Source organism: Bacillus cereus group sp. MYBK245-2, from assembly GCF_051916145.1.
In the GTDB taxonomy this organism is placed as follows: Bacteria; Bacillota; Bacilli; order Bacillales; family Bacillaceae_G; genus Bacillus_A; species Bacillus_A pacificus.
Genome location: NZ_JBQAGB010000003.1, coordinates 1 through 115,343 on the forward strand (window position 1 = coordinate 1; position 115,343 = coordinate 115,343).

Genomic DNA, 115,343 nt, shown 5'->3' on the forward strand with positions numbered 1-115,343 from the left:
TTAAATAATGTTCAACGGCATTTCTTTTTAATTCGAATTTATATTTTCTAGACATAATAAAACCGCACCTCCAATTGTTAGTTATTTGTCTAACAAATTGGGTGCGGTTCAAAGCAGGGTGGTTCTCGCTTTTTTGTATACAGAAATTAGCCACGGACCGACGTATCTTCTACCGATGACAACGCCTACTACACTTGTATGAAGAATGTATCGGTTTTGATATTATCGATCCATCTTTGTATGGCCATGAAATATTAGATTTTTTAAGTGAGTGTTAGAAAGAAGGAGGACTCGATTAAATCGGTTCTCTTTTTCATTTAGCGATGAGGGGGAATTTTGAAGATAGAAAAACTAAGCCCCCTTATTACAAACCTAAAAAGCGCCTTGGGAGAGAGGCGCTCTTTAGGTGAATGTATTGTAATGACTATTCGGTTTATTATATGTAAGTTGCTGAGGAAGTGTTTTATAAAAAAACGTTATTACCCTCTGTATTTTTTTATAAATTTATAAAACTTTTCCATACAGTGCGTCGTCTAATATATGGGAAGGAGGAAGTGGTGTGGATGAATTAACGGTAGAAGCGTTTGAAATAGAAGATAAGGAACTCCTTATCGATGAAATTATGAACAAGTATGGGCAAGAAGTGCTGCAACTTGTGTATTCATATGTAAGCAATAAAGAGGTTGCGGAGGATTTAACGCAAGATATATTTGTAAAATGTTATAAATCTCTTCATACATACAAAGGGAATTCGAACTTAAAAACATGGCTATGGAGAATTGCAATTAATCATTGTAAGGATTATTTAAAAAGTTGGTATAACAAAAAAGTTATTGTTACAGAGGATGACTTTACGTATATGGAAAGTCAAAAAGAAAGTGTGGAACAAACAGTTATTCAAAATGCGGAGGATCGTGAACTGGCTTCTGCAATAATGAATTTACCGATCAAATATCGAGAAGTTATTTATCTATTTTATTATGAAGAGTTATCAATTAAAGAGACTGCGATTGTAATAGATGTGAAGGAAAATACGATAAAAACGAGGCTGAAAAAAGCGAAGGAGCTTTTGAAGAAAGGATTGGAGGAATAATCAAATGGAAGATCGATTAAAAGGCCTGCGAAAATCAATGGAGAATACAACGTTTAAACATTTGAGTTTTTCTGATCAACATCGAAAACGAGTGCGTGAAAAAATCAATCAATCGTCCGAAAAGGAAGAAGATATCCTTTTAGCAGTGTTGCAACTTCTTATGAATGAAAAAACAGGTTATGAATTGATGCAGTTACTGCGCGGGAGAGGGATTCAAAAATTCGAAGGGGATGAAGGGTCTCTATACACGTTATTACATCGTCTAGAACAGAATCGCTTTATCCAATCTAGCTGGGATCATGCAGGAGCGAAATATTATCAATTAAATGATAAAGGAAACAAGATGCTGCGGAAGGCAGAGAAAAATGCTACGAAGGCGCAATTTATATTAAAAGGATTAGTACAGGAGTGAGAAAAAATTGAACAAAAAAGGGGAGCGTTTTTTAAAAGAAGTTACGAACCATATTAAATCAAAAGAAGCGAAGGACTTAGTAGCAACTGAACTGAATTTTCACTTGAAACAGGCTAAGAATATGTGGATGGGTAAAGGGTTAAGTGAGGAAGTTGCTGAAGATAAGGCTGTTGAGCAAATGGGGAGTCCAATTAAACTTGGCCGGGAACTGAACAAACTACATAAGCCAAAGGTGGATTGGTTTTTAATTGGTTTATTAGTGATTGCGATGGGATTAGGGTTCTTGCCGGTTATAGCTTTTGGACATACAAATGATTTACTACTGAATAAGGTGATTTTTGTTATTCTCGGTGTTGCAACAGTTGTAGTGATGATGCTGATTGATTACCGGAAATTAGAAAGACTCGGATGGCTGTTTTATACAATCGGTGTACTTATCTTGTTAGCTATAAAATGTTTTCCAACTGGTTACGTGATTGGGGAAGCAATAATAAAAATTGGCCCTATCAAAATTGACTGTTTAATGACGATACCATTCTTTTTTCTAGCTTGGGCTTCTTTTTTCAATAATAGTAGGTTGAAGTTTATACATCTTCTCATGTTGTACGTATTTTCTTTATATCTATTTTCAGCTACATCAATTCTTTTACCAATTTTCATCTATATTACGATGGTATTCGTTATGCTTTGGTGGAGTAAGCTAGGAAAGAAAACGGCATGGCTCATTACAATATTACCAGTTTTACCCTTTATTATTAGGGATCTATTTTCCTGGTCTGCTGTAAAAGAATACCGGATAGCTAGAATTTTAGGATTTATAAACCCGGAGCATGATCTATGGTATTTACGTTTGAAAGAGGCGATGTCTTCAGCAGGTTGGTTTGGTACATATGGAAATATAAAGGCTATCCCTGCTGCCCATACTGATTTTGTATTCGCGAGTTTGACTTACTATTATGGATATGTGCTTGCGCTAGTTCTTGTCTTGATTCTGTCTCTTTTTGCAGTAAGAATAATGAACATAGCTTATAAAATCAATGATGGCTATGGTAAATTGCTTCTCGTTGGTGGAGTGACTCTTTTCACAATCCATTTCATTTGTAACGTTGGCATGATTCTTGGGATATTACCACGTTTTTCTATATCGTTACCTTTTATTAGCTATGGATTGATACCAACTCTGTTTCATGCATTTATAATGGGAATTGTGTTGAGTGTATATCGACGTAAAGATATGTCGTTTAGAATGAGAAAGACACCTTGATACTTATTATAAGTTGCATATAAAGGTATTTATTATTATGATCAAGTACAAACGTAAATAGATAGCAAAAGGGGGGTATGATAAATAACCCTCTTTTCGTGTTTAAATAAGTGCACTTGCTTTTATAGAAGTACATAATTCAGAACGAGAAATTGATTCAGCTAGCTGCTGTAAATAAGCATATTCTGTCGCATCTTTTTCAGAAGTGTTAGGATCTAGTAAAGGTGAAGAAAGAAGTACGTCAATCGTAAGTATGTCTGCATCATGAAAAATGATGTTATAGCCTGCAAATACAGGGCGTTTTATGAAATTTAAGTAAGTGCGTGTTTGCATGCGTATCACTATTTTATGTACAATAAAAGAAAAGCCTCTTATGAGATGGGGAGAGAAATTTTCATGTCCAGCCAACAATTAGTGAATTTACGCATTGATTTTGCTTTTAAACAATTATTGTTTGTTCGTTGGTTGGTTATTATTACTTCCGGCAAACGAGGATGAACAACTAACCCAAACATTGGAGGACATTGCGATGAACCATGATCCGATTTTACAAAAAGCGATGAATAAATGGGAGCGTATGAGTCAAGATTCTTCTTTCCGACAAGCATATGAGGCAAGAGAGAAAGCTTTAATGGATGAAGCCGCAAAGTTCGCTCATGCTCGTAATGAAGGAAAGAAAGAGGGGATTGAAGAAGGTAAGATTCAATTAATTCGTGGAATGCATAAAAACGGAATGACAATCGAAGATATTGCAAAGTTTACAAATTTACGTTTAGAAGAAATACGAGGCATTGTACAAGTCTAAATGATAAAAAGAACACCTCCATTGAATTTGCATACTTAATGTGCGAATTCGGGAGGTGTTCTAATATGTGTCCCGTTTTCGGGGTTCACTTCAATTATCAAGGTGTTTTCATTATAAGCTCAAAACTCTCCGAATCAGCCTCAAGTATAAAAGGATTAACCTCGCCAACGCTATAAAGTTGTAATTCATGCATTGCGCGCGTACAAGCAGTGTAGAACAATCTACGAACGCTCTCATCACTGTACACATCTTTAGAAGCATCGTAAATAATAACAGCGTCAAATTCAATACCCTTCGCTAAATAAGCAGGGATCACGACGATGCCTTGCTCATACTCGGCTGAGTTACTCTTCACGAGTTTAATATTCTCGATATGATTAAGCGCTTCGTAAGCAGCTGCACTTTCGGCTGCAGATTTACATATAATTGCGATCGTATTGTGCTGCTCTTTTTGTAGTGCAGCAACTTTGGCAGTAATATGTTTGTGCAGTTCGCTATCATTTGATACTTTCGTCACTGTAGGTTTCTCACCGTCACGTTCAAAGGCGTGAATGTTCTTTCCTTCTGGTACGAGAGCACGTGTGAATTCAATAATCGGTTTTGTTGAGCGATAGCTACGAGTTAAGTTAATGCCGTTCGTTTCGTCTGGTCCGTATAAATTCGTAAGTGTATCGAAATTCACCGTTTCACTCGCATGGGCAAATATTGCTTGGTTAAAGTCTCCGAGTACTGTCATTCTTGCGGCAGGGAAGAGACGTTTTAAAAACTCGAACTGAAACGGTGAATAATCTTGCGCTTCGTCTACGAGTACGTGTTTAATCGATCTGTTCGTTTGGAAGCCTTCAATTAACTCTTTTAAAAGTAAAAATGGAGTCGCATCCTCGTAATATAGTTTTCCTTCATCGAGCATGTTCACCGTTAAAGAACAAATGTCATCCCATTCTTTCGGTTTTTCTCCAGTCCCCCATGATGCATCTGTGAAAAGTTGTTTATATATGCCCGTGAAATTGATAAAGCGTAATGTTTGAACGCCTTTACGCAGTGGCTTCAATTTTTTACGGACAATCATACGTCCAAGTACTCTCGTTTCTTTTTCAAAATCTTGAAAGGAGTTGTCGTCAAACTCACCTTTTTTTTGTAAATATTTATAAGCCTTTTGGTATTCATCTTTACTAAGTAATTCAATTTCCTCTTCTACCCAAGGCTTTTTCAGTTCTGTTTTTTCAATTTCATCTATTTGTTTATTTAGCCAATCCGTTAACTTTTCAATTCGATTATGGAAGCGGAGGGAGGAATCGGTATTGTAAAACTGCTCTGTAATTTCTTTAGCAGAAACAATTAACTTTCCTCTAAATTTCATTCCCCTAAATAGCATGCCTGAAGATTCAAGAGATTCTCTGTACGTTCTAATCATTTCGAAAAATTGAGTAGATGCCTTAAATCGGATGCTCGCATTTCTCGTTTTATAGGTAGGGCTATTCGTTTCAGTTAGCATATATTCTAATTGCTCATAAGGATCTTCAACATCAAATGACTTGCTTAGTCTATGGTTTAAATATTCTTGGAATGTCACTTGCTGCATATTTTCTTCGCCAAGTTCAGGTAGTACGTTAGATACGTAGCTATTGAACATAGAGTTAGGGGAGAAGAGAATAATTTGATCCGCTTTGAGCCATTCGCGATATTTATATAGTAAGTAGGCGATTCGTTGCAGCGCAGCAGACGTTTTACCGCTACCAGCAGCTCCTTGCACGATAAGAAGTCGGCCTTCATCGTGACGAATAATTTCATTTTGCTCGCGCTGAATTGTAGCAACGATACTTTGCATATGTTTGTTCGTACCTTTTCCGAGCGCTTGTTGCAAGATCTCATCACCAATTGTAAGGCTCGTATCGAACATAGAATCAATCTCGCCATTTTGAATAATGTATTGTAATTTTTTCTCCACATTACCGTGAATTACGCCTCCTGGTGTACTGTATTCAGCCGGTCCTGGTGGATAATCATAGTACACACTCGAAATAGGTGCGCGCCAGTCATATATAAGAAAGTTTTCTCCGCTTGCATCAGTAAGCGTGGCTACACCGATATAAATTTTCTCCGCAGCAGGTTCTCCTTCTTCTTTAAAATCAATTCTTCCGAAATAAGGTGCTTTATGCATGCGTCTTAATGCGGCAAGTCGATTAAAGGTGTGCTTATGAGTAATTTGTGTGACAGCTAGTGACTGAGCTTGTTGCCTTAAGTTGATAACTGTTTCCAGATAATCATCAAAAGTATCAGTGTTCACTTTCACATCATCCCAAAAGTGTTTACGAATATTGATTACTTCTGCCCGGCGTCTGCCAGTTTCGTTTTCCAGTTTATCAATTTGCTCCGTAATTGTTTCAATTACGGTATCCAATCGTTTTTGCTCTAAATCAAGTTTTTTGTTCATACGGTAAGCACTCCTTTAAAAGTGAAAAATAGAGGTTGACTGAAGATGTGTTTTGGTGTACAATTAAGATACGGATAAATACGTTCTTTGTATTTTGTAAAATGTGTTTCTGTACTAATTTAACATAGTTTTTTAATTTAATCAATGAATAATGAGACAAGACTCTAATTTCCTGTATAGTTTGAGGAGGTTAGGGTCTTTTTGTTTTTTAGTTGTTGCTTGCTGTATTCAGCATTAACTGCACGTACAGGCCTAATTGGTGTGGTTAATAATGAGAGGGGGGACAAAACTCATCTGATTAAAGGATCACTTTATTGTATGTTCGAGTACTTAGTTATATTTTTGTAAATAAAATTTTTTATTCTTTATATATAGAAAAAGAGTTTTATTATTAAAAATATAAAAAAATAGCTTATTAAAATTAAATTCCTATTATATACTAAAATATGTATAGAAATGTAATATTTATTTTATGCAAGGCTTGCCTTGGGAGGAGAGAGAGAAGTGAAAGAATGTCCAATATGTTTAGATGGGGTGGAATATCCTAAAAATGTTGGGGAATGTCCGAAGTGTAAAAACTTTTTAAGGATGAAAAAGAAATCAGCGAATACTACGGTAAATGATGATTTTGCGGATGTATTTGATAATACTTTCTATGAAGAAAAGAAGCCCATCCCCCCTAATAAAACAACTGATCCATTTGAATCTACATATACGGAGCAGCAAACAAGTGCAGCGAGAGAAACAATAAAAGTAAGTAAGGCTAAAAAGAATGGATCAATAAAAGGGCAGGTAAGTAATTTTCAAGAGGATGTAATACCAGGTAAAATGCTTGGAAGATGGTTTGATGCATGTATAAAAGGAATTCCATTTATGAAGGATGGATATATGAATACATTCCAAGTGTATGATCAAGATGGAGAAGGGCATGAAGTAGTTGTATATGGAAAAATTGTAAGAGGGAAAATTGGAGATCATAATTTAGTTCAAGTGTTTGGAAAGCGCGATCGTCATGGGACAGTAGTAGCTAAGCATATTGAAAATTTAAATAGCAACACGACAGTTTCAGTCAATAGTGGTATGTCAGCAAATAGTGTAAGATTTTTGACGGCAATTATTATATTCTTATTATTCTCTATTATTAATTTTGTTATTTCTTTTGACTGGATTGGGCTTGTTAATTTAGTGGTATCTGTCATTTTAACTTTCTTATCAAATATATTTGTTGCCATATTACCGTTAATCATCGTTCTTTTTGGAATTTGGATAATGATTAAAAAGGTTTTTCGTTAAATAGATTATGAAAATGAGCACTCAAAAGTATGAGTGCTTTTTTATGCAGTCTTTAGTTTATTAATGGGGGGATTTCTTTGCGCTTACATAACATAGATACAGTAGAAATAAGAGAAAAAGATCATTTATTGAGAAAGTCTTATTTGGATAAATCGAATTTAAGTCCGGATTTAAATATGGAACCATTGGGACAACTTAGTTTCGTTAAAATAAAAGGTCTTGCAAATTTTTGGGAGGGAAAGGACGAAAAGGAATTTGACTTTGATGCCATTATGAGTGATGTGCTTAGTGGTTTTTCATCTTTACAGTCAACGTTTACATTTTTACTGATTGGTAGTCCGAAAGAAATAGGTGTTTATGTTGGAACGGATCAATTCAATCAGTCCATTTTATCTTCTTCATTGCATGCCTCATATCCTTATGCCAAATTGCAAGAAGTTGAAATGGATGAGATGTCACAGAAGTTACGTTCCATCGGGAATAACGGAGGAATTATTACAGGTATCCCGACTAATAAAACTTTTGGGGAAAGTAAGAGTCAACAAATTGAACGTTTATGTACCGGGATGTATGGGAGTTCTTGGGCGTATATTGTGGTTGCGAAGTCGATGAGTCCTTTTCAAGTAACGTTAGCGCATGAAAGGGTATTGAATGAAATTGATAACGTAAGTAAGTTTATTAAAGTATCAGAATCAGGTGGAAGTCTAGGTAAGGAATCTTGGGAAGTAACGAACTTAACCATTCAAAAGTACGTGGACAACCTTAATTCATTAGAAGAGAGTATGGATAGTGGAAGAACGATGGGAATGTGGAGAGTTGCTGGATATTATTTGGCGGATCAATTCATAAATGCAACAAAATTACGAAACTTAATTACTTCTGTTTATAATGGTGAACAATCTAAACCGGAGAGAATACGAACTTTACCTGTAGATAACATTTTATACTATGCATCTAATTTTCAGTTTCCAGCGAATGAATTACCACGCCAGAAGGCTATGAAGCATCCGATAGGAGTATGGGATTTGCATGGTGAAGGGATTACGAAGGAAGTTCATTGCTATAAGTATTTGTATCAAACGATTTTGCCGACTGGAGAGCTTTCAACTTTATGCCAAATCCCACGGAAAGAAATGCCGGGTTTTTATATTGATCAGTATGTGGAGTTTGATGTTGCGAACCGTCGTTCAATCCATGATGAAAGTAATAGTTTTACAGTAGGAAAGATCATTAATGGCAATGAAGAAATAAAGTCGTATGAAAAATTAGAGCCAAGTAATCTCATCTATGATATGGATTTAATGGATTTAAGCCGACATGGTTTAATTGTAGGAATTACGGGTGGAGGTAAGTCTAATACTTCTAAAGGACTGCTTCGTAATTTATGGAATAAACACCGTATTCCTTTCATGGTAATCGAATCAGCTAAACGGGAATATTGGGAAATGTACAATATGGAAGGTTTTGAAGATGTTTTAGTCTTTACCTTGGGAGCGGAGGATGAAAATTCTGTTCCGTATCGAATTAACCCATTTGAAAAAATAGAAGGCGTTCCATTACAGACTCATATTGATTATGTGCTATCAACTTTTAAGGCGAGCTTTGAGCTTTATGCACCAATGCCGCATGTTTTAGAAACTAGCATTTATCAAATATATGAAGATCGAGGCTGGGACATATTAAGTAATAAAAATAAATACGGTGCAAATGTTTTTCCAACCTTAGATGACTTATATTACAAAGTTGATGTTGTTGTTGATAATTTAGGATATGATCAACGCTTAAAATCAGATATTACGGCAGCACTTAAGGCAAGGATACACTCATTACGTGTTGGTGGCAAAGGTGCCATGTTAAATACAGATAAGTCTATTCCAATTGCGGATTTATTGTCTCGACCTGTCATTTTGGAACTAGAAGATATAGGCGATGATGATGTAAAAGCATTTATGATGGGAATTATTTTAGTTCAACTTTATGAATATAGAAGGACGAAACTTACTAGAAATAAAGGATTTGAACATCTGATTTTAATTGAAGAAGCACATAGATTGTTAGCTAATGTATCAGGTGGCGGGGAAGGGAATGTTCGTGCGAAATCAGTAGAGTTTTTTACAAATTTATTAGCCGAAATTCGTAGTTATGGACAAGGTTTTTTAATTGCGGATCAAGTTCCAACGAAACTAGCTCCGGATACATTAAAAAATACTAATTTAAAAATTGTTCATAGAATTGTTATGCAGGAAGATCGTGAGTTAATTGGACAATCTATGAATATGACACAAGAACAAATTGAATACATTAGTTCTTTAAGAAGAGGATTTGCTGCTGTTTATGCAGAAGGAGATATGCGGCCAAAACTCGTACAAATGCCTTATGTAAAGGAAGATTTTGATTATTCAAGAAGAACTGTTATTCAAAATGTGAAAGATGCAGTGAAAAACGAATTTCATCATTATGATAGAAAATATGATTTTGGTCCTGCTTGCGCCTTTTGTATGGATAAGTGTAACCGTCGTGAAGAGATGGGAAAAATAAAGGGATTTATTGTAAAGCAAAATTGGTTACGCGACATGTTAGAGGACGCTAAAAATGCAGAGTTTAAACCAGATTGGTTTGAAGGATTGTTTGAAATGTTGGAAAATAACGGAATGAGTTCACTCCGAAATTATCATACGAGATTATGTACTTTAAATGTCTTTTTAGATAACAGAGATTTAGAAGAAAGCTATAAACGAGAAGCTGTAATAAATTATATGAAACATAATCTATTAAAGGATGAATGAATATGAAAGAATTCGATCGAAAAGACCACGTTGATAAAGTAGAGGAAGAAGACAAACTTGAAGAAAAGAAAGAAAAAAGTATAGAGGAAGCAAGCAAGAAGAAGCAGGCTTATAATTTTGATAAATATAATGAACAATTTGAGGGGCGTAAGCAGGAAACGATTGAAGATGAACTTGCTGAAAATAATCGGAATATTAGTTTTGATAAATATCAAAAGCAATTAAATAAGGACATAACAGAGCAGCAAAATGAACAAGATGAAATAAATCCTGAGGTAGATTCTCCGGAAGTTATGGAGGCCAAAAAGGTTGAAAAGGAAAATATCGAGACCAAAAAGCGGCTTGAGAATATGGAAGAAAATGCGGAAGAAATAAAGGAAGCAAAAGAATCTCTAGAAGGAACAAATGGAGGAAAGAATCCAGAGCGAGTAGAAGAAACGCCGAAGCAAGAAGAAATAGAAGAAGGCAAGAAACTAGAACAGTCGGAAGAAGCTGGAGAAAAAAATCTAGAGCAAGTAGAAGAAACGCCGAAGCAAGAAGAAATAGAAGAAGGTAAGAAACTAGAACAGTCGGAAGAAGCTGGAGGGAAGAATCCAGAGCAAGTAGAAGAAACACCGAAGCAAGAAGGAACAGATGGAGAAAGCCAACTTGATCAGGCAGGAGAAACAACAGAAGAAACTGGAGAGAAGAACCCAGAGCAAGTAGAAGAAATGCCGAAGCAAGTGGAAACAGAAGAAGGTAAGAAACTTGATCAGTCGGGAGAAACAACAGAAGAAGATGTGGAAAAGAACCCAGAGCAAGTAGAAGAAACACGGAAACAAGAAGAAACAGAAGAAGGCAAGAAACTTGATCAGTCGGAAGAAACAGGAGAAAAGACTCAAGAGCAAGTAGAAGAAACGCCGAAGCAAGAAGGAACAGATGGGGAGCAGGCACTTGATCAGTCGGAAGAAGCAGGAGAAAAGAACTCAGAGCAAGTAGAAGAAACGCGGAAACAAGAAGAAACAGAAGAAGGCAAGAAACTTGATCAGACGGAAGAAACAACAGAAGAAGCAGGAGAAAAGAACCCAGAGCAAGTAGAAGAAATGCCGAAGCAAGTGGAAACAGATGGAGACAAGAAACTTGAACAGTCGGGAGAAACAACAGAGGAAGATGTGGAAAAGAACCCAGAGCAAGTAGAAGAAACGCCGAAACAAGAAGGAACAGATGAAGGCAAGAAACTTGAACAGTCGGGAGAAACAACAGAAGAAGATGTGGAAAAGAACCCAGAGCAAGTAGAAGAAACGCCGAAACAAGAAGGAACAGATGGAGAAAACCAACTTGATCAGGCAGGAGAAACAACAGAAGAAACTGGAGGGAAGAACCCAGAGCAAGTAGAAGAAACGCCGAAACAAGAAGAAACAGATGGAGAAAACCAACTTGATCAGGCAGGAGAAACAACAGAAGAAACTGGAGGGAAGAACCCAGAGCAAGTAGAAGAAATGCCGAAGCAAGAAGGAACAGATGAAAGCAAGGCGCTTGATCAAACAGTAGAACCAACGGAAGAAGCAGGAGAAAAGAACCCAGAGCAAGTAGAAGAAATGCCGGAGCAAGTGGAAACAGATGAAGGCAAGAAACTTGATCAGTCGGGAGAAGCAACAGAAGAAGATGTGGAAAAGAACCCAGAGCAAGTAGAAGAAATGCCGAAACAAGAAGAAACAGAAGAAGACGAGGCGCTTGATCAGTCAGAAGAACCATCGGAACAAGAAGTGCAAGATGATGAGAAACCCTCTGAGACAAGAGAGAATATAGAAGGAACTGATTCGTCGGAAGGTTCAAGAGAAGAAGAAACTGTTAAAAAAGAGTTTGAGCCGAGAAGTGAGACTGAAGAAGAATCGGGATTCGACCTAGATAAATTGTTTGATCAGAAAAAGAAAGAGATAGATCAACGAACGATTGGACAAATTTTAAAAGAAAGAAAAGATGCTTGGAGAGAAGCTGGCTATGGTGATAGTTTTAAAGAAATGTGGAAGAATGCCATACAAGCACAAGTGGATGCAGCGAAAGAAGGTAGATTGTGGGAATATAACAAAGAAGAGTTTCGTAAAGAGATAAAGCATGTGTATGAAGATGGAATGAAGTTAGCAAATAAAGTAATTGAAAATAATAAAATACTAGGTCCTATAAAAGAAGTGCTAGAAGAGCGGAATAAAAAATGGAATGAAGCTGGCGAAGGAAAATACACACTGAAAAGTAGTATTGAGGCGCAAATAGAAGCCGCAAAACAAGGGCCAAAAGCATGGTGGGAGTACAATAAGAAAGAGTTTAGTAAAGAGATAAAAACTGCGTATGAAGATTGTGCAAAAATGGCGGATAAAATTACCGACAATTATCAAACGTTAAAAAATATAAAAGTGTCACTGGAAGAGCGTCATCAAAAACGGATAGAAGATGGTGAAGGCGCAACGTTATTAGAAATGTGTAAAAATAGCGTGAGGGCACAAATAGATGCGGCAAAAGAAGGTAGATTGTGGGAATATAACAAAGAAGAGTTTCGTAAAGAAATAAAAAATGTGTATGAAGACGGCGTGAAAATAGCAGATAAAATTACTGATACTTATAAGGTAATAGCAAATGCAAAAGTATCATTGAGAGAGAGACATGAAAAGCGAATAGAAGATGGCGAGGGCGCAACGCTATTGGAAATGTGTAAAAATAGTGTAAGAGCACAAATAGATGCAGCAAAAGAAGGTAGATTGTGGGAATATAACAAAGAAGAGTTTCGTAAAGAAATAAAAAATGTGTATGAAGATAGTATGAAAGTAGCAAATAAAATGATAGAAGGTAATAAAATACTATTTTCTATAAAAGAGGTTGTCATAGAACGCGAGAAAATATGGAGCGAGTCTGGAGACGAAAAGTACACATTGAAAGGTAGTATTAAAGCACAAATAGAAGCGATAAAGCAAGGGCCGGCAGAATGGTTTAAATATAATAAAGAAGAGTTTAGTAGAGAAATAAAAACAGTTTATGAAGATAGTATGAAAGTAGCGGATAAAATCATTGATAAGTATAAGCCGTTAGCTGATGCAAGAGATGTTTTGGAAGCACGTGATAAAAAATGGAGAGAAGCTGGTGAAGCAAATACGATAATAAGTAGTTTTAAGGCGCAGCTAGAGGTAGCTAATAAGAGCCCAAAAGCATGGTGGGATTATAATATAAAAGGTATTCAGAGAGAAACGAGACATCTGTTTGAAGATGGAAGAATGTATCTTATCAAATATATGGACACACCAGGGTTATTTGATGAAGTTGATGATAAGGCTTCTGAGAAAAAAGATGATACAAAAAAGTTCAAGAAATAGAAAGGAAGGGGATAGAGGATCAAATAGATGAAGAAGATCTATCTCATTTTGAAGAAAATAATACACACTCTGTTTTTGCTCCAAATAGTGAAAGTGTAGTGGAAGACGATTTAGAGCAAGAGATGCAGCGAGAATTAAATGATACAGTTGTTGATGTGGCAGAGAAAACTTTAGGTAAAGAATATAAAAACTATAAAGCTGTGGAATATACTGGGACAACTAAAGTTGATGGGGAAGCAAGGGATATTAGCAGACGGGTTTTTCAAAGGTTAGATATTGATTACGAGAGAATTGACTTGAAAACTGGTATGACGAACGTTCAATTGATGAAAAAAGGAAGAGCACCAATTTGGAAAGATGGAACCGCTATAGAGCTTCATCATTTAATTCAAAGAGAGCCAGGCTCAATGGTGGAAATTCCAGCGAGTATGCATGATGAGTATAATAAAATTTTGCATGGTTTAGTGGAGAACGGTGGGAGTTTTAGGAATAACCCTGTATTAAGGAAGCAATATGATAACTTTAGGACAAAATATTGGAGATGGAGAGCTAGACAAATAGAGAATGAACAAATTTAAGAGGTGAAAAGAATTATGGGTCAGAAGGAATTAATTAATTTTATTAATGAAAATATGGAATTAGATGATTTCACAGGTGGGATAGATGAAAAGCAAATAAATACTATTCAAAATAAGCTAGGGGTAGTATTCCCTAAAAGTTATCAATGGTTTCTAATTAACTATGGATCTGGGGGGATGTTTGGTGTTGATATTTTAGGAGTAGCAAAGTCAAATATAGCTTCTGTTGTTATTGAAACAGAAAGGTTTAGGGATTTAGGATTAGATAAAAATTTAGTTGTTATCGAAGATAGCGGAGAATACGCTTATTGTTTATATACAGATGAAATGGAGAATAATGAGTGTCCGGTAATAGTATGGGATAGACAAATGGGGATTGATGAAACAATTGAAGCAAATAATTTTTATGAGTTTTTTTTGCGAAGATTAATAGATGCAAAAGAAGCGTGGGAAGAAGATTTTTAATGTAGATAAGTGACCTTATAGAGAATCGTTGCAAGGAAATAATAGTATACTCGCAGAGTCGGTAGACAATTATGTGAAAGAGAAACTCGGTGTAGATGAAATTCCCGAAGAAATAAGTGAAACATTACAAGAGGGAATGGAAGAAATTATGGATGAACTTGCAAGTGAAATAACGGAATGCATATTAGGAGAAGTTGTTCCGTTTCTTCGTCACATTCGTACACGTGTTGAGGAAGGGAAAGAAAATGGTGAAGGTGATACATTTGTAGAACAATGGAAAAATGCCATTGCGCATTATAAAGAATTATTAGAAAGAAAAGAATTCACGAGGGAATTTGTGAAAGGATTGGGAGAAGAAGCTCAAAATTTAGGACGTCACGTTACGTATGCTACGATTGCTATCCCTCGCCTGACTATTAAATTAGGAAAACTGTTGTATAAGCGAAAAAGATAGTAGTTTAATAAAATATTTATGAGGTGGATAAAATGTCAACATTAAAAACAATAAAAGAGAATTTAATACAATCTGTAATTGCATCGGTATTAGCGGTGATTTCGGAAAAAGGATTAAAGCCAGTAGAAGAGTTGAAGATAGATGGATCACCTGTTGCATACACTGGGGATGTAGGGATGTTCATTTCGGCTCTTATTGAATTACATGATATTTTCGAGTTGAACTTTGAAATGGACTTGAACGAAGTTGGGACTAAGTTTCCAACAATTGAATCGCTTGTTGAGTACTTTATGATTCGCATTGTAGATGAAAAAATTTAATGTATTTGTAGTTAAGGTGGCTTGTAGCGTACTTGCTAAAGCCGCCATATTTTTATATCAGAAAATATTTTATGATTTTTCTGAAAAAACACAACAAAAATGGTTGTAGAAGGTATAAAATATACATAAAATGATGTAGTTAAATTACGGGAAATTTTCATTGACGGAACTTTTTTAACTATTTATTATAATTAATGAGTCGTGCTTATGGTAAATTTGTGAAAAAAATGTTAGATTTATCTTATTTGTTATAACAATATGTAGTGAAAAAAGGATATTGAGGAGCTGATTAGGTGATTATTGGTATCGATTTAGGAACAACCAACTCGGCGGTGGCATACATAGATGATAGTGGAAACCCAACAATTTTGCCAAACCGTGAGGGAGAAAGAGTTACTCCATCAGTTATATTTTTTGAAGATGGATCACCTGTTATAGGTTCAACTGCAAAAAGTATTTCTGTATCAGACCCAACAAATACTGTTCAATTTGTGAAGAGACAGATGGGAAATGCAAGTTATAAATTCCCGATAGGTGGAGAGGTATTTACACCTGAGGATCTTTCGGCTCTTATTTTGAAACGTTTAAAAGAAGATGCAGAAGAAGCAATAGGCGCTAAAGTGACGAAAGCTGTTATTACAGTACCAGCTTATTTTGATGATGCGCAAAGAAAAGCAACGCAAGATGCGGGCAGAATTGCTGGTTTACATGTACTTAAGGTAATTAACGAACCAACAGCTGCTGCATTAGCATATGGTTTAGCGAATCGTGAGCAAAAGCAGAATGTAATGGTGTACGATTTAGGCGGAGGTACATTTGACGTGACGCTGATACAACTAAATCAAGATGAAGTAGTTGTTAAGGCTACTGGGGGAGATCGTAACTTAGGCGGTTTCGATTTTGATAACAAAATCTTTGAATTAGTAGAACAGAAATTTGAAGAAGAGCATGGATTAGATTTATATGATGATTTAAATGCAGTACAAGATTTACGTGAGAAAGCGGAAGCTTGTAAAAAAATGCTATCATCTCGTAAAAAATCGGTTATTACACTTTCATCTCAAGGGCGTACAGTAAAAGTTGAAGTGACGAAAGAAAAATTTGATGAACTTCTGTCACCTCTTTTAAGTCGTACGGCTTTAATTATGAAAAATGTTTTGATGGATGCTGAATTATCTTGGGGAGATATTGATAAGATTGTACTTGTTGGTGGATCGACAAGAGTTCCAGCTGTATCAGATTTAATTGAACGTACAACAGGAATTAAGCCTTCAAAAGATGTTAACCCTGATGAAGTAGTTGCATTAGGAGCTGCTATTCAAGGAAGTTTATTACAAGTAGATAATGAAGCGTCTAACAATGCAGAAGAGTTTAAACCAAAAACGAGAGTAGTAGATGTAAACTCACATAGTTTAGGGATTTTAATTCATGATAATAACACTGGTGGATTCATTAACCAAAAAATGATTGTTCGAAATACACCAATTCCAGCTAGTGAAGAAGCTGTCTTTTATACAGTTAATGATGGGCAAACATCTCTTCACGTTCAAGTAACAGAAGGGGAAGACAGTGACCCTGACTTTGTAAAAGTTATCGGTGAATCGAATCTAGATTTAAGAGGATCAAAACCACAAGGATACCCAGTTCGCTTTATTTTTACATATGACGAAAATGGCGTTGTACACGTTTATGGAAAAGATGAAAATACTGGTCAACATTTAGGTGAAATGCAAATTGAAAGAAAATCAAATTTAACAGAAGCAGCAATTGAGAAAAAAGCTGAAAAGTTAGCAGGAATTTCAGTGGAATAACGATTTTTTTTTGATGTATTTTATACGGATAGGGGTGTTTAACCTTTGGAGAATTATTATGAATTGCTGCAGGTCGATCCAAATATTGGAGCAAGCGAGCTGAAAGAGAAGTTAATTGAGGCGCAGCGAAAATGGTTAGGGAGAACGAATGCACCTGATTTAAAGCGTAGACAGGAAGCAGAACGAAAAGTTGAGATTCTTGCTGAGGCTGAGGTAATCCTTTTGGATGAAGCGAAGAGAAGCGAGTATAATCGTATGTTAGAAGGTTCTAAATCCGAAGTGAATACGAATCAACAAGAACAGTTTGATAATCCAACAGAAACTACTGCACAAGAATTAATAGATCTTGCATGGAGTCTATTAGAAGAAGGAAGAGTTGCAGATGCGATTGTTGTAGGGAAAAAAGTCACTGAAGATTATGGAGCTAACGCACACGGATGGGCGATATTAGCGAGAGCACATTATATGTGGAATGAGTTTGATGATGCGATTTATGAGTATAGAAAAGCGATGGATATCGAAACGAATAACGATGTATTCTATTATGATTTATCTGATGTTTATTTGGATCATCCGAAATTAAGCTTCGAAGAGCGATTAGATCACGCTGAAAGATTAACTCAACAAGCATTAAGTATTAACCCGAATGAGCGAGCATATCGTTTCAGAATGGCAGTTATCGCAAGACATAGAGATAATTATGATCAAGCGATTGACATTTTATATCAACTAATTGAAACATATGGGAAAGACCCAAGTCTAGGCAATGAATTAGCTTATAATTACTACTATAAGTGTTTATCAATGCTATACCCTCAAGAGAGTAATGGTGAGACTTATTATAGCTATATTTCTCAAGAGAGCGCTGAACAAGGACTAATCTTATTAAGAGAAGCTAAGATTTATGCGACAGATAGAGAGTTACTTGGATACATTCAAACATTTATTGATTTAGGTGAAAAAGCATTACAAACAAAGTTCCTTGTAGGACGTTTTGTTGGTTTAGGATTCATTCCAGCAATATGGTTCTTAAATGCACTATTTTCTTTCTCATTTATTAGTTTATTAATTAGTGGAGCTTTGCTTTATTTTGTTTGGAAAATTAGTAGAATTCCAGTTTGGCTTGATAATAAAGAAGTTCATACAGGTCAAAGAGAGAAGCGAAATCGAAGTATTTTAACCGCCATAGCGGTTGTATTTGGTAGAAGATGATGAACACTTTGAAAACTCCTATATAGGAGTTTTCTTTATTCATAAATCTTTAATTGCTTTATAGGAGGGATACAATGTCAACGGTAAATTTGTATAACAAAGAAGAGTTTTTGGCCTTTAAATCATTATTTGAAGCAAATGTCCATTCAGGAGAGTTGTCAAAAGCATTGACTCAAATTGAAGGATTACTTACTCAATATTCTGATCATCCGGGGCTATTTTATTTAGCTGGGTTGTTATTTTTACATAATCAAAACTACGATAAGGCAAAAATGTATTTTGAGCAAGCGCTATCATTAGATGAGAGTAATAGCGAATATATGGTGTATTTAGGGATAACATATGTAGAACTAAATCAGCTTAATCAAGCAGAGACATTGCTTCTAAGTGCATATAATTTAGGTGAAGCAGATATTACTACGTTAATGGGGTTAGGGAAATTATATTTAAAACAAGAAAATTATGAGAAAGCTAGATTTTATTTCAATAAAGTTTTAAGCCAAGATTCATTGCACCATGAAGCGAATGTTAGAATGGGACAAGCCTATCTGTTTGAAAAAAAACATGTGCAACAAGCGATTACATATTTTGAACAAGCGTTGAAAAACGGAAAGAGTGACGAATTAGAGTATTATTATGCGAAAGCTCTTTTACAATCAGAAATGGAAGCGCAATGCATAAAGTGTTGTAAGAAGTTTTTAATGAGAAATCCGAATTCCTCGTGGGCTGATCGATTCCGTGAGTTAATGTTAAATGCTCAAAGAGTAAATGTGAAGCAACCCCCTAAAGAAGAATATAAGCAACAAAGAAGAAGAGACCCAAATTACGATTCAAATACGGGGGAGCAAAATCGTAATAACGAAATCGATAAGTATAAAAGAGTGTTTGAAGATGGGAAAAAACGTTTAAATAGCTATATACTCGGTCAGGAAGAGTTTATCGATCAGTTATGTATGGGCTATATGAGAAGCTTTATTTACGAACGTCCAGATGCGAACTTAAAAAATGTTATTTTTGTCTCTGGTCGAAAAGGTACAGGTATATATAAATCCGTAAAATATTTAACGGCGATTATGAATGAGTATGATTTATATGAAAAACCAGATTTACACTATATCGATATTAGCAGTTCGCTTGGAGCATCAGATATTGAAAGTACTTTTTTATCAGATGTGTATAGAGGAATCAAGTCTGAATCAGATGTACTGTACTTTGATAATGTCGATAAATGTCCACCTGATTTAATTTCTAAGTTATCAGAATTAATTATGGATGGAAAAATTAAGTTGAAGGATCGCTATGTTTATAATGCGAATTGGCAATCGCTCCAAAAAACATATAGTAGCTTAGCGGAGAAAAGCATTGATTCGATTCAAATAGAAAATAAGTTAATTATTTTATCTACCGAAAAAGATTTGAAAGATATTCGTACAATGTTTCCAGCCACAGTATTAGAGAAAATAATGGATTATCCACAAACGTCTGTATTACCGCCCCGTACTTTAACAAAAATATCAGATCGCTATTTGAAAAAATATCAAAAACGTATTCATACGAAATTACAAGTAAATATGAACTACACACATGGTGTATCTGACTTTATTGTTGAGAAAGCTAATTTAACGATGGGGGTACATGGGATTAAGAGTTATATAGAAGACGATATTTATCAATCCATTACAAATTTACGCATATCAGGAAAAATAGAGCCTGGCATCATTTATCAGCTTACAGCATCAGATGAATTATATTTAGATGATGGTGTGGAGAAAATACAAGTTACTCGTAAAAAAGCAGGGGCAGAGAATTTAGAAAATATTAAAAAAGAATTTGAAAAAGTCATTGGTTTAAATGCAGTGAAAGAAAGAGTTTTTCAGCTGGAAGAGTTCTTGGCACTACAAAAGATTAGACAATCTCGCGGGGCGAAACAAACACGTTTAACGATGAATTTTATCTTTACAGGAAACCCAGGTACCGGTAAGACTACTATCGCAAGGTTAGTAGCGAAATACTTAAAGGCATTAGGTTATTTATCAAGTGGTCATTTAGTGGAAGTGGACCGAGCACGTTTAGTTGCACAATATGTAGGGCAGACAGGGCCAAAAACACAAGCTGTGATTGATTCTGCAAAAGGCGGGGTTTTATTTATCGATGAAGCATACTCCTTAGCTAGAGGTGGAGAAAATGATTTTGGAAAAGAATCCATTGATACTTTAGTTAAAGGAATGGAAGACCTTAGAGAAGATTTAGTTGTCATTCTTGCTGGATATAAGGATGAAATGGACGATTTTTTAAAGACAAATCCAGGTCTGCAATCTAGATTTAATAATCATATAGATTTTCCAGATTATACATCTGAAGAACTCTTCATGATTTCTGAAAAAATTGTAGAAAGTGAAGGGTTTACGATTGCAGATGATTTAAAAGATGATTTGATTGAAGAATTTACGAGAAAACAAATACCAGGAAAAAATGATTCTGGAAATGGACGATTGGCAAGAAATATTGTTGAGAAAGCTATAGCAGAGCAATCAGGTCGACTCAAAAATTCTGGTGAATCTTTAAAATTTTTAAGTGATGAAGAATTAAATATGTTAACGAAAGAAGATTTTGGATTAGGTGCCGAAAATACATTTGACTTAAATGCTGAATTAGATAAAATCATCGGTCTCGATCAAGTGAAAGAGTTTATGAGGGAGATGGAACTTCAGCTTGTAGCGCAAAAGAAAAGGAAGACAGCTGGATTACACTCTACGATGAATCAAAGCTTGAATATGATCTTTACTGGTAACCCTGGAACTGGTAAAACAACTGTCGCTAGATTATTAGGGACAATGATGAAAGAGATGGGGATTTTAAAATCAGGACACTTTGTTGAAGTAGATCGAGGTGGGCTTGTTGGACGGTATGTAGGAGAAACAGCACCGAAAACAACTGACAAATTTATGTCAGCTTTAGGTGGGATTTTATTTATAGATGAAGCGTATGCGTTAGCTACGGATAGTTTTGGGAAAGAAGCGATCGATACGATTGTAAAACTTATGGAAGATCATCGAGAGAATATAATCGTTATACTAGCTGGGTATGAGAAGGAAATGAAAGAATTCCTAAAAACAAATGCCGGCCTAAAATCTCGATTCCCTTTAAATGTTGACTTCAAAGATTACTCATTACATGAGCTTGTTGCGATTGGAGAAAGCATGATTAAAGGTAGAGGATTCCATTTATCAGAAGAGGCAAGAGAAGCTTTAGTGGAAAGAGTAGAATCTGAAATGCAGCTATCTTCCGCAGAATCAGGAAACGGAAGAATGATTAGAAATATTGTGGAAGAAGGGGAGCGTAGACAGTCGGCACGAATTAGTGAAGATGGATACGAATACACGGATTCAACAGAACTTATTACTTTTAAAGCATCAGATTTTCTCGTAGATACAAGAGATAAAGATTTTGATTTAGAAAAAGAACTAGAAACAATTGTTGGATTAACGGACATAAAAGATTTCGTCCGTTCATTAGAAAAGCAACTAATTGCCCAGCAACTTCGCCAAAGTGTTGGGATTAGGCAGAAGTCTTCTCAAAATTTAAATATGATTTTCACTGGTAATCCGGGGACAGGAAAAACGACGGTAGCACGTGTAGTTGGTGATTTACTAAAGAGAATGGGTGTTTTAAAAAGCGGTAAATTGGTTGAGGTGGATAAGAGTAATCTTATTTCTCCTTACGCTGGTCAAACGCCTGAGAAGGTAAGAGAAGTATTTATGTCTGCGCTTGGTGGAATACTGTTTATAGATGAAGCATATGCGTTGAGTACTGATAATGTTGGTAGAGAAGCGATTGATACATTAGTGAAACTAGTGGAAGATCATCGAGATAGCGTTATCGTTATACTAGCTGGATACGAGAAAGAAATGAGGGACTTTTTACAAGCTAACTCAGGTTTGAAATCTCGATTCCCGAATGATGTATATTTCCCAGACTATTCGGTTGCTGAATTAGTAGAGATTGCAAAGGTAACGACAGAAAGGGAAGGACTTGTATTAGCAGAGGAGTCAATTGCGCCGTTGTCGAAAGTGCTTGCAAGAGAAGTGAAACGCTTGAAAGCCGATGCAGGAAATGGAAGATTGGTACGAAATGTGATTGAGAAAGCTAAGAGAGAGTTAGATAATCGGATTGTAAATGAAGGAATTCTAGATGGAAATGAAATGGTTACCTTGCTTCCTGAAGATTTTGAGAAGGAACAAAATAATGCAACTGCAGAATTCCAATTAGAAGAACATTTACAGAAAATTATTGGATTGAATGAAGTGAAAGACTTTATGAGAAGTTTACAAGATCAAATTCGAATTACACAAACAAGGAAAAACTTAGGTTTGCCAGTAGATGAAGGCTCCGCATTACACATGATCTTCACTGGTAATCCAGGAACAGGAAAAACGACTGTAGCAAGAGTTGTGGCAGAGTTACTTTATCATCTAGGAATTCTCTCTTCTAATAAGGTAATTGAAGTAGATCGTTCTGGTCTTGTTGCTGGATATGTAGGTCAAACGGCTATAAAAACAAAAGAAGTGATTCAATCGGCTCTTGGTGGAGTGTTATTTATTGATGAGGCCTACGCCTTAGCTAAAGATGTAAATACTAGCTATGGTTTTGGGAAGGAAGCGATTGATACGTTATTAAAAGCGATGGAAGACTATCGTGAAGATTTAATTGTAATTCTTGCTGGTTATACGGATGAAATGGAAGGATTTTTAAATACAAATCCAGGACTGCGATCACGTATTCCAAATAAAATTGAATTTAAAGATTATAGTGTTGATGAGCTACTGCAAATGGGAGAGAAAATGTTTAAAGAGAACGGATATGAGCTAACAGAGGCTGCTTATGAGAAACTTCGAGAGAAAACCGAAATAGCTCGAACAGCAGAACAGTTTGGTAACGGAAGGTACGTACGTAATGTATATGAGGAAACAAAACGAAATCAAGCAGTACGTTTACGAGGGGTAAATTTAACTCTTGATAATTTAATGAAAATCGAAGAAACTGATATTAAGTAAAAAGCTCGGGCCTAAGCCCGAGCTTTTTATTTCATTATTTCTTTTCGTCTTTCTTAGCGTCAGCTTTTTGCTCTTTGAAAAGATCTTTCAAATCTTTATCGTCAACTTTTACGTCAGCTTTTTTGATTTCTTTCATCATAAGGTCGTTCATGAATTCGCCATCTTGTGCTTTCTTTTGAACGATTTCTTTTTTGATGTCAGCTTTAGATTGTTCGAATGATTTTTCTGGCTCTTTAATGTCTGTTACTTTAATGATGTGGTAACCGAATTGTGATTTCACAGGTTCGCTTACTTCATCTTTTTTCAGTTTATAAGCAGCCTCTTCGAATTCTTTAACCATTTTGCCAGGTCCGAAGAATCCTAAGTCTCCACCTTTTTCTTTTGAACCAGTATCTTCAGAGTATTGTTTTGCTAACTCTTCGAAAGATTTACCTTGTCCAAGTTCTTCTTTTACCTTTTTCGCAGTTGCTTCATCTTTTACAAGAATGTGGCTTGCTTTAATTTCAGGCTTGTAGTTATCTTTCAATTCTTTATCAGTGATTGTTTTCTCAATAGCTTTTTCTTGCGCTAATTGAGCACGTACACCAGTTTTTAACGTTTCTTCTTTAATACCTTGTTGTTTTAATAGTGTATCGAATTGATCACCGTATTGTTTTTTCATTTCATCGAACTTTTTGTCTACTTCTTTGTCTTCAACTTTGTAGTTTTTAATAAGTACTTTTTCCATAACCATGTTATTTAGTACTTGTTTACCAGCTTGTGTTTTCATTTGCTCGTAGAATTCTTCTTTTGTAATGTCACCAGCTTTAGATGTAACGATTTTGTCTGATGATGATGTTCCACATGCTGATAATGCGATTACACTTGTTGCGGCTAAGGCAAGCATAGCTTTCTTCATTCGATAAACACTCCTACTATTATGTATTTTTAATTTATCCTATACCAATGAATTTTAGTTCATCAGAGCCCGATTAAGTCTCACTGATACTTTTGCTTTTTTTGTTGGTAAAGCGCGCTTAACAGGGCTTACCGAGGCTTTAGGATAAAGTTAAGATGCGTGTCATTTATTTCATAGTATAAGCAATATGTACAAAATTTAATATATCATATTTCGACGTGTTTTCATATTGATAAAGAAAAATTAACCAGTACGTGTCAGATTTTGAAGGTGTACCATATTGGGCGTATGCCGCATATACAGAATAGAGGAGGGGATGTGGATGAATTCTCAACTTATTTTATTACTTGTACTGTTTATTTTATTGGTTATAGTAGGTATAATTTGCTTATAGAGGAAAAAAGTGAGGAAGGGGCTTTCCTTCCTCACTTTCCATGAAATATAATTTCTATATAACTAGAAATTAATAAAATTGTTATACATACATTAATAACCCGAAAGACACCGGGTTGGCGGCTCGCAGATATTTGTTTTCGTTCACACAGTGTATGTGTCATGAAATTCGTGTAAAATATAACAAGAAGTGCGAATGCGACAAAAACAACTGTTATAAGTGTCATGAGGCGAGACCTCCTTTTGGCTAAAATACATATACTTTATATATTGTATCATACGATATTTTGTTCGTGTTATAAAATTCAGAAATAGAAGACTTTGTGTTAGAAAGTGAGGGAGAAAATGGACGTTGTTAGAAGATTAGAACAAGCTGAATACTACGTAGACCTACTATTTAAAATGATTGATGAAGAAAAGTGTCCATTTTATTCTTTGATCATAAAGAAAAAAGCTCGTAAAAAAGATGTTGAACGTATACTACATCTTTGTGAAAAGCTGAACGAACAATATGTAGCGGAGAAAGCAGAAGGACTTCTTTTGTTTGATGCGCTATTAGATCAATTTGAAAAAGCGCTTCCACATCAGCTCGAAGTACACGAAACTGCGGAAGCGCTAGCAAAACAAGGTTTATTCAAACCGCTTATGAATGAATTCTTAAGCATGATTGCAAAAAATAAATAGATTATTTCTTAACTAACTTTTGATCGCATTCTGTAAAGTTCTCTTCAATATCTTCTAATGATTTCTCAAAAATATCGATGAAGTCTTGTCCGTAAATGTTACGCAAGATAGCAATCAGTTCGATATTTTCTGGGAACTTCCCATAAAAATTACGAAGTGCAAGAGCCCCATTAAACACTGAATTATTTTCAGGGTCATACTCCTCCATTAAGCGAAGTAGTAATTCTTCCCCTTTGTCTGTAATTTCGATGTACGTATTTCGTTTATCATCTTCTTTTTTCGAGAATACAAGATAGCCGCGTTCTTCCAACTTTTTCGAGAAGTTAAACGCCGTTGATACGTGCATAACTCCAAACTTAGCAATCTCAGAAATAGAAGCCCCTTTTAAATGATAAGCGATTGTTAAAATATGATGCTCATTAATGTTTAAATCATAAGGTTTAATCCACATTTGCCAATCTTTCTCTACACATTTCCATAACGCTTTCGATAATTGAGCAATGCGTTGGCTGAAAATCATCGCTTCTTTTACCGAGTAATCTTTTTCTCCACTTTTCATATACTCACCCACTTTAACATTCTTTTTCATTACTATCTATTATGCCAGTAAAATAAAAATTAATAAAGTCTTTTTGTGAGAATTGTGAAAATTTTTTAAAAAAATGACATTCTATACAAATCATGCATAACTATGGAAGCGGTTTATAAGTCATGAATACATGTGTTGTCCATACATGTTAAGTGATAACATATATTGTAAATGCATAAAAACACGGCATATCTATGTGATATGCCGTGTTAAGGTCAATTTATATAAAAAATATTTGTTATATGCAAAAAACTAAGCAGGAATTTGTTTACGCTTTTTCCGGAACAGCTTCTTGTAGTTTCTCAATTGATTTTTGAATGTCCAAAATCTCTTGCTCAATATGTCGTTTGTTTTGAGAAATATCTTGCTTCCAGTTAGAAAGTGTATCGTGCATGTCGTCTTTTAATTCTTGGAACACTTCTTTACCTTCTGAAGCAGTTTCAACGATTTGACGTTTTAATAATTTTGTATCAGCTGTAATATCAGCTAAAGTCTTTTTAATATCATTTCCTTTTTCTTTTAACTTACCGCGCATGTCTTTGCCAGAAGAAGGAGTTGAGAAAAGAACAGCTAGTCCAGCAACTGCTCCGCCGCAAATGACACCTGTAATAAAGGATTTAGCTTTTGACATAAAAGGAGACCTCCTTATTTTTTGTTTGTATTCATGATGTGAAAAAATATGCATATCTTTAAGACAAGGGAAAAGCGTATAGTCCCTGGCATCTTGAGTGAAGAAACAAGCCGTGCCATATTTAATCACTTTAGGAAAGTGGCTTGTTATGTATGACTACTTATTATAGTGTCACTATTTCACGCTATTTGCAATTGTACTTGCGATGTTTTGTAAATTTTCCATAGTGTATTCATTCTGATGTGATTTCCAAACAGCACCGAAACCATCGTTTTCACCGTAGCGTGGAATTAAATGAAGGTGGAAGTGGAACACAGTTTGTCCAGCTTTTTCACCGTTGTTGTTAAGTAGGTTAAAGCCAACTGGATTAAACTCTGCTTTAATCGCATTTGCGATTTTCGGAACGACAGAAAAAATGTGTGATGCGATTTCTGGCGTTAACGCAAAAATGTCTTGTTTGTGAACTTTTGGAATAACAAGAGTATGTCCTTTTGTTACTTGACTAATATCTAAAAATGCAAGCACATGTTCATCTTCGTATACTTTTGAGCAAGGGATTTGCCCGTCAATAATTTTACAAAAAATACAATTGTCCGCTGTATGATTCATTGATCTCATCCTTTCAAATATCCTTAGCCGTATTTTACCATAATTACATAAGAGAACAAACACGAAAAACAGGAAGCTGACTCAGCTTCCTGTTTTCTGAAGAGGGATTGAAAAAGCATTATCGTAATTTACGTTTCGCAGACACCTCATTTATTTAAGAAATGCACGGTAAATCGGCTAAAGTTTCTGCCGTAGACACCCCATTTTCAAGTGAAATGAATTGCAATCTTTTATAAAATGAAATTGTTTATTTTTTAAAACAGTATATGCTCTTTCAGAGACACCCCGTTTCGAAAATGAAACAAATGATCTGGTTATGTGTAAATTTCTTTGTCCAACATGGACACCCCATTTCATGATGACTTCACTATGTTGTTGTACTCATCAATAGGTGGTCGCTTTTTCAATGTGTTCCTTCTTCAATAATTATGATGTCCGCTTTCGTAATAATATATGCGAACAAATTTAAATTTTTTTTGAACGCATCGATACTATGTAGTACAGCGTAATTTTTGGTAAGATAAATATAGAACGAATATAAATGAAGAAAGTGGTGTCGTATGAGCGAGTTATTGCGTGTAGAAAATGTTACAGGAGGATATACGAAACGACCTGTATTAAAAGATGTTTCGTTCTCTGTGAATAAAGGCGAACTTGTCGGCTTAATCGGTTTAAATGGAGCGGGTAAAAGTACGACGATTAAACATATTATCGGTTTAATGGAACCGAAAAAAGGAACTGTCACAATTAATGGGAAAACAATTCGTGATGATATGACAGCGTACCGTTCTAGTTTTTCGTTCATCCCAGAAACACCAGTATTATATGATGAGCTAACGCTAGAAGAACATTTGAAGTTAACAGCGATGGCGTACGGTGTAGATGAAAAACAATATGAAGAACGTGTAGGACAATTATTACAAGAATTTCGTATGAAAAATCGTTTGAAATGGTTTCCGTCTCATTTCTCAAAAGGGATGAAACAAAAAGTAATGATTATGAGTGCATTTTTAGTGGAGCCATCTCTTTATATTGTGGACGAACCGTTCGTTGGGCTTGATCCGTTAGCGATTCAATCACTCCTTCAAATGATGGATCAAATGAAAAAGAGCGGTGCGGGTATTTTAATGAGTACACATATTTTAGCGACAGCAGAGCGTTATTGTGATTCATTCATTATTCTGCATCAAGGCGAAGTAAGAGCGAAGGGAACGTTATCTGAGCTGCAATCACAGTTTCATATGCCAGGTGCAACGTTAGATGATATTTATATTGCATTAACGAAGGAAGAAGATTATGAATAGCATAGCGTTATGGAAAGAACGATTTCGTCACTTTCTACAAGAAGTTCGTACATATAGTAAATACGTATTTAATGATCATTTAAAATTTATTTTCGTATTCATCATCGGCGCAGGAGCGTATTATTACCAGCAATGGTTACAAACGTTAACACCTTCGTTTCCGACTGCGCTCGTTATGGCAGTGTTACTTGGACTCGTATTAACGGCCGGATCTATTCAAACGTTATTAAAAGAAGCGGATCTCGTTTACTTACTGCCAGTTGAACAAAAATTAAAACCATATTTTACAAAGGCGTTTCTTTTTACGTTTATGATTCAGTTGTACATAATCGCAATTGTAGCGGCAGCGCTTGCCCCGTTATACTTCCAGCAAATGAAGCAAACAGGAGCGACTTACATATGGATTGTAATCGCATTTGTCATTGTAAAAGTGTGGAATTTATTTGTAGCGTGGGAAAAATCATTTTTAACAGACCAAAATATACAAAGAGCCGATTGGTTCATTCGATTTATTTTAAACGCCTTATTTGTGTATTTCCTTGTAGAACGTACTTCCGTTATCTTTATTGCCGGAATCGTCCTTCTCATGGTGTTATACCTTGCAATTATGTATCAAATGGTGAAGGGAAAACCACTAAACTGGGAGTATTTAATTTCTGAAGAAGGTAAGAAGATGATGTTGTTGTACCGCATCGCGAATATGTTCGTTGATGTACCAGCATTAAAAGAGAGAGTAGCACGTAGAAAATGGCTTGATTTTAGTCTTTCAATAATCGGCGAAAAGCGTACATATTTATACTTATATACGAGAACTTTCTTAAGATCTGGTAACTATTTCGGCTTATATGTACGCCTGCTCGTTCTTGGCGGAGTTATTCTTTACTTCATTCCGTTTTTATATGGACGATTTATCGTAAGCCTTATCTTCCTATACTTAATCGGTTATCAGCTATTAACTTTATGGAAACATCACCGCATGAAAATTTGGCTTGATTTGTACCCAGTAGGCGGAGAAGAGAAGAAGAAAGATTTCCTTACTTTATTAAATGCGATCCTTATTACAGGTAGTATTATCTTTACAATCATATTTGTACTTGCGACGAAAGATTTCATGATGACGGGAATTTTATTAGTCGTAAGCATAGTATTTAGTATCGGCTTCGTTTATCAATACGGGGCAAAACGTATTGAGCGTTTAAATTGAAGGGAATGAACCTATGATTACATATGAAGAAAAGGTTATAAAAGAACTGGAGCAGTGGAAAGCTACATTCATGAAAGATTCTTCTATGATGACACGGTTCTCAAAGAAAGTGCAGACGAAAGTACAACAGCTTATTCCGGCGAAAGTACAAAAAGTATTAACAGAAACGATTCGGATGATGGTACAAACGATTAGCGCCGGATCAAACTTTATAAAGCCGAAATTAAAAGAGACGAACTGGTCATTGCAAAGACGAGACGACGAAGTACGTAAAAAAATGGATGAGTACAAAAAAATAGCAGCGGCAGAAGGAGCAGGGACGGGAGCAGGCGGTATTCTCCTTGGCCTTGCTGACTTTCCGCTTCTACTCGGTATTAAAATTAAATTTTTATTCGATGCAGCAACATTGTACGGATTTGATACGAGCGACAAAGAAGAGCGCCTTTTTATCCTTCACGTTTTCCAGCTTGCCTTTTCAAGTGACGACCACCGAAAAGAAATATGGAAAGCAATCGAAACGTGGGATACAGAAGAAGAAAATCATATGGACTGGGAAAAGTTCCAAACAGAGTACCGAGACTATATCGATTTAGCAAAAATGCTTCAGCTCGTACCAATAATCGGTGCCCCGGTCGGCGCATATGCGAACTATCAATTATTGCAAAGACTTGGAGAAGTAACGATGAATTGTTATCGTATGCGATTATTGAATAAGGATTAAAAGGAAGGCGTCCTACATGTGTAATGTAGGGCGCCTTTTCTTAGAAGCTAAGTCCGATATAGCTAACTCCAACTATAATCAATACGATAAAAAGTACAATGATGAATGAAAATCCGTTCTTACCAGCTTGTCCAGCTTCACCGCCGCCAGTGCCACCACTACCGCCTTTACCACCAAGTCCCATATGATATCCTCCTTATTGTTATATGTTGCTTTTACTTTATAAATTTCTACATTTTCCAATAAATACCTTCTGAAGCGCTAACTAACTTGAAAATCATTTTGTTTCATTTTATAATTTACTTACCGACCGGTAAGTAAAAACAAGTGAGGTACAGTATGACAAAGAATTTACAAACATCGCAAAACATTGTAGAGGCGTCATTTAAACTCATGGCAGAGCACGGCATTGAGAAGATGAGTCTTTCCATGATTGCGAAAGAGGTAGGTATTTCAAAACCGGCTATTTATTATCATTTCTCTTCTAAAGAAGCGTTAGTTGATTTTTTATTTGAAGAAATTTTTTCTGGTTATCATTTCGTGAGTTATTTTGATAAAGAGCAATATACGAAAGAAAATTTTGCAGAAAAGTTAATCACAGATGGTTTACATATGCTCTCTGAGTATGAAGGACAAGAAGGAATACTGCGCGTTATAAATGAATTTATCGTAACTGCGGCGCGAAATGAAAAGTATCAGAAACGCTTATTTGAAATACAAGAAGAGTTTTTAAATGGTTTCCACGAATTATTGAAGAAAGGCGCAGGACTGGGCGTTGTGTCACAAGATGCAATGGAAGAAAACGCTCATACGCTAGCACTTGTAATTGATAATATGAGCAACTACATGCTCATGGGATTCCAGTTAAAGTATAAAGAAATTTGGATTCGGAATGTGAAAAACGTCATGAAGGAGGAGTAAAGATGAAAATGCAAAAAAACTGGTGGCTCGGTTTTCTTGGGTTTATTGGGGTGTATAAAATTCCAGGCATGATAGAAGCTTTTCAAGCGGATGGAAATTGGATGAAGTTAATCGGTTTCATTTGGCTACTTTGGTTCGGATATTTTATTCCTGAGAAGAAAGAAGATTAAATTTCAATTTTCTGTAAGGTTACGTAAAATATAGATTGAGACTATTCATATATTAGATTACTAGATTTGGAGTGGTTACATGGAGCCATTGAAAAATGAAATTCACCCTGACATGGTCAAGGTGTGGAAAGTTCGGGCTGTAATAGAAGAAGGGATCGGTATTCTTGTCATTTTAGCTTACCTTTTCCTCATGATAAAGTTTGATTGGTGGGCGTGGATTTTGTACGTGTTAATCGGGTTAACAGTTGCGTTAGCACCATTGGAGTACTTCGTATTCCCAAAACTACGTCAGCGTTATTACAGCTACCAACTAAATGAAGAAGAACTTGAAATTCAGCACGGCCTTTTCGTCGTAAAGCGCGTCTTAGTACCGATGATTTGTGTACAGCACGTTACGATTGAACAAGGGCCGATTATGAGAAAATATGGCTTAGCAGAATTGCACATTTCAACAGCAGCAACTTCTCACAGCATCCCAGGCTTAACGATGTATGAAGCAGAAATGTTGAAAACGAAAATTGCAGAATTAGCGAAAGTGAGTGATGAGGATGTATAAGAGGCAGCATCCAATCACGATGTTATTAGAATTAAAAATAACAGACTTTATCCCACTCATTATTTTCATGTTTAGCTTAAACGGAAAATTTCCGTTTTGGTATTTAATTCCCGCTGCATTCGGTTTACTCACCGTTTTTTCAGCGTTTGAAAAATGGTATTACACAACGTATTGGGTTGAAAATAACGTATTACATGTGAAACAAGGTCTCTTTGTGAAGAAAGAGAGCTACTTAAATAAAGAACGTGTGCAAACGATTAATACAAGTTCTAACGTGATATATCAAATGCTTGGCTTAAAGAAAATTCAAATCGAAACAGCTGGCGGAGGCGATGATGCAGAAGTAAGCTTAGCTGGAATTAAGGAAGATGAGGCGAAGGAGCTTATTTCCTTACTCAATGAGCCAACTCCAGAAGTGAAAGCAGAAGAAACGGTAGACGAAGCAATAGAAAATACAGTAGAAAAAGAAATCATTACAGAAGAAAAACAAACGACAGAATATAAATTGACTTGGAAGGAAATTTTATTAGCCTCTGTGACATCGGGTCAGTTTGGGCTATTATTCTCGTTAATCTTTTTCGTGTATCACCAAGTAGATGAGTATATTCCGAAATGGATAGAGAATAGCGTAAAGTCGTATGTAATGAAACATGACATATATGGCTGGATTTTCATGGTAGCTATTTTGCTTGTCCTTTCGTGGATTATATCTACAATCGGGTATGCGCTAAAACATGGGGATTTCACAGTAAATCGAAAAAATGACGAAGTCCGCATTTCACAAGGATTACTTGAGAAAAAAGAACTCGTCCTAAAGTTACATCGTATTCAAGGGATTACGATAAAAGAAGGCATTTTCCGTCAAATGTTCGGCTATTGTGCTGTGCAAGTAGAAGTCATTCAAAGTGAGGGGAAAGAGGAGAAAGTTACACTCCATCCAATCATTCGAAAAGATCGAGTACAACAGTTACTCGCGCATTTACAACTACCATACAAACTGAATACAAATATTATTTCATTACCAAAAGCAGCATTACGCCGCTATCTCATTGATAGCTTCATCTTCTTCGCAATGCTAGCTATCCCGCTTATTGGAATAAGTATATACTTTGAAAAGCACTTCATTATGTGGGCACTCATTCCGCTCGCGATTCTCATCTTTACACTTGGATACGCAACATTTAAAACAAATGGTTACAGTGTAAATGGAGAGCAAATTACGCTTGTATATCGTAGCGTCGGAAAATATACCGGACTTGTCAGAAGAAGACACGTCCAATCAATGGAGAAGACACAATCCTATTTCCAGCGCCGCGCGGATTTATGTACGTATAAGTTTTCCAGTGCATCATCAAGTTATAAATTAGAGCATACGAGAGTAGAGGATGCGGAGAGAATGCAGGATTGGTATAAGGAGAGAATAAGTGAAAATTAAATGGAATGGCTCGTCTTTTGCGGAAGGCGGGCTGTTTTTTATGTGAAAATAATGAATAATGTATTTTGACGATATAGCTGATTCCTTTTATGGAGTTATTAAAAAACAGTATAGTTTCTAGGGAGCTAACATAGGATTTGAATTGATTTAAAGATGATGGAACAAAATAAAGTGAAACTTTAATCAGTTTGGGTTTTCTTCATCCCCACTGATTATTAGTTGAACTAATCGGACTTTAATGGGCAGTTGATCCCCACTTAAATTCTTTGCTCTCGCTGAATTTTGAGATGGTGGTCTTACTGCCCATTAAAGTGGGATAAAACGAATTGAGCAAAAAAACTTGCAAAACTAAAAGGGGAGTTGTATATTAATTGACATATCAAATATTGATATGTCAATTAATGTTTTAATAAGTAAGAAGGAGGAATTTTTGAAAACGTGTTATTCAGACGATGTCGGATTTTTATATAAGCTATAAGATTAAAGCGAAGATAGAGGGGGCACAATACTGTGGAAATAATCGCAGCTATTTTAGTCGGGATCGTAGCATTAGAACATTTATTTATCATGATCCTCGAAATGTTTTTTATGAATTCAAAAGTGGCAAAACGTGCTTTTAAATTACCTGAGCATTTAGAAGGAGATCGAAACGTAGCCATTATGTTTGCAAACCAAGGTTTATATAATGGATTTTTAGCCGTTGGTCTCATTTGGGGACTTATACTTGGTTTCAATTCAATTGGTTATATGGTTCAATTATTTTTTGTAATGTGTGTGGTAGTAGCAGCTCTGTTCGGCGGTTTCACATCTAATAAATCAATTATTGTGAAACAAGGGCTTCCAGCTATATTAGCGTTGATTGCCCTTTTAATTGTGATATAGAACTAAAGCGTTTGTATAAAAGAACTCATTTTTGAAAAATACGTTATTCTTTCTTCCTATAGGCTCATAGGAAAGAATAGCGTATTTTTTCTTTTTAAGGGGGGATATCCTTCAATTTAATCAAAAATGTAAATTCTTTTTTTAGCGTGATTGTTATGAAAATACGTATTACATTAAGGCTTGGAACCTGATTAACGCTTTAAAATATAGAAAGGGGGAAATAATGTAAAAAACTATTGTATATTTAAAAACACTGTGTTACATTTGTGTTACAAGTCGATTACAAACTGTAACATATATTGCATTTTGTTTTCTTTTGTTTTTTTATTGCGTTACAAAACGGAGTGCGTATCGAATCACCAGAAGATATATAAAGTTTAAAAAATAAAAATAATTTTTCTGTGTGTATAAGAGCGTGTGTAGTAAAGAACCTGATGAGAGCTTTACGCACATTATTAAAATTCCTTTCTGTCTTAAAAGAAGAAAACCAACTATTTAGGAGTTTTAACTAATGATAGTAAATGAAATGTACTTCCTTTCCCACACACAATGTAGTACATATTTACTTTCAGTCTAATTACTACGCAGGCTTTTATACATATGACGTTATTGTTTTAGGAATACATAGGGGGAGAAACAATGAGGAAGTTATTAACGGTAATTGGAATTACATGTTTAATGTTAGCAGGATGCAGTAATGGAGATTTTGAAAAAGAAATGGATGCAGGAAAGACTGCGTTAACGAATAAAGAATATAAAAATGCCTTATCATCATTTGAACGAGCGCTGGATGAGAAAAAAGACGATTCAGATGCAATAGTGCTTGTAGAACAAACGAAAATCATGATAGAAGCGGTGAAATTAAAAGAAGAGACAAAGATAGAAGAATCCATTCAATTATTTGAAAAAGTAGAGAACACGAAGAATGGAAATAATGCGCTTATAAAGCAGGCAAAGGAAGAACGAACAGCATTACTAGCCATTTTAGAACAAAAAAAGAAGTATAGCGAGCAACTGGTGAAAAGCGAAGAGTTAATAAATAAGAAAAATTACGCAGAAGCGAAAGATATATTAAATAAGCTAGTTTCAGAAACAAAAGATAACAAAAATCTTGAAGAATATAATAAAAAGGCTTCAGGATTAATTACTAAAATTGGTGAAGCAGAAAAGAATGCAACAGTAGCGAAGGCAGAAAAAACGAATGTAGCAACGAATCAAAAGGTAACAACAGAGAAGTCTCAAAAAGTAGAGACAGAAAAGAACCAGGAGGTAACGACAGAGAAGAACCAAAAGGTAGAGACAGGAAAGACTCAAGATGCATTTACTTTTGAGAAAGCGAAAGAATATATTAAAAATGAATATAAAGAAGACTATGATTATACGCTAGAAAATACGCAAGTAGAGAATGGAAAGAAATATTATCAAATTAGAGTGCGTACGACATATAAAATAGAAGGCGCAGCTGGATCAGGATTTACTGGCGTATTTAAAGTATTTGAAGATGGTACAATTGTTGAAGTGCACTAAATTAATGGAAAGGTATCCTCAAAGTGTTTGAGGATACCTTTTTAGCATAAAAAAAAGCATCTAGCAAAAGTACTAGATGCAAATAAAAACACAAGGGAAGACAAAATTCTTCCCGTTTCCCGTATGTAATTATATCAAAAAATTTATAAAAAACTAGCTTTATTTTTAATATAATTGATGTGTGAAGCTATGAAAGTATAAGATTACACTATTTTTGTAGTGTTTTGTTGAAAAAGGAGCCACGTATATGATTAATTTTAAACCAGAAAATTTGAACCAACTATTAAAAGTGATGTTAATTAGTGCTAATAAGTCTTATGATGCGATTAAAGAGTATGAATGTACGGGAGAAGCAGTCATATTCTGTGTAGACTTCGAGTATATTGACGTTTCTCTTATGATTGTAGATATGCTAGGAAGATCGGCTTCTAGATTTAACATTTTGCCATTTGCTAAGCCAGATACGAATGAGATAGATTACATTCAGTTTCAAGTGTATTCCATTAATGAAGGGAATTTTAAAGAAGTTCTCGATACGATGTAAAAAACTATAATTTTACAAAAATGTATATACCAACTAATATATAAGTAATAAATTCATATAATTGGAGTGATGAGATGCAGCCGTTAGAAAGGGAGATTCATTCTAATATGCTGAAAGTGTGGCGAATTCATGCTTTAATTGGGGCGGCAGTTATACTAGCAGTCGTAATTGCGTATTTCTTTTTTATGATCAATTTTAATTGGTGGGGTTGGTTGTTTGGCTTGTTAGTCACAGGAGCTATTCTATTTATTCCGCTCGATTATTTTGTATTTCCAAATTTACGTCAGCGCTATTATAGTTATAGATTAAATGAAGAAGAGATTGAGATTCAAAAGGGAATGTTCGTTGTAAAACGTGTGCTTATTCCGATGATTCGTGTGCAGCACGTAACGATTGAACAGGGCCCGATTATGAGAAAGTACAATTTAGCAGAATTACATATTTCAACAGCAGCAACTTCTCATAGTATTCCAGGTTTAACGAAAGAAGAAGCAGAGCAGCTGAAAAGACAAATTGGAGAACTTGCGAAAGTGAGTGATGAGGATGTATAAGAGGCAACATCCGATCACGATTTTATTAGGTATTCGAATTGCGGGTTTATTGCCTTTTATTTTCCTTGTTTTATTTAAATCAGATGGTCAAGTAAAACCTTGGTATTTCTTTCATCTCGTTCTTTTAGCCATATTATTCATTATGGCAATTTTCTCAGCGATAAAATGGTATTTCAAAGTGTACTGGGTCGAAAGTAATATTTTACATATAAAGCACGGTGTGTTCGTTAAGAAAGAAAGTTATTTAAATAAAGAACGTGTGCAAAATATTAGTACGTCTTCTAACATCATTTATCAAGTGCTCGGACTGACGAAATTAAATATTGAAGTGGCAGGCGGCGGTACTGAGCCAGAAGTGATGTTGGCGGGTATTAGAGAAGCAGAAGCGAAGGAACTCATTGCTTTATTACATAAAGAAAGAAGTGTTGTGAGTGAAGAAGGGCCTGCGGAAGAAGGAAGTAAGACGGTATATCAGTTAACAACGAAAGAGATTTTAGCAGCATCTATTACATCTGGTAGATTCGGATTAGTGTTTTCTATGTTAGTCATCCTTTACACAGAGTTTAATCAATTTCTACCAGAATGGCTTATCAATAAAGTAGAAGCGTATGTGATGGATAACGGTGTATATGAATTAATCGTTATGGCGGCGATTTTAATGGCAGTTTCGTGGGTCATTTCAACAGCAGGTTATGCATTAAAATATGCGAACTTTAAAATTGAGCGAAACGGAAATGAAGTTCGCATCGTGCAAGGTTTATTTGATAAGAAAGAGTTTGTTTTAAAATTACACCGTATTCAAGCGATTACGGTGAAAGAAGGCATTCTCCGCCAGCCTTTCGGATATTGCTCTGTCGAAGTAGAAGTCATTCAAAGTATAGAAGCGGCAGGAAATGAAGTGATGTTACATCCTTTTATGAAGAAAAAAGATGTGCAGCAGTTACTCGCATATTTACAGTTGCCGTATGAAATGGAAGCGGAAATCGTTCATTTACCAAAAGCAGCATTACGTCGTTACGTCATCATGGGCTGGATTACAAGTGCCGTACTCGCTGTGCCAATCATAGGTGCGAGTATATATTTTAAACAAAATATCGCGTTATTCACTCTCATACCACTATGTATTATATTTACGTTACTTGCATACGCGCGGTATACAAGTAGTGGTTATATGATACGAGACAATCAGTTAGTCATGGTGTACCGAGGACTCGCGAAATATACAGGAATCATGCGAAGAAGGCATGTTCAAGCAGTCGGATACAGTCAATCGTATTTTCAAAAGAAAGACGAGCTATGTACAGCTGTCGTATCGGTAGCGGGGCACGCTTACAAAGTGAAACATATGCAAAAAGAAGACGCGCTTTGTATATATAATTGGTATAAAGAAAAAGGAAACACTGGCGTGTAACGGTGTTTCCTTTTTTATGTCGTCATTTGTCGATAAGTCGATATATTCGGAAAATCGCCGATATATTTCAAGTTGCGCCGATATATTCGGAAAATCGCTGATATATTTCAAGTTGCGCCGATATATTCGGAAAATCGCCGATATAATTTCACATACCGTGGCCTTCGAACTCCAAAACCCTAAACTAACACATCAAAAGTAGTCACGAAAGATGGACGAGAGAAAATACTCTTTTGCTGTTCTGCATGTGGATGCGCCGGAGCTTGTCCTTCTGCTTGGGCAGGACGTTTTTTATGAGCGTTTTCGAATGAACGTGATTCTGTCCAGTCTTTAAAGTTTTGCTCTGTTTCCCACATCGTTAAGATGACATATGTATCGTTACTTAATGGGCGTAGAACGCGGATCGCTTGGAATCCTGGTTCGTTTTCAATAAGGCCTGCGCGGTTTTTGAAACGGTTTTCAAATACAGGGCGGCCTTCGTCTGTGACAGAAATATTATTACAAACGATATAGCCAGGTTGACCTTTAAATTCTCCAACAGCGTCTAGTACGTCATACTTAAGAGATCCTTCTACAGATTCTTCTGTATTTTCTTTATAAAACATATTTTTTTCATCATTTTTTGCAGTGAAATGTGCTTGTTCTAGAGGTGTTTCGTATGAAATAATAGCCTTCATTTTAATGCCCCCTTATTTATTTGTTTCTATTATATCAACTCTCTTAAAAAACTTCGAAGATTATATACATAAAGATACCTCTTTTTCAAATAATAAATGTACCATCATTTGGAAAGAAGGCCGATGTATGAAGAAAGTAAAGTGGACTTTATTAGGTGGGTTAGCAACGCTACTATTAGCGATTGTCCTTTATAAACTAATTGTGTTAGCTGGTGGCTATATGATGGATGAAAAGCAGCTCGTTTTCCACTCTTCATCACGTATCGTTGACCAGAAAGGGAAAGAAATTACGAAATTATACGTAGAAAATAGAGACTTGGTGCCAATCGAGCAAATTCCGAAATATGTGCAGCAGGCGTTCGTTGCGGTGGAAGATTCTCGTTTTTATGAGCATCAAGGAATCGATTATCCGTCTATATTCCGCGCTCTGTATAAAGACACGTTAGCTGGAGAGAAGGTCGAAGGCGGTAGTACGATTACGCAGCAACTTGCTAAAAACGTCTTTTTAACTCGTGAAAAAACATTTACGCGTAAGTTGAAGGAAGTCGCAATTTCCCTTCAATTAGAGCAAAAATATACGAAGCAACAAATTCTTGAAATGTATATGAATCATATTTATTTTGGCCATGGAGCTTACGGTATTCAAGCTGCAGCAAAGTTATATTTTAATAAAAATGTAGAAGATTTAACAGTAGAAGAAGGGGCAATGCTTGCAGGTCTTCCGAAGTCACCAAACGGATATTCACCTTATTTTTCTCCAGAGAAGAGTAAAGAGCGCCGTGATCTCGTATTGTCACTTATGCATAAACAAGGCTATTTGACTGCCGAAGAAAGCGTACGTTATCAAGGGAAGACAATTGCTCTATATAAAAACTTAGATGAAAATGAACTCGCATATATGCCGTATATTGATATGGTCATAGATGAAGCAGCACGTTTATACGGATTGTCTCATCAAGAAGTACTTCGCGGAGGATATACGTTTGTTGTACCGATGGATGAAAAGATTCAAAAGGTAGCATATAACCAGTTTCAAGATGTAAGGAATTTCCCTGGGAAAGAAGAGGGGGCGCAAGGTGCTTTTTTATTAATGGATAATCGTACGGGGGGTATTAAAGCTGCAATTGGCGGAAGAAAGTACGTTCCGAGAGGGTTCAATCGTATTTTTGCAAAAAGACAGCCCGGTTCTGTGCTAAAACCACTTATCGTTTATGCGCCAGCACTCGAAACGAAAAAGTATAATCCGTATTCTTTATTAAAGAATGAAAGACATTCTTTTGAAGGGTATGAACCTCGAAATTATAATCATGAGTATTCAAAAGAAATGACGATGTACGATGCGATTTTAGAGTCAGCAAATGTACCGGCAGTTTCTTTATTAAATGAGTTAGGGGTAGAAGAAGGAAAGCAATATTTAGAGAAAGGAAATGTACATATTGCTGATGCTGGTTTAAGTACAGCGCTTGGCGGATTAAAAAACGGGGTTTCACCATTTGATCTTGTGAAAATGTACCGTGCGTTTTTAGCAAATGGTGATATTATTGAGCCGCACGTGATTGATAAAGTGTTAAATAGACACGGCGCAGTCATTGGGGAATCGCCAAAAGTAGAAACGAAAATTTTCTCGAAACAAACGGCTTGGTATATGACGAAAATGCTTGAAGGAGTTGTAAAGGAAGGGACAGCGAAAGCCGGTGTGTATAATGGGGCGTTAGCTGGGAAAACAGGTACAACTTCCTTACCAAATGACGATAATGGAGCGAGAGATATGTGGTTCGTTGGCTATACGCCAAATTTAGTAGGCGCTGTTTGGATTGGCTATGACCGCATAGATAAAGAGCATCAGTTGCAAGGAGAAAGTGCGTCAGCAACGAAATTGTTTAAGAAAATTTTAACGAAAGCAAATGTAGAACAGAAAGAGCAATTTAGGAAGCCAGAAGGTGTGGAAACAATCGGTGCTCCGATTCGTCTACGCAAGATTGAAGATGTGAAAATGAAATTAGCATTTAGTCCTTTCGGTTTATTTAAAGCGAAATTAAGCTGGACACCACTTCCAGATGAAAGAATTATGTACCGTATTTATAGAGTGGAAAACGGAATTCATACGCATGTAGGTACTGTAAACGGTGCCGGGGAATATGAGGAAAAGTTCGTTAACATCTTTTCAAAACCGAGTTTTTACGTTGTGCCATATAACACACAAACGAAACGCGAAGGAGAAAAGTCAAAAGTAGCTAAACCATAGTTTTTCTCTGTGTTATAATAAGAATGTTGTGAAAATGGTAAGCGTTTTTAAGAATGTTTGTGTCAATTTAATGAACAACGTACATAATATTATGCATTTTGTTTTTACAAGCTGTATAGTAAAAAAAGATAAATATCGAACGTATTCGAAGCATTGTGGTAAGGAAGGGAGCTAGGGTCTTGGTAAGAACTATAAATGAGACATTTTTAAAAGCATGTAGGGGGGAACGTACGGATTATGTACCAGCATGGTATATGCGTCAAGCAGGTCGTTCGCAGCCGGAATATAGAAAGATAAAAGAAAAGTATTCTTTATTTGAAATTACACACAATCCAGAGTTATGTGCTTACGTTACAAAACTGCCAGTTGATCAATATAACGTAGACGCAGCAATTCTTTATAAAGATATTATGTCACCACTACCTGCAATTGGTGTGGATGTAGAAATTAAATCAGGTATTGGCCCAGTTATTGATAATCCAATCCGTTCTTTACAAGACGTAGAAAAACTAGGGGAAATCAATCCAGAAGATGACGTACCGTACATATTAGATACAATTCGTTTATTAACGACAGAAATGTTAGACGTACCGTTAATCGGTTTTTCAGGAGCTCCATTTACATTAGCGAGCTATATGATTGAAGGCGGTCCATCTCGCAACTACCATAATACGAAAGCGTTCATGTATGCAGAGCCGAAAGCTTGGTTCGCATTAATGGATAAGCTAGCAGATATGGTTATTACATATTTAAAAGCGCAAATTAACGCAGGGGCAAAAGCAGTTCAAATTTTCGATTCTTGGGTTGGAACAGTAAATGTAGCAGATTACCGCGTATTTATTAAACCAGCAATGGAGCGTATTTTTGCAGAAGTTCGCACGATGGGTGTACCGATGATTATGCACGGCGTAGGAGCTGCACACTTAGTAAATGAATGGCACGACTTACCGCTTGATGTAGTCGGCTTAGACTGGCGCTTACCAATCGAAGAGGCACGTGCACGCGGTATTCACAAAGCGGTACAAGGAAATATGGATCCTTCATTCTTACTTGCGCCATGGTCTGTTATTGAAGAACATGTAAAAGGTATTTTAGATCAAGGGATGAAGCAGCCAGGTTATATCTTTAACTTAGGTCACGGTGTATTCCCAGAAGTAAATCCAGATACATTAAAACGTTTAACTACATTTATTCATGAATACTCTAAAGGGCAGTTAGCGAAGTAAAGGAGAATTGCTGTATGAAAAAGAAAATTGGTTTGCTTGTAATGGCATACGGAACGCCATATAAAGAAGAAGATATTGAACGTTACTATACACATATTCGCAGAGGAAGAAAGCCAAGTCCTGAAATGCTGGAAGATTTAACAGAGCGTTACCGTGCAATTGGTGGTATTTCTCCTTTAGCTACTATTACATTAGAGCAAGCTAAGAAGTTAGAGAAGCGTTTAAATGAAGTACAAGATGAAGTAGAGTACCATATGTATCTCGGCTTAAAACATATTGAACCGTTTATTGAAGACGCAGTGAAAGATATGCATAACGACGGTATACAAGATGCAATCGCACTTGTTCTTGCGCCGCACTATTCTACGTTTAGCGTAAAATCATACGTTGGACGAGCACAAGAAGAAGCTGAGAAACTTGGAAACTTAACAATTCATGGCATCGATAGCTGGTATAAAGAACCGAAATTTATCCAGTACTGGGTTGAAGCAGTGAAAGGTATATATAATGGTATGTCAGACGCAGAACGTGAAAAAGCAGTATTAATCGTATCAGCTCACAGCTTACCAGAAAAGATTATTGCAATGGGCGATCCATATCCAGATCAATTAAATGAAACAGCGGATTATATCGCGCGCGGAGCTGAAGTAGCAAACTATGCAGTAGGTTGGCAAAGTGCTGGAAACACACCAGATCCTTGGATTGGTCCAGATGTACAAGATTTAACGAGAGAACTAAATGAAAAGCACGGTTATACTTCATTCGTATATGCACCAGTTGGATTTGTTGCGGAACATTTAGAAGTTTTATATGACAATGACTTTGAGTGTAAAGTTGTAACGGATGAAATTGGCGCAAAATATTATCGTCCAGAAATGCCAAACGCATCGGACGCATTTATTGACTGCTTAACAGATGTTGTATTAAAGAAAAAAGAATCTGTAATGTAAGAAGAAAGGGGGAGCCTGCTTGAGGAAAAAAGTTGTAATCATCGGCGGTGGCATCACAGGATTAACAACAATGTATAACTTACAAAAAGATATTCGTGATAAGAACTTGCCGATTGATACATTACTGATAGAAGCATCGGGTAAACTTGGCGGGAAAATTCAAACCGTTCGAAAAGATGGATTTACAATTGAACGCGGTCCGGATTCTTTCTTAGCACGAAAAGAAAGTGCAGCTAGATTAGTGAAAGAATTAGGTCTTGGCGATGAACTTGTAAATAATCAGGCCGGTCAATCATTTATCCTCGTAAACAATCGGTTACATAAAATGCCGAGCGGATCAATGATGGGAATTCCAACGCAAATTACGCCGTTTCTATTTTCCGGGCTGTTCTCCCCAATTGGTAAACTAAGAGCTGGTTTTGATCTATTAATGCCGAGATCAAAGCCAGTATCTGACCAATCACTGGGGCATTTTTTCAGGCATCGCCTCGGAAACGAAGTGGTTGAAAATTTAATCGAACCATTACTATCGGGTATTTATGCAGGAGATATTGATGAAATGAGCTTAATGTCAACATTCCCGCAAATGTATCAAATTGAGCAGAAACATCGCAGTATTTCACTTGGTATGCGTACGCTCGCTCCAAAAGCAGAGAAAGCTGAACCGAAAAAAGGAATCTTTCAAACAGTGAAAACTGGTTTAGAATCTATCGTAGAATCTCTCGAAGCAAAGATGCATGAAGGTACGATAATAAAGGGCACTCGCATTGAAAAAGTTGCAAAACTTGGTGATGGCTATACGATTACTCTTAGTAACGGAAAAGAAATAGAAGCGGATGCGGTCGTAGTGGCAAGTTCACATAAAGTATTGCCATCTATGTTTGCACAGTACAAGCAGTTTCGTTTCTTCCGCAACATTCCGTCCACATCAGTTGCGAATGTAGCAATGTCTTTCCCGAAATCAGCCATTCAGCGCGATATTGATGGTACAGGATTTGTCGTATCTCGGAATAGTGATTACACAATTACAGCATGTACGTGGACACATAAAAAATGGCCACATACAACGCCAGAAGGAAAAACGCTTCTTCGATGTTACGTTGGACGACCTGGTGATGAAGCAGTTGTAGAACAAACAGAAGAGGAGCTCGTTCAGCTTGTACTAGAAGACTTACGAAAGACGATGGATATTATAGAAGATCCAGAGTTTACAGTCGTAAGCCGCTGGAAAGAAGCGATGCCCCAATATACAGTAGGTCATAACGAGCGAATGAAGAAACTCACAACATTTATGGAGAAAGAGTTGCCAGGTATATACTTGGCAGGTAGTTCTTACGCTGGTTCTGGTCTGCCGGACTGTATTGATCAAGGTGAGAAAGCAGCAAAGCGTGTGCTAGCTCATTTGGAGAAAGTAATGGATACAGAATTAATCGCACAGTAAAGAGAAACGCCTTCAATCACATTGAAGGCGTTTTGTTACTTATTCACCAATAAACATATATAAGTTATTTGGATTTATAACGGCATCTCCTGCATAAATAACCCATTCTGTTAAGTCATCAAAATCTAAATGATAACTATTTCCTTCACTCATATCTTTTATAAAATATGGTTCGTTAATGAGTATTCCTTGAATGAATTCTTCCGTAATGTTTTGCATTTCAAACCACATATGTTCACTTTTTCCCTCTTCATAGGAAACACCAAACTTAGCGAGAAAACGAAACTCTTCATTGGATTTTTCAATTTGAAAAATGTTGCTGAAATACCCGAAAGTATTCTTCGCATTGTAAGCCATACGAGCCGTTTCACTATTTGTTTTATAAAACATGAGCCCTGTAGCTTCCTCGTGTTCTTTGAAAAAGCTTTCGATACATTCTTCTGAAGTATCAAATTTGAACAAGAGAACAGATGGCGATTGGTGGTATTCATCTCGGTCATCCATCCCGCCTAAGAATGTGTTTTGTGCATCTATAGGTTGTAGCTTTACTTCTTCATTCTCAATTGAAGATAATTGATCCATACTCGTTTTATGCCCAATATAAGATAATCCTTTTTCCCACGGAACAGCTACTGTATGTATCGAACCTTGCTGACTATGCGCGATAACGATAGGCTCATTCATAGGGACTTGTCCATTCTCAACGGCATTATTCGCAAATGTTTGAAAGAGGTCACCAATGCCGTAGTAGGAAGAAATACGATTTGGAATAATTAATTCTATTTCTGTTACGCCCGCTCTTAAAAGGCCGTGTGTATGAAACCAATATTGCGTAGGCTCGCCTTCTTTATCGTCTTCATAAACGGAATGAATAACGTATAAGTCAGGAATGTCAGGTAATAATTCATTTTCAACGTGATATTCAATATAGCTTCTAGATATCACCTTCATTGCGGCACTTGAATCGATTACAAATAACAAATCTGGGGCGAGGTTCCATAAAAATTGTAACTGCTGGAAAAAGCAGTCCAGTACATCGCCTACAAATAGCGTACGAGTGAAAATTTCAGTACCGAAAGCCGCATCTTCAAAATTACGATCTACGATTGTAGAATCTTGTCTATTGTACATTTTATATTCTTCTGGGTCATTCGCCTCATCAATATGCAGTTCATATGGTATAACTTTATCATCCATATGTAACTCAACGATAAGGCTTGTCTCATCACTATAAACAATTTTTAACTCATCAACTTTAGTAGCGATAGTTTCTAGCCGCTGTTTTAATTGCTCAATTGTAATTCTAGTTGGTATAACAGCAATCATATCTGAAAAATGACGTTCTAATGTTCCATTCATAGCTGCGCGGTATGTTTCTGTTTGCACTTCCATCCAATCACTCCTATTCAAATGAATCCATTTTACATGCCAATTAAAATTCGATATTTCTGTTTTTTTCTCTTTCATATTATAAAACGCATTCGTAGAAGGTGTAAAATTATTATTTTGTATTATAGTTTGAAAGCTTGTAAATTAAATGAATTTTTTGTAAAACTTGTCGAAATATCATTCTATATAACGAATCATTTGATATGATAGAAATGCTGAGAAAATATGAAATAGGGAGAGGGAAATGGCTGTGAAGAAATTGTTAAGTGTCTTTTTATCATTCATACTATTGCTTTCATTTACTGGAACTTTAGTACAAGCAGAAGAAACTACTTCTATGTCAGTAGAAAAAGCAATTCAAGTATTTAAGCAGCAAGGGAAAACGAAGGGGATAGTGGAAGGATATATCGTTGGATATACGCAAAGTCCTTCTAAATACACGAAGGATCCGGCTAAGTTTGACGACACAAATGTGGCAATTGCCGATTCGCCAAATGAAACGAATCCAGACAAAATTATGCCTGTTCAGTTGCCAAAGGGCGATGTGAGAGCGGCAGTAAACGTAAAAGATCATCCTGAAAATATTGGGAAGAAAGTTAGTTTAACAGGGACACTTGAATTATATTTTAGTAGCCCAGGTTTAAAATCAGTAACAGCTCATAAGTTTCAAGGAGAAGGGCAAAACCGTGTTAGCGATGTAGTAGCTTCACCTAGTGGCGGAGAAGTTGCGAAAGGAACAGCGATAACGTTAACAACGAATACAGAAGGAGCAACAATCTATTACACGTTAGATGGTTCTAACCCTACAAATAAAAGTGTTCGTTATAATGGACAAATTATAGTGAATGAAAATAGTGTAGTGAAAGCAATTGCTGAAAAAGAAGGGCTTACTTCTTCAGCAGTTTCAACATTTTCATTTATTATCGTAAACAATGAGCCAGTTCGTATTCATGATATTCAAGGAAAATCACATATTTCTCCTTACAACGGGAAGAAAGTATACAATGTGGAAGGCGTTGTAACAGCATTTGAAAAAAATGGTTTTTATATAGAAGACAATCAACCAGATAATGATCCAGCTACTTCAGAAGGTATGTACGTATACAAAAAAGATGCAAATGTAGCAGTAGGAGATCTTATTCAAGTTGATGGAGTAGTAGAAGAATATGTTGGACCTGGATATGCAGAAAGGTTTGAAACAGACTTAACGACGACGGAAATTAAAGCGAGCCGCGTTGCTGTAATCGCAAAAGATCAAGCTTTACCAGCACCGATTGTACTTGGAGAAAACGGTGTGAAAATTCCTGATCAAATTATCGATAATGATGCATTTGGTTTATTTGATCCAAATGAAGATGCAATCGACTTTTATGAAAGTATAGAAGGTATGCGCGTTACGATGCCAACGCCAAAAATTATTGCCCCTCAGAAAAACGGGAATTTATATGTAACAGTGAAAAATGGCGGGAATAAAGTCGTAACGAAATATGGCACACCTGTATTAGATGAAAATCAATTAAATCCAGAGCGTCTTTCTGTAAAAGTACCTCGTGATTATGTAGCAAAAGTAGGAGATACTTTCACTGGAGATATAACAGGAGTAGTCGGATATGATTATGGTGCGTTCCGCATTTCGCCAATAACGGAATTACCATCTGTAGTAGACGGCGGATTTAAGCAAGTAGGGGCCAATATTCAGCCGCGTCTTGATAAGTTAACAGTTGCTACATATAACATTGAAAACTTCTCGGCGAATAAAAAAGAAACAACAGATGAAAAAGTAAAGGCGTTAGCGTATTCTATTAAATACAATTTAAAAATGCCAGATATTATCGGGGTAGAGGAAATGCAAGATAATAATGGAACGATTAATGACGGTACAACAGATGCTTCATTAAGCGCAAAACGTATTATTGATGCGGTGCTAGAAATTCGCGGGCCAAAGTATGAGTATGTAGAAATTGCTCCGCATAATAACCTAGACGGTGGAGCGCCAGGAGCGAATATTCGCGTCGGTTTCTTCTACAACCCATCACGCGTGAAATTAGCAGCGGTACCGAAGTTACTTGATAAAAATGTCGTTCGCATTGGAGACGAAAACCCATTGTTTGAAAGTACACGTAAACCACTTGCGGCAGAATTTACATTCCAAGGACAAAACGTCGTCGTCGTTGCAAATCACTTAAACTCAAAACTAGGAGATGCAACGCCATTTGGAAAAGTACAACCGCTCGTATTAAAAAGTGAAGAAAAACGAGTTCAATTAGCACAAGAAGTAAACAATTTCGTACAAGGTATTCAGAAAAAGAACACGAATGCACCAGTTGTTGTGTTAGGGGATATGAACGATTTTGAGTTCGCTAAACCATTAAAAACGTTAGAAGGAACAATCTTAAAAAATATGTTAAACACAGTGCCGAAAGAAAATCGCTACACGTATATTCATGAAGGAAATGCACAAGTGTTAGATCATATTTTAGTAACCAATAACATTGCACCACACACAATAGTAGATCCTGTACACTTAAACTCAAACATTATGAAAGAGCATGGCCGTGTAAGTGACCACGACCCAGTACTTGCTCAAATTGATTTGAAGAAAGCTTCTTAAGTAGTTGAGAAAGAGCGCTTAGAGATATACTGAGCGTTCTTTTTCTGTAAAAATTATGTTAACATTATTTAAAAATTCAGTATTATTAACGAGGAGGTTGAAGATGCAAGCATGGTTAAATGGAAAATTAATAAATCAGCTTGCAATTTTTTTTAGTACAATCGTCATGCTCCAATTTGTAGCGGAGGTAATAGGACTTACGCAAAGTTTAGATATTACATATAACTTAATACATACAGCAGCATCTTATATAACGTTTAGCTTGGCAGTTATTTTTACTTTAATCGGCGCAAGAAGAGAGCTAAGTAAATATGCAATTAGTTTGTTATGTTTAGTGGTAGGTATTAAAGCGATTTACTTTGTAACGGTTGTTATTTTATGGGGATTGGCAGGTACGTCGTAAAGGGGAGGATGATTATATGAGTAATGATAATAAGAGCGTAATTCTCTAATCTCACTCAGGGAATTACGCTCTTATTCGTTCAATGATTTAGTCTGAAATTACTTGAAACGCTTTTCTACATCGATCTCTTTTTTGCAGTCTTCTTTTATATTTTTTTCTATCTCGCTTTACTCCTTGTATATACATAAGTAAGCTAACGAGAAGGAAGAAAGCACATTGCATCGTTAAAATGTACGGTGACATGCCTTGCAATGGTTGCTTTGGATCATATAAATGAATAGGTGCTCCACCTATTGTAGGGAATATTGTATTTAGTAGGACGTACGGAATGGAGTTAACTGCAAATGGAAATAGAATCGCCATATAGTCTTTTTGTGACCATGCAGATGCAGCAAGTCCTAAGAGGGCCATTAAACCTGCAAATAAAAAATTAATTCCAATATATACCGTAATGTAAGTGAGAGGCGCATCGAAGTATAGGTTTGCGAACATTCCATCCTCATTTATGATGCCAGAACCAATCGTAGGTGTTCCGTCTGGAATTGTTAATTTGCAAAATAATAACGATAAGATGAATGGAAAGGTATAAAGAAATCCTCCGCAAAAAAACGTAACGATATATTTCGTTACTGAATAAGGAAATAAAGAAATTCCTTTGCTCACGAACGGTTTAAAACTATCTGACTTATCGGAATTGTAACTTGTACTAAAGGGGAAACTCGCAATAACTGGCATTAATAATAAATAAACATCCATTTCATTATCACGAAATCCAATCCATTTTATATCTGTTGATATAGGTCCGCTCGCAGCGTCTCCTAAATAACGAATGACATAATAATAATGATAAATACAAATAAGAACGAATCCACTAAACATAATAATTAAAGAAACACGATTACAAAAAGCTTGCTTTATATTTAAACGAAGTGCACGCATCATGACTGAAAAAGCCTCCACTATTTTGATAAACTTGTCTATTTTCTATATTACTATTAAATGTAAAGATTTTCTTGTTTTTTTATTTGATTATTTAAAAAAAGAGAAATTTGTTGTTTGTAAGTAAGGTTTAGCTGTATATCTTAAGAACACCTTTTCCTTTTCTCTTTTCTTCTGATAAACTATGGAAAGTATGATATAACTTGACTGAAATTTTTTATGATGGAAATAATAAAAAAGAGAACTTGTATACAATGTAAGCGTGTGGTAATATCAAAGATGTACTAATTGACTATATTATCCAATTGGTCATTTTTGGAGGTGAAGATGTGGCGATAGATCGAAAACGTTCTATTATTGAAGCTGCAACAAAGTCTTTTTCAGCATTCGGTTATAAAGCAACAACGATGGATCAAGTAGCGAAGTTAGCGAATGTAGGAAAAGGAACGATTTATACTTTTTTTAAAAATAAAGAAGAGCTATTTGGCGAGATTATTTCTAATTTAATTACAGAAATGAAGCAAGTTGCAGAAAATGCAATTCGTTCAGAAGTTTCATTTTTTGAAAATGTACATAGAGCATTATATAGCATATTAGAATTCAGAAAAGAACATCAGCTCATGATTAAGTTAATTCAAGAAGAGCGTGATATGGGAACGAAAGAAGTACAAGAAGTCATGCAACAAGTAGATGTGGAAATCGTTTCTGTCATTCAATCGTATTTAAAGATTGCGATTGATAAAGGTGAAATTAGCAAATGTGATCCAGAAATTACAGCATTTATTATGCTTCGCTTATATGTATCGCTTATTTTTGATTGGGAAAAAAATCATGAACCGCTAGAAAAAGAAAAAATTGCAGAATTATTTGAACTTTATTTATTAAAAGGATTGTCAAATTAAGATAATCCTTTTATTATTATAAAAATGACCATATGAACAAAATGGTCATATATACAATTTAAGGGGGGATAATAGAAATATTACTTTCAAATTAAGGAACAGTTGCATAGTATAAATTCGGGGATAAGGCATATGTATGAATAAGTATAGCCTTTTTGTTTGGGTGAAAATGACCAATTGAACGTTTTGGTCATTTTAAAAAGGGGGAGAAATAATGAAAGGAAATCAGTTACTTCGTAAAGAGTTCACACAAATTATAAAAAGTAAAAAAATATTAATTCCAATTATCGCGGTTTTATTCGTACCGATTTTATATGCAGGTATGTTTTTATGGGCCTTCTGGGATCCGTATAAACAGTTAGATGATTTACCAGTTGCGGTAGTCAATTTAGATAAAGGGGCAGTATTTGATGGGAAACCAATTGAGGTCGGAAAAGGGCTCGTTGATAATTTAAAAGATAATACAAGTTTTAAATGGGAATTTGTAAGTGAAAAAGAAGCGAAAAGAGGAATGGAAGGTAGAAAGTATTACATGTTAGTACGCATTCCAGATGACTTCTCAAGTAACGCTACAACGTTATTAAAAGATGATCCAAAACCATTAAACTTAGAATACATTCCAAACGAAAGCTTGAACTTCTTATCTTCACAAATTGGCGGAACAGCCATTGAAAAAATTAAAGGTGAAGTATCAAGTACGTTAACGAAAACATATGCAGAGAAAATGTTTGATTCCATTCAAGACGTCTCAAAAGGATTAGCAGATGGGGCGGAAGGAGCAAATAAACTTCACGACGGATCAAGTGAGCTGCATGATGGTTCAAGTAAAGTGACGGACGGCCTTCATACACTTCAAGGGAAGTCTGGAGAGATGAAGGATGGAGTTCAGAAATTAGCAGATGGATCTAATAAATTAGTAGATGGGTCAGGGAAAGTGACAGTAGGTTTAAATACGCTAAATAGCAAAACAGGTATAGGGAAATTAGTAGATGGCTCCGGAAAAGTAACAGCAGGTTTAAATACGCTAAATGGCAAAACAGGTGAATTGCAGACAGGTATAGGGAAATTAGTAGATGGCTCCGGAAAAGTAACAGCAGGTTTAAATACGTTAAATAGTAAAGTGGGTGAATTGCGTGATGGATCTGAGAAAGTGACTGGTGGTTTGAACAAATTAGTAAGTAAATCCGGTGAATTAAAAACAGGAACAACGGATCTATCAAATGGTATGGGGAAACTTGTTGAAGGACAAAATCAATTAGAAAAAGTGTCTCAAGAAATTCAAAAGGGTTTGCAGGAATTAAATAGTAACGTACAAAAGTCTGCTGGAGCTTTAGAGGAAATGCAGTTGAAAGTTCCTTCTATATTGAATACAGTAAATGAGAAAATAACCGGAGCTGGAGAGAATGTAAATCAGTTAAATGAACTTACGCAATCAACAGCAGGAGATGCAAAAAATGCAGCGCAAGAGGTAGCGAATTTACAAAAGCAAATTGAAAGTTTACCGAAAGAATATCAAGAGCAGTTACAACCATTCATAACAAGTGCCGTAAAAAGTACAACGACAGTTCAGCAAAAAGCTGCCGGAGTAGCAGGTGGAACAAATAGATTAAATGAAGAAGTAAAACAATTAAAAGGTGAAATCGGTGAAAAGACAAGTGGGATGCAAAGCAAAATGCCGAATCCGGAAGATGTAGGAAATTTAACGAGTGGTATTAAAAAATTAGCGAATGCACAAAGCGAATTTGTAAGTAAGTTCCATGGATTAGGTGAAGGATTAGGTAATGCAAAAATAGGTGCCGATAAATTAAAAGATGGATCAGTTCAATTAATTGATGGAGTAACGCAATTACAAAGTGGCTCTGGAAAAGTGACAGCAGGATTAGGTCAATTATCTGAAGGAGCAAATCAATTAGCAGATGGCTCAAACCAAGTAACAGGTGGTTTAGGTACATTATCTGTAGGAGCAAATCAAATGGCAGGTGGAATAAATCAATTAGCGGACGGTTCAAGTCAAGTAACAGGCGGTTTAGGCACATTATCTGTAGGAGTAAGCAAATTAGCAGATGGCTCAAATCAAGTAACAACAGGTCTGGGCGATCTAAATGGTGGCCTAAACAAAATGTCAACTGGCTCAACTCAGCTAATCGACGGCGTAAATAAACTGGAAGACGGATCAGGGAAAGTAACGGATGGCCTCGTAAAAGTAAATGATGGTTCAGGTGAACTTGCTGAGAAACTTGGCGAAGGGGCAGAGAAAACTAGTGAAGTAAAAGGAATGGATAAAACGTATGATATGTTTGCAAGCCCTGTAAAAGTGAAGACGGAGAAAATGGCAGAAGTTCCAAACTACGGAACTGGATTTACACCGTATTTCTTATCACTCGGTTTATTTGTTGGGGCATTACTATTATCAATCGTATATCCATTACGTGACACAGTTGGTGTTCCAAAATCAGGGTTTAGCTGGTTTATTAGTAAGTTCGGCGTTTTACTATCAGTCGGTATTATTCAAGCTGTAGTAGCAGATATCATATTACTATTCGGATTAGGTGTAGAAGTACAAAGTATTTCGTATTTCATACTCTTTAGCATCGTTACAAGCTTAGCGTTTATCGCATTAATTCAATGTTTAGTAACAGCGTTCGGGGATGCAGGACGTTTCATTGCCATCATCACATTAATTATTCAGCTGACAACGAGTGCCGGAACATTCCCGCTAGAATTGATTCCGAAGTTTTTACAACCATTCAATGCTTGGTTACCGATGACATACTCTGTATCTGGATTGAAGGCAGTCGTATCAAGCGGAGACTTTAACTTCATGTGGCAAAACATTGGAATGCTCATGATCTTCATCGTTGCATTATCACTTGGAACAATCGCTTCATTAACTTGGATGCACAAACGACAATTTAGAAATATTGCTGAAAATCAATCGATTGAAGCGTAAATAAGGAACATAAAAAAGGCACCGAAATGGTGCTTTTTTTATTAGTTTTGTTTTATTGGCTGAGAAATTTCATTTGTTTTTCTATTTTTACGGAAGAAGCATATAGCAATACTTATAAGAATAATTGTAGCTACAATCCAAACAAATGGACCATATTTTTCAGCAAAAGTATATAGTTTCATGTTGCTGGCAATGTCCTCTTTTGTTTTTCCTATTAGAATTTCAGAGCCACTATAACCTTCAAGTGTATCTCCTTTTTTTATGCCAAAAATAAGAACGTCTGATTTGTTTTCTATTCCGGTGTATCGGTATCCTTTACCTTTAATTGTTAATTGGGTATCATTCTTTTTTAGTGAATAGTCTTCGGCAGAAATATCTTTGCCTGACAGTGTAATTGGTTCCATTGAGAAACGGATTTCTTTTAAGGCAGGAAGAGTCTCATTGTTTAGTAAGAGTTGCTTTGCAATATGCTGCTCAGTATTAATGTTTATCCAATTTGCTTTTCGTCGTTTATATGTATTAATTTCAAGGAGTGCGAATTCTTTATTTTGAAGTTTTTCCTCTGTAATAGGTTGCGCGGTAGTTAATGTTCCTTTTAATAAAATCACACCGTCTTTTGCAGATTGGAAGGAAGCGGTTTCCTTTGTTTTCTTTAATGTATTGATAGTCCCTTTATAATCCTCTTTTCCTAAAAGAACAGCTCCTGTATGTACGGTTAAAATAAGATATAGGATGCTTAATACGATAATAGCTTTTTTCACTATTTCCCCTCCAAAGTATGTATAATTAAATTATAACATAATTTACCATATTGAATTTATTAATTTGAATAAAAAGTTGCAGACGTAAAAGTAATAAATAAATTAAGAGAAGTGTAGATGAGAGGAGTAAAAATGAAAAAGAAATACAGTTGTAAGAAAGGTGTACAACTGTATTTAAAGTGGATAAAATATTTTCTTCATAATGTAATGGTTGTTTTATATCCCTTTTTTTTCTTAATTTCACCATATTTCATGTGTAGGCTAAATAAAAGGATAGGAATTACAACAATTTATAGAGAAACATAGAGTAGAGGGGGGATATGATGAAAAGAAAACATATTTCTTATTTAATTATAAATCCGCTAATTATTTTTCTTGTTTATGCCCTTTCACCTATATTGTTTGATAAAGAAGTATATACAAGTATGAGAGATGCATTTGGAATACTTACGTTCTACTATGTGTTAATGGGTGGTTATTACTTTATTGACTTTTTAAGTAAAAAAATCAATAAAAATGATAAAGAAAAAATCGATGGAGGACAACAAAATGACTGAAAGTGAAATGAAATTCAGGGATACAACTATTCGTAACTTTTTCGATAAAGAGGACCGTCTAAAATCGATTCCAGGTCAAAAGAAGAAAAAACTAGTATTGTTAGAGTATTTAATTAGCAAATTAAACGTTGAAAATCAGTATACGGAAAAAGAAATCAATGCATTCATCAAACAATATCATGACGATTTTTGTACGATTAGACGCGAGTTTATTGTGCAGGGGTTTATGGATCGCGAGGATAATATGTATCGTATAAATGAAAGAGAAGTTTGGACGAAGTGGGAGAAGTTAAAATGAAAAGCTCTGTTATTGAAAACAGAGCTTCTTATTATTTATTTGGTTGCAATATTTTAAAATCGTAGGCGTAAATGGATTTACCACCTTTAACTGATGTAACAATTTGATCCATGTCTTTGATTGTAGTAGTTTTAATTTTTTTACCGGTTGTTAGAGAGTATGTTTCTATAGAATATTTATGTTCTTGTTTTTCATTATAACGTAATACATATAATTGATCGTCTTCAAAATATGTTTGTTCATTATATCTAACGCCATCGGTTACATGGTAATCAATTTTGAATTTAAGATTGACTGCATTTGTTTCTGTATTAAAAGTTATGACATCACCTAGTCCATTTATAAAAAATAATTCATTGTTATGTAGATAAGCGGAATTATTTTTTGTAAATGGTATGGAAGCTGTGGAATTCTCCTCGGAAGAAAGTAAAATTAAATCTTGTTTTAATGATTTTTTATCAATGCGTAATAAATATACTTTTCCTTTAATTGAATTATCATTCTCAATTAAAATCGTATAATAAAAATTTGAGTCACTTAAAATAGATGAGTAACTAGAATACGACATGTTTTTATCAAGATTAATTGTTGTAACATCTTCAAGATGCATAGTTGAATCATTAAATAATAATTTTTTTAAACTATGCTCATTTTTATCTATATCTTGAGTTAAAACTAAAACTTCATCTGTATTAACGCCAGAACTAATAAGATAATGAGGGATATTTCCTTTATGAATTTGCTTTTGATTACCATACATTACATTTGAATCATAATTGCCAGTAGTGGAGTTACTGCCTGAATTGTAAATGTTAACAAATAAGTCTTGTTTTTTTAAATATATCCTTTGATCTCCTGTATGTTGGTATTTCATTTTATAATTTTTAAAATCTTCTCCAATAAATTTAATATTATCTTTACTTTCTAGTACGATTTCTTTTTTGTTATCAGACACACCTATTCCGCCGAGTTCTAAACCATTCATTTTATATCCATGTGCTTTTTCGTTTTTATCGATGAATATCGCATAACTAATCCCGTTGCCATCCATATCTTGGTCGGCGGTAGAAGAGAGATATATGACAGCTTGTTTATCTTTTAAAAAATCCTTTTTTTCAATATCTTCTTCAGATATCGAATTTACAGTACTGTTTCTAAAGAAGAAAAAATAGATGAGTGCTGCAATTAAAATTACACTTAAAATAAGAATAATTATTTTTTTCACTGTTATGAGCTCCTTTTATAAGAAGAAGTGCAACAACTATAGTTGTTGCACTTCTTCTTCAGTATTAAATATTACGAATTGTTGAGGTTTGTTTTGCGTCACGAACATCTCGTGGATATACACCAGCACCGCCATCTTTATCTAAATCTAGTCCGCCATGAAGTTTATAAGCCGACCAAATTAATTTAGAACAGTTTTTAGCTCCATAATGGGTTGTACTTCTATTTGTAGCAAAATTATAAGAATATGAATCTTTACCTACACGATCTTTTGCCCACCATGCCGCATCATTTTTGTTTTGCCAAGATGTATTTACGGATTTTACTACCGCATCTCCTTTATCTACTTTACGGGATGTAGTACTAATTGTACGAACGCCATCACCTGGTACAGATTCAACAATTGTATTTGAACTATAATACATACCAACATGTCCATGATTTAAGTATGCAGTGTATGAACCCGTATAGAAGAAATCCCCCATATTGCTATTCCCTACTGAAACTGTACCACCACTAGCTCCTAAAGTATTCATTTTTTTACTTGCTTCTTTTTTGCCTTGTTCTTCATCTGCTTTTAGCTCTTTATAAATCTGTTCAGAAACAGCTTCTTTTGTATTCCCAGTGTTGTTTGCTAATTCATTAATACTAGATATTAGCTCTTGTGTACTTACATCGGGCTGCATTTTTTTGATTTCATTTAAGTAAGGTAAATCATCACTTTTTGCCAGAGAAGCAGTAGGTACAATCACAGTAGAAGTTAGTAACCCTATTGTTAATGTTAATGCATGTAGCTTTTTCATAATCCATCCCCTTTGTGCAATTTATTTTTTCTGGGAATTTTACCTGTATTTTATTTAAATGGTAAAATTATCCTTAATGATAAGTGATAGTTTTATAGCTGTAAATCGTATTTTAGTAATTAATTGTTGAGAAAGTTTGGCTTGTAATAGGTTTGAAAAATAAGGTTATTATGTTTTTAAGTGTAGATATAATACAGTTTGTGTGAATATTTGTCTAAGGAATTAAAGGAGGGAATGATTATGGCGGGCTTTATAAAAATTATTCTTTAGTCATACCATTTGTTATAATACGTGATATTCGTAATTTGTTATATTCCCTACGTTTTTTTGTTGAGAAATAAAAATAGTACTTTATTTGAACTTTCACTTTCAGTAATGTATATAATTGTCTCAATTCAGTTTTTCAACGAGGGTTCTTACAAATTAGTAGCTTACTTTGTATAGTTCCATTTTAATAGTCATGATTAAAAAGATAGCCAGGTAAATATCTGAGCCATCTTTAAAACATTTTATTCTTCCTCCCACTATATTGGTGGGAGGATTCCATTTTCCCTTTATGAGAAATTATGAAATTGCGTTCTCTAATCGCTCTTTCTGGCGCAGATGATGTGCAAAATGCATAAAAATAAGCTGGAACCATTCTGCTGCATGTAAGTAACCAAGCCCAGGATGTTCGACTTTACAATCACTTGGAATAGAAGAAAGTGTTGGCTCAATGTCTTTAACAATTGTAATTAATTCTAGAAGCTGTTTCTGTACGTCTTCTTTATTAGCTGGGTTTTCAGGCGTATATCCAGGATGATCTGGTAATTTGATTTTTATGTCTGGGAAAGCCCCCATCATATATACCTTTTCTCCCATATCTGTTTTCTTGTTAGTTACAGAAGGTAATTCAGTTCTGCATTTCGCGATTGCATCTAACTGCATGCGTGTAGCTGAAATTAAGTGATTATACATTTGACCGAGAGACCATTCCTCAGCAGAAGGTTTGATCCTAAATTGTTCTATAGAGTACCTTTCTAATTCGTCTATGTAATACGTTGCTAATTCCTCAAATTTCTTCATATTGTTAACTCCCTTTTATGAAAATGTATTTGTTAATACCTAATATAAAGGATGGCTACTGACAACATTATGTCAGTAGTGAAATTAAAGTTTTAACATTTTTTTTGCTTCATCACGAATTTTTTCAGAAAGAATTTTTGGTTCAAGTACGTGCACTTGGCTTCCCCAGCTCAATACCCATTGAAACACTTCATCTATGTTTCTAGATTTCAAAAAGACGTGAAAATAGTTATCTCTATGTTCATATGAATCTATAAAAAAATATCGTGATTCAATAATTTTATGTGCAATATGGGAGGGGAATAATAAATGAATCATCACAGTACGGTTGCTTTCAGGCTGATATTCTTGCAAAGAAAAGTCTTCGGGTTTTGTAAAGAATTCTTGTTCTTGCTGTAATTTCTCCATTCGATCTAAGCGGAAATTACGTATTTGTTTTCTAAGTAAACAGTAGGCAACGATGTACCAAATCCCTGAAATATTGACTAAGCCGTAAGGATGAACGGTCCGCTTTATTTTTGTAGTTTCTCTCGGTTTCCGATAAGAAAAAGAGATAGCTTGTTCTTTTTGAATAGATTCTTGCAATAGAAGAAGTTGATTTTCTAGTTTTTCTTGTTCAGATTGCTGATGTGAAAATATAGGAGAAAGGAAACGAAAAGTTTCTCGTAATTCCTGGGCTTTCTTTTGTTGATCAGCAGGGAGAACAATTTCAAGTTTCTCTTTTGCTGATCGTGCATGTACAGAAAAAGAAGAAGTGAAAGTTTTCTCGATATAATCACCGCCTAGTAAAAGGGTAACAGCCTCTTCAGGCGTAAGCTGAATGGGGGGCAAGAAATAACCATCTATTAATGAATAGCCGTGGCCGGGCATGGCGAAAATTGGGACGCCACATTCACTAAGTGCATCCATATCTCGATAAATCGTTCTTATACTTGTCTCAAATTTTTCAGCTAAGCTTTGTGCGGTAACAGTTTGTCTTCTTTGTAATTCAATTAATATGACTAATAAACGATCTGTCCGATTCATGAAATATCACCCTCTATCTTTAATAAATATGCCTCCTGTAAACTTCTAAAACGAATATAAATTCCCCTCCCATTAACATACTTTTCCCTATGTATAATATTAATATAGTAAAATCATAAGAAGCCGTATTGCAGTTTCCAATAATATACTATATAATCAATTTAAGAAAACGTTTTCATGCAAAGGGGGAGAATTTCGTGTCGACTATAGAGGACGTGGCGAAATTAGCGGGGTTATCAAGGACAACGGTTTCTAGGGTGATTAATAATCATCCATATGTTTCAGATGAGAAGAAAAAAAGGGTTCAATTAGCAATGAAGCATTTAGGCTTCGTTCCTAATTCTGCGGCGAGAAGGCTTCGTAAACAAAAAACAGAAACAATTGCGGTGCTAGTTCCAAGGATTACAAATCCTTTCTTCAGTAGATTTATTGAAGCAATCGAGATTGCTGCTTCTGAGCATAAATATAAACTGATTATTTGTCAAACAAGATATTTACCGGAAAAAGAGATGGAGTATTTACAATTATTATCTACGAAGCAAGTAGATGGGATTATTCTATGTTCACTAGAAAATCCGTGGGAAGATGTAGAGCCATACTTACAACACGGTCCAATCGTGTTATGTAATGAATATATTGAGGAAGCAAATATTCCAACAGTGAAGTTTGATCATGCGCAAGGAGCATACATAGCTGCTAAGCATGTGTTAGAACAAGGATATCGTAATCTTATTTTTTGCCGTGGAAACGAAACCAAAGTCGTTAGTCAACAGCGAAAAATGGGCTTTTTACGTGCCATAACGGAGAAGAGCCGCCAAGTAGAAGCGATTGATTTTCTTGAAAACGCTTTCTCTTGGGAAGATGGAAAACGAATATTCCATGAAGTATTAAAGGACAAAAAAAATCCTACCGCGATTTTGGCAGGAGGCGATGAGGTAGCAGCTGGAATTATCTCAGAGGCGAAGCGCCATGACTGGAGTATTCCAGATGATCTCGCTGTTATCGGTTTTGATAATCAAATTTTATCACAGATTACAGAGCCAGGTATTACGACAATTGAACAGCCAATCGATGAGATGGCCCGAAAAGTTGTCGACCTGATGATGGATAAAATCCATACGAAAAATTATCGAAAAAAAGAATTGTATGAGTTTGAACTGGAGCTCTTGGTGAAAGGTTCAACGATGAAGGATACGATGTTATTAGCCTAGTAGACTATGTCTGCTAGGTTTTTTTATGCTCACAAACTACTATTCTTCGTGAACGCAGTCATCACATTTGTTATGGTATGCTTCGTGCTGCTCATCAATTTCTTTCCCGCAGTGCGCACAAGTTTTCGTCGGTAAATTTCTGAAAAACTCCATTGGTTGATCGATCATGTCAATCCCTCCATTTCCATTTCTTACTATCATTGTATTAGTACAAAAAACAAAAGTCAATAACTGTTTTATAACAAAATTGAAAATTAATGAAAAAGTTTAGGAAATGGATTATAGTTAACAATGTAGGATGTAAGTAAAACATGCATTTCTACTCGGTTTTAGAAAGGATGGATACATATGAAAATGACTGTTGTCGGCTTTTGGGGCGGCTTTCCAGAAGCGGGAGAAGCAACGTCGGGGTATTTGTTTGAACACGATGGTTTTCGTTTACTTGTAGACTGTGGTAGTGGTGTACTAGCACAGCTTCAAAAATATATAACGCCATCTGATATAGATGCAGTTGTACTTTCGCACTACCATCACGATCATGTTGCAGATATTGGGGTATTGCAATATGCGAGATTAATTACGAGTGCGACAAAAGGACAACTACCGGAGTTACCAATATACGGTCATACGTTTGATGAGAGTGGATTCCATTCTTTAACGCATGAACCGCATACGAAAGGAATCGCGTACAATCCAGAAGAAACACTTCAAGTTGGACCGTTCTCGATCTCATTCTTAAAAACTGTTCATCCTGTTACATGCTTTGCGATGCGTATTACAGCAGGTAATGACGCTGTAGTATATAGCGCAGATTCCAGTTATATTCCTGAATTTATTCCATTCACGAAAGATGCTGATCTTTTCATTTGTGAGTGTAATATGTATGCACATCAAGAGGCTGCAAAAGCAGGGCATATGAATAGTACAGAAGTAGCAAGTATTGCGAAAGATGCGAATGTAAAAGAACTTTTATTAACGCACTTACCGCATACAGGCAATCCAGCTGATTTAGTAACAGAAGCAAAACAAATTTTCAGTGGCCATATTACGTTAGCGCATAGTGGCTACGTATGGAACTCATGAGGTGATACGATGTTATTTATTGATAATAAAGGAATTACAGATCCTAGAATAAACTTAGCAATTGAAGAATATTGTGTGAAGAATTTAGATATTAACGAAACGTATTTACTGTTCTACATTAACGAACCTTCTATTATCATTGGTAAAAACCAAAACACAGTAGAAGAAATTAATGCTGATTACGTAAAAGAAAAAGGGATTCATGTCGTTCGTCGTCTATCAGGCGGAGGCGCAGTATATCATGATTTAGGAAACTTAAACTTCAGCTTTATTACGAAAGATGATGGGGACAGTTTCAGTAACTTCAAAAAATTCACAGAGCCTGTAACGAAAGCGCTTGGTAAATTAGGTGTAAATGCAGAACTAAGTGGTCGTAACGACATTTTAGCTGAAGGTAGAAAAATTTCAGGTAACGCGCAGTTCTCAACGAAAGGTCGTATGTTCAGTCATGGTACGTTACTATTTGACTCTGAAATCGATCACGTCGTATCAGCACTGAAAGTAAAAATGGATAAGATCCAATCAAAAGGCATTAAATCAATCCGTAGCCGCGTTGCGAATATTACAGAGTTCCTGAACGAAGAAATGACGACAGAAGAGTTTAGACAACTTCTTCTAGAAACAATTTTCGAAGGGGAAACAGAAATTCCAACGTATGAATTAACAGAAGAAGATTGGAAAGAAATCCATAAACTTTCTGAAGAGCGCTACCAAAATTGGGATTGGAACTACGGAAAATCTCCGAAGTTCAACTTACAACATTCACACCGCTTCCCAGTTGGACAAGTTGATGTTCGTCTTGAAGTGAAAAAAGGAACAGTAACAGAATGCAAAATTTACGGTGACTTCTTCGGTTCACTAGATGTGCATGATATTGAAGAACGTCTAACAGGCGTACAATTCGATAAAGATGCATTTACTGCAGCTTTAGAAGGTGTAGATATCGCACGCTACTTCGGTAATATTACAACAGAAGATTTCTTACATTTATTCTTCTAAAAATAAGGGGGGCTGCCGTAACGAGCAGCCTCTTTTTTTTGCGTAGATTGTCGCGTTTTGTCGGTAAGTCGATATATTTTAAAAATCGCTGATATATTTCGAGTTGCGGTCGATATATTTGGAAAATCGCTGATATAAATTGAGTTGCGCTGATATATGTGAAAAATCGCCGATATAATTTCATATACCATCAAATCACAAGACATTTGCCCCTCATAAAGGAATATATATTTAAAAGGAGGCGGATTGAAATGAAGAGGGTAATGTACGTTGTATTATTACTTAGCTTTGTCATTGGAATGACAGCTTGTAACGATGAAACGTCCTCAAGTCGCATACTTTTATCGATTGGAAAGCCAGCGAAAGATAATGTTATATATTTTACGCATACAGATAACAGACGAAAGATACAGGAAATACAAGACATGTTTCAAAATAAGAAGTGGAAAAGAAATGAAACATTCAGCACTGTGAATAAGACACCAGATGTCGTCTTTTCAATAGATGAAGACAATGCAGGGTTACCAACATTATATGTTACGGTCTATTTTCATGAAGATGGAGCGGACGTTCTTAACTTGTACGGGGAGTATACGAGTTTAAATAAACAAGAACTTGCAATGCTGAGAGAAAAGATGAGTGCATATTATCCTAAAATGATTTCTGGTCTAGTTTCATAAATTACTTGCAAACAAAATTCCCTTATCCTTCCAAAGTAAATGAAGAGAAAGTGATCTGTCTATATGCAGTTAATGGAATAACACTTGCCACTTTAATTTTCTTTTAATATAATTAATTTAGAATTTTTAAATATTCTAAATTTTATAAAGGTGGGGTTTGTGTGAATCTCGTTCAATCTTTGGCTGAAACGGCGAAAAAGAAGGGGGATAAACCGGCTTATATATTTATGGATCAGTCGGTCTCATATGACCAATTAAACAAAATGGTCACAAGGTTTTCTAGCAATTTAGCAGAAATGGGCATTGGAAAAGGGGACAATGTTGCATTAGTTGTTGGAAATTCACCACATTTTTTGGTCGGTTTATACGGAACAATGAAAGCGGGAGCAACTGTTATTCCAGTTAATCCAATTTATACAGCAGACGAAATGCATTACATTTTACAAAATGGAGATGTAAAAACAATCATCGTACTCGACGTCCTTCTACCTGTTATACAATCTCTTACAACAAGACTTCCTTCATTAGAAAACATCATCATATGCGAAACCTCATCAGATTTTAACCATACAGAAACTGAAAAAATGAAAACGTTTACTAGAATGATAGGGGCTGGAGATGTAACTTACGAAGGTCCTGAACTAGATGAAGAAGATGTAGCGGTTATTCTATACACTTCGGGCACAACTGGAAAACCGAAAGGTGCTATGTTAACTCATAAAAATTTATATAGTAATGCGAGTGATGTGGCATCGTATTTACAATATACGGCTGATGATCGCGTCGTTGCGGCACTGCCGATGTTCCACGTATTTTGTTTAACGGTGGCGGTGAATGCACCGATTGTGAATGGAGCAACGATTTTAATGTTACCGAAATTTAGCCCGAAAGAAGTATTCCGTATTTGTCGTACGTACGAACCGACGATTTTTGCTGGTGTACCGACGATGTACAATTATTTATATTTATTCGAAGAAGCGAGTGCGGAAGATGTGAAGACACTTCGCCTTTGTATTTCAGGTGGTGCTTCAATGCCAGTTGCTCTTCTGCAAAACTTTGAAAAACGTTTTGACGTTATCGTTTCAGAAGGATACGGTTTATCAGAAGCATCACCAGTTACTTGTTTTAATCCGCTTGATCGTCCGCGTAAACCAGGATCGATCGGTACAAATATTTGGCATGTAGAAAATAAAATTGTAAATGAACTTGGGGAAGAAGTACCTGTTGGAGCAGTTGGTGAATTAATTGTTCGCGGACCTAACGTTATGAAGGGATATTATAACGCGCCAGAAGATACAGCTGCGACATTAAAGGACGGCTGGTTGTATACAGGAGACTTAGCGAAGATGGATGAAGAAGGTTACTTCTATATCGTTGATCGTAAAAAAGATATCGTCCTAGTTGGCGGTTATAACGTATACCCTCGTGAAGTAGAGGAAGTATTGTATACACACGAGTCTGTAGCAGAAGTGGTCGTAATCGGCGTTCCAGATGAAAACTTAGGAGAAGCAGTGCGAGCTTACGTCGTTCTGAAACAAACGAACGTAACAGAAGAAGAACTGATGCATTACTGTACGTTACATTTAGCGAAATATAAAGTACCAAAGAGTATCGAGTTTTTAACAGAATTGCCGAAGAATACGACAGGTAAATTGCTGAGAAGAGCTTTGAGGGAAAAAGCGATGCAAGTTTAAAAATAGGGGCAACCATCTTTATGAAGATGGTTGCCTTTCTACTTTTTAGCATTGGTTAAGCTATGGTGCCATATATTTAAACCGTAATATGACTAATAAGGAGGAGATATAAGTGGAGCAGAAGGAATTACGTTTACGGAGAGTTCAATACCTTATTTGTGACATTATGGATGAAATGAATGCTGAAAGTGAGAAGAAAAACTTAGAAATTTTGCAGCAAGTCATTGATCATCTTTCAGGAGCGATAGGTGATTTAGTGGATCCATCAAGCTCGTATTCTATTGATTATTTAGAGAGGAAAGTTCATACGGCACATTATTTACTTTTTAATAACGAGCGGAAGGCGTACTTATGTAGAAAATAATATTATTATTTTTATTTGACATTGATAATCATTATCAATATGATGGTTATGTTGGATATATTTATATAAAGGGAGATGTCATATTGATAATGATTAAGAAAAAACATGTAAATGCATTCGTTATAGCAGCAACGTTAGTAGTTCCATTTAGCGGTATTATGGCACCAATCGCGAAAGCTGAAGCAGCGGTTGAAATGAAAGCAAATAGTAGACTAGCAGATGGCACGTATGACGTTGTATTTAAAGCATATAAAGATAAAACAAATGAAGCATCAATCGCTTCAAAATATTTAAAAGATGCAAAAGTAACGATTCAAGGTAATAAAAAAATTGTTACATTAACAGCGACAGATAGTAATTATTTTAAAGAGTTCAAAGTAGAAAATCCGAATCAATTAGGAACGTACCAGGATGTGAAAGTAATCTCGGAAAGCGCAGCGAATAACGGTACGAAAGTTGTTCAATTTGAGCTGGGTGACTTTTCAAAGAAATATAATATGAAATTACATATCGTGATTCCATCAATGCAATATGATCATCACTTCCAAGTACAATTTGAAGTAGATGGAAGTACAATAAAAAAGGAATCTAAATTCTCAGATGTACCAGCATGGGCACAAGAATCAGTTCAATATTTAGTAGATAAAGAAGCAGTGCACGGTAAGCCAGACGGTACATTTGCACCAGCTGAAAATATTGATCGTAGTTCCGCTGCAAAAATATTAGCAACTGTTTTAGGATTAGAAATTAAGAAAGATGCAAAGCCATCATTCCCTGATGCACAAAATCACTGGGCAACGCCGTATATCGCTGCTGTTGAAAAAGCAGGTATTGTAAAAGGTGATGAGAGGGGGAACTTTAATCCGAGCGGGTTAATTAACCGTGCATCAATGGCTTCTATGCTAGTAAATGCATATAAATTAGAAAGAAATGAAAATATAAAACTACCGAAAGAATTTGCTGACTTAAACAATCATTGGGGTGCGAAGTATGCCAATATTTTAATCCAAGAAAACATTTCAATTGGAACAGATAATGGCTGGGCTCCAGATAAAGCGGTAAGCCGTGCGGAAGCAGCACAATTTATTGCGAAGGCGGATAAGTTGAAGAAATAAAGTGAACGAAAAGTCAGTGAGGGAAAATCCTCACTGACTTTTCGTTATTAAAAAAACAAATTCCAAGTTGACACATGCGAATTACAGAATTAAAATGAAAAGAAATCGAATACATTAGAAGCTAATCAGATAAACTGAAGGCGCACAATGTTCACGTTTGTGAATATATTGTGTGCCTTTTTCTATTGTATAAACTAAGGGGGATTTAACGATGAAACAGTGGAGGAAGACAGCGTTTATGAAAAGTACAGGTGTTTTATTATCAGCAGTTGTACTTTTATCAGGGTGTGGTTCAGCAACATCCACTAGTAATTCTGAAGGAAGTGGAGACAAAAAAACAGTCGAACTTTTAAATGTTTCCTATGATCCAACACGTGAGTTATATCAAGATTTTAATAAAGATTTTGCGAAGTACTGGAAAGAGAAGCATGGGCAAACAGTAAATGTAAAACAATCGCACGGAGGCTCTGGAAGTCAGGCGCGTTCTGTTATTGATGGCTTAGAAGCAGACGTTGTTACGCTAGCGCTAGCTTATGATATTGATGCGATTAGCAAGAAGAAACAACTAGCAGAAGATTGGCAGAAGCGACTTGCGGATAATTCCACTCCGTACACATCAACAATTGTATTTCTTGTACGAAAAGGAAACCCGAAAGGAATTAAAGATTGGGATGATTTAACGAAAAAAGGTGTGTCTGTCATTACGCCTAATCCGAAAACATCAGGCGGAGCACGTTGGAACTATTTAGGGGCATGGGGATATGCGCTAAAAAAATATAACAATAGTGAAGATAAAGCGAAAGAGTTTGTCGGTCAAATTTATAAAAACGTGGAAGTACTAGATTCAGGGGCACGCGGAGCAACGACAACTTTCGTTGAAAAAGGAATTGGTGACGTATTAATCGCGTGGGAAAATGAAGCATTACTATCACAAAAAGAGCTCGGAAAAGATAAATTTGAAATTGTAACACCTCCAATTAGTATACTAGCGGAACCACCAGTAGCTGTTGTGGATAAAGTAGTTGATAAAAAAGGAACGAGAAAAGTGGCAGAAGGATATCTTGAATATTTGTATTCAGAAAAGGGGCAAGAAATTGCAGCGAAAAACTTCTATCGCCCTCGTAACGAAAAGGTAGCAGAAAAATATGCATCTCAATTTCCAAAAGTTCAATTATTTACAGTAGATGAACTATTTGGCGGTTGGAAAAAAGCGCAGGAAAAACATTTTAATGATGGCGGTGTATTCGATCAAATTTATAAAAAATAAGGGGGGATGAGGTGAAAGAAGATGAGGAAAAAACGTGTTTTACCGGGGTTTGGATTATCTCTTGGATTTACAATGCTATATATGAGTTTATTCGTACTTATACCACTTTCTATCGTATTTATTCAAACTTCACAGTTAGGTTGGAAGAAATTTGCTGAAGTTGTAACGAGCGAGCGTGTGCTGCATTCTTATCAAGTGAGTTTAACGACTTCACTTGCAGCAGCGATTGTAAATGCCATTTTTGGCTTATTAATTGCTTGGGTACTCGTTCGTTATACATTTCCAGGGAAACGATTGTTAGATGGATTAATAGATTTACCTTTCGCTCTTCCGACTGCTGTAGCTGGTATTACACTGACAACGCTATATGCCGAAAATGGCTGGGTGGGGAAAATATTTAGTATGTTTCATATAAAAGTAGCTTTTACGCCGCTCGGAATTATTGTTGCACTTACGTTTATTGGTTTACCATTTGTCGTTCGAATGGTGCAACCAGTACTTCAAAATATTGATAAAGAAGTAGAAGAGGCAGCTTCTAGCTTAGGGGCGTCACGCTTCCAAATATTTGTGAAAATCATTTTGCCAGAAATATTCCCAGCTTTACTTGCTGGCTTTTCACTCGCATTTGCACGGGCATTAGGAGAATACGGATCTGTCGTTTTCATCGCAGGTAATATGCCCATGAAAACAGAAATCGCACCGCTTATGATTATGACGAAACTCGAACAATATGATTATGCAGGAGCAACAGCGGTAGCGGCAGTTATGCTTATTATTTCTCTTCTTTTCCTTCTTCTTATTAACATGATTCAAAGCTGGAGTAGAAGGCATGAATTAAAAAGTGAATAGGAGGAGAGAAAGTGGAACCAACATTATTAGAAAAGAAAATAGTAAAAAGCGTGTCAGCTAAAAAAGAATCTAAACTTGTACCGAGTATATTAATTGCGATTACAGTCTTATTTTTATCTCTCTTTCTATTACTCCCGCTCGTAACTATTTTTTTGAAAGCTTTTGAACGAGGGATGGATGTATACATTGCAGCTGTAACAGATCAAGAAGCATTTTCAGCAATTAGATTAACGCTTCTCGTTGCGTTAATCGTCGTGCCGCTTAATACGATATTCGGGGTAGCGGCCGCGTGGCTTATTACAAAGTTTCAGTTTAAAGGAAAACAAGTATTACTTTCTCTTATTGAACTGCCGTTTGCTGTGTCACCAGTTATCGCAGGATTAGTGTTCGTTTTACTTTTCACACCGCGGGGGGCTCTTGGCGAATGGTTACTCGAACATGGAGTGAAACTTATCTTCTCTGTACCTGGCATTATTATCGCAACAATCTTTGTGACGTTTCCGTTCGTTGCACGTGAATTAATTCCGATTATGCAGGCACAAGGGAAAAGTGAAGAAGAAGCAGCTTTATCACTTGGCGCAAGTGGCTGGAAAATGTTTTGGCGCGTTACGCTTCCAAATATAAAATGGGGTCTTTTATACGGCATGATTTTATGTAATGCCCGTGCTATCGGTGAGTTTGGAGCTGTTTCTGTCGTATCAGGTCACGTGCGCGGTATTACAAATACGATGCCGCTTCATATTGAAATTTTGTACAATGAATATCAATTTTCAGCAGCATTTGCAGTAGCGACGTTAATGTCATTAATTGCGGTGTTTACGCTCGTTATAAAAAACTGGATTGAATGGCGAATGGAAAAACGACAATAAGGGGGAGTACGGTGAGTATTCAAATTCAAGGTGTATCAAAACAATATGGTACATTTCAAGCGCTAACAGACATTCATTTGGATATTCCAAAAGGTGAACTTGTCGCCTTATTAGGCCCGTCAGGTTCTGGAAAAACGACGTTATTACGAATTATTGCAGGATTAGAAGAAGCGGATGGAGGCTCTATTTCATTTGATGGAGAAGATCTAACAGACATTCACGTGAAAAATCGGCAAGTCGGTTTCGTCTTCCAGCACTATGCGCTTTTTAAACATATGAATGTATTTGAGAATGTCGCTTTCGGTTTAAAAGTAAGAAAGAAAAGCTTAAGACCGTCAGCAGAAGTGATAGAAGAAAAGGTAATAGAATTATTAAGACTTGTAAAAATGGATGGCTTTGCTAAACGTTATCCAGCGCAATTATCTGGCGGACAACGACAACGAATTGCACTAGCGCGGGCACTTGCAGTCGAACCGAAAATTTTATTACTTGATGAACCGTTCGGTGCACTTGATGCAAAGGTAAGAAAAGAATTACGAAGATGGCTCCGGAAACTACATGACGAATTTCAAATTACGAGTGTATTCGTAACACATGACCAAGAAGAAGCGTTAGACGTTGCAGACCGCATTGTTGTAATGAATGAAGGTCGCATTGAACAAATGGGAACGCCGGAGGAAGTATATGAAAACCCAGCAACCCCGTTCGTGTACGACTTTTTAGGAAATGTAAATTTATTTCACGGCCGCGTCCATAAAGGTAAGCTAAATGTAGGATCGGTAGAACTAGAAGCACCAGAGCATAAACACGTTTCAAACGTAGACGGAGTAGCTTACGTAAGGCCCCATCACTTATCCATCTCCCGTACGAAACAAAGCGTAGATGCAATCCCAGCAAAAGTATCATACTCTCACGCAGTTGGACCTGTCGTATATGTAGAATTAAAACGAGATGGAACAGATGAGTACTTAGAAGCAGAAATAAGTAAAGAACAGTTCAAGCAGCTCAGTATTCAAGCGGGTGATGTTGTATACGTACAGCCGAAAGAAGTGAAGGTGTTTATTCCGGAGGATTTTGTTATTTAAATAAAAACCGAACCACCATCTAAATGGCGGTTCGGTTTTCTTTATCTATTTTTTCTCTACTAATTTTTTATTCTTCCAATCTAGTGTGAACGATTTATTAAATGTTTTTTGATCAACATCTTTTACGTTGTTTCCAACCCAGTTTGCAGTTCCAAATGTGTAGCCTGGACGAAGTTGGTAGTCGTCGGCGTGTTTCGTATAAGCGACTTGTAGGTTAGATTGGTCTGTATTTTTTTCAGAGATAACAACAGCAATCATACCCGGAGAGAAACCGCTATTTGTTAGTGCTGGAAGTTGATCCATCGGTATTAAATTACCTTTTGCATCAGATTCATATAGGTATGTGCGAGAGTACATGAACAGTTGATTTCCGTATAAAGAATGGTAGGAATCCCGTGTATAAATACCCCAGTTTTGATTGTTATATCCGTTAAAGAATACGTTCCATTTTACGTTTTTATTTGTTTGGTCAATTAAATTTGTTTTATAGCTTGTTTGTTTATAGCTTACAGAGTCGGACCAAGTTACTTGACCAGTTGCGCCAGCTTCAGCGCTAGGTCCATTTGGCGTTGCAGAAGCTTTAACAGAACCGCCAAGTTGATAAGATACACTAGAGGTTACAGTCGTTTCTTCTACAGCATTTGTAGGTGCTACGTTAAAGAAACGGGCGCTATTATCTTGAAGATTAAAGGCAATATCATATTGTGAAGGATAGCGTAATGTTGCACTAGCGCCAGGGATTGGGTAGTTATCAATAGGCGCACTACTTATAGTAGGATTTGCTTTTAGAAAACTACCAGTTGTATTAATAACGGCAATCTGTTTATCAGCGCTTGGATCATCGATAAAAGTTACCTTTAAAGACATTGTCATATTATCAGTTTGATCATTATTAAATGTATTATAGCTCGTATGTGTTTTTGCATTTTGCCCGATATCTGTTACAACTTGTGACGTCGTTTGAGCGTAAGCAGCAGGTGTTGAAAGTGCCAAAGCGCTACTAGCAAAAACAGCGGAGAATGCTAAACATTTTAAATACGTTTTAGAGCGTTTCATACAATCACTTCCTTTTATTTTTGTCGATATATGTCGTATTTCGTTTATATCGTAACATGAAAATAAAGCGGAAAGGATGGTTATGCATAATTGCATAGGTGAGTTTTGGATAATGAAATTTTATGAATCCTTCTCAAGGGAATAGTCGCTGTATTGTTTAGATATTCCTCTTCAACAACTCCCCAACTTGCGTCGCAACAAACGCAACATCACTAAACAGTTAGAGGTTTTTATTGTGAAGATTACTGTGCTTAATATTTACGTTATAAGTGCATAACAAGTTATAATAGAAGAAATGAATAAGGAGGCTAGTTGTGAAGAATCTTCGTTATTTTAATATATTTACGATATTAATTATATACACACTACTTATGCTTTACATAGGCTGGAACGGCTGGGTTTGGCTTCATGCAGTATTTGGCTGGGAATCTTGGGGATATTACGCTTTCGTAGTCGGATTTATTTCATATGCGTACATTCTCGTGCAAGTGTTTAAGTTTCTGCCATTCCTACGAACGATAGGTTCGATTTGGTTTGCGGTCATACAATACGCGCTTATGCTATTGCCTTTAGCTAATATTATGGTCTTTCTTTTACAGTTTTCAGTGGAGAAAGAAGCGGCAATTATTTGGACAGGGGCGGCTGTGTTAGCTGCATTTATTTTAATCTTTGCGTACGGAGTATTCAACGCATATAGCCCGGTAGTAAGAAAATACGAGGTGCACATACCGAAAAAAGTAGAGGGACGTAAAAGCTTACGCATTGCGATGGCTTCTGATATGCATTTCGGTAAATTGTCTGGTGTTTCGCATTTAAAAAGACTTGTCCGTCATGTAAATGAAATGGAGCCTGATATTATTTTACTGCCAGGTGATATTATAGATGATCATCCAGGTGTGTTCATTCAAAAAAATATGGGACATATTATGAAACAGATGAAAGCTCCACTAGGTGTATATGGTGTGTTAGGAAACCACGAATATTACGGGCGAGCAGTTCCAGAATTCCTGCAAGAGATGGATAAGATTGATATTCGCATTTTATTAGATGAAGTAATTACAATTGAAGATCAGTTTTATCTCGTTGGAAGAAGGGATAAAACTGAGCGAGATCGCCAAAGTTTTGAAAATCTTATGAGTACGGTAGATAAAACGATGCCAGTTATCGCAATGGATCATCAACCATTCGAGTTAAAACAAGCAGCGGATGCTGGCGTAGATTTACTATTATCCGGTCATACGCACCGCGGACAAATGGCGCCAAATCATATGGTAACGAGAAGAATGTACGAACTAGACTGGGGATACGCACAAAAAGGTGCATTCCACGCAATTGTTTCTTCTGGTTTCGGATTTTGGGGACCACCATTAAGACTTGGAAGTAGGTCGGAGATTGTACAGGTGGAGGTTACGTTTGAATAAGTGTATGTAATAGAGAGCTAATGGCTCTCTATTTTTACAAATAAAAAAGGCTCCACATAAGGAGCACTCAATAAAAACAAATGAATTAAAACAAATAACAGACATGTATAATATACAACATTTATAATTTAATATCAATATATTCGGATTTAAAACTTTCGTTGGTGTTGATTTTATAAAAGAGGTACGATTATAAGAGGCGGCTAAGATAGAGGGGGATTATAAGTGATCATATCAGATATACTATACGGAGAATTTGAAGTGGATCCAGTAGTAGAAGAATTAATCTTAAGTAAGTCTGTGCAAAGACTAAAAGGTATTCATCAAACTGGCGCAAGTTATTTAGTGAACAAGGAATGGAATGTAACGCGCTTTGATCATTCAGTTGGCGTTATGTTGTTAGTTAAAAAGCTAGGTGGTTCAGTAGAAGAGCAAATTGCAGGTTTACTGCACGACGTATCGCATACTGCTTTTTCTCATGTGATTGATTACGTTTTTGATAATAGAAATGAAAGTTATCATGAAGAGATATTTAGTTCTGTTGTGAAAAACTCAGAAATTCCAGCGATTCTTGCAAAGTATGGCTATAACTATGAAGATATTTTATTAGATGATTCAAAGTGGACGTTATTGGAAAGGTCAGCGCCCGAATTATGCGCAGATCGAGTGGATTATACGTTACGAGATATGTATACATATGGGTATATTTCTTTAGAAGAAGCTCACAGTTTTTTAGAAGATGTAATTGAAGTAAACGGAAAAATGGTCCTTCAAAACATCGAAATGGCAGAGTGGTTTACAGAAACGTATTACAAAGAAGTCATCGATTTCTTTATGCAACCAATGAATAGTTACGGAAATGATATGTTAGCAAAAACGCTAAAGTTAGCTCTACACAAAAAGGTTATTCATGCAGATGATTTTCTTCTTGAAGATGATGAGCTAATTTCGAAATTGCAGCAATGTAGTGATCCGGAAGTACATGCTTTAGTAAGCAAAGTTCATCCGAATGTAAAAGTAAAAGAAGATAGAAATGATTATGATTTATATCAGAACAATAAAGTCCGTCTTATTGATCCGTCGTTACTTCGTGAAGGGGAAGTCGTTCCATCGTCTGTTGTGTCAGAAAACATAAGGAAGATGAGTGAGATTGCTTATGAAAAAGCGGTGAGAGGGATGTATGTGAAAGTGATTTTGGATGAATAAAAAGAAGGTATCATCTTATGTGATGATACCTTCTTTTTATTCATCTAATATTTTCCACTCATTTCCCCAATCCTTCATTGCGTCAAAAATAGGACGGAGTGTCTCCCCTTTTTTTGTTAGTGAATATTCCACATGAGGTGGCATAGTTGAGTAGATCGTTCTCTTTATAATATTTTCTTGTTCAAGTTCTTTTAAGCGCAGAGATAGGGTGCGTGGGCTAATGCCACTTAGACGTCTTTCAAGCTCAGCAAAACGTTTAGGACTATAAAACAAATCTCTTAAAATTAAGAAAGTCCATTTGCCACCTATTACAGACATTGTTTTTTCAATGGGGCATTTTAATAAAATTTCTTCATTTATATTTTCCATATAAACACTCCTTACTATATAAAAGTATAGGTACTATATAAAAAATCAGTACTTTTATAATTAAAGTACTTTATTTATTATAGTCCTAAAGGAATATATAGGTAAATTACTAATTTTTGAAAGGGGAGTTAGCAAGTGAATGGGGTGGCTAGTAGAAATTTAGATGTTCAAACAAAAGAGAAATCAGGTATCGTCATTTTAATAACTTTGGCAATGGGTTTTATTATGGCTACGTTAGATGTGACAGTAGTAAATGTTGCGGTGGTGAATATTCAGGAAACTTTAGGGATGACATTATATAGTTCAGCGTGGATTGTTGACGGATATATTTTATCTTTTGCGGCATTATTACTTGCTGGAGGGGCATTGGCTAACCAATATGGAGCAAAAAATATGTATATGGTTGGTTTAAATATTTTTGTATTCGCATCTCTTTTATGTGCGATTGCCACAAATGGGAGCACCCTCATTATCGGCCGAGTAATTCAAGGTGTTGGAGCGGCTTTATTTATGCCAAGTTCACTTAGTTTATTAGTAGTATCATTTCCAGATGAAAAGAAGAGAGCTAAAATGTTTGGGATATGGTCGGCAATTGTCTCTATCGCCTCTGGTACAGGTCCTTTTATTGGTGGTCTTTTAGTAAATACATTTGGTTGGCGGAGCATTTTTATTATAAACCTTCCAATTGGGGTTATCGGTGTTCTAATGGTCTTTGTAATTATTCCCAGTGTATTACCGAAAAAGGAGAAAATAAATGTAGCGAATCATTTAATCGGTATAATTGCAATAACATTGTTGGCATTTACTATAATTGAAGGGCCAAGTTACGGATGGGCCTCACTTCAAATTTTAGGAGGGGTAGTGGGGACGGTATTAACTACTATTCTCTTTGTTTATGCAGAACGAAAATCAAAAAACTCAGTTGTACCAAGAGTGTTGTTCCAAAGCGAGACATTTATCTCGGCGAATATAGTTGGATTTCTAATAAACTTTGCGTTATTTGGCGGCATATTTATGTTCGGACTCTTTTTGCAAAAAGCATACGGAGCAAGCCCATTTGTAGCAGGATTACAACTATTGCCGATGATGAGCGTATTTGTTATTGGGAATGTATTATTTGCAAAAATGGTGACTAAGTTTAGCTCAAAATCGTTATTATTCATAGCGTTATTTATAGCTAGTATAGGGTCTATATTATTAATGCTTGTAGTAAATAATGTGAGTTATATAGGAATTGCAGTTATATATATTATGGTTAACCTTGGGATAGGGATCGCGGTACCTGCCATGACTACAATTGTAATGAAATCTGCTGGTCGTGAAAATGGGAATATGGCTGGAGCAACTTTAAATGTAAATCGTCAAATTGGTGCATTAGTCGGTATAGCAATTATGGGAATCATTTTAAATGAATCATCGAATTGGTACAAAGGAGCAAGCAATAGTTTTTTAGTTATTGGGATCGCCTATTTATGTGCAGTATTTTTAGTTTGGAAGTTTGTAGAGCGGGAATAAAAAAATAGAGCATCACCTCTAGATGCTCTACTTTTCCTACATCACTGATCAAACCAATTCCAAACCTCAATATCCCCAAGAGTCGCATAACGAACGTGAGGCGAGTTTTGTAATTTTAATAACTCTTTCGACGGTCCGGTAATGACGATCCCGTATACTTTTACACCGTTCTCTTTTACATACTCATAACGCTTATCTAAGTTCAGCTCTTTTTCAGAAGTCTGAGTAGTTTTACTTACAGTTTCTTTATGCTCAGAAAGAATACGCATCATTTCGATTACTTCATCTTCTTTTGTCTTCGGTCGTTCTGCTTCACTATCAGGGAGGTTTATATGTTCTGGAAATCCGATAACCTCTCCGCTATGCAAGATAAAATCTTCTTCATCTATTCTTTCTTGCCCTGTGTCTAAAGCGTACCATAAAGGAGTTGGCGGCATTTCTTGTGCTTCAAATACGCTATATAAAAGGGATTCTACTTCCTGTAACGTGTAAGGTTTGTCAAAAGATATCGCTACTTCTGCAACGGTGCCCTCATGTATCTTTCCGAGTGTATCCCAAACTTTTTTAGATATTTCTTTCAAATGATCATCTTGCTTGATTTTTGGGTGAACAAAGGAAAGTTTTTTGGAAAAGGGTTTGTTTTCCCATGATTTATTTTTGACAGTTACAGATGATAAGAAGCTACGCGTTGTTACTGTACCAATTGGAATTTCTTTTTTGCCGACCGTTTTAACTAAATTCATTTCATTTTCTGTACGGAAAAAGGGTTTAATCTTTGTACTGCCTCCAGCGGAACGACTATTTGGAATGGTTGCTTCTAGTGCGAGTGCTGGAATTTCATCTACTTCGACTAACTTTTTCATATTATAGAAGTAAAGAGAAGACGAAAAATGGCCGACAAAATAGATTGCAATACAAACGGCAAGGACAAAACTAACGGTTTGCCAACGTTGTTTCCATTTTATTTTCCAAAAAGGGACTTTCAGGTTTTGTGGTGGCAGTCTTTTCTTTATTGGTTCATTCTTCAAAAGCAACTCATCTAAATAAGCTTCACACTCTTCACATGTCTCAATATGACTTTCTAACAGCTCTTGTTCATCATGCGTGAGTGTTCCGTTTTCGTATTTCTCCCATAGTTTTTTAAATGCTGCACAACCCATCTGTATCACTCCTTTATGTTTCTCGTTTCTTTTCGTCCGCGGTGTAATTCAATTTTTACTTTCGCGAATGAGAGACCGGTCATTTCTGCTATTTCCTTATATGAGAATCCGTAGTAATCTCGTAGTAACAGAACATTTCGTCTTTCGAGCGGAAGAGAAGATAAACTGTCTAACCAACTAGCAATCTCATGTTTTACGAAATATTCATGTTCTGTACTTGGTACGTTTGGTAAATGGAATTCTTCCACTGTAGTTGTTTTATATTTTTTCTCTTTTCGATACCAATCGATAAAGGCGTTGTAGGCAATTGTAAATAACCATGGTCTAATTTCTTCGCCTTTATAATAGTCAATATGGACGAGCATTCGGTAAAAGGTTTCTTGCATGAGATCTTCAGCAAAATGAGAATCTCCGGTGAGGGAGAGAAGATAGCGAAATAAATCATGCATATGCTCTGTATAAATGTCTTCTAATGATTGTTTGCGTTTCACTAATTTCCCTCCCTTCATACATAACAACGAAATACATATAAAAAAGTTACATTTGTTTTTAAAATTATAGTAAAAAACGTCAAGAATTGGATAAGATTCTCTTTTATCATAATACATATAAGGCGGGTGAACAGAGATGGAAAGTTATGAAACACAAATTCAAAGATCCATTGATTATATTGAGGAAGATGTAATGGAAAAACAGACGCTGCGTAATTTAGCGCGTATTGCAGGTTTTTCTGAGTCGCATTTTCATCGTGTATTCCAGGCGTTAGTAGGTGATACGGTAATGGAGTATGTTCGAAAGAGGAGGCTAGCCCGGGCAGCTTATCAACTTTCTCATACGGATGAAAAAATTATTGATATCGCATTTGAGCATGGCTTTCAATCTCACGAAACGTTCACGAGAGCCTTTAAAAAATTATTTCAAATGACACCGAGTGAATATCGAAAGCAAGAAATAGAAACACCGATATATTACAGTGTGAATGTAAAGCAAAGAAAATTAAATCCGTATTTAGGAGGCATACAAATGGAATATCGTATTGTAAATAAACCAGAATTTTTAGTGGCGGGTTATGAACTGAAGACGACGAGTAAAGAAGGAAAAAACCATCAAGACATTCCAGCATTTTGGCAAGAATATTTACAAAAAGATCTTGGAACGACAATTCCGAATCGTAAAGATACGAGCCAATGGGTAGAGCTTGGATTATGTACTGATTTTAATTTAGAAACAGGGGACTTCACGTATATTATTGGAATGGAAGTTACAGACTTTGAAAATGTACCAGATGGAATTGCGAAGCGTACGTTCCCATCGGCTACATATGCAGTATTTACAACGCCGAAAGTTCCTCATGAAGAAATGGTATCGTCTATTCACCAAACGTGGAACGCAGTATTCTCAGAATGGTTCCCCCATTCAGGCTATGAACATTGCGGCGTTACAGAGTTTGAACTATACGATGAGCGTTGCCACGAAGATAAAAGTGAGTTCGCTCAAGTGGAACTTTGGATACCGGTGAAGAAAAAATAATAGAGTGAGGGCGAGTCATTGAGAAATGGCTCGCTTTTTTATTTCGTGAAATTTCAATTGGCGCGGGCGGAATCGTTGTTTTTCAGGAGCTTTGCATATAAGATGGGGTGCTATTGTTGTCGATTTTTGTCGGTAAGTCGATATATTCAGAAAATCGCTGATATATTTTGATTTGCGCCGATATATTTGAAAAATCGCCGATATAATTCGAGTTGCGCTGATATATTCGCAAAATCGCCGATATAATTTCATATACCGCTGAAATAACTCAGAAAGATGGTCTACATCATTTCATATACCGCTGAATTCTCCCAGAATAGAAAAAAGAAAAGACGCCACATAGCGTCTTTTCTATGAACGAAACGGAAACACAAGTATAATTGTTGTTCCTTTTCCTAGTTTGCTATCGATAGAAATCGTTCCGTTATGAGCATGGACGAGCTGTTTCGTAATAGCGAGGCCAAGTCCCGTTCCGATGTTGCTTTCTTCTGTATTTGTTCCTCTGTAATATCGCTCAAATAGAAGTTCTTTCGTTTTATCATCCATTCCTTTTCCATTATCTGAAATAGATAGTGTAAATGAAGTAGCGTTTTGTGAAAGTTTTACGATGACATTAGTCGTTTCATTATTATGTTTTACCGCGTTTACGAGTAAGTTTTCGATAATACGTTGGAACCATTTTTCTTCAATGAAATATTGAATTTTATTTGAGCTTGGTACGAATTCAATATTTTGATTTTGAAGTGTCGGATTATTAATGAATTGTAATAATACTTTTTGGACGAATTGATTCATTTCAATGTTTACATGCTGCGCAGGAAGACTATTATTTTTTAATTGATAAGTTAAGCTTAAGTCATCAATTAGTGTGGTCATATATTGAGATTTCTCTTTCATAACGCTGCCGAATTGCTGAATGTCACGATCAGTCCAGTTATACTGTTTTGATTCTAGTAATAATGCGTAGCCGTATATAGAACTTAGTGGTGTTTTTAAATCGTGCGTTAGACCAGTAATCCATTCTTCACGTGTTTGCTGCAGTACTTGCCTCATCGCATCATTTTTTTTGAGTGTAATAGAAAGGTGCTCTAGTGAATTTGTAACATCACTAAATAAGCGGAATGACCATTTTTCTTTACCAGATTTCCTGAACCTGACAGGTTTTCCTTTTTTACTAACAGGCTCTTCGTACTTTCCACCAGCTATGTTTTTAAGCCAGCGCATCGCATGTAATAACGGTTTTCCAAATTTATTACCGTACCAAATAGAAAGAATGACTAAATAAACAAATACGATAAGAAGGATTAATCCGCATCCGATTAGAAACTTTTTAGCAAATACATCGTCTATTTCATCATCTGGGTAGTAGTACTCATTTTTGGCAGTTACAACGAGAAGATGATTGCTATTTGTGTCATAAAAGCTAGACGTGTTTTCTTTATGATTCCACGGTTCTTTTTCACTAAGAGCGGCTTGTATAACAGAAAATGTTTTTTTCTTTCCGTTTGGATAGGAGAATACTTCTTCGCCAACGCTATTAAAGATTTGAAGTGTTGCTTTTTCTTTAGTAAGTAAATGCTGTTCTTCTTCTGTTAATGTGAACGAATCTGTAGATACAGAAGGGTGCGTTTTCTGGATTGTTTTTAGTAATTCATTGCTTTTTAACATACTGCCATAAATAACAAGCACATTCTTGTCTTCTAATTCAATTTCCCAATACGTAAATGTATAAGGGCTTTCTATGTGATTCTGTATATATGAGAATAAAGATGCCTTCGTATAAGATGTCGGTACGTCACTAGGTGTATTAAAGTGATAGAGAACTTTTCCGTTTTCCTCTACAACTTGAATCCAATCATTTTTCTCTTTCATTAAGTCTTTTACTTCAGTTTTTAACGAAATATCGCCATCTTCTGAAGAGATATATCTTGCAATCATAAAATTATCAGCATCTGGAATATTCGGTTCATATGAAGTACTAGTAACAAGAAAAATTAAATAAGTGAAAGCAGCTACTACAGCAATTAGTAATGTAACTAAAACAAATACGTGTTGCAGAATAAACTGGATAATGAGTCGTTTATTAAAATTCATATCGTCACCTTACTTTGTAATGAACTTATAGCCAAGTCCGCGAACGGTTTTTATATATTCTGGTTTACTTGGGTCTTGTTCAATTTTTTCACGTAGTTTTCGAATGTGAACCATAACAGTATTGTCATCGCCATTATAGGCTGGTGCTCCCCAAACTTTTTCGTATATTTCTTCCTTCGAAAATACATAGTTCGGATTCTCGCAAAAGAAGAGTAGTAGCTGAAATAGCTGGGCTGAACATTCGACAACATGTCCATTCACTGTCAGTTCTGCGGAATCGCGATCAATTGCAAATCTACCAAATGAACTAGAGTGTGCTTTTTGTTCATGTGTCATTACTTGCTTCATATGTCTTCGGAGTTGTGCTTTCATACGAGCTACTACTTCAAGTGGATTAAATGGCTTCGTAATATAATCATCTGCACCGTGTGCAAATCCAGATATTTTATCTAAATCAGATGCTTTAGCTGTGAGGAAGAAGATAGGGCAATCTGTTTTCTGTCGAATGATGGGACAAATATCAAAACCAGATTGTCCAGGAAGCATGACATCTAAAATAATTAAGTCGTAATCGTTTTGCTGCGTGAGAGATAAAGCTATTTCAGCTGATGTTGCAGTTGTAATATGAGAAAAACCTTCTTTTTCAAGAATGGTAGTTAGTAATTGTAAAATTGCTGTTTCATCATCAACGAGCAAAATATTTGCTTCATACATAAAAATCCCTCCTAATTTCCTCGAATATCATATCATCTTTCGGTAACTTATGGAATTTTTAAGGAAATTTTAAGGTTTTCTTTCTCAAAAAATTAAGAATCAAATGATATGATAAAAGTAACATAGGGGAGGAGATGAGTGTGAATCCGTTTCAAACGATGCGAGCTAGATATTTTTTAATTGTATTTGCACTATTAACTGTAGTTGCAAGAGCCAGTAATGAATTGATAGAAAATACATTTCATATGCAAAATTCTACTTTTATAAATATTCTTATATTCTATATCCTGCCGATTACGTGGATTTATTTTGCGTATAAAAAACACCGTGTTGCATTTTCATTATTTATTAATAGAAATGAAACATTTAACCTGGTGCAAGTTTTATACATTACGATCATGTTATGCGTGTTTAGTTATGGATATCTTATTTTGTACATGTATAGCTTTGCATGGATTACACCGACATTTATTATGAATGCATTACGTGAACCGATTATGGATAGCACTGGGGGATATGTTTATCAAGTTATTATGGTCGTATTCATTGCACCAATTATTGGGGAATTTGTTTTTCGCGGATTTTTACTGCAACGCTTCGCAGCAAAATGGGGAACGAGTATAGCGATCATTGTTGTAGCAATATTGTTTGCATTGTTACACGTTGATTTCCTAGGTGCAATTGTATTTAGCGTTGTACTATCAATCGTATATATTCGTACGAATAGTTTACTCATGCCAATTGCTATTCACATGTTAAACAATGCATTTGTAATCGGTGCTTCTTTTTTAATAAATAAAGAAGAGATAATGAGTTTTGCAGATTTCTCAAATTATACGACGTTCTTTCCAGGACTTATTATTTTTATAACAGGATTAAACTTAGTACTCATCTTTTTATTTGTTAACCGCAAATATTGGAGTAAAGAAATGCCCGCTATATATGTAGAGCAGGAAAAAAGCTTTTCAGACGTCGTGGGGAGTAAATGAGATGAAGAAGACGATTGGAAAAATATTGAAAGACATTATAGATGCTACGTCTATTACAGATATGTGTGATAAAAGCGTTTGTCATTGGCTTCAACCTGTAGTAGATACGATTGTGTTTCCGGAGTATTATTTGTTCTCTAGTAATCATTTAAAAGAAAATATTATTTCTCTTCTTATTGTGCTAGGGGTTTTACTAATATTTGGTCTAATAGTAGAAGAAATGATGAAGCGCATCTTCAGAAAAAATGAAGAGAAGTATATGTGGGTTCATAAAATATTCGAGAAAGTAATAGTGGCTTTCCTTTTGTTTTATAGTATGAAAACAATCATTTACTTTATAGCTTTGAAACATCATTCATTCTAAATTTGAAAGGGATGTATAAAATTATATGAATGAAACAATATCATCAAATAAGTTTTTTTATTTGATTGTGCTTAGTATAGTGCTAATAACGACAGTCAACGTTATTCTTCGCTGGGAGGAAGCTTATTTCTTTATGTATTTAGCACTTCATTTGCTAGGGATTTTATGTATTAGTGGCGGTGTAGTTGCTGAAAAAAAGAGTGAAGAAAGCGTTAATTATATGTGTGTGACCGGTCTTATTTTACTTTTAGCTGTACAAGGTATTATGAAATATAGTTCTTTTTCTTTACAAGATTTTAGCTTATTAATGGATGTACTTCCTTAAGGAAGCACGTTATGTTAGCTAAGAAGCAAATAGGATATGTACTAGTTTTAATTGGATTTTTTACGCTTATTGTAACGACTTTATTTTTTCAAGACTATGAATATATACGCTATATAAAAGCTGGGTTGTAAGTACGTCTCTTATCCCAGAGTATGAACCGAAGAAAACGTCTAAAGGTAGGTAAAACTCTTCTATTTGTAGAAGAGTTTTTTTATGTAAATAAAAGGATCTCGAGCAATTCGCGTAATAAGCTTGTTCTAATTTAGCATGTACGAACTTACAATAATAATAGACAGGCAGCATAGAGGAGGGAATAGCGTGAGGAAGGTTATCGGGTGGTCGCTTTTTTTGTACGTTGGGTTTGCGTTATTTATATATTGGTATTTATTTGGATGGAATCATGAACTAATTCCTGACATGTACAAAGGAACGAGTGCAGATCCAGAAACGTTTATGAATGCAAGAGAGCTTACGCTAAGCCAAGATTATTCGCGCGTGAAAAATTTACTGTATTTTTTAGCGACGCCTCTTGAATGGATTATTTTATTATTTGTACTTGTGCTCGGTATTTCAAAAAAGTTTGAGAAATGGTCGAAGGAAACGACGAAAATAAGTGTCCTGCAAGTTGCGATTTATTTCTTTTATTTATCATTACTTACAACAGTTCTTGCCTTGCCGATGCAATGGATTAGCCGAAAAGTTTCCGTTGATTACGGCATTTCAACGCAAAGTACACAAAGCTGGATAAAAGATCATGTTATCGGTTTTTGGGAAAGTTATGCAACTATGTTAATTGTAGTTACGGTTCTTCTCTGGCTTATCCGTAAATTCCCGAAGAGATGGTGGTTAGCAGGCTGGGCACTCTCTGTTCCGTTTACAATCTTTTTAACATTCATACAGCCTGTCGTGATTGATCCACTGTATAACGACTTTTCGACGCTGAAAGATAAAGAATTAGAAACGAAAATTTTAGCGATGGCAGACAAAGCTGATATTCCAGCAAAACATGTATATGAAGTCAATATGTCGGAAAAAACGAATGCATTAAATGCCTACGTAACAGGAATAGGACTTAACTCGCGTATTGTAATGTGGGATACGACGCTTAAGCAATTAAAAGATAAAGAGATTTTATTTATAATGGCCCATGAAATGGGGCATTATGTTATGAAACATATATATTGGGGCGTTGCGAGTTATGTGTTGCTATCGTTTATAGGGATGTACCTCATTAGTCGTATTATCAATATGTGTATTCGAAAATGGGGAGATACGCTGCAAATTCCAAAAGCAGCATGTTTCTCAATTTTACCTTTATTTTTCTTAATTTCTTCTGTCCTCTCTTTTGTATCACAACCAGCAACAAACTACGTTTCTCGTATAGAAGAACGAGCAGCAGATCAATATGCTTTAGACATGACGAAGGACGGGAAATCTGGTGTAAAAACGTTTCAATATTTATCAAAAACGAGTTTAAGCCAAGTAAATCCTCCTGCGTTAGTGAAGTTTTTCTTATACACACATCCACCAATTTTCGAAAGAATTCATACGTTTGAAAAATATGAAAAGGAAAAGAAGCGGTAGTGTACTGCTTCTTTTTTATGCGTTATTCGAGTTTTGGAAAATTATAGTGTATAATATATGGAATATTCAGTGAAATGTTTAGGAGGTTAATATTTTGTTTCATTCAAAATCAATGCCGGCTATAAAAATGATCCTTTCGATGTCTATTTTCGGATCAATTGGATTTTTCTCTGTTCAAACAGGTTTACCGTCTTTTGAATTAGTATTCGTTCGTTGTATTTGTGCGACTATATTTTTAGCATTATGTTGGCTCGTAACAGGACAATATAAAAGTGAGCAATGGAATAAAAAAGAAATCATGCAAATATTAGCATGCGGTGTATTTCTCGTTTTTAACTGGGTATTTCTATTTAAAGCGTTTGAAGTTATGTCGATTACAATTGCGATTTCAGTTTATCATCTAGCACCCATTATCGTATTAATGATTGGTAGTATTGTATTTAAAGAGAGACTTACAATGTTTGCTGTTTTGTCCATTGTCATTTGTTTTATCGGTACAGTGTTAGTGGCTGGAGTAGATGGAAGTCTATCACTTGAAAAACTGATGTCATCTGGCATGGTATGGGCACTACTTGCGGCACTATTTTATGCTTTTACTACTTTACTAGGAAAAGGAATTCAGCATACGAGCGCATATGCGATGACATTTTTACAAACGTTTTTAGGTATATTTTTATTGCTACCATTCGTAGATTTTGGCAAGTTTCAAGGATTAACAGAGATGAATTGGATGATGATTACAGCGACAGGTCTTATACATACTGGATTTGTATATTACTTATTTTTTGACAGTTTAAGAGATTTATCTACTAGAATGATTTCTGTATTAGTATTTTTAGATCCTGCGGTTGCAATACTATTAGATACCGTCTTTACTGGGTTTAGACCGACTAGTATGCAAGTAGTAGGGATTATCCTTATATTTGTAGGAATGGCATTTACTTTTCGAAAAACGAAGGATGAGGAAATAGCAGTAAAAGAAAAATTGTATTCGTAATTGTAAATAATTAGGTTTAATTGCATTTGAAATTTTCAGATTTATTGTATAATATAATTTGCAGGGAAATAAAGGAAAAGGTAGATGAGAGGGATGAAAAAGCTAGTAAAGATCGCGACATCACTAACTTTAATGGGGGGAATATTTGTAAGTGCAAATGGTGTGTCTGCAAATACAGATGTTATCCAAAAATCTAGTCCTAATATTATGATAAAGTTTGATGATGTAACAACAGATTATTGGGCATATGATGAAATTACAAATTTAGTATATCATCGCATTATGTATGGCTATGGAAATGGTAAGTTTGGGACAGAAGATCATATAACACGTGAACAAGCGGCGGCAGTATTGTACCGCGCACTTCATGTAAAAAGAAGTGCGACTATTGGAAATCCATATGGAGATATTAGTGCGAAATCAACCATGTTCCCTTACGAAATTTTACGCTTAACACAGCTTGGTATTTTTAAAGGAGACGAAAATGGGAATTTCCGTCCGAAAGATACATTGACTCGTGCAGAATTAGCACAAATTTTAACGAAAGCATATGAGTTGAAAACAAAGAGTCCACATACATTTACAGATATACCAGAAAATCATTGGGCAAGGGATGCAATTAGCGCATTGCAGTCTAATAAAGTAGCGGTAGGAACGGGAGATGGCAAGTTCCAGCCTGAAATGCTCGTTACACGTGGGCAATTTGCAAAGTTTTTACAACGATCAATTGATAATTCTCCAGGGAAAATGGAATAGATAAAGAGAAAGCTCATAATTTGTGGAAGAGGTATCTTTCGCTCATTATGAGCTTTTGTTAATAGAGAGGTTACTATTGTCGTATGTTGTAGTTAAGTCGATATAATTGCATTTTTTGTCTAGAAAATGAACTATTAAAACGTGAAGGATTTCTTTAAAAAAAAGTAGAATATTTATATTATAGAAACACCTTTACATGAATACAGGAAAGAAAATTAGTTTGCGTACAATTCGGTATAAAAGTTGAAATTGAGAGCGAATTGGCTCTCCTTTAGTAGTGATTTTCACAATAATAGATTTTTTAAATGTAATATATTGCATAAATGGTGCAAAGGCAACATATGTAATATTGGAAAGGATTTCAGTCTATTATTTTCCGTTTTTTCAAATGGAGGTAAAGGGGAGAGGGCAATGAAGAAGAATATGTTACGTATAATGGCAACGGTAACTATTATGGGTGGTTTGTTTGTAAGTACGAATGTTCCAAACGTAAAAGCAGAAGAATATCCAGAAATGATTGTGTTTGATGATGTTCCAGTAAACTACTGGGCATATGACGATATAATGGATGTAGTATACAATAAAGTAATGTTAGGGTATGGAAATGGTAAGTTTGGTGTAGGTGATAATGTAACAAGAGAACAAGTAGCAGCAGTGCTGTATCGTACATTGAATTTGAAAAAGGAAGGACCTTTAAAAAATCCATACAAAGATATTTCTGAGAGAGCAACAATGTTTTTAGATGAAATTTTAGTATTAACAGAGCATGGTATTTTTAAAGGTGATGAAAAAGGAAACTTTAGACCAACTGCACCAGTAACACGCGCAGAAATGGCACAAATTCTTACGAATGCATTTACATTTGAGGTGAAGAAGAACCATACATTTAAAGATGTACCAAATAATCATTGGGCAAAAAATGCGATTAGTGCACTACAGTCTAATCATGTCATAGTAGGAACAGGAAATGGGAAATTTGAACCGAATAAAGTTGTAACACGTGAGCAATATGCAACGTTTTTAAATAAAGCTGTTTTTTATTTTCCAGTAAAAGATGAAGATTATGAATGAAAGTTAAAATATAAGGATGTTTAAATTATATTAATATAATATATATCGAGAAAAAAGCGCGGGAATTCCACGCTTTTTTCTTATTTAAAATTATTTGTAATTATATCGATTTTCTATTCGTAATTTAGTTTTTCGAATTTAGTGGATAAGAAGAGATTGAATAAAGTGACTTTTTATTGTTTAAATATACGGTTTAGTAACTTTATTATTAATAAAGTGTAAATAAAAGTATGTGAAATATAGTTCATAAATTAGACAAAACTCACATGAAAATTATATTGTTACGCTTCCATTAATTCTTTATATTAGAAAAAAATATGTTTTTTAGGGAGAGAATACTTTGAAGAAAAAAGTTTTAAAAGTAGCAACAGCTTTAACAATTATGGGTGGAGTAGCATTTAGTGCTGAAGGGACAACAGCAAAAGCTGAATTAGCTGCAAAGCCACAACAAGCAAGTCAGGCATTCTTTAAAGATGTACCAGCAGGACATTGGTCTTATGAAGCAATTCAAACTTTAGCAGAACAAGAAATTATGCTTGGTTATGGAAATGGTGTGTTCGGTTTTGGACATAACGTAACACGTGAACAAGTAGCCGCTTTAATTTATCGCACAATGGATTTCAGTGAAGTATTCGAGGAAGGCGATATTCTTGAAAATCCATATAAAGATATTAATGAAAGATCAACAATGTTCTTAGAAGAAATTTTAGTATTAACAGAATTAGGTATCTTTAATGGTGATGGAACTGGAAACTTTAGACCGAAAGATACATTAACACGTGCAGAAATGGCACAAGTGCTTACAGTAGCATATGAGTTAGAAGTAAAAGAAACAAAAGGATTTAAAGATGTACCAAAAGGACATTGGGCAGAAAATGCGATTAATGCAGTAGGTTCAAATGGTATTTCAGTAGGAGATGGCAAGGGTAACTTTGCTCCAAACATGAAAGTAACACGTGAACAATATGCGCAATTCTTATTTAAAACAATTTTTGAATAAATAATAGAACAAGAAGCTGGTGTTGTATAACACCGGCTTCTTTTTTATGTGTAAGACCGGTGGAAGAATACAGTTTTACAAAAAAAACGATTAAATTTTCAAAAAAAACTTCCTTTTCTGAAGATTTGTTATATAATATAAAACATAAAATCAAATCTGTTATAAAACAGTTTAAGAAGGGGATGCTAATATGTCGACGCAAACTTCACGGGTTACACTCGTGGGAGAAATGTTACCAGCGTACAACGAAATATTGACACCTGAGGCGCTTAGTTTTTTAAAGAAATTACATGAAAATTTCAATGAGCGCCGCATAGAACTTTTACAAAAGCGTGCGGAGAAACAAAAGAGAATTGATGCAGGAGAGTTTCCGAAGTTTTTAGAAGAAACGAAGCACATACGTGAAGCGGATTGGACAATTGCTAAATTGCCAAAAGATTTAGAGGATCGCCGCGTAGAGATTACTGGTCCAGTAGATAGAAAGATGGTTATTAACGCTTTAAATTCAGGAGCACATCTTTTTATGGCGGATTTTGAAGATTCGAATTCACCAACTTGGGAAAATGCAATTGAAGGTCAAATAAACTTACGAGATGCAGTAAAGGGAACGATTTCACATAAAAATGAAAACGGAAAAGAATATCGTTTAAATAGTAAAACAGCAGTATTAATTGTGCGTCCAAGAGGATGGCATTTAGAAGAAAAACATATGCAAGTTGACGGGAAGAATATGTCTGGTAGCTTAGTAGATTTTGGACTTTATTTTTTCCATAATGCGAAAGCTCTTTTAGCAAAAGGAAGCGGTCCATACTTTTACTTACCGAAAATGGAAAGCTATTTAGAAGCAAGGCTATGGAATGATGTTTTCGTATTTGCTCAAAAATATATCGGTATTCCAAACGGAACGATTAAAGCAACAGTATTATTGGAAACGATTCACGCTTCGTTTGAAATGGATGAAATTTTGTATGAGCTTAAAGATCATTCTGCTGGATTAAATTGCGGAAGATGGGATTATATTTTTAGTTTTTTAAAGGGTTTCCGTAATCATAATGAATTTTTACTTCCAGATAGAGCGCAAGTCACGATGACGGCGCCGTTTATGCGCGCGTATTCTTTGAAAGTCATTCAAACGTGTCACCGTCGTAATGCACCAGCTATTGGAGGAATGGCAGCACAAATTCCAATTAAAAACAATCCAGAAGCGAATGAAGCAGCTTTTGAAAAAGTGCGTGCGGATAAGGAGCGCGAAGCTTTAGACGGTCATGATGGGACTTGGGTTGCCCACCCGGGACTTGTACCAGTCGCGATGGAAGTATTTAATCACATTATGAAAACGCCAAATCAAATTTTTAGAAAACGTGAAGAAATACATGTTACAGAAAAGGATTTATTAGAAGTACCAGTGGGAACGATTACAGAAGAGGGTCTTCGTCTGAATATTAGCGTAGGTATTCAATATATTGCATCTTGGTTAAGCGGCCGGGGAGCAGCACCAATTTATAACTTAATGGAAGATGCAGCAACAGCGGAAATTTCTAGGGCACAAGTATGGCAATGGATTCGCCATGAAGGTGGAAAATTAAATGATGGTCGTAATATTACACTTGAATTAATGGAAGAGCTAAAAGAAGAAGAGTTAGCAAAAATAGAAAGAGAGATTGGTAAAGAAGCCTTTAAGAAAGGGAGATTCCAAGAGGCAACAACGTTATTTACAAATCTCGTTCGGAATGATGAATTTGTACCATTTTTAACATTACCGGGTTATGAAATTTTATAAAAAGTGAAAAGGGGATGGAACAAATGAAAAACGAAAGAATCGAGAAATTACAAGAGAGCTGGGAATTAGATACGCGTTGGAAAGGGATCACACGTCCATATTCGGCAGAAGATGTAATTCGCCTGCGTGGATCAATTGATATTGAGCATACATTAGCGCGCCGCGGTGCTGAAAAGCTTTGGGCGTCGCTTCATACGGAAGATTATATTAACGCACTTGGCGCATTAACAGGAAACCAAGCGATGCAACAAGTAAAAGCTGGGTTAAAAGCAATTTATTTAAGTGGATGGCAAGTAGCGGCGGATGCGAACCTTTCTGGACATATGTATCCAGACCAAAGTTTATATCCAGCGAATAGCGTACCTGCTGTAGTAAAACGAATTAATCAAACACTGCAACGTGCGGATCAAATTCAGCATATGGAAGGAAGCGGTGATACAGATTATTTCGTGCCAATTGTAGCAGATGCAGAAGCTGGATTTGGCGGACAATTAAACGTATTTGAGCTGATGAAAGGTATGATTGAAGCAGGCGCATCAGGTGTGCACTTCGAAGATCAATTATCTTCAGAGAAAAAATGCGGTCATTTAGGCGGAAAAGTATTACTACCGACGCAAACAGCGGTACGTAATTTAATTTCAGCACGCCTTGCTGCTGACGTAATGGGAGTGCCGACAATTATCGTTGCAAGAACAGATGCGGATGCAGCTGATTTAATTACGAGTGATATTGATCCGGTTGATAAAGCGTTTATTACAGGAGAAAGAACACCAGAAGGATTTTATCGTACGAAGGCGGGCCTTGATCAAGCAATTGCACGTGGTTTAGCATACGCTCCTTATGCAGACCTTGTTTGGTGCGAGACGTCTGAACCAAATTTAGAAGATGCAAAACGATTTGCGGAAGCAATTCATAAAGAACATCCAGGGAAATTGCTTGCATACAACTGTTCACCTTCATTTAACTGGAAACAAAAACTAGATGAGAAAACAATTGCGAGCTTCCAAAAAGAAATCGCATCTTACGGTTATAAGTTCCAGTTCGTAACACTTGCTGGATTCCACTCATTAAACTACGGCATGTTCGAATTAGCACGCGGCTATAAAGAGCGCGGCATGGCAGCGTACTCTGAACTACAACAAGCGGAATTCGCAGCAGAAAAACACGGTTACTCTGCAACTCGCCATCAACGAGAAGTAGGAACAGGTTACTTTGATGAAGTAGCACAGGTGATTACAGGTGGTACTTCATCAACGACAGCATTAAAAGGATCTACAGAAGAAGCACAATTTACGAAATAAAAGGAAGGGGCCCCTTTTTGAAGGATGCCCCTTATTATTTTTCGCACGATTCGAGAGTAAATGAAAATATATCAACGATTTTTCAAATATATCGACGATTCGACAAAGGATATCGACTTACCGACAAAAAAAGACAATATGATCAAATCCACTCAGCTCCATGATCACGAATAAACTTCATATCTTTTTCATAATGCTCTAAATGTCCTTCATCAATCATTCTTTGGAAATTCAAGTCGCCTTCTTGCGCTTTTCTTTTCATATACGTACATAACGCTTCTAGGCGTAGTAGTACCATTCCTAAGTAATCTTCGTCCATACTTTTCCCGTAGGACTGAACAAACAATTGCACTCTTTCTTTTATACGATCAGCATGTTGTGTTGATTCATAACGAATTGCCTCGCCTGATTCCGTATAATACACTCTACTTAAAGGCACACAAGTATAAAGCGTATAAGCGATATCCCAAATTCTTGGGCCAGGAGCAGCAACATCGAAATCAATAATACCTACTGGTTTCTCGTTATTAAATATAATGTTATATATGGCAAAATCATTGTGGCATAAAACCTCAATGTTATTTGGGGTATGGTCCATAGGTTTCCAATCATCTAATAACGGAAAGTCACTTACCGCATCATGATAAAGGCGAAGCATCTTTGCTATTTCTTTTAACACATCATTAGATCGCATATATTCTTTTAAAGGATAATTTCCAGCATCTCCTTCAATAAAAGATAAAGTCTCTCTATTTTTTTCATCTATACCTAAAAACTTTGGTGCGTAATGAAAACCTTTGTTTTCTAAATGCTGTAATAACTTATGAACTTTTGCACTGTCTGGCTTCAATTCTCGTCGAACAGTATTTTTAGAACGATATACGTTTGAGACGTTTCCTCCTGTAAGCTTTTCTTCGTTTGTGCAGTTTGACATTTCATCCCCTCCAGTAAGTACTGTCAGATTACATTTTAACACTTAGAAAAAGGAATATAGTGGCATTTGGAAGATTTGTTTATTTTTATTCAAATAAGATATTAATAATTGCATACGTGATTTAATTTGTCAGTTATTTTCAAAAAAGATTGTACATTTTATTTTAATGTGCTATGATAATGTCAGTTGAATAGTTAAATTAAGCAATCCATATATTATCAAGTGCTGGAAACGAACGAGAAAAAGTATGTGAGAACTAGTTTATGTTTCGTATTTGATAATGTGTGGATTCTTTTTTTAGATAGGAAAACTAAAAATTTTAAAAAATGTATTTTCTTAGGAGGAAATAATTATGGCAGTAACAGGACAAGTAAAATGGTTTAACAACGAAAAAGGCTTCGGTTTCATCGAAGTTCCAGGCGAAAACGATGTATTCGTACATTTCTCTGCAATCGAAACTGACGGTTTCAAATCTCTAGAAGAAGGTCAAAAAGTTAGCTTCGAAATCGAAGATGGCAACCGTGGACCTCAAGCTAAAAACGTAATCAAACTATAATTTTATAGTTTATTATGGAAAAAAGGATGGCTGCTGCCATCCTTTTTTTGTTGTGGAGAAAGTCTTTCCGTCTTAAAATTCGACGGGAGACCAACTGCTTGTTAACGCTCAATTATTGAGGGCTGAATAAAGTTTTACTTTCTAAACGAGAAAGTAAAACTTTATTTGTTCTTAATTTTTTCTTTGCAATTCATTTTTTATCCCGCTTTAACGGGCAGTAAGATCCCCACCTTAAAATTCAGTGGAAGCAAAGAAGTTAGGTGGGGGATCAACTGTCCGTAAAAGTCCGATTGGTGAGGGCTGATAATCAGTGGGGATGAACAAAACCCCCACTGATTAAAGTTTCACTTTATTTGTTGTTCTGTCTATATCTGAAATGGGTAAATCTGCGCCATATAGGCTTTGAGTATCATCTTTTTTGTTAGCATTGTTGTTAGAATTTTGTTCGTCTTGAGATGATGTTTCTAACATTTGTTCTTGCTCCTTACTAGGGGTATTCAGAGCATCTGATGGGACGCTATTAATCTGTTGGCTTAATAGACTTTTTTTCTCCATATTATACAGCTCCTTTTTGGAATTAGATAAAAAACGAATGTAATCATAAATAATCACTTACATATTTTGTGTTTTGAAGTGGAATTATATACAAAACTTATATTGCAGATTTAACGAGTTAAAAAGTTGCTAGTGATGTATAAAGGTGAAGTTCTTAATAAAAATGGGTAACACGTACAAGTACTTTTTAACGTAGTGGATCATTTTTAATCATGTTTTTTGTATGTAGTAATATTAAAAAGGGGATACAAGGACACCCGGAAGAAAATAGGAAGAAGAGCAAAAGGCTTTCCAAAATAGAAAGCCTTTTACTCTTCTTTTTCAACTTTTTTCTTCTTGCGTTTCTTACATTCAGAGCATTTCGATTTACGAAAAGGCTTTGCAAAGAATAATAGAATGAAAAATAGCCCAAATATAATACTAGCTGAGTTTTTCACGATCACAATGCTACTATTTTTCATTTGAATTGTTGGCTGCATTTCCTTTTCTTCCATAGTAGACCTCCATATATTGGGTTTTTATTTTTATTATAGCAAAGTTAATTGTCGTAATGATGTGAAATGAGAAAGCAATTGTAAATATTTATAGGTAGTATAAATATATTTTATGTATGAATAATTTATTAATCACTATATTAATTTTTATTAATTTAAAAGGTGTTTGACAAATAATAAAGTATTGTAAAAAAGCGGAATCTGTAAGCCATTTCCTTTTCATAGATGCTAAAATTATACATGCAGCTGCTAATATAAATAGAAAAAAGGAGATAGTGGAATATGGAAAGTAAAGTAGAACGCTACGTCGAAAACTATGTTGTAAATAAAAATACAATGGCCTTACTTCCTGTAATTCTCAGTGAAAAGAAAATTGTTACGCGAGTTGTTGAAGTGCAAGACTCTTTTTTCGTATTTCAAAAACCTCTAGATATTATAGAAAGAAGTTGTCGCAAGCATGGTTCTAGTTTCTTAGGCAGAAAAGAAGGAACGAAAGAGTTAACTCACATTACACATAAAGCTCCAATTGCGATTAGTCCGACCGATCAACTTTATTTTTTCCCTACTTATTCTTATTCTAGAAAAGAATGCGCGTGGCTGTCTCATTTTTATATTGAAAGCAATAAAGAATTAAAAGATGGAAACCTTATTATTCGATTTATAAATGGCTTTGCGGTGAAGTTAGAGATATCGAAAACTAGCTTTGAAAATCAACAAAATCGTACAGCAAAATTGCGTACTGAGTATGAAGATCGTAGGAAAAAACAAGGGAATCCTTGTTTTAAAGAGGTTGATAAAAATGAAGAATCTAGATTAAAACCAGCATATGAGAGTGTGTATTTTGTTAGAGAAGAGGATGTATGAGAGGAAAAGGATGAGGTGACTCATCCTTTTTGATTTCATTATATATACAGTTTACGTTGTAAGATTTATAAACAAAATGAGAGAATGTACAAACTTTTGTTCTCGAAGGGTTCAAGATAATATATAATCATAATGCAATGGAAAAATTATACATATACACTATAGTGTGAACATACAGTATATTTTTTCATCCTGTATAAAAAGGAGATGGTATGTTGAAAAGGAACCTGTTATTTTGGGCGCAATATATTCTTGCTTTGCCTATGTTTTTTCTTACATTTGTGTTTACTAGTTTCACTGGTAGTCAGTTGATGATAGTCGCTGATAAACGATATTTTGTTTTCACACCTCAAAATACAACAGATTATAGTCAAATTAGCGAAATTGATAAATTGCTATTTGCTTTTTCAATTCAACCGTTTGTCACTATAGTATGTTTTCTGTCAATCGTGTATGTACTGACACTTATTGTCTTTCAAATTATTGAATGTAAGAAGAAAAGAAAGATATTACATAGCCTGCAATATATGATTCTTATACCAATTTTTCTTTATTTGTGGTTAGGAACGATGGAATTTTCCGCAGTTAATTTAACGTGGATAGATAACTGGAAAGATTATCTTATCTTCACTCCTGCAACTATAACAAATGAAGAAGATATATATATGATTGATAAATTTTTATACAAATTTCGAATGGTACCTATTCGGAGTACATTATTAATACTATCTTTCTTACATATATTAATACTTATCGTGATTGACAGTGTACGCTTGCTAAAAAAATTGCTTGTAAGAACTCGCCATTAGAGGATTGTTTGAAGGTAAAATAATCATCCGTCGCTACCTATATGAAAAAGACTAATTATTACTTTTTGCATTTTCTTCTTTCTCATAAAATGTAACCATTAAGCTATAATCGGCGCATGTTATTTAAAATAACTTCACGTCCTGTCGAATATTGATAGATTATCATAGCATAATAATGAAGGAATTCTCATGAAAGATATGGAAACTTAATAATTACATCTCCATATGTCGTATCTACCATTTCCTCTTTCATATAGGCAATGATACAGTAGAGGTAGTACTTAGAGTAAAGGGGTAAAGTGTAGAATGGATTTTCAGACAATCAAAGAGTATTTTTCACCAGAAAATATGGATCATATTGTTGAAAGCTATAAAGCGTTCGGACCACTTCTTGGTATTGGGCTACCGATGATAGAGGCGCTAATTCCAGCATTGCCACTTATCGTATTTGTACTGGCGAATGCTGTTGCATTTGGATTTTGGCTCGGTTTTCTTTATTCTTGGCTTGGATCAGTAATGGGTGCCTTACTTGTTTTTTTCATAATCCGCCATTTTGGCCGAAGTCGTTTCTTTTCTTTTGTGAATAAGCATGAGAAAGTACGAAAGGCAATGGGATGGATTGAAAGGAAAGGGTTCGCGCCGATTTTCGTCATCTTTTGTTTTCCGTTTACACCGTCTGCGCTTATAAATGTTGTCGCTGGTCTATCGCGCATTAGTGTAAAACAGTTTGGTCTTGCGCTCGCGTTCGGAAAGCTTGTGATGATTTTTATTTTAACGTATATCGGTCATGATTTAATGTCATTTATTCATAATCCGGTGAAATCAGTCATTGTAGCGATTGGTATTTTTATTTTATGGTATGTCGGCAAGAAAATTGAAGTAAAGTTAGAACTGCATTAAGAATAAGTCTTCTTTGTAAAGGAAAGCTTCATTATTAAAGGATAAGGGGAGAAGCGGATGAAGAAAACTTTGAAAAAAGAAGGCATAGAGTGGATACGAACAATTTTAATTGGTGTATTATTAGCTGTATTTTTTCGAACGTTTTTCTTTTCAACGTATGTTGTAGAGGGGAAGTCAATGATGCCGACATTGCAAGATGGCAATATGCTCGTTGTAAATAAGGTGAGTTATCAAGTGGGGGACTTGAATAGGTTTGATGTTGTTGTATTTCATGCGAACAAAAAAGAGGACTACGTAAAACGAATTATCGGTTTACCTGGGGATCATATTGAATATAAGCATGATAAACTATATATAAACGGACAATTCGTGGATGAACCTTATCTAGAGAAATATAAGAAAGAGATAAATGGACGACAACTAACAGGTGATTTTACGCTAGAAGAGTTAACGAAGGAAAAAACGGTGCCACCTGGATATATTTTTGTAGTAGGTGATAACCGCCTCGGGAGCTGGGATAGTAGACATTTTGGTTTTGTAAAAGCTGATACAGTTGTCGGTAAAGTTGATTTACGATATTGGCCAATTCAAGAGGTGCAAACGAATTTTTCAAAAGGTTGATATAATAGGTAGAAGTATAGAAAAAGACAAACTACTCCGTTTGTCTTTTTTCGTGTCCTATAATACAATTATAGTAGCAAACTAACGTTCGTTATGTAAGTGAAAGGTGGGGTTACATGTCACTTCGATTTGTGATTGGTAGAGCGGGAAGTGGAAAAAGTACACTTTGTTTACACGAAGTGCAAGAAGAGTTAAAGCAGCGCCCAAGAGGGGAAACAATATTATATCTTGTGCCAGAACAGATGACATTCCAAACGCAGCAGGCGTTAATTGGTAGTGAGGATGTTAGAGGTTCTATTCGGGCACAAGTTTTTAGTTTTTCACGATTAGCTTGGAAAGTATTGCAAGAAGTTGGCGGAGCGAGTCGTCTTCACATTGATGAAGCGGGCGTACATATGTTACTTCGTAAAATTGTAGAGTCTCGTAAAGATGGATTATCGGTATTCCAAAAAGCAGCGGAGCAAAATGGTTTCTTTGAACATCTTGGCAGTATGATTGCGGAGTTTAAACGATATAACGTGACGCCATCAAACGTATATGAAATGTGGCAACAATTAGATGCGCATAGTAGCAGTGCCGAACAAAAGCTATTAGCGAATAAAGTGTATGATTTACAGTTATTATATGATGATTTTGAACGTGCTTTAATCGGAAAGTACTTAGATTCAGAAGACTATCTGCAATTGCTAGTGGAAAAGCTTCCGCAGTCTGAATATGTAAAGGGAGCTGAAATTTATATAGATGGCTTCCATTCGTTTTCACCGCAAGAACTAGAAATTGTAAGACAGCTTATGATTTGCGGAGCGAGAGTGACAATCACGTTAACGCTAGATGAAAAAACGTTAGCGCAGCCAGTAAATGAACTAGATTTATTTTATGAAACGACGTTAACGTATGAAAAAATAAAACAAGTAGCGCGTGAAGAGAAGATAGAAATTGAAAAAACGATTCCACTTATGGAACAGCCGCGTTTTCATTCTCCGGCGTTAGCGCATTTAGAAGCTCATTATGAAGCGCGTCCGAATGAGAAATTTAACGGGGAAGCAAGTGTAACGATTCATACAGCCGCGAATTTACGAGCGGAAGTAGAAGGCGTTGCTCGTGAAATTCGTAGACTTGTGGCAGATGAAGACTATCGTTACCGAGATATTGCAGTTCTTCTTCGTAACGGAGAAAGTTATTACGATGTAATGCGGACTCTATTTACAGATTATAATATCCCGCACTTTATCGATGAAAAACGCCCGATGTCACATCATCCGTTAGTAGAATGCATTCGTTCTGCACTCGAGATTATTAGCGGGAATTGGCGTTATGATGCAGTATTTCGCTGCGTGAAAACAGAGCTTTTATATCCATTAGACGTAAGAAAAGAAACGATGCGCGAAGAGATGGATGAGTTTGAAAACTACTGTTTAGCATACGGTGTACAAGGGAAAAGATGGACTTCTGAGGATCCATGGATGTATCGCCGCTATCGTTCTCTTGACGATACGAACGGGATGATTACAGACAGCGAACGTGAAATGGAAGAGAAAATAAATCGATTGCGTGACGTTGTAAGAACGCCCGTTATTCGTATGCAAAAAAGACTGAAGCGTGCGGGAACGGTTATGCAAATGTGCGAAGCTGTTTACTTATTTTTAGAAGAGCTTGACGTTCCGAAAAAATTAGAAGCATTACGTATTCGTGCAGAAGAGAGCGGAGATTTCTTATTTGCGACAGATCATGAACAAGTATGGGAAGAAGTAATGAGTCTTCTTGATACGTTTGTTGAGATGCTTGGCGAAGAAAAAATGTCACTTTCTATGTTCACAGACGTTATGTCGACAGGTCTTGAGGCGCTTCAATTCGCAAACATTCCGCCGTCATTAGACCAAGTGTTAATTGCGAATATTGATCGTTCTAGATTATCAAATGTGAAAGCAACATTCGTCATTGGAGTGAATGAAGGTGTGATTCCAGCAGCACCGATGGATGAAGGTATGCTTTCTGATGAAGAAAGAGATGTTCTTAGCGCTGCAGGTATTGAACTCGCACCAACGACGAGACAAACTTTATTAGAAGAACAGTTTGTTATGTACCAAATGGTAACGAGAGCAACTGAGAAATTATACATTTCATGCCCGCTTGCAGATGAGGAAGGAAAGACGTTACTTGCTTCTAGCTTTATTAAGAAAATAAAAAGAATGTTCCCTGATGTGAAAGATACATTTATTACGAACGACGTAAATGATTTATCACGTTTGGAACAAATTTCATATGTAGCAACACCAGAAGTAACGTTGTCATATGTTATGCAGCAACTTCAAACATGGAAGCGATATGGATTTGAAGGCAACTTAGACTTTTGGTGGGATGTATATAATTTCTACGTTACTTCAGATGAATGGAAGCAAAAAAGTAGCCGCGTATTATCAAGCTTATTCTACCGAAATCGTGCGCAAAAGCTAAGTACAGCTGTAAGTAGAGATTTATATGGAGACAAAATAAAAGGAAGCGTTTCTCGTATGGAATTATTTAACCGTTGTGCGTACGCTCATTTTGCGCAGCACGGTTTATCGTTAAGAGAGCGTGATATTTTCAAACTGGATGCGCCAGATATTGGGGAGCTATTCCATGCAGCACTGAAGAGAATTGCGGACAGGCTATTACGTGAAAACCGTACTTGGGCGGATTTATCAATAAAAGAGTGTGAGCATCTTTCTGCTGTAGTAATAGAAGAAATTGCACCGTTATTACAAAGACAAATTTTATTAAGTTCAAACCGTCATTTCTATTTAAAACAAAAACTACAACAAATCATTTTCCGTACGTCAATCATTCTTCGTGAACATGCGAAGTCTAGCGGTTTCGTACCAGTTGATTTAGAAGTGCCATTTGGTATGGGCGGTACAGGATCGCTTCCGCCAATGGAATTCTCATTACCAAATGGTGTGAAGATGGAAGTAGTTGGCCGTATTGACCGTGTTGATAAGGCAGAAGATGAAAACGGAACATTCCTACGTATTATTGACTATAAATCAAGCTCAAAAGCGTTAGACTTAACGGAAGTGTATTACGGATTAGCACTTCAAATGTTAACGTATTTAGATGTTGTTACTTCAAATGCGCATACGTGGATGAAAAAAGGCGGCACGGCATCACCAGCTGGTGTATTGTATTTCCACATTCATAACCCAATTGTGGAGGTAAAAGGTGACGCATCTGAAGCAGAAATTGAAAAGGAAATTTTAAAGAAATTCAAAATGAAAGGTCTCGTACTAGGAGATGCTGACGTTGTTCGTTTAATGGATAATAAACTTTCAACAGGAAGCTCTGATATTATTTCTGCTGGTCTGAAAAAAGACGGTAGTTTTAGTGCGCGTTCAAGTATTGCAAGTGAACAAGAGTTTAACGTCCTGCAAAAATACGTACACCATACGTTTGAAAATATCGGAAAAGACATTACAGAAGGCGTTATCGATATTGCTCCTTACAAAAAGGGGAATAAAGCGGCGTGTACGTTCTGTAACTTCAAATCTGTTTGCCAGTTCGATGAATCACTTGAAGATAACCAGTTCCGTACGTTAAAAGATATGAAAGATAGTGAAGCGATGGAGAAAATTAGAGAGGAGGTTGGCGGAGAATGATGGAAAATTGGCCTAAAAAACCAGAAGGTAGTCAATGGACAGATGACCAGTGGAAAGCCGTTGTAGCGAACGGACGTGATATTTTAGTCGCGGCAGCAGCTGGTTCAGGGAAAACAGCAGTATTAGTTGAACGTATTATTAAAAAGATTATAAATGAAGAAAATCCAGTCGATGTCGACCGCCTGCTCGTTGTAACATTTACGAATGCAGCGGCGCAAGAGATGAAAAACAGAATTGGGGAAGCGTTAGAAAAAGTATTAATTGATGAGCCTGGCTCTCAGCACATCCGAAAGCAGCTGAGCTTATTAAATAAAGCTTCCATTTCAACGATCCATTCCTTTTGTTTACAAGTTATTAGAGGATACTATTACATGCTTGATGTTGATCCTCGTTTCCGCATAGCGAATCAAACAGAAAATGAACTATTAAAAGAAGAAGTGCTAGATGACATATTAGAAGAAGAGTATGGAATTGAAGATAATACGATATTCTTTGAACTTGTTGATCGTTATACGAGTGACCGTAGTGACGATGATTTACAACGTATGATTTTAGCGCTTCATACAGAATCAAGAGCACATCCAAATCCGGAAAAATGGCTTGATAAATTAGTAGAAGCATACGATGTGGAAGGAAAGACAATTGAAGATTTAGTGTACGCTTCCTACTTATTAGAAGATGTGAAATTCCAACTTGAAACAGCGGAACAGCATATTCGGAAAGCAACGGAACTCGCAATGCTTCCTGACGGTCCAGCGCCTCGTGTTGAAACACTGCAAGCGGATTTAGCTTTACTTGGAACGTTATCATCAGCTGCTCGTGAGTCATGGACAAGCGTGTATGAAGCGATGCAAAACGTATCGTGGCAAACGTTAAAGCGTATTAAGAAAAGCGATTACAACGAGGATGTTGTGAAACAAGTAGACTCTCTTCGTAATAAAGCGAAAGATGAAGTGAAGAAATTACAAGAAGAGCTATTTAGTCGCAAACCTGAAAGTTTCTTACGAGATTTTCAAGATATGCATCCTGTATTAGAAAAACTAGTACAGCTTGTAAAAGTATTTACAGAACGTTTCCAAGCGATGAAGCGAGATAAAGGAATGGTCGATTTCACAGATTTAGAGCATTTCTGTTTACAAATTTTAAGCGAACAAAGTGAAGAAGGTGAAATGAAGCCATCAGCTGTAGCACTTCAATATCGTAATAAATTTGCTGAAGTATTAGTCGATGAATATCAAGATACGAACTTCGTACAAGAATCGATTATTAAATTCGTAACGAAAGATTCTGAGAGTGAAGGAAACTTGTTCATGGTAGGTGACGTGAAGCAGTCGATCTATCGTTTCCGACTAGCAGAACCAGGATTATTCTTAGGAAAGTATAAACGCTTCACGCAAGAAGGATTAGGCGGCGGAATGAAGATTGATTTAGCGAAAAACTTCCGTAGTCGTCATGAAGTGTTAGCGGGTACGAACTTCATCTTCAAACAAATTATGGGCGAAGAAGTTGGGGAAATTGATTACGATGCTGACGCTGAATTAAAGCTAGGTGCTAGTTATCCAGAAGGTGAAGATGTAACGGCTGAGCTATTATGTATTCAGCAAACGGAAGAAGAGGTAATAGACGGAGAAGAAGGTGCGGAAGTAGAAAAAGCGCAGCTTGAAGCTCGTCTTATGGCGCAGCGCATTAAAGCGATGGTCGATTCGGGTTATGAAGTGTATGATCGTAAAACGGATAGTATGCGCCCTGTACAATACCGCGACTTCGTTATTTTACTTCGCTCCATGCCGTGGGCACCGCAAATTATGGAAGAGTTAAAGCTGCAAGGAATTCCAGTATACGCTGATCTTGCGACTGGTTACTTTGAAGCGACAGAAGTAAATATTATGATGAACGTATTCCGCGTGATCGATAATCCGATGCAAGATATTCCGCTTGCAGCAGTACTTCGTTCACCAATCGTTGGATTAAATGATGAAGAACTTGCAACGCTTCGTGCTCATGGGAAGAAAGGCTCGTTTTATGAAGTAATGAGCTCCTTCTTAAAAGGGGCACCGCTTGAAGAAGAAAAAGAACTACATGACAAATTAGAATGGTTCTACAACTTACTGCAAGGGTGGCGTGAATTCGCGCGCCAACAGTCTCTTTCTGATTTAATTTGGAAAGTGTACGGTGAGACAGGTTATTATGACTTTGTCGGTGGTTTACCAGCTGGAAAGCAAAGGCAAGCAAACCTGCGTGTACTATATGACCGCGCAAGACAATATGAAGCAACATCGTTTAGAGGACTATTCCGCTTCTTACGCTTTATTGAGCGTATTTTAGAACGCGGTGATGATATGGGTACGGCGAGAGCTTTAGGTGAACAAGAAGATGTCGTTCGCATTATGACAATTCATAAAAGTAAAGGACTTGAGTTCCCAGTCGTATTCGTAGCTGGACTAGGTCGCCGCTTTAATACACAAGATTTAATGAAACGTTTCTTACTGCATAAAGACTTCGGTTTTGGTTCGCAATTTATTGATCCTCGAAAACGAATTAAATATACGACATTATCGCAACTTGCGATTAAGCGTAAAATGAAAATGGAATTAATCGCGGAAGAAATGCGTGTATTATACGTAGCGTTAACACGTGCAAAAGAGAAGTTAATTTTAATTGGAACGGTTAAGGATGCAAATAAAGAAATGGAAAAATGGCTGGATGCGAGGGAGCATAGTGAATGGTTATTACCAGATCATATACGTGCCGGAGCGTCTTGTTATTTAGACTGGATTGCACCTTCCTTATATAGACATCGTGATAGTGAAATACTTCTTGAATTAGGACAAGGGAGCATTCCAGATGAAATTTATGGATACGACACGAGCTGGAAAGTAGAAGTTGTTGACGGTAACACGTTACTCGCGCCAGAACCCGTTCAAGAAGAGAAACAAGAATTATTAGAAGCACTTCGTGAGAAAAAAGCTGTTCCCCTGCAAAGTGAACGAAAAGAAGAAGTGTATGATAGATTAATGTGGAAGTACGGATATGAGGAAGCAACATCTCATCGTGCGAAACAGTCTGTTACAGAAATAAAGAGAAATTATCAATCTGAAGAAGGTAGCGATAACGCCTTTATTAAAAAATTACGTGCACCAATTCAAACACGTCCTCGTTTTATGGAGAAAAAGGGATTAACATACGCAGAGCGCGGAACAGCAGTACATGCCGTTATGCAGCATGTTGATTTGAAGAAGCCGATTACAGAAGAAGTGATTCGGGAGCAAATTGCTGGAATGGTAAATAAAGAATTATTAACATTCGAGCAGGCGGAAGAAATTGCAATTGAAAAAGTGATTTCATTCTTTGACAGTGACCTAGGTAAAAGGGTATTAGCGGCGAAAAGTGTTGAGCGTGAAGTACCATTTACGATGATGCTTGCAGCAGAAGAAGCATATCAAGATTGGCAAGGGAAGAGCGGGGAATCCATTCTTGTCCAAGGGGTTATTGACTGCATGATCGAAGAGGAAGATGGTATTACGTTAATCGACTTCAAAACGGATACGATTGCAGGGAAATTCCCAGGCGGATTTGATCAAGCGAAACCAATTTTAGAAGAGCGATATAAAGTGCAACTTTCGTTATATGCAAAAGCGCTCGAGAAAAGCTTACAACACCCTGTGAAAGAGAAATGTTTATACTTCTTTGATGGTAATCATGTTGTAAAAATCGAAGAATAGAGGAACTTGAAAATGGCAACAGAAAAAACGTTAAGAACGTGTGAAAAAGGACATGAATACTACAAAAGTAGCGATTGTCCAACTTGCCCAACCTGTGAGAACGAGAGAGCGCCGAAAGAAGGTTTTCTCGCTCTTCTTTCAGCACCAGCAAGAAGGGCGCTAGAACATCATGGAATTTACACTGTAGAAAAACTCTCAAAGTATAGTGAGAAAGAAATTTTAAAATTGCATGGTATGGGACCTGCGTCGATGCCAAAGCTTAGAAAGGCTTTGGAAGAGAGTGGTTTATCATTTAAATAAAATGAAACAGTAAACAGTGGAGATTTTGATAATATCAAATGAGGTAAAAGAAAAAAGTAGGAGATATTCTCCTACTTTTTTTACGCTGTTCCAATCTGATCTTGATCCGCCACATCAGAATCAAATGTATTTGTTGCACTAACACCGTTAAACGTATTCACGACAAATCCAACATTGGAAGCTCCGGAACCATTATAAGCTTTCGTATTTTCTTTCGGAGACACGTTATAAAAATCTCCTAAATTAAAAGAACCATTACTGTTTTGAACGACGAGATTTCCAACAACGGAAGGCATACCATCCACCTACTTTACTAAGCTTTTTAATTACTATATGAATTATGGAGCGGAAGGTTCATCCGTAATATATTGGCGAATTTGCATAATACGAGAGTTATTAAAAACATAATCAACATTTCCAATTTGAAATCCACCAGAGTTTAAAAGTGTGCGCAATTCAACATTGTTTACTTCAATAAAAGGGCATTCATTTAAAATGTTTAATTTTACATCTGTCGTTCGTTTCGGGATTGTAATGTATTCATCGGTAAAGATTTCAAATGCATCTAAGCGACCTTCGTCTTTTATATAACAAGGAATTTCTCGGTGAACAGCAAGAGCTCTACTTTTTAACTCCATTTGATTTGCATCTCCAACTTGAAATACGGCAGCAATACCTAAAGAAATAATAGAAACATTTTCGACAATAGACACATGATGTAACATAATTTTTCAGTCTCCTTAACCTGGAGTAGGAGGGACATCTGTGACTAATGGTACAAATGGCCCCTCTGTAACAGTTTCAAACGGCGTATCAAGAATAGAAGATAGTATGAGGAAATTTGCATCTCCAATTAAAAAGAGTGCGGACGACGATACACCATTCATTTTAATCTGTCCGACTTTCAATTCACGATTTACAACGTTAACATTCATACATACTTACTCCTTTCGGAAATTGCCCGGTATGTGTTGAATAAACGAGAGGAAGGCCTTGTCGATATCATGTTTCATAGCTTGAATAATGATATCTCGTAAATAATCTGGATCTGTTGAAATCCCTTCATGTGATTGCGCTTGTGATAAGTAATAAGGGAGTCTATGCTCCATCTGTTTTTTGATGTCGTCAACCATCATTTGTCGATACATTTCATCGAGCGGCGTTCTCTCTTCTTGTTCAAAATGGAGAATTCGATTATATGCTTCTTCATCTAAGTAACGATGCATTTCTTGAAGGATGCTTTGGTAAAAATCTGGATTTGTGTCGGTTTCAGGATTGACCTTCAAAGTTTCTGTATCTACTTGAAAATCTTCAATTTGTTGTCCTTTTGCTGAAAACGGATTTAAACCAATATTTAAAGTGCCATTTAAATTTTCTACTTTTAATTGATCGAATTTGTATTCCACTTTTCCTACAGAAGAGGAGGGGCGATTTTTTAATTCGTTAAGCTCTTCTTGTAATAGACGTACTTGATCTTCTAAATTCAGGATGGCTGTTTGTTGTGCTTGAAGAGCTTGTTGAAGTTGGTGTAAGTAAGTATATATATCTTGATTCATTCTGTGAAACCTCCTTTTCAATAGGGAGGGTAAATATATTCCTGCTATATATTTATGACAAGGATGTCTTAAGAAGAACTAGTTGATGGTTTGATAGAAATAATTTGTCCTTTCGCCTGTAATGGGCGAAGGGGCTCTGTAAATCCGCCAGTATTTGAGAATTTAGATAGGGCTTTAATACTTCCAGCAGTACCAATTTGGAATACAGAAGAGGTTGTAATGCTATCAATTTTAATGCTGTTAATGATGATACTTTGGTTTACATAAAAATTCAATACAATCGCCTCCTCTAAGTTGAACCAATTATCGCTTGATCAATGACATCTGAATCATTGACAGTCGTTGCGCTTTGATAATTGTAGACAGAAACGTTATCCCCAACATTAAAAGAGCCGGCCCCAGCGAAAGCACGTGAATAACTAATAGGCCTAATCGCAAATACATCTCCAATATGAAAAATACCACTTGATCCAATATTGACGATACGAATATGTCCGACCATAGCTGGCATACAAAACACCTTTCGTTTTTAAAGTTTTCTTTTCTACTATTGTATGGGCGTTTTCAATAAAATGTGTTTTTTTTTGAAATAAAAGAAACACACACGTTATTGCGTGTGTGTTTCGAGTGTTTGATTAGGGTGAAAATCCGTATGTACATGCCAAATTACATTTAAGAGCCTGTCCAGTTCTTGGCTACAATCCACTGTTTTTTGAGAAGTCATTCCATAGCGTTCAGCAAAATAAATCATTTTTTCACGTTTTTTTTCAATCGCTTGCTCAAACATTGAAATCGGCTCCATCTCTAAATGAAATTTTTAGTATATATGTAGTACATATTATACAAAAAAACATAAAAAAGAAATGCATTCGCTAAAAAAAGTAAAATTTCTACATTTTATGCCAAATGATAAAGGAGTAACGAATCGGATATGAGAAGAATATTGTAAAAATTAGCGTGTATGAGAAGGTTTTTTTCTTGCGGATGCGAATACAATTAAAGTGTATGAGTTTTAGGATGGAGAGTGGAAATATTGCGTTTGGTAACGGCGAAAAAAGATGAAAAGGTATTTGTAGGTATTGTGGATGAAGAGGAAGAAAAGGTATTGCATGTAAGAGAAGCGCAAAGACAAAAAGGGGAAAAGGTTACGATTCCAATTACAATGTTAGAGTGTATTGAAAGAGGAACCGAATGTGTTGAAAAAATGTGTGATATTGTCAATTGGGCGAAGAAAAATGAAGGAACCGCGTATTACCCGTTAACTGAGGTGAAAATATTAGCACCAATTCCAAGGCCAAGGAAGAATATTTTGTGCGTTGGAAAAAATTATCGTGAGCATGCGATAGAAATGGGCGGAGTAGAGTCAATTCCAGAAAATATAATGATCTTTACGAAAGCGCCAACGACAGTTATTGGCATGGATGAAAAAATTAATAGTCATCCCCACGCAACGAATGAACTAGACTATGAAGGAGAACTAGCTATCATCATTGGTAAGCGAGGGAAACAAATAAAAAAAGAAAAAGCACTTGAGCATATTTTTGGTTATACCATTATAAATGATATAACTGCTCGCGACATTCAAAGGAAGCATAAACAATTTTTCCTTGGAAAAAGTTTCGATACATTTTGTCCGATGGGACCGTATTTAATTCATAAATCGATGATTAGTGCGCCAAATGCGTTACACATTGAAACGGTAGTAAATGGGGAAGTAAGACAAACTTCAAATACAAATAAAATGATTTTTTCAATAGAAGAAATCATTTCAACGATAAGTAAAGGAATGACATTAGAACCAGGAGATATTATCGCAACAGGAACCCCGGCTGGTGTTGGAAAAGGTTTCACACCACCGAAGTTTTTGCATGCCGGTGATGAAGTAGTCATTACAGTAGAAGGAATTGGTACTTTGCGAAATGTGGTGAAGTGAAGAAAAGAAAAGAGCTATCTTATTAATAGATAGCTCTTTTTTATGGCCATGGGTTATTGAAAAAATCTAAAATAGCAACAATATATAATCCGATGAGTATTAATGTACAAATCCCGATTAGTATAACGGCAAGAGAACTTCTTTCACGGCCAAACCCGATAGCTGTAAGAAAAACGGAAGCCCAAAATGAGATTTTAAGTAGCATGAATGTATGAGGTGTTGAGTAGTGACGGAGTAATGTTGTATATAATAAGAATCCGATGAATGTAATGGAAATGAGAATAGTAGCTAAATAGTTAATATGTTTGCCGTATTTCAAAAGCATATAACTACCTCCTCTATAAAATAAACAGAATATTGAAATTTATTTTACGATAAACTACTAAAAAAAGAAAGAGGCTGCCCTAACATGTAGGACAACCTCTCTATTATTACGATAATACCGCTTTAATTTTTTGGAATGCCCACTCTAAATCTTCTTCAGAGATTACTAGAGGTGGTGCGATACGAATTACATTTTCGTGTGTTTCTTTACATAATAGACCCGCTGCTTTTAGTTGTTCACAGTAAGGACGAGCTGGCTCGTTTAATTCGATACCGATAAATAAGCCTTTACCACGAACTTCAGTAATCATTGGGTTATCAATTTCTTTTAATTGTCCAACTAATTTTTCACCTAATTGAAGAGAACGCTCTGTTAATTTTTCTTCTTCTAACACTTCAAGAGCTGCGATAGAAACAGCACATGCAAGTGGATTACCACCGAATGTAGAACCGTGAGAACCTGGCTCAAATACACCTAAAATGTCGCGGTTTGCTGCAACGCAAGAGATTGGGAATACGCCGCCGCCAAGTGCTTTACCAAGTATGTACATGTCAGGAGTTACACCGTCCCAGTCACAAGCAAATACTTTACCAGTACGACCTAAGCCAGTTTGGATTTCATCTGCTACGAATAAAACGTTTTCTTTTTTACATACTTCAAGAGCTTCTTTTAAGAAACCAGCTGGTGGGATGTTAATTCCTGCTTCACCTTGGATTGGCTCTAAAATGAATGCAGCTGTGTTTGGTGTAATAGCAGCTTTTAACGCTTCTAAATCACCGTAAGGAATTACAACGATGCCAGGAAGCATTGGACCGAATCCACGCTTGTACTCTTCGTTTGAAGACATAGAAACAGCACCCATCGTACGTCCGTGGAAGTTATCTTCACAAACGATAATTTCAGCACGGTTTGCTTCTACTTTCTTCACATCATAAGCCCATCGGCGAGCTGTTTTAATTGCAGTTTCAACAGCTTCTGCACCTGTATTCATTGGAAGTACCATTTCTTTATTAGTTAGTTTCGCAACTTTTTCGTACCAAGGACCTAATTGATCGCTATGGAAAGCACGAGAAGTTAACGTAACACGATTAGCTTGGTCAATTAAAGCGTTAATAATTTTTGGGTGACGATGACCTTGGTTTACTGCAGAATATGCACTTAATAAGTCCATATAGCGGTTTCCTTCAGGATCTTCTACCCAAACGCCTTCTGCTTTAGAAATAACGATTGGAAGTGGGTGATAGTTATTTGCCCCGTATGTGTCTGTAAGTTCGATAATATCCTTAGTTTGAATCATGATTGTTCCCCCTTTTGTTATTACAAGAAGTTTGTAAATACTCTAAATATTATAGCATTTAAATGTAAAAAAGCGAAACATTTCCTGAAAATAAATGAACATGTTATCATATAGAATGAAAAAGTGTGAAAAGAGGAGGCAAGGGATACGATGGTACATATGCATATTACAGCATGGGCATTAGGTTTAATTTTATTCTTCGTTGCGTATTCACTTTATTCAGCAGGAAGAAAAGGTAAAGGTGTACATATGGGGCTTCGCCTAATGTATATCTTCATTATTGTGACGGGATTCATGTTGTACATGAGTATTGTGAAAACAGCAACAGGTAGCATGCACATGTGGTACGGTTTAAAAATGTTAGCTGGTATATTAGTAATCGGTGGAATGGAAATGGTTCTTGTAAAAATGAGCAAAAACAAACCAACAGGGGCGGTTTGGGGCTTATTTATTGTCGCGCTAGTAGCGGTAATTTATCTAGGACTGAAATTACCGATTGGTTGGAAAGTATTCTAATAAAGAAAATAAAACCACCTTATAATCTCAAAGACTTGGGAGATAAGGTGGTTTTTTATTTTATGTCGCATCGATATGCAACTCTTCTCCGTTCACTTTTGTAAAACGAAACATATTTTTATTTGATGTAGCGTGACGAACGAAATGGTGCTGTAGTGTACAAATCATCTCTTCGTTATCAAACAAAAGAATATTTACTCCTTCACATGCTTCCTCTTTCGGTAAAAAGGATAAATAATTATGACAATACATACAATCATATAAAGAGTAATGAAGTGATTGCAATGCCTCTGTTAATAAGGCAAAGACAGAGTCAGGTAATTCCTCAAGCCATTCTGTATAGCTAAGAAGTAATTTTTTACGAATACGTATCATTTCCCCATTTTGCAAATGGTGCTGTTCGTTGGCGATTTGTAATACATCTTGTTCATAAAAACGAGCTGGTAGCCAGTTATTGTTATATAAAATCTCAAATCCATCTTCGGCAATATCTTCTAATAAAAATGCTTCTTCATTTTCATCATCAAAGAATACCCATTCATTGTTTATATATTCTACATTACCGACCGTATGAGCACGAGGTTGGTTATACAAAATATGTTTACGTTGTATCATACACGATTTCTCCTTTATGAAAAGTAGTTATTTCTGTTATAGACAGTTCGTGCATTCTTTATAACTAGACACATCTACACATAGGTGGGCATACAATAAAACACGTTTTACTGAGTGAAAATGCTATTCCATATGTGGATAGTAGGTTATCGTCAAGTTTTTCATTTTTTAATCCGCACCTCTTAGGGTGGGGATTACTGCACGTTCAAGAAAAGAAATAAGATGGAAGGATGATTTATATGTGCGGGATTACAGGATGGGTGGATTATAAACGCTCATTAGAAGGAGAACGGGACGTCGTTACGAAGATGGCTGAGACGTTAGCGAAGCGTGGCCCAGATGATAATAAAGTTTGGATTAAAGGGAATGTCGCATTTGGGCATAAACGGTTAATCGTTGTTGATCCTGAGGGTGGTAAACAGCCGATGACTTGTTTAAAAGATGAAACGAATTATGCAATTTGCTATAATGGCGAACTGTATAACACGGAAGATATTCGAAAGGAACTATTAAGAAGAGGATATACGTTCAAAGGTCATTCTGATACGGAAGTACTATTAGCATCATATATGGAATGGAAAGAAGAATGTGTCGATCATTTAAACGGTATATATGCGTTTGCTGTATGGGATGAACAGAAAGAACAAGTGTTTATTGCGCGTGATCGATTAGGTGTAAAGCCGCTATTTTATAAATATGACAGTGGGCGATTACTATTTGGATCAGAGTTAAAAGCGATATTGGCGCATCCAGATGTGAAGGCGGAAGTGACGTTAGAAGGATTATCTGAAATATTCGGACTTGGACCATCTAGAACGCCTGGTCACGGTATTTATGCTGGTATAAAAGAATTACGTCCAGGTCATGCGATGACATTTTCAAAGAACGGTTTATGCATATGGAGATATTGGAATGTGGAAAGTAAAAAGCATGAAGATTCTTTTGAAGAAACAGTAGAGAAAACGCGCTTTTTATTACAAGATGCGATTACAAGGCAGCTCGTTTCTGATGTACCACTGTGTACTTTTCTATCAGGTGGTGTAGACTCGAGCGCGATTACAGCAATTGCTGCGAAAGAATACGAAAGATCAGGAAAAGGGCAATTGCACACATATTCGATTGATTACGAAGATAATGACAAATACTTTAAAGCAAATGCGTTTCAGCCAAATTCAGATGCACCATTTATTCATTTGATGACTGAAACGTTTCAAACAATCCATCATCGCTGCGTCATTTCAAATGAACAATTAGCGCAGTATTTAACAGAAGCGGTGCTCGTTCGCGATTTACCTGGTATGGCAGATATTGATTCGTCATTATTATGGTTTTGTCGTGAGATTAAACAAGATTTTGTCGTCGGTCTATCTGGGGAATGTGCAGATGAAATATTTGGTGGTTATCCGTGGTTTTATAGAGAGGATGATTTACAATCGAGTGCATTTCCGTGGATGCGCTCTACAGAAGCACGTGAACAACTGCTAAAGAAAGAATGGAGAAATAAATTAAACTTACAACAATATGTACAGCAGCGCTATGAAGAGTCCATTCAAGAAGTTCCTATTTTAGAGGGAGAAAGCCCAATTGAAGCAAAGAGACGACAATTATTTTATTTAAATATGGTATGGTTTATGACAACATTATTAGACAGAAAAGATCGTATGAGTATGGGTGCAAGCTTAGAAGTACGCGTTCCATTTGCGGATCACCGACTTGTCGAATATGCTTGGAATATTCCTTGGGAAATGAAAATGTATAAAAATCGCGAAAAAGGTCTATTGCGTAAAGCACTAGAAGGATTACTTCCAAATGACATTTTATATAGAAAGAAGAGCCCGTATCCGAAAACGCATAATCCGCACTATACGAAAGCAGTAACGGTGTGGCTACAAGATTTATTAACGGATAAAGGCTCGATTTTACACGAACTATTTGATAAAGAACAGCTGAGCGGATTAATTGAGTCAGGCGGCAGCGCATTTCAGACACCTTGGTTCGGTCAATTAATGACTGGGCCTCAGCTTTTAGCTCATTTAGCGCAAATTCATGTTTGGTTTAAAGAATACGGGGTAAATATTAAAGAATAGAAGAAAAGCGACTTACTTTATATGTAAGTCGCTTTTTATTAAAAAAATTGTCATATAAAATTCAAAATCATATTATAAAAAATCTTTATTTATAATAATTATTTTGACGTAATTATTATTAGTTGTTATAATTGGAAACAAATGTTCTTGAAAAAGATTCTCATTTATCCCGCTTTAATGGGCAGTAAGACCCCCACCCCAAAATTCAGCGAAAGAAAAGAATTTAGGTGGGGGATCAACTGCCCATAAAAGTCCGATTGGTTCAACTAATAATCAGTGGGGGATGAAGAACCTCCCCACTGATTAAAGTTTCACTTTATAAAATTGAGGTGTTATATAGATGGCAAAGAAAAAAATAGGTTTACTCGTAATGGCATATGGAACGCCAGAATCATTAGAGGATGTAGAAGCGTACTACACACATATTCGCCACGGGCGCAAACCTTCTGAAGAAGCACTCCAAGATTTAATTGGGCGTTATAAAGCGATTGGCGGAATTTCACCACTTGCAAAAATTACGAAAGAGCAAGCGCATAAATTAACAGATTCAATGAATAATATATTTACAGAGTATGAATTTAATTGTTACTTAGGATTAAAACATATAGCCCCATTTATAGAAGATGCAGTAGAAGAGATGAAGCGTGATGGGATTGAGCAGGCGATTAGTATCGTATTAGCACCGCATTATTCTACATTTAGCATTAAAGCGTATAATGACCGTGCTATTCGTCTTTCGGAAGAAATTGGTGGTCCTGTTATTGAACCAATTGAACAATGGTATGATGAACCAAAATTTATTTCGTATTGGGCAGATCAAATAAAAGAAACATTTACAAAGATTGAAGATAAAGAGAAAGCAGTTGTCATTTTTTCTGCGCATAGTTTACCAGAGAAAATTATTGCGGCGGGTGATCCTTATGTGAAGCAATTGCAGCATACGGCGGATTTAATCGCAGCAGCTGCAAACATTCAAAATTATACAATAGGTTGGCAAAGTGCCGGAAATACACCTGATCCATGGATTGGACCGGATGTGCAAGATTTAACGAGAGATTTATTTGAGGAGCATAGATATGAATCTTTCATATATTGCCCAGTTGGCTTTGTCGCAGAGCATCTAGAAGTTTTATATGACAACGATTACGAGTGTAGAGCTGTAACGGATGAAATAAATGCTGCGTATTTTAGACCGAATATGCCAAATTCACAATCTATATTTATCGATTGCTTAACTGAAATTGTTTCCAAAAAAATGAAAGAAGTAGTTGACAAAGATTTAGTTTTGAATAATAATTAGATTATAATAATTTTAAATAAATAATAATTACTATGAAAGAAAGAGGAGGATCCCCCTAGA

At 35.9% G+C, this 115,343-nt stretch carries 110 protein-coding genes and 2 pseudogenes (1 of these 112 running past the window's edge); 76 read left to right on the top strand and 36 right to left on the bottom strand.

Going from position 1 to position 115,343, the window contains the following annotated elements:
- Positions 1-559: 559 nt before the first annotated feature.
- From ACTFRN_RS07120 to ACTFRN_RS07130, 3 genes are read left to right on the top strand one after another with little or no spacing between them, the layout of a single operon-like run.
- On the top strand, positions 560-1,093 hold the full coding sequence (locus tag ACTFRN_RS07120) for a sigma-70 family RNA polymerase sigma factor (protein WP_000344027.1): 534 nt from the start codon (positions 560-562) through the stop codon (positions 1,091-1,093).
- A 4-nt stretch (positions 1,094-1,097) separates the two neighbouring features.
- Positions 1,098-1,505: a PadR family transcriptional regulator gene (locus ACTFRN_RS07125; protein WP_000390177.1), complete on the top strand. Its 408-nt coding sequence runs from the start codon at positions 1,098-1,100 to the stop codon at positions 1,503-1,505.
- 7 nt (positions 1,506-1,512) lie between these two features.
- On the top strand, positions 1,513-2,769 hold the full coding sequence (locus tag ACTFRN_RS07130) for an FtsW/RodA/SpoVE family cell cycle protein (RefSeq protein ID WP_001034634.1): 1,257 nt from the start codon (positions 1,513-1,515) through the stop codon (positions 2,767-2,769).
- Positions 2,770-2,871: 102 nt separating this feature from the next.
- On the opposite strand, the pseudogene ACTFRN_RS07135 reads toward ACTFRN_RS07130, so the two are convergent.
- Positions 2,872-3,075, bottom strand: a pseudogene (locus ACTFRN_RS07135) (hypothetical protein); the annotation flags it as partial.
- A 151-nt stretch (positions 3,076-3,226) separates the two neighbouring features.
- Between ACTFRN_RS07135 and ACTFRN_RS07140 the strand changes: the two are divergent.
- A pseudogene (locus ACTFRN_RS07140) lies at positions 3,227-3,574 on the top strand (Rpn family recombination-promoting nuclease/putative transposase); the annotation flags it as partial.
- A 97-nt stretch (positions 3,575-3,671) separates the two neighbouring features.
- Here the strand turns inward: ACTFRN_RS07140 and helD are convergent.
- On the bottom strand, positions 3,672-6,008 hold the full coding sequence (helD, locus tag ACTFRN_RS07145; protein WP_001035426.1) for an RNA polymerase recycling motor HelD: 2,337 nt from the start codon (positions 6,006-6,008) through the stop codon (positions 3,672-3,674).
- A 504-nt stretch (positions 6,009-6,512) separates the two neighbouring features.
- Between helD and ACTFRN_RS07150 the strand changes: the two genes are divergently transcribed.
- The 10 genes from ACTFRN_RS07150 to ACTFRN_RS07195 all read left to right on the top strand — a co-directional run bounded on the left by ACTFRN_RS07150 (position 6,513) and on the right by ACTFRN_RS07195 (position 23,322).
- Positions 6,513-7,301: a hypothetical protein gene (locus tag ACTFRN_RS07150; RefSeq protein ID WP_074567649.1), complete on the top strand. Its 789-nt coding sequence runs from the start codon at positions 6,513-6,515 to the stop codon at positions 7,299-7,301.
- 77 nt (positions 7,302-7,378) lie between these two features.
- Entirely contained in the window at positions 7,379-10,087 is a 2,709-nt protein-coding gene (locus tag ACTFRN_RS07155; protein ID WP_088106539.1) for an ATP-binding protein, read from the top strand.
- Between the two features lie 2 nt (positions 10,088-10,089).
- On the top strand, positions 10,090-13,428 hold the full coding sequence (locus ACTFRN_RS07160) for a hypothetical protein (protein WP_440038036.1): 3,339 nt from the start codon (positions 10,090-10,092) through the stop codon (positions 13,426-13,428).
- 98 nt (positions 13,429-13,526) lie between these two features.
- A complete protein-coding gene (locus ACTFRN_RS07165) occupies positions 13,527-14,006 on the top strand; it encodes an HNH/ENDO VII family nuclease (protein ID WP_229136441.1) in 480 nt (159 codons plus the stop codon).
- 15 nt (positions 14,007-14,021) lie between these two features.
- Positions 14,022-14,471, top strand: a complete 450-nt coding sequence (locus tag ACTFRN_RS07170; RefSeq protein WP_049111581.1) for an SMI1/KNR4 family protein — start codon at positions 14,022-14,024, stop codon at positions 14,469-14,471.
- Between the two features lie 73 nt (positions 14,472-14,544).
- Positions 14,545-14,925: a hypothetical protein gene (locus tag ACTFRN_RS07175; RefSeq protein ID WP_049111580.1), complete on the top strand. Its 381-nt coding sequence runs from the start codon at positions 14,545-14,547 to the stop codon at positions 14,923-14,925.
- 32 nt (positions 14,926-14,957) lie between these two features.
- The gene (locus tag ACTFRN_RS07180; RefSeq protein ID WP_000105691.1) at positions 14,958-15,245 is read left to right on the top strand and encodes a hypothetical protein; all 288 of its coding nucleotides are present in this window, start codon (positions 14,958-14,960) and stop codon (positions 15,243-15,245) included.
- 293 nt (positions 15,246-15,538) lie between these two features.
- Positions 15,539-17,056, top strand: a complete 1,518-nt coding sequence (locus ACTFRN_RS07185; protein WP_000583401.1) for an Hsp70 family protein — start codon at positions 15,539-15,541, stop codon at positions 17,054-17,056.
- A gap of 45 nt (positions 17,057-17,101) precedes the next feature.
- The gene (locus ACTFRN_RS07190; RefSeq protein ID WP_074567817.1) at positions 17,102-18,268 is read left to right on the top strand and encodes a tetratricopeptide repeat protein; all 1,167 of its coding nucleotides are present in this window, start codon (positions 17,102-17,104) and stop codon (positions 18,266-18,268) included.
- Between the two features lie 74 nt (positions 18,269-18,342).
- Positions 18,343-23,322 (top strand): AAA family ATPase, encoded by a 4,980-nt coding sequence (locus ACTFRN_RS07195; protein ID WP_074567816.1) that lies wholly within the window; start codon positions 18,343-18,345, stop codon positions 23,320-23,322.
- Positions 23,323-23,356: 34 nt separating this feature from the next.
- Here the strand turns inward: ACTFRN_RS07195 and prsA are convergent, their stop codons facing one another.
- Entirely contained in the window at positions 23,357-24,220 is an 864-nt protein-coding gene (gene prsA / locus ACTFRN_RS07200) for a peptidylprolyl isomerase PrsA (RefSeq protein ID WP_000710071.1), read from the bottom strand.
- Positions 24,221-24,645: 425 nt separating this feature from the next.
- Complete coding sequence (locus ACTFRN_RS07205) at positions 24,646-24,840, bottom strand: hypothetical protein (protein ID WP_000172692.1); 195 nt, start codon at positions 24,838-24,840, stop codon at positions 24,646-24,648.
- A gap of 118 nt (positions 24,841-24,958) precedes the next feature.
- On the opposite strand from ACTFRN_RS07205, the gene ACTFRN_RS07210 reads away from it, so the two are divergent.
- On the top strand, positions 24,959-25,297 hold the full coding sequence (locus tag ACTFRN_RS07210) for a DUF1878 family protein (RefSeq protein WP_000383661.1): 339 nt from the start codon (positions 24,959-24,961) through the stop codon (positions 25,295-25,297).
- A 1-nt stretch (position 25,298) separates the two neighbouring features.
- Here ACTFRN_RS07210 and ACTFRN_RS07215 read toward each other — a convergent pair whose 3' ends face one another.
- From ACTFRN_RS07215 to ACTFRN_RS07225, 3 genes are all read right to left on the bottom strand, one after another.
- Complete coding sequence (locus ACTFRN_RS07215) at positions 25,299-25,856, bottom strand: HTH-type transcriptional regulator Hpr (protein ID WP_074567815.1); 558 nt, start codon at positions 25,854-25,856, stop codon at positions 25,299-25,301.
- 298 nt (positions 25,857-26,154) lie between these two features.
- Positions 26,155-26,517, bottom strand: a complete 363-nt coding sequence (locus ACTFRN_RS07220) for a YtxH domain-containing protein (protein WP_000030301.1) — start codon at positions 26,515-26,517, stop codon at positions 26,155-26,157.
- Positions 26,518-26,691: 174 nt separating this feature from the next.
- Positions 26,692-27,126, bottom strand: a complete 435-nt coding sequence (locus ACTFRN_RS07225) for an HIT family protein (protein WP_001016840.1) — start codon at positions 27,124-27,126, stop codon at positions 26,692-26,694.
- 560 nt (positions 27,127-27,686) lie between these two features.
- Here ACTFRN_RS07225 and ecsA point away from each other — a divergent pair.
- From ecsA to ecsC, 3 genes are read left to right on the top strand one after another with little or no spacing between them, the layout of a single operon-like run.
- Positions 27,687-28,430 carry an ABC transporter ATP-binding protein EcsA gene (ecsA, locus tag ACTFRN_RS07230; RefSeq protein WP_001292602.1) on the top strand — a complete coding sequence of 248 codons (744 nt, stop codon included), beginning with the start codon at positions 27,687-27,689 and terminating at the stop codon, positions 28,428-28,430.
- Complete coding sequence (ecsB, locus tag ACTFRN_RS07235; RefSeq protein ID WP_074567814.1) at positions 28,423-29,634, top strand: ABC transporter permease EcsB; 1,212 nt, start codon at positions 28,423-28,425, stop codon at positions 29,632-29,634. The genes ecsA and ecsB overlap by 8 nt, the downstream gene beginning before the upstream one ends.
- Positions 29,635-29,647: 13 nt before the next feature.
- Complete coding sequence (gene ecsC / locus ACTFRN_RS07240; protein ID WP_000634125.1) at positions 29,648-30,355, top strand: ecs operon protein EcsC; 708 nt, start codon at positions 29,648-29,650, stop codon at positions 30,353-30,355.
- A 40-nt stretch (positions 30,356-30,395) separates the two neighbouring features.
- Here ecsC and ACTFRN_RS07245 read toward each other — a convergent pair whose 3' ends face one another.
- On the bottom strand, positions 30,396-30,539 hold the full coding sequence (locus ACTFRN_RS07245) for a YjcZ family sporulation protein (RefSeq protein WP_000522750.1): 144 nt from the start codon (positions 30,537-30,539) through the stop codon (positions 30,396-30,398).
- Between the two features lie 155 nt (positions 30,540-30,694).
- Between ACTFRN_RS07245 and ACTFRN_RS07250 the strand changes: the two genes are divergently transcribed.
- From ACTFRN_RS07250 to ACTFRN_RS07290, 9 genes are all read left to right on the top strand, one after another.
- Complete coding sequence (locus ACTFRN_RS07250; protein ID WP_000164855.1) at positions 30,695-31,276, top strand: TetR/AcrR family transcriptional regulator; 582 nt, start codon at positions 30,695-30,697, stop codon at positions 31,274-31,276.
- 2 nt (positions 31,277-31,278) lie between these two features.
- Positions 31,279-31,446: a hypothetical protein gene (locus tag ACTFRN_RS07255; RefSeq protein ID WP_000783813.1), complete on the top strand. Its 168-nt coding sequence runs from the start codon at positions 31,279-31,281 to the stop codon at positions 31,444-31,446.
- Between the two features lie 79 nt (positions 31,447-31,525).
- The gene (locus tag ACTFRN_RS07260) at positions 31,526-32,002 is read left to right on the top strand and encodes a PH domain-containing protein (RefSeq protein ID WP_074567813.1); all 477 of its coding nucleotides are present in this window, start codon (positions 31,526-31,528) and stop codon (positions 32,000-32,002) included.
- The gene (locus ACTFRN_RS07265; RefSeq protein WP_074567812.1) at positions 31,995-33,437 is read left to right on the top strand and encodes a PH domain-containing protein; all 1,443 of its coding nucleotides are present in this window, start codon (positions 31,995-31,997) and stop codon (positions 33,435-33,437) included. Before ACTFRN_RS07260 ends, ACTFRN_RS07265 begins: the two co-directional genes overlap by 8 nt.
- A 510-nt stretch (positions 33,438-33,947) precedes the next feature.
- A complete protein-coding gene (locus ACTFRN_RS07270; protein WP_000402488.1) occupies positions 33,948-34,319 on the top strand; it encodes a DUF1304 domain-containing protein in 372 nt (123 codons plus the stop codon).
- 639 nt (positions 34,320-34,958) lie between these two features.
- The gene (locus tag ACTFRN_RS07275) at positions 34,959-35,846 is read left to right on the top strand and encodes a hypothetical protein (protein WP_049111522.1); all 888 of its coding nucleotides are present in this window, start codon (positions 34,959-34,961) and stop codon (positions 35,844-35,846) included.
- Positions 35,847-36,093: 247 nt separating this feature from the next.
- Entirely contained in the window at positions 36,094-36,390 is a 297-nt protein-coding gene (locus ACTFRN_RS07280; protein WP_049111520.1) for a hypothetical protein, read from the top strand.
- Positions 36,391-36,464: 74 nt separating this feature from the next.
- A complete protein-coding gene (locus tag ACTFRN_RS07285; protein ID WP_001182705.1) occupies positions 36,465-36,941 on the top strand; it encodes a PH domain-containing protein in 477 nt (158 codons plus the stop codon).
- On the top strand, positions 36,934-38,352 hold the full coding sequence (locus ACTFRN_RS07290) for a PH domain-containing protein (protein ID WP_000278102.1): 1,419 nt from the start codon (positions 36,934-36,936) through the stop codon (positions 38,350-38,352). The genes ACTFRN_RS07285 and ACTFRN_RS07290 overlap by 8 nt, the downstream gene beginning before the upstream one ends.
- Positions 38,353-38,531: 179 nt before the next feature.
- On the opposite strand, the gene hmoB is transcribed toward ACTFRN_RS07290, so the two are convergent.
- A complete protein-coding gene (gene hmoB / locus ACTFRN_RS07295; protein WP_000644055.1) occupies positions 38,532-39,029 on the bottom strand; it encodes a heme-degrading monooxygenase HmoB in 498 nt (165 codons plus the stop codon).
- Positions 39,030-39,156: 127 nt separating this feature from the next.
- Here hmoB and ACTFRN_RS07300 point away from each other — a divergent pair, with 127 nt between their 5' ends.
- The 4 genes from ACTFRN_RS07300 (at position 39,157) to hemY (ending at position 44,891) form a co-directional block, all read left to right on the top strand.
- Positions 39,157-41,274 (top strand): transglycosylase domain-containing protein, encoded by a 2,118-nt coding sequence (locus ACTFRN_RS07300; RefSeq protein WP_074567810.1) that lies wholly within the window; start codon positions 39,157-39,159, stop codon positions 41,272-41,274.
- A gap of 179 nt (positions 41,275-41,453) precedes the next feature.
- Positions 41,454-42,500: a uroporphyrinogen decarboxylase gene (gene hemE / locus ACTFRN_RS07305; RefSeq protein ID WP_000252611.1), complete on the top strand. Its 1,047-nt coding sequence runs from the start codon at positions 41,454-41,456 to the stop codon at positions 42,498-42,500.
- A gap of 14 nt (positions 42,501-42,514) precedes the next feature.
- Complete coding sequence (gene hemH, locus ACTFRN_RS07310) at positions 42,515-43,450, top strand: ferrochelatase (protein WP_074567809.1); 936 nt, start codon at positions 42,515-42,517, stop codon at positions 43,448-43,450.
- A 19-nt stretch (positions 43,451-43,469) separates the two neighbouring features.
- A complete protein-coding gene (gene hemY / locus ACTFRN_RS07315) occupies positions 43,470-44,891 on the top strand; it encodes a protoporphyrinogen oxidase (protein ID WP_074567808.1) in 1,422 nt (473 codons plus the stop codon).
- Between the two features lie 39 nt (positions 44,892-44,930).
- On the opposite strand, the gene ACTFRN_RS07320 is transcribed toward hemY, so the two are convergent.
- Positions 44,931-46,283: a DUF4026 domain-containing protein gene (locus ACTFRN_RS07320; protein WP_074567807.1), complete on the bottom strand. Its 1,353-nt coding sequence runs from the start codon at positions 46,281-46,283 to the stop codon at positions 44,931-44,933.
- A 241-nt stretch (positions 46,284-46,524) separates the two neighbouring features.
- Here ACTFRN_RS07320 and ACTFRN_RS07325 point away from each other — a divergent pair, with 241 nt between their 5' ends.
- Together ACTFRN_RS07325 and ACTFRN_RS07330 are read left to right on the top strand one after the other, a co-directional pair.
- Complete coding sequence (locus ACTFRN_RS07325; protein WP_074567806.1) at positions 46,525-48,891, top strand: DUF6359 domain-containing protein; 2,367 nt, start codon at positions 46,525-46,527, stop codon at positions 48,889-48,891.
- Between the two features lie 103 nt (positions 48,892-48,994).
- Entirely contained in the window at positions 48,995-49,294 is a 300-nt protein-coding gene (locus ACTFRN_RS07330; RefSeq protein WP_088106540.1) for a hypothetical protein, read from the top strand.
- Between the two features lie 87 nt (positions 49,295-49,381).
- Here ACTFRN_RS07330 and ACTFRN_RS07335 read toward each other — a convergent pair whose 3' ends face one another.
- A complete protein-coding gene (locus ACTFRN_RS07335) occupies positions 49,382-50,236 on the bottom strand; it encodes a hypothetical protein (RefSeq protein WP_016716730.1) in 855 nt (284 codons plus the stop codon).
- Positions 50,237-50,562: 326 nt separating this feature from the next.
- Between ACTFRN_RS07335 and ACTFRN_RS07340 the strand changes: the two genes are divergently transcribed.
- The gene (locus tag ACTFRN_RS07340) at positions 50,563-51,135 is read left to right on the top strand and encodes a TetR/AcrR family transcriptional regulator (protein ID WP_000963380.1); all 573 of its coding nucleotides are present in this window, start codon (positions 50,563-50,565) and stop codon (positions 51,133-51,135) included.
- Between the two features lie 214 nt (positions 51,136-51,349).
- Entirely contained in the window at positions 51,350-54,085 is a 2,736-nt protein-coding gene (locus ACTFRN_RS07345; RefSeq protein ID WP_088106541.1) for a YhgE/Pip domain-containing protein, read from the top strand.
- 41 nt (positions 54,086-54,126) lie between these two features.
- Here ACTFRN_RS07345 and ACTFRN_RS07350 read toward each other — a convergent pair whose 3' ends face one another.
- Positions 54,127-54,846, bottom strand: a complete 720-nt coding sequence (locus tag ACTFRN_RS07350) for a hypothetical protein (protein WP_000709153.1) — start codon at positions 54,844-54,846, stop codon at positions 54,127-54,129.
- Between the two features lie 320 nt (positions 54,847-55,166).
- Here ACTFRN_RS07350 and ACTFRN_RS07355 point away from each other — a divergent pair, with 320 nt between their 5' ends.
- Positions 55,167-55,403 (top strand): hypothetical protein, encoded by a 237-nt coding sequence (locus ACTFRN_RS07355; protein WP_029141072.1) that lies wholly within the window; start codon positions 55,167-55,169, stop codon positions 55,401-55,403.
- A complete protein-coding gene (locus tag ACTFRN_RS07360; protein ID WP_140383351.1) occupies positions 55,396-55,701 on the top strand; it encodes a DUF2087 domain-containing protein in 306 nt (101 codons plus the stop codon). Before ACTFRN_RS07355 ends, ACTFRN_RS07360 begins: the two co-directional genes overlap by 8 nt.
- Positions 55,702-55,732: 31 nt before the next feature.
- Here the strand turns inward: ACTFRN_RS07360 and ACTFRN_RS07365 are convergent, their stop codons facing one another.
- The 4 genes from ACTFRN_RS07365 to ACTFRN_RS07380 all read right to left on the bottom strand — a co-directional run bounded on the left by ACTFRN_RS07365 (position 55,733) and on the right by ACTFRN_RS07380 (position 59,819).
- Positions 55,733-56,926 carry a hypothetical protein gene (locus ACTFRN_RS07365; protein ID WP_000720213.1) on the bottom strand — a complete coding sequence of 398 codons (1,194 nt, stop codon included), beginning with the start codon at positions 56,924-56,926 and terminating at the stop codon, positions 55,733-55,735.
- A gap of 64 nt (positions 56,927-56,990) precedes the next feature.
- Positions 56,991-57,728 carry a hypothetical protein gene (locus ACTFRN_RS07370; RefSeq protein ID WP_000733100.1) on the bottom strand — a complete coding sequence of 246 codons (738 nt, stop codon included), beginning with the start codon at positions 57,726-57,728 and terminating at the stop codon, positions 56,991-56,993.
- A 564-nt stretch (positions 57,729-58,292) separates the two neighbouring features.
- Positions 58,293-58,793, bottom strand: a complete 501-nt coding sequence (locus ACTFRN_RS07375) for a DinB family protein (protein ID WP_000713013.1) — start codon at positions 58,791-58,793, stop codon at positions 58,293-58,295.
- Between the two features lie 84 nt (positions 58,794-58,877).
- A complete protein-coding gene (locus ACTFRN_RS07380; protein WP_001082276.1) occupies positions 58,878-59,819 on the bottom strand; it encodes a helix-turn-helix transcriptional regulator in 942 nt (313 codons plus the stop codon).
- Between the two features lie 197 nt (positions 59,820-60,016).
- Here ACTFRN_RS07380 and ACTFRN_RS07385 point away from each other — a divergent pair, with 197 nt between their 5' ends.
- A complete protein-coding gene (locus ACTFRN_RS07385) occupies positions 60,017-61,030 on the top strand; it encodes a LacI family DNA-binding transcriptional regulator (protein ID WP_000103718.1) in 1,014 nt (337 codons plus the stop codon).
- 39 nt (positions 61,031-61,069) lie between these two features.
- On the opposite strand, the gene yhfH is transcribed toward ACTFRN_RS07385, so the two are convergent.
- Complete coding sequence (yhfH, locus tag ACTFRN_RS07390; RefSeq protein WP_000567010.1) at positions 61,070-61,198, bottom strand: protein YhfH; 129 nt, start codon at positions 61,196-61,198, stop codon at positions 61,070-61,072.
- Between the two features lie 180 nt (positions 61,199-61,378).
- Between yhfH and ACTFRN_RS07395 the strand changes: the two genes are divergently transcribed.
- The 10 genes from ACTFRN_RS07395 (at position 61,379) to ACTFRN_RS07440 (ending at position 71,035) form a co-directional block, all read left to right on the top strand.
- Entirely contained in the window at positions 61,379-62,113 is a 735-nt protein-coding gene (locus ACTFRN_RS07395; RefSeq protein WP_000784661.1) for an MBL fold metallo-hydrolase, read from the top strand.
- A 9-nt stretch (positions 62,114-62,122) separates the two neighbouring features.
- Positions 62,123-63,112 (top strand): lipoate--protein ligase, encoded by a 990-nt coding sequence (locus ACTFRN_RS07400; RefSeq protein WP_000897255.1) that lies wholly within the window; start codon positions 62,123-62,125, stop codon positions 63,110-63,112.
- Between the two features lie 251 nt (positions 63,113-63,363).
- Positions 63,364-63,792, top strand: a complete 429-nt coding sequence (locus ACTFRN_RS07405; RefSeq protein WP_014893233.1) for a hypothetical protein — start codon at positions 63,364-63,366, stop codon at positions 63,790-63,792.
- A 161-nt stretch (positions 63,793-63,953) separates the two neighbouring features.
- On the top strand, positions 63,954-65,486 hold the full coding sequence (locus ACTFRN_RS07410) for a fatty acid--CoA ligase family protein (RefSeq protein ID WP_074567803.1): 1,533 nt from the start codon (positions 63,954-63,956) through the stop codon (positions 65,484-65,486).
- A gap of 112 nt (positions 65,487-65,598) precedes the next feature.
- Positions 65,599-65,850 carry a hypothetical protein gene (locus ACTFRN_RS07415; protein WP_000435470.1) on the top strand — a complete coding sequence of 84 codons (252 nt, stop codon included), beginning with the start codon at positions 65,599-65,601 and terminating at the stop codon, positions 65,848-65,850.
- A gap of 89 nt (positions 65,851-65,939) precedes the next feature.
- Complete coding sequence (locus ACTFRN_RS07420; protein ID WP_074567802.1) at positions 65,940-66,965, top strand: NEAT domain-containing protein; 1,026 nt, start codon at positions 65,940-65,942, stop codon at positions 66,963-66,965.
- Between the two features lie 211 nt (positions 66,966-67,176).
- A complete protein-coding gene (locus ACTFRN_RS07425; protein WP_016716743.1) occupies positions 67,177-68,232 on the top strand; it encodes a sulfate ABC transporter substrate-binding protein in 1,056 nt (351 codons plus the stop codon).
- 21 nt (positions 68,233-68,253) lie between these two features.
- Positions 68,254-69,081, top strand: a complete 828-nt coding sequence (gene cysT / locus ACTFRN_RS07430) for a sulfate ABC transporter permease subunit CysT (RefSeq protein WP_088106543.1) — start codon at positions 68,254-68,256, stop codon at positions 69,079-69,081.
- Between the two features lie 11 nt (positions 69,082-69,092).
- Positions 69,093-69,950, top strand: a complete 858-nt coding sequence (gene cysW, locus ACTFRN_RS07435; protein WP_000433835.1) for a sulfate ABC transporter permease subunit CysW — start codon at positions 69,093-69,095, stop codon at positions 69,948-69,950.
- Positions 69,951-69,961: 11 nt separating this feature from the next.
- Positions 69,962-71,035 (top strand): sulfate/molybdate ABC transporter ATP-binding protein, encoded by a 1,074-nt coding sequence (locus ACTFRN_RS07440; protein ID WP_000027098.1) that lies wholly within the window; start codon positions 69,962-69,964, stop codon positions 71,033-71,035.
- 45 nt (positions 71,036-71,080) lie between these two features.
- On the opposite strand, the gene cytK2 is transcribed toward ACTFRN_RS07440, so the two are convergent.
- Positions 71,081-72,091, bottom strand: a complete 1,011-nt coding sequence (gene cytK2, locus ACTFRN_RS07445; protein ID WP_000830612.1) for a beta-channel forming cytolysin CytK2 — start codon at positions 72,089-72,091, stop codon at positions 71,081-71,083.
- 314 nt (positions 72,092-72,405) lie between these two features.
- On the opposite strand from cytK2, the gene ACTFRN_RS07450 reads away from it, so the two are divergent.
- Positions 72,406-73,512, top strand: coding sequence for a metallophosphoesterase (locus ACTFRN_RS07450; protein ID WP_088106544.1), 1,107 nt, complete (start codon positions 72,406-72,408; stop codon positions 73,510-73,512).
- Positions 73,513-73,737: 225 nt separating this feature from the next.
- Positions 73,738-74,718, top strand: a complete 981-nt coding sequence (locus ACTFRN_RS07455) for an HD domain-containing protein (RefSeq protein WP_088106545.1) — start codon at positions 73,738-73,740, stop codon at positions 74,716-74,718.
- A gap of 36 nt (positions 74,719-74,754) precedes the next feature.
- Here ACTFRN_RS07455 and ACTFRN_RS07460 read toward each other — a convergent pair whose 3' ends face one another.
- On the bottom strand, positions 74,755-75,087 hold the full coding sequence (locus ACTFRN_RS07460; protein WP_000427872.1) for a winged helix-turn-helix transcriptional regulator: 333 nt from the start codon (positions 75,085-75,087) through the stop codon (positions 74,755-74,757).
- A gap of 135 nt (positions 75,088-75,222) precedes the next feature.
- Between ACTFRN_RS07460 and ACTFRN_RS07465 the strand changes: the two genes are divergently transcribed.
- The gene (locus ACTFRN_RS07465) at positions 75,223-76,602 is read left to right on the top strand and encodes an MFS transporter (RefSeq protein ID WP_088106546.1); all 1,380 of its coding nucleotides are present in this window, start codon (positions 75,223-75,225) and stop codon (positions 76,600-76,602) included.
- Between the two features lie 41 nt (positions 76,603-76,643).
- Here ACTFRN_RS07465 and ACTFRN_RS07470 read toward each other — a convergent pair whose 3' ends face one another.
- Positions 76,644-77,762 (bottom strand): anti-sigma factor, encoded by a 1,119-nt coding sequence (locus tag ACTFRN_RS07470; RefSeq protein ID WP_088106547.1) that lies wholly within the window; start codon positions 77,760-77,762, stop codon positions 76,644-76,646.
- Between the two features lie 5 nt (positions 77,763-77,767).
- Positions 77,768-78,271, bottom strand: coding sequence for an RNA polymerase sigma factor (locus ACTFRN_RS07475; RefSeq protein ID WP_139302994.1), 504 nt, complete (start codon positions 78,269-78,271; stop codon positions 77,768-77,770).
- A gap of 118 nt (positions 78,272-78,389) precedes the next feature.
- Here ACTFRN_RS07475 and ACTFRN_RS07480 point away from each other — a divergent pair, with 118 nt between their 5' ends.
- A complete protein-coding gene (locus tag ACTFRN_RS07480; protein ID WP_049112947.1) occupies positions 78,390-79,292 on the top strand; it encodes an AraC family transcriptional regulator in 903 nt (300 codons plus the stop codon).
- A gap of 351 nt (positions 79,293-79,643) precedes the next feature.
- Here the strand turns inward: ACTFRN_RS07480 and ACTFRN_RS07485 are convergent, their stop codons facing one another.
- Both ACTFRN_RS07485 and ACTFRN_RS07490 read right to left on the bottom strand, forming a co-directional pair.
- Complete coding sequence (locus tag ACTFRN_RS07485; RefSeq protein WP_074567792.1) at positions 79,644-81,386, bottom strand: sensor histidine kinase; 1,743 nt, start codon at positions 81,384-81,386, stop codon at positions 79,644-79,646.
- 9 nt (positions 81,387-81,395) lie between these two features.
- The gene (locus ACTFRN_RS07490; protein ID WP_000272685.1) at positions 81,396-82,100 is read right to left on the bottom strand and encodes a response regulator transcription factor; all 705 of its coding nucleotides are present in this window, start codon (positions 82,098-82,100) and stop codon (positions 81,396-81,398) included.
- Positions 82,101-82,234: 134 nt separating this feature from the next.
- On the opposite strand from ACTFRN_RS07490, the gene ACTFRN_RS07495 reads away from it, so the two are divergent.
- From ACTFRN_RS07495 to aceA, 11 genes are all read left to right on the top strand, one after another.
- The gene (locus ACTFRN_RS07495; protein WP_000115762.1) at positions 82,235-83,089 is read left to right on the top strand and encodes a CPBP family intramembrane glutamic endopeptidase; all 855 of its coding nucleotides are present in this window, start codon (positions 82,235-82,237) and stop codon (positions 83,087-83,089) included.
- 1 nt (position 83,090) lies between these two features.
- Positions 83,091-83,453, top strand: coding sequence for a hypothetical protein (locus tag ACTFRN_RS07500; protein ID WP_041184461.1), 363 nt, complete (start codon positions 83,091-83,093; stop codon positions 83,451-83,453).
- A 25-nt stretch (positions 83,454-83,478) separates the two neighbouring features.
- A complete protein-coding gene (locus ACTFRN_RS07505; protein ID WP_001006054.1) occupies positions 83,479-83,778 on the top strand; it encodes a hypothetical protein in 300 nt (99 codons plus the stop codon).
- An 11-nt stretch (positions 83,779-83,789) separates the two neighbouring features.
- Positions 83,790-83,909, top strand: coding sequence for a hypothetical protein (locus ACTFRN_RS07510; RefSeq protein ID WP_014893227.1), 120 nt, complete (start codon positions 83,790-83,792; stop codon positions 83,907-83,909).
- A gap of 187 nt (positions 83,910-84,096) precedes the next feature.
- On the top strand, positions 84,097-85,362 hold the full coding sequence (locus ACTFRN_RS07515) for a M48 family metallopeptidase (RefSeq protein ID WP_001233282.1): 1,266 nt from the start codon (positions 84,097-84,099) through the stop codon (positions 85,360-85,362).
- 94 nt (positions 85,363-85,456) lie between these two features.
- Positions 85,457-86,359, top strand: coding sequence for a DMT family transporter (locus ACTFRN_RS07520; RefSeq protein ID WP_000469089.1), 903 nt, complete (start codon positions 85,457-85,459; stop codon positions 86,357-86,359).
- Positions 86,360-86,443: 84 nt separating this feature from the next.
- Positions 86,444-87,115, top strand: coding sequence for an S-layer homology domain-containing protein (locus ACTFRN_RS07525; RefSeq protein WP_014893226.1), 672 nt, complete (start codon positions 86,444-86,446; stop codon positions 87,113-87,115).
- 411 nt (positions 87,116-87,526) lie between these two features.
- The gene (locus tag ACTFRN_RS07530) at positions 87,527-88,186 is read left to right on the top strand and encodes an S-layer homology domain-containing protein (RefSeq protein ID WP_014893225.1); all 660 of its coding nucleotides are present in this window, start codon (positions 87,527-87,529) and stop codon (positions 88,184-88,186) included.
- A 340-nt stretch (positions 88,187-88,526) separates the two neighbouring features.
- Complete coding sequence (locus tag ACTFRN_RS07535) at positions 88,527-89,186, top strand: S-layer homology domain-containing protein (RefSeq protein WP_014893224.1); 660 nt, start codon at positions 88,527-88,529, stop codon at positions 89,184-89,186.
- Between the two features lie 190 nt (positions 89,187-89,376).
- Entirely contained in the window at positions 89,377-90,966 is a 1,590-nt protein-coding gene (gene aceB, locus ACTFRN_RS07540) for a malate synthase A (RefSeq protein ID WP_000107332.1), read from the top strand.
- 23 nt (positions 90,967-90,989) lie between these two features.
- Complete coding sequence (aceA, locus tag ACTFRN_RS07545) at positions 90,990-92,267, top strand: isocitrate lyase (RefSeq protein WP_000787356.1); 1,278 nt, start codon at positions 90,990-90,992, stop codon at positions 92,265-92,267.
- Between the two features lie 142 nt (positions 92,268-92,409).
- On the opposite strand, the gene ACTFRN_RS07550 is transcribed toward aceA, so the two are convergent.
- Positions 92,410-93,201 carry a phosphotransferase gene (locus ACTFRN_RS07550; RefSeq protein WP_074567790.1) on the bottom strand — a complete coding sequence of 264 codons (792 nt, stop codon included), beginning with the start codon at positions 93,199-93,201 and terminating at the stop codon, positions 92,410-92,412.
- A 352-nt stretch (positions 93,202-93,553) separates the two neighbouring features.
- Here ACTFRN_RS07550 and cspA point away from each other — a divergent pair, with 352 nt between their 5' ends.
- Positions 93,554-93,757 (top strand): RNA chaperone/antiterminator CspA, encoded by a 204-nt coding sequence (gene cspA / locus ACTFRN_RS07555; protein WP_000301518.1) that lies wholly within the window; start codon positions 93,554-93,556, stop codon positions 93,755-93,757.
- Positions 93,758-94,093: 336 nt separating this feature from the next.
- Here the strand turns inward: cspA and ACTFRN_RS07560 are convergent, their stop codons facing one another.
- Both ACTFRN_RS07560 and ACTFRN_RS07565 read right to left on the bottom strand, forming a co-directional pair.
- Positions 94,094-94,312, bottom strand: coding sequence for a hypothetical protein (locus tag ACTFRN_RS07560; protein WP_070805466.1), 219 nt, complete (start codon positions 94,310-94,312; stop codon positions 94,094-94,096).
- A 308-nt stretch (positions 94,313-94,620) separates the two neighbouring features.
- Positions 94,621-94,806 carry a hypothetical protein gene (locus ACTFRN_RS07565; RefSeq protein ID WP_074567789.1) on the bottom strand — a complete coding sequence of 62 codons (186 nt, stop codon included), beginning with the start codon at positions 94,804-94,806 and terminating at the stop codon, positions 94,621-94,623.
- Between the two features lie 282 nt (positions 94,807-95,088).
- On the opposite strand from ACTFRN_RS07565, the gene ACTFRN_RS07570 reads away from it, so the two are divergent.
- The 7 genes from ACTFRN_RS07570 (at position 95,089) to ACTFRN_RS07600 (ending at position 105,654) form a co-directional block, all read left to right on the top strand.
- Positions 95,089-95,670, top strand: coding sequence for a competence protein ComK (locus ACTFRN_RS07570; protein ID WP_088106549.1), 582 nt, complete (start codon positions 95,089-95,091; stop codon positions 95,668-95,670).
- A 212-nt stretch (positions 95,671-95,882) separates the two neighbouring features.
- Complete coding sequence (locus tag ACTFRN_RS07575) at positions 95,883-96,479, top strand: DUF4306 domain-containing protein (protein ID WP_074568009.1); 597 nt, start codon at positions 95,883-95,885, stop codon at positions 96,477-96,479.
- Between the two features lie 306 nt (positions 96,480-96,785).
- On the top strand, positions 96,786-97,379 hold the full coding sequence (locus ACTFRN_RS07580; protein WP_000347516.1) for a TVP38/TMEM64 family protein: 594 nt from the start codon (positions 96,786-96,788) through the stop codon (positions 97,377-97,379).
- Positions 97,380-97,436: 57 nt separating this feature from the next.
- Positions 97,437-98,000: a signal peptidase I gene (gene lepB, locus ACTFRN_RS07585; protein WP_000751900.1), complete on the top strand. Its 564-nt coding sequence runs from the start codon at positions 97,437-97,439 to the stop codon at positions 97,998-98,000.
- 116 nt (positions 98,001-98,116) lie between these two features.
- Positions 98,117-101,632: a helicase-exonuclease AddAB subunit AddB gene (gene addB, locus ACTFRN_RS07590; protein ID WP_074568010.1), complete on the top strand. Its 3,516-nt coding sequence runs from the start codon at positions 98,117-98,119 to the stop codon at positions 101,630-101,632.
- Positions 101,629-105,354 carry a helicase-exonuclease AddAB subunit AddA gene (addA, locus tag ACTFRN_RS07595; RefSeq protein WP_000970455.1) on the top strand — a complete coding sequence of 1,242 codons (3,726 nt, stop codon included), beginning with the start codon at positions 101,629-101,631 and terminating at the stop codon, positions 105,352-105,354. The genes addB and addA overlap by 4 nt, the downstream gene beginning before the upstream one ends.
- 12 nt (positions 105,355-105,366) lie before the next feature.
- Positions 105,367-105,654 carry an RNA polymerase alpha subunit C-terminal domain-containing protein gene (locus ACTFRN_RS07600; protein ID WP_000179961.1) on the top strand — a complete coding sequence of 96 codons (288 nt, stop codon included), beginning with the start codon at positions 105,367-105,369 and terminating at the stop codon, positions 105,652-105,654.
- 80 nt (positions 105,655-105,734) lie between these two features.
- Here ACTFRN_RS07600 and gerPF read toward each other — a convergent pair whose 3' ends face one another.
- The 7 genes from gerPF to ACTFRN_RS07635 form a co-directional block, all read right to left on the bottom strand.
- Positions 105,735-105,950, bottom strand: coding sequence for a spore germination protein GerPF (gerPF, locus tag ACTFRN_RS07605; protein ID WP_001141566.1), 216 nt, complete (start codon positions 105,948-105,950; stop codon positions 105,735-105,737).
- Positions 105,951-105,992: 42 nt separating this feature from the next.
- Positions 105,993-106,379: a spore germination protein GerPE gene (locus ACTFRN_RS07610; protein ID WP_000902317.1), complete on the bottom strand. Its 387-nt coding sequence runs from the start codon at positions 106,377-106,379 to the stop codon at positions 105,993-105,995.
- 15 nt (positions 106,380-106,394) lie between these two features.
- Positions 106,395-106,589, bottom strand: a complete 195-nt coding sequence (gerPD, locus tag ACTFRN_RS07615) for a spore germination protein GerPD (protein ID WP_001102341.1) — start codon at positions 106,587-106,589, stop codon at positions 106,395-106,397.
- Positions 106,590-106,595: 6 nt separating this feature from the next.
- Complete coding sequence (gerPC, locus tag ACTFRN_RS07620; protein WP_001070750.1) at positions 106,596-107,210, bottom strand: spore germination protein GerPC; 615 nt, start codon at positions 107,208-107,210, stop codon at positions 106,596-106,598.
- Between the two features lie 68 nt (positions 107,211-107,278).
- Positions 107,279-107,485, bottom strand: coding sequence for a spore germination protein GerPB (gene gerPB, locus ACTFRN_RS07625; RefSeq protein ID WP_001012508.1), 207 nt, complete (start codon positions 107,483-107,485; stop codon positions 107,279-107,281).
- A 14-nt stretch (positions 107,486-107,499) separates the two neighbouring features.
- Positions 107,500-107,721: a spore germination protein GerPA gene (gene gerPA, locus ACTFRN_RS07630; RefSeq protein WP_001111187.1), complete on the bottom strand. Its 222-nt coding sequence runs from the start codon at positions 107,719-107,721 to the stop codon at positions 107,500-107,502.
- A 96-nt stretch (positions 107,722-107,817) separates the two neighbouring features.
- Complete coding sequence (locus ACTFRN_RS07635) at positions 107,818-107,997, bottom strand: aspartyl-phosphate phosphatase Spo0E family protein (RefSeq protein ID WP_000462846.1); 180 nt, start codon at positions 107,995-107,997, stop codon at positions 107,818-107,820.
- Positions 107,998-108,243: 246 nt separating this feature from the next.
- Here ACTFRN_RS07635 and ACTFRN_RS07640 point away from each other — a divergent pair, with 246 nt between their 5' ends.
- The gene (locus ACTFRN_RS07640; protein ID WP_014893221.1) at positions 108,244-109,143 is read left to right on the top strand and encodes a fumarylacetoacetate hydrolase family protein; all 900 of its coding nucleotides are present in this window, start codon (positions 108,244-108,246) and stop codon (positions 109,141-109,143) included.
- Between the two features lie 40 nt (positions 109,144-109,183).
- Here ACTFRN_RS07640 and ACTFRN_RS07645 read toward each other — a convergent pair whose 3' ends face one another.
- Both ACTFRN_RS07645 and rocD read right to left on the bottom strand, forming a co-directional pair.
- The gene (locus ACTFRN_RS07645; protein WP_000925339.1) at positions 109,184-109,468 is read right to left on the bottom strand and encodes a hypothetical protein; all 285 of its coding nucleotides are present in this window, start codon (positions 109,466-109,468) and stop codon (positions 109,184-109,186) included.
- A 106-nt stretch (positions 109,469-109,574) separates the two neighbouring features.
- On the bottom strand, positions 109,575-110,765 hold the full coding sequence (rocD, locus tag ACTFRN_RS07650) for an ornithine aminotransferase (protein WP_000616655.1): 1,191 nt from the start codon (positions 110,763-110,765) through the stop codon (positions 109,575-109,577).
- A 150-nt stretch (positions 110,766-110,915) separates the two neighbouring features.
- Here rocD and ACTFRN_RS07655 point away from each other — a divergent pair, with 150 nt between their 5' ends.
- Positions 110,916-111,281, top strand: a complete 366-nt coding sequence (locus tag ACTFRN_RS07655; RefSeq protein WP_000233489.1) for a YisL family protein — start codon at positions 110,916-110,918, stop codon at positions 111,279-111,281.
- Between the two features lie 60 nt (positions 111,282-111,341).
- Here the strand turns inward: ACTFRN_RS07655 and ACTFRN_RS07660 are convergent, their stop codons facing one another.
- The gene (locus tag ACTFRN_RS07660) at positions 111,342-111,896 is read right to left on the bottom strand and encodes a DUF2777 domain-containing protein (RefSeq protein ID WP_000616055.1); all 555 of its coding nucleotides are present in this window, start codon (positions 111,894-111,896) and stop codon (positions 111,342-111,344) included.
- A 239-nt stretch (positions 111,897-112,135) separates the two neighbouring features.
- Between ACTFRN_RS07660 and asnB the strand changes: the two genes are divergently transcribed.
- From asnB to katB, 3 genes are all read left to right on the top strand, one after another.
- Positions 112,136-113,983: an asparagine synthase (glutamine-hydrolyzing) gene (gene asnB / locus ACTFRN_RS07665; RefSeq protein ID WP_000334010.1), complete on the top strand. Its 1,848-nt coding sequence runs from the start codon at positions 112,136-112,138 to the stop codon at positions 113,981-113,983.
- Positions 113,984-114,323: 340 nt separating this feature from the next.
- Positions 114,324-115,283, top strand: a complete 960-nt coding sequence (gene hemH / locus ACTFRN_RS07670) for a ferrochelatase (RefSeq protein WP_074568011.1) — start codon at positions 114,324-114,326, stop codon at positions 115,281-115,283.
- 59 nt (positions 115,284-115,342) lie between these two features.
- Position 115,343 carries a 1-nt sliver of a catalase KatB gene (katB, locus tag ACTFRN_RS07675; protein ID WP_001069174.1) on the top strand. Its footprint extends 1,466 nt past the window's final position, so only 1 of the gene's 1,467 nt is visible here; only part of the start codon is in view: it crosses the right edge, with 1 base visible at position 115,343; the stop codon falls past the right edge of the window.

Coding starts and splice junctions, on each gene's coding strand:
- ACTFRN_RS07530 (WP_014893225.1), top strand. CDS start 87,527: ATGAAGAAGAATATGTTACGTATAATGGCAACGGTAACTATTATGGGT.
- ACTFRN_RS07510 (WP_014893227.1), top strand. CDS start 83,790: ATGTTAGCTAAGAAGCAAATAGGATATGTACTAGTTTTAATTGGATTT.
- ecsB (WP_074567814.1), top strand. CDS start 28,423: ATGAATAGCATAGCGTTATGGAAAGAACGATTTCGTCACTTTCTACAA.
- ACTFRN_RS07560 (WP_070805466.1), bottom strand. CDS start 94,312: ATGGAGAAAAAAAGTCTATTAAGCCAACAGATTAATAGCGTCCCATCA.
- ACTFRN_RS07470 (WP_088106547.1), bottom strand. CDS start 77,762: ATGGGTTGTGCAGCATTTAAAAAACTATGGGAGAAATACGAAAACGGA.
- ACTFRN_RS07245 (WP_000522750.1), bottom strand. CDS start 30,539: ATGGGACTTGGTGGTAAAGGCGGTAGTGGTGGCACTGGCGGCGGTGAA.
- ACTFRN_RS07220 (WP_000030301.1), bottom strand. CDS start 26,517: ATGTCAAAAGCTAAATCCTTTATTACAGGTGTCATTTGCGGCGGAGCA.
- aceB (WP_000107332.1), top strand. CDS start 89,377: ATGTCGACGCAAACTTCACGGGTTACACTCGTGGGAGAAATGTTACCA.
- gerPD (WP_001102341.1), bottom strand. CDS start 106,589: ATGAATGTTAACGTTGTAAATCGTGAATTGAAAGTCGGACAGATTAAA.
- ACTFRN_RS07565 (WP_074567789.1), bottom strand. CDS start 94,806: ATGGAAGAAAAGGAAATGCAGCCAACAATTCAAATGAAAAATAGTAGC.
- ACTFRN_RS07485 (WP_074567792.1), bottom strand. CDS start 81,386: ATGAATTTTAATAAACGACTCATTATCCAGTTTATTCTGCAACACGTA.
- ACTFRN_RS07355 (WP_029141072.1), top strand. CDS start 55,167: ATGATGAAAAGAAAACATATTTCTTATTTAATTATAAATCCGCTAATT.
- addB (WP_074568010.1), top strand. CDS start 98,117: ATGTCACTTCGATTTGTGATTGGTAGAGCGGGAAGTGGAAAAAGTACA.
- ACTFRN_RS07580 (WP_000347516.1), top strand. CDS start 96,786: ATGGATTTTCAGACAATCAAAGAGTATTTTTCACCAGAAAATATGGAT.
- ACTFRN_RS07475 (WP_139302994.1), bottom strand. CDS start 78,271: ATGAAGGGAGGGAAATTAGTGAAACGCAAACAATCATTAGAAGACATT.
- ACTFRN_RS07160 (WP_440038036.1), top strand. CDS start 10,090: ATGAAAGAATTCGATCGAAAAGACCACGTTGATAAAGTAGAGGAAGAA.
- rocD (WP_000616655.1), bottom strand. CDS start 110,765: ATGATTCAAACTAAGGATATTATCGAACTTACAGACACATACGGGGCA.
- ACTFRN_RS07395 (WP_000784661.1), top strand. CDS start 61,379: ATGAAAATGACTGTTGTCGGCTTTTGGGGCGGCTTTCCAGAAGCGGGA.
- ACTFRN_RS07345 (WP_088106541.1), top strand. CDS start 51,350: ATGAAAGGAAATCAGTTACTTCGTAAAGAGTTCACACAAATTATAAAA.
- ACTFRN_RS07575 (WP_074568009.1), top strand. CDS start 95,883: ATGTTGAAAAGGAACCTGTTATTTTGGGCGCAATATATTCTTGCTTTG.
- helD (WP_001035426.1), bottom strand. CDS start 6,008: ATGAACAAAAAACTTGATTTAGAGCAAAAACGATTGGATACCGTAATT.
- ACTFRN_RS07325 (WP_074567806.1), top strand. CDS start 46,525: ATGGCTGTGAAGAAATTGTTAAGTGTCTTTTTATCATTCATACTATTG.
- cytK2 (WP_000830612.1), bottom strand. CDS start 72,091: ATGAAACGCTCTAAAACGTATTTAAAATGTTTAGCATTCTCCGCTGTT.
- asnB (WP_000334010.1), top strand. CDS start 112,136: ATGTGCGGGATTACAGGATGGGTGGATTATAAACGCTCATTAGAAGGA.
- ACTFRN_RS07635 (WP_000462846.1), bottom strand. CDS start 107,997: ATGTTTGAGCAAGCGATTGAAAAAAAACGTGAAAAAATGATTTATTTT.
- ACTFRN_RS07210 (WP_000383661.1), top strand. CDS start 24,959: ATGGACGTTGTTAGAAGATTAGAACAAGCTGAATACTACGTAGACCTA.
- hemH (WP_074568011.1), top strand. CDS start 114,324: ATGGCAAAGAAAAAAATAGGTTTACTCGTAATGGCATATGGAACGCCA.
- cysT (WP_088106543.1), top strand. CDS start 68,254: ATGAGGAAAAAACGTGTTTTACCGGGGTTTGGATTATCTCTTGGATTT.
- addA (WP_000970455.1), top strand. CDS start 101,629: ATGATGGAAAATTGGCCTAAAAAACCAGAAGGTAGTCAATGGACAGAT.
- ACTFRN_RS07255 (WP_000783813.1), top strand. CDS start 31,279: ATGAAAATGCAAAAAAACTGGTGGCTCGGTTTTCTTGGGTTTATTGGG.
- ACTFRN_RS07125 (WP_000390177.1), top strand. CDS start 1,098: ATGGAAGATCGATTAAAAGGCCTGCGAAAATCAATGGAGAATACAACG.
- ACTFRN_RS07505 (WP_001006054.1), top strand. CDS start 83,479: ATGAATGAAACAATATCATCAAATAAGTTTTTTTATTTGATTGTGCTT.
- ACTFRN_RS07280 (WP_049111520.1), top strand. CDS start 36,094: ATGATTAATTTTAAACCAGAAAATTTGAACCAACTATTAAAAGTGATG.
- cspA (WP_000301518.1), top strand. CDS start 93,554: ATGGCAGTAACAGGACAAGTAAAATGGTTTAACAACGAAAAAGGCTTC.
- ACTFRN_RS07335 (WP_016716730.1), bottom strand. CDS start 50,236: ATGATGCGTGCACTTCGTTTAAATATAAAGCAAGCTTTTTGTAATCGT.
- ACTFRN_RS07460 (WP_000427872.1), bottom strand. CDS start 75,087: ATGGAAAATATAAATGAAGAAATTTTATTAAAATGCCCCATTGAAAAA.
- ACTFRN_RS07360 (WP_140383351.1), top strand. CDS start 55,396: ATGACTGAAAGTGAAATGAAATTCAGGGATACAACTATTCGTAACTTT.
- ACTFRN_RS07525 (WP_014893226.1), top strand. CDS start 86,444: ATGAGAGGGATGAAAAAGCTAGTAAAGATCGCGACATCACTAACTTTA.
- yhfH (WP_000567010.1), bottom strand. CDS start 61,198: ATGATCGATCAACCAATGGAGTTTTTCAGAAATTTACCGACGAAAACT.
- ACTFRN_RS07655 (WP_000233489.1), top strand. CDS start 110,916: ATGGTACATATGCATATTACAGCATGGGCATTAGGTTTAATTTTATTC.
- ACTFRN_RS07375 (WP_000713013.1), bottom strand. CDS start 58,793: ATGAAGAAATTTGAGGAATTAGCAACGTATTACATAGACGAATTAGAA.
- ACTFRN_RS07170 (WP_049111581.1), top strand. CDS start 14,022: ATGGGTCAGAAGGAATTAATTAATTTTATTAATGAAAATATGGAATTA.
- gerPF (WP_001141566.1), bottom strand. CDS start 105,950: ATGCCTTCCGTTGTTGGAAATCTCGTCGTTCAAAACAGTAATGGTTCT.
- ACTFRN_RS07275 (WP_049111522.1), top strand. CDS start 34,959: ATGAGGAAGTTATTAACGGTAATTGGAATTACATGTTTAATGTTAGCA.
- ACTFRN_RS07490 (WP_000272685.1), bottom strand. CDS start 82,100: ATGTATGAAGCAAATATTTTGCTCGTTGATGATGAAACAGCAATTTTA.
- gerPC (WP_001070750.1), bottom strand. CDS start 107,210: ATGAATCAAGATATATATACTTACTTACACCAACTTCAACAAGCTCTT.
- ACTFRN_RS07260 (WP_074567813.1), top strand. CDS start 31,526: ATGGAGCCATTGAAAAATGAAATTCACCCTGACATGGTCAAGGTGTGG.
- ACTFRN_RS07610 (WP_000902317.1), bottom strand. CDS start 106,379: ATGTTACATCATGTGTCTATTGTCGAAAATGTTTCTATTATTTCTTTA.
- ACTFRN_RS07495 (WP_000115762.1), top strand. CDS start 82,235: ATGAGTGTGAATCCGTTTCAAACGATGCGAGCTAGATATTTTTTAATT.
- ACTFRN_RS07550 (WP_074567790.1), bottom strand. CDS start 93,201: ATGTCAAACTGCACAAACGAAGAAAAGCTTACAGGAGGAAACGTCTCA.
- ACTFRN_RS07500 (WP_041184461.1), top strand. CDS start 83,091: ATGAAGAAGACGATTGGAAAAATATTGAAAGACATTATAGATGCTACG.
- ACTFRN_RS07285 (WP_001182705.1), top strand. CDS start 36,465: ATGCAGCCGTTAGAAAGGGAGATTCATTCTAATATGCTGAAAGTGTGG.
- ACTFRN_RS07290 (WP_000278102.1), top strand. CDS start 36,934: ATGTATAAGAGGCAACATCCGATCACGATTTTATTAGGTATTCGAATT.
- ACTFRN_RS07400 (WP_000897255.1), top strand. CDS start 62,123: ATGTTATTTATTGATAATAAAGGAATTACAGATCCTAGAATAAACTTA.
- ACTFRN_RS07320 (WP_074567807.1), bottom strand. CDS start 46,283: ATGGAAGTGCAAACAGAAACATACCGCGCAGCTATGAATGGAACATTA.
- ACTFRN_RS07330 (WP_088106540.1), top strand. CDS start 48,995: ATGCAAGCATGGTTAAATGGAAAATTAATAAATCAGCTTGCAATTTTT.
- aceA (WP_000787356.1), top strand. CDS start 90,990: ATGAAAAACGAAAGAATCGAGAAATTACAAGAGAGCTGGGAATTAGAT.
- ACTFRN_RS07215 (WP_074567815.1), bottom strand. CDS start 25,856: ATGAAAAGTGGAGAAAAAGATTACTCGGTAAAAGAAGCGATGATTTTC.
- ACTFRN_RS07370 (WP_000733100.1), bottom strand. CDS start 57,728: ATGAAAAAGCTACATGCATTAACATTAACAATAGGGTTACTAACTTCT.
- ACTFRN_RS07180 (WP_000105691.1), top strand. CDS start 14,958: ATGTCAACATTAAAAACAATAAAAGAGAATTTAATACAATCTGTAATT.
- ACTFRN_RS07660 (WP_000616055.1), bottom strand. CDS start 111,896: ATGATACAACGTAAACATATTTTGTATAACCAACCTCGTGCTCATACG.
- prsA (WP_000710071.1), bottom strand. CDS start 24,220: ATGAAGAAAGCTATGCTTGCCTTAGCCGCAACAAGTGTAATCGCATTA.
- ACTFRN_RS07225 (WP_001016840.1), bottom strand. CDS start 27,126: ATGAATCATACAGCGGACAATTGTATTTTTTGTAAAATTATTGACGGG.
- ACTFRN_RS07420 (WP_074567802.1), top strand. CDS start 65,940: ATGATTAAGAAAAAACATGTAAATGCATTCGTTATAGCAGCAACGTTA.
- ACTFRN_RS07380 (WP_001082276.1), bottom strand. CDS start 59,819: ATGAATCGGACAGATCGTTTATTAGTCATATTAATTGAATTACAAAGA.
- gerPA (WP_001111187.1), bottom strand. CDS start 107,721: ATGCCAGCTATGGTCGGACATATTCGTATCGTCAATATTGGATCAAGT.
- ecsA (WP_001292602.1), top strand. CDS start 27,687: ATGAGCGAGTTATTGCGTGTAGAAAATGTTACAGGAGGATATACGAAA.
- ACTFRN_RS07195 (WP_074567816.1), top strand. CDS start 18,343: ATGTCAACGGTAAATTTGTATAACAAAGAAGAGTTTTTGGCCTTTAAA.
- ACTFRN_RS07265 (WP_074567812.1), top strand. CDS start 31,995: ATGTATAAGAGGCAGCATCCAATCACGATGTTATTAGAATTAAAAATA.
- ACTFRN_RS07300 (WP_074567810.1), top strand. CDS start 39,157: ATGAAGAAAGTAAAGTGGACTTTATTAGGTGGGTTAGCAACGCTACTA.
- ACTFRN_RS07645 (WP_000925339.1), bottom strand. CDS start 109,468: ATGCTTTTGAAATACGGCAAACATATTAACTATTTAGCTACTATTCTC.
- hemH (WP_074567809.1), top strand. CDS start 42,515: ATGAAAAAGAAAATTGGTTTGCTTGTAATGGCATACGGAACGCCATAT.
- ACTFRN_RS07405 (WP_014893233.1), top strand. CDS start 63,364: ATGAAGAGGGTAATGTACGTTGTATTATTACTTAGCTTTGTCATTGGA.
- lepB (WP_000751900.1), top strand. CDS start 97,437: ATGAAGAAAACTTTGAAAAAAGAAGGCATAGAGTGGATACGAACAATT.
- ACTFRN_RS07205 (WP_000172692.1), bottom strand. CDS start 24,840: ATGACACTTATAACAGTTGTTTTTGTCGCATTCGCACTTCTTGTTATA.
- ACTFRN_RS07250 (WP_000164855.1), top strand. CDS start 30,695: ATGACAAAGAATTTACAAACATCGCAAAACATTGTAGAGGCGTCATTT.
- hmoB (WP_000644055.1), bottom strand. CDS start 39,029: ATGAAGGCTATTATTTCATACGAAACACCTCTAGAACAAGCACATTTC.
- ecsC (WP_000634125.1), top strand. CDS start 29,648: ATGATTACATATGAAGAAAAGGTTATAAAAGAACTGGAGCAGTGGAAA.
- ACTFRN_RS07600 (WP_000179961.1), top strand. CDS start 105,367: ATGGCAACAGAAAAAACGTTAAGAACGTGTGAAAAAGGACATGAATAC.
- ACTFRN_RS07570 (WP_088106549.1), top strand. CDS start 95,089: ATGGAAAGTAAAGTAGAACGCTACGTCGAAAACTATGTTGTAAATAAA.
- ACTFRN_RS07480 (WP_049112947.1), top strand. CDS start 78,390: ATGGAAAGTTATGAAACACAAATTCAAAGATCCATTGATTATATTGAG.
- ACTFRN_RS07425 (WP_016716743.1), top strand. CDS start 67,177: ATGAAACAGTGGAGGAAGACAGCGTTTATGAAAAGTACAGGTGTTTTA.